This is a genomic window from Loigolactobacillus zhaoyuanensis, from assembly GCF_003946385.1.
Classification (GTDB): Bacteria; Bacillota; Bacilli; order Lactobacillales; family Lactobacillaceae; genus Loigolactobacillus; species Loigolactobacillus zhaoyuanensis.
Window position 1 is genome coordinate 1 of record NZ_RHOE01000003.1, and the last position, 88,135, is coordinate 88,135.

Here is an 88,135-nt window from a genome sequence, read left to right on the forward strand (position 1 = left end):
TACAACACAGTTAGAATTCACAGTCACTGTGGATTCAAATCACCAAAGCAACTTGAAGATGAGTATCAAACTCAAATTCAAAATTTAGTCGTGGCATAGGACAAAAAAGTCTCTATTTAAATTGTCTATTTTATTGACAGGGGACCAATGAAAAGAGAAATATTATCAGCGTTACCAACTGAAGAAATGAAAATGACAACACAAAAAAAGAAAATATCTTTGAAAAATTTATTTAAGAAGATTGGTCCCAGTATAATTCTAACTGGAATTGTTTTGGGCCCTGGATCAATTACAACGGCAGCAATGCTAGGTTCTAATTATGGGTATAAAATGTTATGGTTACTTATTCCAATTGGGTTTATGGGTATTGCATTTATGATGACAACCTATCGGGTATCAGTTATGACAGGGATGCCAATAATTGAATCAATTCGTAAATATTATGGTAAAGTACCAGCGATTATAGTAGGTATCACAACTTTTCTATCTTGTATGTTCTTCACGATTGGTAATATATCGGGTACTGGTGCAGGGATGAATTTAGTATTTGGTGTTGATTGGCGTCTTGGAGCGTTGATTATGATCGTTATAATGCTCTACTGTTACTTTTCTAAGGGCGTTTATTCAAAAGTAGAAAAGATTTCAGGTGTTTGTGTTTTAGCGATGATTATTGCTTTTTATGCAACATTAGTAGCTACTGGTGGTCCAGATTGGGGTAAAGTAGCTACTGGTATGACTACTTTCCAGGCACCTAAAGGAAGTTTATTAGCTGCATTAGGATTTATTGCCACAAGTTGTTCAATAACTGCTAGTATGTATGGTACCTATCTAGGTGGTGAGAAGAAGTGGAACAAAGATGACTATTTTAATGGCGCGATGATCACAGATGCAGTTTCACATGTTTTTGAAGTTATCTTGATTAGTGGCGCCATTGTTTTGGTTGGTGCTGTTGTTTTGAATCCATCAAAAGCGCAGATAACTTCTAGTGGGGACTTAGCGGCTTTAATTGAACCAATTATGGGGCGTGCCGCTGATATTGTCATGGGTATTGCTTTATTGGGCGCTGGGTTTGCGGCCTTGCTTGGTAATACACAGCGTGGACTAGTATTTTTAAATGCGGGATTTGGTAAACCAACTGGCTTAGAGGAGAAAAGTATTCGTTATGGTTCATTGGCCGTATTGGTGTTTGCTGCAATCGTTGCCTTCGCTTACGGTGGCTCGCCAGTGCAGTTAATTTTTATTGCTAACGTTGCAACCTCAATATCGACACCAGTTGCAGGCTTATTTATTTGTTTATTAATTTTACGTAAAGAGATTAATGAGGATCAAGGCTATAAACCACCAAGATTATTGCAGGTATCAATGATTGCAAGCTATATTTTTAATATTGCGCTGACAATTTTTGCTTTTTAAATAGTTTTGATTTCTAATCGAAACTTAAATATAGATATTATTCGAGTATTAAGTCATTTTAATAACTTTCTTGTGTAGATTATTTTAGCATGATATTTACATGAGAAGGTTTTTTGATCTATTGCGTATACGCAGTATTCCGAGATCATAAACTGAGTGACAGCGCAGTAAAATATTGTAGCAATTATTCTACAACGTTTTGCATAAAATTCAGTAATAACACACTTTTACGCAATTTAATGCAGAAACTTTAAAAACCATTGTAAGCGCTATTATCTGGTGGTATAAATAGATTATCGAAGGCAAGCAAACAACTTGTCATCAATACAAAATCTTCGCGCGATTTTTGTATAATGTAAAACAAACTTATTCGAGGAGTGAACCCATATGTCTAAAGTGAAAACATTCAAAACTATTTTTCCAGCAATTTCAGTACCATTCAATGAAGATGAATCAATCAATGAACCAGTACTTAGGAAATATGTAAAATGGTTAGCCTCATTTGATGAGATCCAAGGTTTAGTTTGTAATGGTCATACTGGGGAAGTTACAGGCTTGACTCGTGAGGAACGCAAACGTGTGGTTCAAATTGTTGCAGATGAAGTTGGTGATGAATTAACAATTATCTCAGGTATTAATTGTGAAAATACGAATGGATCAATTGAAATGGCTAAGGATGCTAAAGAAGCAGGTGCAGACGGTATCTTATTAATGCCACCGCATATGTGGTTACGCTTTGGTATGGCTAAGGATGCGCCTTTTCAATATGTTAAGGATGTAGCGGAAGGTGCCGATATTGATATTATTATTCATCTATATCCAGCAACCTCTAAAGCATTTTATCCAGTTGAAACACTAATTAAAATGTACAACGAAATTGAACACGTTAAATGTATTAAGATGGGTACTCGTGTTACTTCAATCTATGAACATGATATTCGAGTTTTGCGTGCTGAATGTCCTGGAATTTCCCTGATTACGTGCCATGATGAAACATTAGCGACTTCGTGGTTTCCTAAAATGGACGGCGCATTAATCGGATTTGCAGGCTGTGTTCCTGAAATGATCTGTGATGCTTGGAAAGATTTTAAGGATAATGCACCAATCGAGACGTTGAGAGCTCATTCGGATCAAATTTATTATATTTCGCAGGCTATATACGGTGGTGGCCAACCATCAGGGGAAGCTCATGCACGGTTAAAAGAAGCACTAGTTCAACGTGGTATTTTTAAAAACGCCATCATGCGCCGCCCAGTGTTGCCATTAGATCAAGCACAAAAAGATTGGATTAAAGAGGGACTTGAAAAGAGCGGAGCTGGACAAGTAAATCTTTAATTGAAGTTTAGCATAGAAACAGATACTCAAAATAGCCAGGTTAAAAAATTAAATGATGCGGGTAGGTTACTAAACTTACCCGCATCATTTTTGTTTAACTATGAAATCGGTTTCTCGATAGCAAAATTATGGTATTATATAGACTATACAAACGATTGTATAGTTAGGATGTGTGCGAATGGCTACTTTAAAGGATGTTGCCAAAATGGCTAATGTTGATGTTAGTACGGCTTCGAGAGCATTAAATAATAAATCATACGTTCATCCAGAAACTAAAAAAAGAATTTTAGAGGCTGTTGAGCAGTTAGGATATATGCCTAACCTAGTTGCCAAAAGCTTACGTCGCGGTAAGCGACAAACACTTGGAGTAATCGTACCAAGCGTTAGTATCTCTGTGTTTGGCGATATTGTACAAGGAATTGAAACGTACGCAAGAGAAGATGATTACGGGGTTTTGGTGAGTAATACCATGGATGATCCAGAAATTGAGAAAGATTGTCTAGATAGGATGAGAAATGGTTTGGTGGACGGTATTATTATTGCTGGTACAGGTGAAAATAATCGATTGATCCATGATATTCGTAGCGAGAATATTGCAATTTTTCAAATCATTCGTTTACAAGACGAGAAAATCGACAGCGTTGTGGCGGATTTTTTTGACTGTGGCTATAAGGCAACGTATTTTTTGGCCCAAAAAGGGTGTAAGAAAATCGGATTTATTAATGGACAGTCGAGTATATCGCCGTATAAAGAGCGTTATCAAGGATATCAAAAAGCTATTAAACGGTTAGGGATTAAAAAGCATGTTGTAGATGCTCAATTTGATAGTCGGAAGTACTTTGAGGATGGATACTTATCAACAAAACACTTATTAGAGCAGCTTCCTGACTTAGATGGCTTAATGGTAGCAACGGATATGCAGGGCCTTGGTGCAATTCGCGCAATAAAGAATAGTGGTCGGCAAATTCCACAAGATATTTGTTTAATTAGTTTAACGGGAAATTCAATCGGTGCAACATTAGAGACGGCGTTAACGTCAATGGAAGTTCCTTCTATTGATATTGGCAAATATACAACTAAGTTAGTAATTGAACAAATTGAAAATGCCCAACAAGAAGAACCCCGTTTACAACATATCGTATTTCAATCTACTCTCGTAGAGCGAGAAACCACCTAAATAAGTAAAATTATTAACCTAAAAAAGACTCACGTAAGCGATGAGAACGATACTCTCTTGCTTAAGCGTGAATCTTTTTTAATTACTTTGTATTTTGATTTTGTGTTAGGGCGAGTAACTGATCACGTAGATTGTTTTCCATGTGGCTTAGCTCTAACTCAGCACTTTGGCGTTTCTCACGGCCATCTTGCTGAATTTTAAGGGTCTCTTGTAAGGTCTCAACTAAGTCATTCTGCGTTTTCTGTAAAGTTTCGATATCGACTACGCCACGTTCATTTTCTTTAGCGGTTTCGATGGAGGAGATTTTCAGCATTTCACTATTTTTCTTTAATAAATCATTGGTTGTTTCGGAAACTTGACGTTGTGCGGTAACGGCCTCTTTTTGGCGTAGCAAGGTGAGGGCGATAGCGACTTGATTCTTCCACAACGGAATTGCGGTGTTGATCGAAGCTTGAATTTTTTCGGCTAAGACTTGGTTGGTATTTTGGATCAAGCGAATTTGTGGCGCCTGCTGAATCGTAATTTCACGAGCTAATTTTAAATCATAAACACGCTTATCTAGGCGTTCTTCAAACTGATTAAGATCATTGACTGTTTGTAGATCCATTTGATTACCACTAGTTTGTGCCGTTTGGTTGGCTTCTGGAATCAGCTTTGTTTGTAATTCGGTTCGTTTTAACTCGCCAGCAGCGATAAAAATATTTAATGCATCAAAATAGTCTTTATTTTTTTGGTAGAGTTGTTCTAACAGGCGATTATCGTTAAGCAGATTGTTTTTTTCTTTATCCAGCTTAACGGCAATTGTATCAATCTGGGCGCCGATTTTTTGATATCTGGCCTGAATTTCATAGATTGATTTACGAACCTTGCCAAACATTCGCTTGAAGAAGTTACTGTCACCAGCTTGTAATTCTTCAGGATCGGCTTCATTTAGCCGAAACATTAAGCCAGAAAGGGCATCGCCAATAGCACCAGTATCTTGGCTTTGAACTTTGCTTAGCATACCTTGGGAAAATTCACTGAGTTTAGTTTGTGCCTGGGCGCCATAAGTCATAACTGATTGTGTATCACTAACATCGATTTGCTGTGCTAATTTTTCAGCATCAGCGCGTTGCTCTGGATTAAGCCGATCGATCATTTGTTCTGGCTGGGTTGCGTTGTCAGCCACCTGATTATTAACGACACTGGGAGCACTTTGGCTGCTAAAAGGATCTTTTAAAAGATCATCTAAAACGGCATTGTCAGTCGTTTCTGTTACTTTTTTGTTTTCATCACTATTCATCGCTATCTGACTCCTTCGTCACTGATTGGGATTGCTTTAAGGCGGCCTTAGCTAAAGCCATATCAACGTCAATATCGCTTAGATCATCGGCCACAAGGGCTTTATAATCAGCGCGGAATTGCTGCGCTAAGTCGTTGATTTTCGTTGCGCTTTTGTCTAAAGCAGTATAAGCATCTTTGTCTTTTACTTCATGTTTACTGATGGCGATGTATTTCTCAGTAAAATCAACCATTAACGGTAAGTGGCGGTATAAAAAGTCGCTTGCCGCTTGTAGTTTCTGGGGTTCAGCAACGATGGTTTTAAAAATGGCGCGACTGACTTTTACTGGCTCGGTATGCAGTTCGATCGCTTTTAATTTTGGAACGCGTTGCATATTCTGATTCAATTGATCGATCTGTGTTTTGGCCGTGCTCATTGTTTCACGGAAAAATTGGATATCATCATCAGACATCCCCGCCGCATGGTAATGATCTAACATATCGCGATCAACATTTTGCAATTTTTTGGTCGCTTGTGGTCGCCGTAGTTGCCACCAGCGCACGATACCAGTGATCAGCAAGGCACTAATGACCACGATTAAATCGCTAAAAGAACTATTCATACAGCCATTAAAAATTAAACGTAACCCGTAGAAGCTGGCAATAAAAATGATCACACTGATCAGCCAGCTATCACGTTTTAGACTTCTTTTTTGCATTATTGTCAACTCCATTCAATGACGATCAGTTTGTAACTTCATTCTACCACAGACGAATTTCCAACAGCTAAGTCTAAAGATTGATTTTTTGCTAAATCGGACTACTGATTATAGCAAAACGATTTGAATTTATAAATTATTACCGGTATCATGAAAATAACACTATAATCAGAATCAAGAAAGTTAAGGGACGACAATGAAATTTGCAGAAAAGCGATTGAGTAATCAACGTTTATATCATGGGGCAATTATAGACCTAGATTTAGAGACGGTTGCGCTACCCAATGGTAAAAAAGCACAACGCGAAATTATTCGCCATCCAGGCGCAGCAGCGATCATGGCGCTAACAGCTGACCAACGGATGGTATTTGTCGAACAATGGCGTGAACCATTACAACAAGTGACCTTAGAAGTACCCGCAGGTAAAATCGATACTCGTGACGCTAACGCTGAAGCAGCTGCTTGGCGTGAATTAAATGAAGAAGCTGGCTATACAGCAACAGAATTAACGCTGCAAGCTAGCTTCTATTCATCGCCCGGATTCGCCGATGAACGGTTGTCACTTTATTTAGCGACCGATATTCAACCGGTAACGCAGCGTTTAGCGCTAGACGACGATGAATTTTTGCAACTACATTTATTGACGCTAGCTCAGGCTGAAGCGCAGATCACTGCTGGCGTCATCTGTGATGCTAAAACAATCATTGCCGTTCAATTTTGGCAGGCAATGACACGAAAGGCGTGAGTGAATGACCAAGGAAGAACAACCGTTGAGTCGGTCAGCTTATCGTAAACAGCAAGAACAACAGGCGGCACCAGTTAAAGAAACCATGCGCCGTGAAAATAAGCAACACGGTGGTCGGCAGCCTAAACGCCGACATCATGATTTAGATACAGCCGCCGAGAATGTTGCCAGCCCGCAACTTAAAAAACGTTTAAACTGGGCGATCGGTATTGTCGCTGTTTTAATTGTGTTAGTGTACCTTGTTTTATTTTTTGTTTAATTTTAAATTATATAAGGAGTGTTTTATTTGAAAATAGGTATTGTTGGTGCAATGGAAGAAGAAATTCAATTATTACAATCAAAAATGAGCGATTTAACGCAGGAACAAATCGCTGGTGTTGATTTTTATCAGGGTACCATTAGCAAACAAACGGTGATTCTAGTGCGTTCTGGTATTGGTAAAGTGCAGGCTGGGATGACTACTGGTTTACTACTTTCACGTTATGCACCAGACGTTGTTTTAAATACGGGTTCAGCTGGCGGAATTGGTAGCGGCTTGAAAATCGGTGACGTTGTCGTTTCAAGTGAAGTTGCTTATCATGATGTTGATGCCACCGTTTTTGGCTATGCGTTAGGCCAATTACCACAACAGTCAGCGCGGTTTAAAGCTGATGCTAACTGGGTTGCACACGTACAACAGGCGTCGGCGGCAGTTAATTTAGTCTCACGCACTGGCTTGATCGTTTCTGGGGATCAATTTATTTCTAGTCAAGCTGCTAGTACTAAAATTTTAGCTAACTTTCCTGATGCTTTAGCTAGCGAAATGGAAGGCGCCGCAATTGGTCAAGTGGCAACGCAATTTAAAGTTCCCTTCGTTGTTATTCGAGCTATGAGCGATGTTGGCGATGAAGATGCAGGTGTGATTTTTGATGACTTCGTTGTTGAAGCAGGTAAAAATTCAGCGGCAATGATTTTAGCCTTATTGGCTGCGTTAGCTTAATCAATTTTGGACAATATAGGCTAACTAATTAAACATAACTAGCCAAACGGTTGCTTGCCAGAGGAACTGTGCTAAACTATTACTGCTTACTTTTTATCAGAGAAGGGATCGTAAAATGACACATACTTATTTAGATAACGCTGCAACTACGCCGATGGATCCAGCGGTGATCGCAGTGATGACGGAGCAGATGCAACAAAACTTTGGCAATGCTTCAAACATCCACTATTTTGGCCGTCAGGCGCGGCAAGTTTTGGATGCGAGTCGTAAGACGTTGGCACAGAGTATCAATGCTAAAACTGACGAGATCGTTTTTACTAGTGGTGGTACCGAAGGCGATAACACGGCAATTATGCAAACGGCATTACAGCGGCAAAAGTTAGGTCGGCACATCATTAGCACTACAATTGAGCATGAAGCTGTTTTGAAGCCACTACATTTTTTGGAAAAGCGGGGCTTTGAGGTTACCTATTTACCAGTCGATGAGCGGGGCTTAATTTCATTAACTGATTTTAAAGCCGCTTTGCGAACGGATACTATTTTGGTCTCAATTATGATGGGTAATAATGAGGTTGGTAGTCATATGCCGATCCATGAAATTGGCGACTTATTGAAAGACCATCAAGCCTGGTTCCATACCGATGCTGTACAAGCGTATGGTTTACTTGATATTGATGTTCAGCGCGATCATATTGACCTGCTGTCGGTTTCAGCGCATAAGCTCAACGGACCGAAGTTTCTTGGCTTCTTGTATCGGCGGCAAGGCATTAACTTTCCTAGCTTCATTAAGGGCGGTGATCAGGAAGACAAACGGCGGGCCGGCACCGAAAACATTCCGGCGATCGCAGGTTTTGCTAAAGCAGTTGAATTGGACACGCCCGCTGAAAAAGCGGCCCGGCAACAGCGCTATGCTGGATTCAAACAGCAACTATTAACGGGACTAACTGCTAACGGGATTGATTTTGCGGTTAATGGTGAGCTAAACGACAATAACTTGCAGCATGTTTTAAATATATGGATCAAAGGTATTTCCACATATGTGTTACAAATGAATCTTGATTTAGCAGGTTTTGCTATTTCTGGTGGCTCAGCTTGTACTGCAGGTAGCCTAGAGCCATCGCATGTTTTAACCGCAATGTACGGCCAAGGCGATCCACGGATTGAGGAATCGATCCGCATCAGTTTTGGTAAAGATAACACGGCTGAAGAAATTGATCAGTTCGTGACGGCCTTAGCTAAAATTGTACAACGCGTTAAGAAAACAGTTAAGATTTAATTAATGGGATAAGCTAAATTAAAGACGAGGAGTGATTGAATTGGCATTTGCAGCAACAGCGACAATTAAGGGGAATGACACTATCTACGCGCTTCATTTAAACGTAAAAAAATATACATTAAAAGACGTTGGCTTCACTGAAACGCGTGGTGGTAATTTTCAACTAGAGCGGCCGTTGGATCCTAATTCACCTTATAATCAAGCCTTTAAGTTAAAAATCACCGTAGCAAAAGATTTACAGAATTTAAAAATGTCAATTACAACTGCTAATGGGTTGCAGGCGGTCGATATTTTTAAACAGCCAGCTAAAGACGAAGAAATAACCCAATTTAATTTCTTAATGGACAATTTAATTGAACGTGAGATTTTAATTAAAAAATAATGAGTAAATTCACTTGATTTTGTTAGATTTAGACTTACACTAGACCTATCTAGATGAAAGTGGGTGGCATAATGAAAAAATTGGTTTTGATTTTGGTTACAGGTTGTCATGATTTAGCGTGGGTTTATCGCCACGATGAAGTTGCTTGGATCGCAAATTAATTGGTTCAAGGTTGATCATTAAGTGATCAGCCTTTTTTGTATATGATCAGTTAGCTTGTAATCTACCGGTGGCTTGATATAATGGTAATTACTGAATTAAGCGACCTTCAAATCGTGGATTTTCAGAATCTATTTGAAATGATGGTGATCAAATGAATGAGAACGCCAATACACGCGTTGTCGTTGGTTTGTCTGGTGGTGTCGACTCCACCGTTGCCGCATTGCTTTTGAAACAGCAAGGTTACGATGTAGTCGGCGTATTTATGAAGAATTGGGACGACACTGATGAGATGGGTGTCTGTACCGCCACCGAAGATTTTAAAGACGTGGTTAAAATTGCCAATGAAATTGGCATTCCATATTACTCGATCAATTTTGAGAAAGAATATTGGGACCGTGTTTTTGAGTATTTCCTAGATGAGTATAAGCATGGCCGGACACCGAATCCGGACGTGATGTGCAATAAGGAAATTAAGTTTAAGGCCTTTTTGGATTATGCACTTGATTTAGGTGCTGATTATATTGCTACTGGTCATTACGCGCGAATTCAGCGTGATGCTGATGGCACTGCACATATGTTGCGTGGTGTTGATGGTAACAAGGATCAGACTTACTTCTTAAGTCAATTATCGCAGAATCAATTGAACAAGGTCATGTTTCCACTTGGTGAGATGACTAAGCCTGAAGTTCGCGCGATTGCGGCCAAGTATGATTTAGCAACTGCCAAGAAAAAGGACTCAATGGGTATTTGCTTTATCGGCGAGAAGAACTTTAAGGAGTTCCTTGGCCAATACTTACCAGCACAGCCAGGTAAAATGATGACGGTCGATGGTGAGGTTAAAGGCAACCATGATGGTTTAATGTATTACACTATTGGTCAGCGCCAGGGCTTAGGCATTGGCGGTAACGGTGCTTCTAACGATCCATGGTTCGTGATCGGTAAGGATTTAACGACTAATACATTGTATGTTGGCCAAGGCTTCCATAATAAGCACTTGTATGCGACTCATTTAACGGCATCTAAGTTTAACTTTACGACTGATTTAGATCGTGGCGATATTTTCCACGTAACGGCTAAGTTCCGTTATCGGCAGCAGGATACTGGCGTTACGGTGCACATGAGTGCTGATCGGCAAAGTGCAACTATCGAGTTTGACGAGCCAGTCCGCGCCATTACACCAGGACAGGCCGTTGTCTTATATGATGGTGCTGAGTGCTTAGGCAGTGGTACGATCGATGCAGCTTATAATGATAGCCGCGTGTTACAATATGTTTAATCAGAAGAGTTGGCTGCGGCCAACTTTTTTGTTTGCCCTGGCCGCTTGAATTTCTGTGCTATTTTCCGCATAATAGTAGAAAAGGGATTGGAAAGAGGATCAGTTGCGTTGACTAAATTATTTTTTGTACGCCATGGTAAAACTAAATGGAACTTAGAAGGACGTTATCAAGGCGCTAATGGTGATTCACCATTATTAGCGGAAAGCTATACGGAGATCGCTGACTTGGCCAATTTTTTACGACCATTATCGTTTCAGCGAATCTATAGCAGTCCACTAAATCGAGCCAAAAAAACAGCCTTGGCACTGGATGCGCGTTTGCCAGGTAATATTCCAGTGGTGATCGATGAACGTTTACGTGAGTTTAATTTAGGTAAAATGGAAGGCATGAAGTTCACTGAGGTGGCACAACGTTATCCCAAGGAATTGTATACCTTCCGCCATGCACCAGCGGAATATGATCCAACGGCAATCAATGGTGAATCGTTTAGCCAATTGATCACGCGAATGCGGCCAGTGATCACTGAAATTGTTGCGCAGGATACGGGCAGTGGCCAGTACATTATTGTTAGCCATGGGGCAGCTTTGACCGCGTTGATCCAGACAATGCTAGGAACGCCGTTAGCTGATTTACGTAAGCAGGGTGGCCTTTCCAATACTAATGTGACGACAATTGAAACCGTCGACGGTGGCGTAACTTATCAATTACTTAAATGGAACGATACCCATTTTTTGAGTAAGCCGTTAGATGAAACTGATACGATTTAGGTGATTTTTTGAAAAATACAAGTAAAGCCTTATGGGCTAAAGGTGACAAACAAGGTGCAGTTAAAGCCTTAGTTGCAGCCATTGAACAAGCACCAGAATTACTAGATAATTATTTAGAATTAGCCGCTTATTTAAATGCACTACAAGACACTGAGCAGGCGGAAAAACTTTTGCTGAGTGCCTTGGTCCATTTTCCTGATAATCAAGATTTGCGTTATAGTCTAGGGACGACCTATTATGCCGCGGGTGACTATACAAAGGCGCTGGATCAGTTTCAGCAACTGACGGCAGCACGATTGGAAAATGATAAACTATACATGTTGGCCTCAACCTATTATGCGCAGCAGGATTATTCCCATGCGTTAGCATTTGCGCTGACGGCACAACAAAATGAGCCACAACGCGACGATGTTAATTTATTAGTTGGTGATTTATTTTTAGCCATCGGTGACTTTAACCATGCCACAACCTATTACACGCAAGTTTTGGCTCGAACACCTAAAAGTGCAGCTGCTAATTTTAAAGTTGGTTTAGCGCGTTTAGCACAAGGGGCACCTAGTGAAGCATACTTTGAACAGGCAAAAAAATTAGATACAGCCTATTTTGAACGGGAAAAACATCGACTTAGTGATATTGAACGATACTTAAAGGCACAACAAAAATGAGGATGCAAATATGTCAGAACAGGAACTCCCATTATTTACAGAAGATAAGCAACCGTATCTGATTGGCCAAGTTAGCGCCATTTTCTTTCATAATCCAACTAATTTCTATCAGGTCGTGTTGATCAAAGTCAGTGAAGCTAATTTTGACTGGCACGAAGATGAAATCGTTGTTACAGGCAGTTTTGGTGAGCTGAAGGAAGAGGAAACTTATCAATTCTTCGGTAAATTAGTCAGTCATCCGAAATATGGGATGCAGTTTCAGGCTATTAACTATCAACTGAATAAGCCGACAACGACAGAAGGCTTGATTGCCTATCTATCCGGCGATAACTTTAAAGGTATCGGTAAGCGAACGGCTGAGAAAATTGTTACTGAACTTGGCACCAATGCAATCGACAAGATTCTGGCCGATTCCAGCGTGTTGGAACCATTGGGTCTACCATTGACAAAAATTCAAGCATTAGTCGACACCTTAATGGCAAATAATGGCTTAGATCAGATTATTATCGGGCTCAACAGTTATGGTTTTGGCAGTCAGTTAGCGTATACGATCTATGAACGCTATCAGCAAGATACACTAAAGATACTGACCGAAAATCCGTACCAGTTAGTTTATGATATTCAAGGCGTTGGCTTCAAAAAAGCTGACAATATTGCGCTACAACAGGGTTCAGCGGCTGATGCGCCAGAACGAATCCAGGCGGCGATTTTGCAGGTGATCACAGAGCTGACTCAAGCGGAGGGGGATACCTATACCACCGCCCAACCATTACTTGCTGGCAGTCTGCGGTTATTGCAGGAAAGTCGTAATGTAGCAATTGAGCCGGATAAAGTGGCCCAACAATTTATTGAATTAGCTAATCAAGGCAAGCTGGTCGGTGATGAAGATCGAATCTATTTACGGGCGCTTTATCGGGCTGAATGGCAAATTGCTGAGCAGCTTTACCGCTTGGAAAATGAAGAAGATGAAATTACTTATCCAGGCCGTGACTTAGACAAGGAAATTCGGCGGTTAGAAAAATTATTTGATATCAGTTATGGCGATTCACAAATTACTACGATCAAGGCAGCTTTGACTCACCGTGTATTTCTACTAACTGGTGGTCCTGGCACCGGTAAAACGACGATCATCAATGCAATCGTCAGTTTATTTGCGGAACTGAATGGTCTATCGTTAGACTTAAAAGATTATAAAGACCAGGATAAAGTCTTCCCTGTGTTACTGGCAGCACCCACTGGTCGTGCGGCTAAACGAATGAGTGAGCTTACGGACATTCCGGCAAGTACGATTCATCGCTTATTGGGTCTCACTGGGCGTGAAAGCAGTCCAGACGTAGCGACTAAAGAATTGGAAGGTGGCTTATTGATCATTGACGAAATGTCGATGGTGGACACCTATTTATTTAAAATGTTGATCCATGCTGTTCCCAGCTCAATGCAAGTCGTCTTAGTCGGGGATAAAGATCAGCTACCCTCAGTGGGACCAGGTCAAGTCTTTTATGATTTACTTAATAGCCACGTTTTACCACGCCATGAGTTGACTGAAATTTATCGACAAGATGGCGAATCTTCGATCATTCCACTGGCCCACGCTATCAAAGAAGGCAAGTTACCAGATGATTTTGGTGAAAATAAAGTAGACCGTTCCTTTTTTGCTTGCAATGCTTATCAAGTGGAGTCGGTGATTGCTCAAGTGGTGACCAAAGCAAAAGCGAAGGGTTTTACCGCAAAAGATATTCAGGTATTAGCGCCAATGTATCGTGGTGCGGCCGGAATTGATCGGTTAAATGTGGAAGTTCAACAAATTTTAAATCCGCCAAAATCAGCAAAGGCAAAAGCCATCGAGTTTCGTGATCAAACTTTCCGGATCGGCGACAAAGTTTTGCATTTAGTTAATAGTCCAGAACAGAATGTGTTTAATGGTGATATTGGTGAGATTGTTAGTATTCAATTAGCTAAGGATAAGGGTAATACGGAGAATGCTGATAAAATGACCCTGCGCTTCGATGCGACTGAAGTCACTTATGGGCGCACGGACTGGAATAAAATCACGCTGGCTTTTTGTACGTCGATCCATAAGGCCCAAGGTAGCGAATTTAAAATGGTGATCCTGCCGATGGTGCATCAATACCAACGTATGCTGCAACGTAATTTACTTTATACGGCAGTGACCCGAGCCGAAAAGTTATTAATTTTAATTGGTGAGAAGCAAGCCTTTATCGATAGCGTTGATCATGAGTCGATCAATCGAAAAACAACACTAATGCAACGAATCACAGCAACCTTTGAGCCAAATGATCAGGCCGCCAAAATTGCTGATAAAACAGCTACGTATACACCTGAGCCGGCAGTTGAAGCTAAGCCGGCGCAACCCGCTGATTTTATCTTGACGACAGCTTTAATTGCTCAAGGCCGAATTGATCCTTTGATCGGTATGGCCGATACTAAGCCACAAGATTTTAGCGCATAAAAATACAGCATAAATCGATTAATTTTTCGATTTTGCTGTATTTTTTTATTTGTTGGGCACGAACCAAAAGGTTTGGCTGGTGACGCTAAAATTTAAATCAAAGGTTCGTTTGTCTAAGTCCTCGCCATCTGCCTGACCATATTCAGGTGTTGTGGTTTTGATCCGCAATTCTTTTGTGTGAAAGTGATGGACTGGTGGTAATTTAGTATGCAGTTGGCGGAACATCAAAGCAAAAAGGAGGATGAAATAAAAAACATTTACGCGCTCCATGATCACTAAATCGAGATGGTGACTGTATACTGACGCACTAGCCAGCAAAGGAACGCCACCGCCGAAATAGGGATGATTAGTTGTTGTCACAACAAAACCACGTTTAAATTGGTATTGCTTGCCATTAGTAGTTACTGTGACTGGGAAAGGCTTCTGACTAAAAAAAGCTTTGACCAACGAAAACAAGTAAGCTAACGAACCAGCATGATACTTATTGAGATACTTTTTAGTAACGGAACGGTTCGTGATGTGGACCACATTGGCATCAAAACCGATGCCAATATTATTACTAAAATAGCTGGTGGTTTGTGTTTGGCGATCATCACAGCGGCCAACATCTAAAATTAAAGGTCGTTTGGCCACTAATATTTGCTGTAAGGCTTTTTGCGGATCAGTGGTAATACCAGCCCCACGTGCAAAATCGTTACCGGAGCCACAGGGGATATAGGCTAGTGGAACTGTGTTATGGTCAACTTGTTGCAACCCATTTAAGGCTTCGTGGAGCGTTCCATCGCCGCCTAAAACGAGTAGGATCGGCGGCGTAGCAGTTGGCGAATTATATTTCAAGGCTAAGTCGTGTGCTAATTCAGTCGCATGACCAGGAGCTTGAGTGAAATTAGCTGTATAGTCAATGTTGCGCTGACGTAGACTGGTAGCAATTTCTAACCAAGTCTGGCGGGTACGACCGCCACCAGCAAAGTTATTAATGATCACGTAAAAGGGACGTTGCAGAGTCACAGCAGAGACACTTCCTTCTAATGTTAAAAATACAATGGCTCAAAAGAGCGTTAATTACGCGTCTTTTGAGCCATTGTTGGGTCAAATAGTACACTAAACCGTGACTAGCATCGGTAAAATCATAGGATGACGTTCGGTTTGATCGAAAAGAAATTCTTGTAGATCACCAATAATTGCGTCGCGCAACATGGCTTCAGTCACTTGTTCGTTATCTTTGAAAACATTGCGCATGATTCGATAGATTCGTTTTTGACCTTTATTGATCAGTTCGCCAGATTCACGCATATAAACAAAGCCACGCGAAAGAATATCTGGACCAGCTAAGACTTGTTTAGTCTTCAAGTTGATGGTCGCAACAACGATCACAATACCTTCTTCAGACAGTACTTGGCGGTCGTGAAGTACCACGTTACCGATATCACCGATACCACTACCATCTACGTAGACATCACCAGCTGTAAAATGACCAGCTATCCGTGCTGAATCGTTAGTTAAAGCCAAAACGTCACCATTTTCCATGATGAACGTATTTTCCTTTGGTACATGGGTTTGTTCGGCTAGTTCGGTGTGCAATTGAAGCATCCGGTATTCGCCATGAATTGGCATAAAGAACTTAGGCTTCATTAAACGAAGCATTAATTTCTGTTCTTCTTGGCCACCGTGACCAGAAGTATGCACGTTATTAACTTTACCGTGGATAACTTCCGCGCCAGCTTCAGATAATTCGTTGATGACGTGGTTAACACTAGTCGTATTACCTGGGATCGGATTACTAGAGAAGACAACGGTATCACCAGGTTGGATAGAAATCTGCCGGTGGGTACCATTAGCAATTCGACTTAGGGCAGCCATTGGTTCACCTTGTGAGCCAGTACAAAGAATCATGATTTTATTCGCTGGAATGTGGTTGAGGTCATTACCTTCAACGATGCTTTCTTCCGGAATATCTAAATAGCCTAATTCAGTACCATTGACGATCGCATTTTGCATACTGCGTCCAAAAACGGCAATTTTACGACCAGCTTTTAAGGCTGCGTCGCTGGCTTCTTTGATTCGCGAAATATTTGACGCAAAGGTCGCAAAAATAATTCGGCCTTCAATTTTATCAATGATATGTTTCAATGACTGTTCAACAAATCGTTCTGACTTAGTGAAACTAGGAACCTCAGCGTTGGTGCTATCAGACATCAAACAAAGAACGCCTTCTTCACCTAAGCGCGCCATTTTTTGCAGGTTCGGTGCTGGCTGATCGCCAACAGGTGTTAAATCAAACTTGTAGTCGCCGGTTTCCACGATCGTACCTTGTGGTGTTTTAACAGCAACCCCTAGTGTGTCGGGGATAGAATGGGTTGTTCGGAAAAATGACACACTAGTTTTACGGAATTTCAGAACCGTATCTTCATCGATTTCATGTAGATCGGCATCCCTTAATAAGCCGTGTTCTTCTAACTTGCCACGAATCAAAGCCAATGCTAAGGGACCAGCATAAATTGGGACATTGAGTTGTTTGAGTAGGAAGGGAATACCGCCAATATGATCTTCGTGACCATGGGTAATGACTAGTGCTTTAATTTTGGATAAATTAGCAGCAGCATACGCATAATCAGGGATAACATAGTCAATACCGAGTAATTCATCTTCAGGAAATTTAATCCCACAATCGATTAAAATAATTTCGTCCTGAAACTGAATACCATACATATTTTTACCGATTTCGCCTAAGCCCCCCATGGCAAAAACGGCAGTTTCGTTATTCTTGACGTTCAGTTTCTTCATTATTAAACTCCGTTAGTTTAAATTCTGGACTTTTTTGTTCATATTCGAGGTGATTACCGATCAGTTCTTGAATATATTCAACGTTGTAGGGGGTCTGCGTTTCGATAATTGCTCGTGCAGTGACAGCGTCGGTTGTATCCATGTAAAGTGTTTTTGTACTTTCACGGCGGGGTGACATTGCTTTGTTTTCTTGATACAGTACTTTAAAGATCATTATAGATAGATCGCTCCTTTGATAAATAAATATAGAGAAATAAATCAATTTATAGTTACACTATTAAAAAGCCCACGTTATTAGTGTGGGGCTTTCTGTGTATAATTAAATTGTTTTCTTCCGAACAAGTGGTTGTAAAAACAACGTATGGCTAAATTTTAGCATAAAACGGTTAATAAGTATACTCACGACTAACCTTGGTAGCAAGAATGATTTTGTCTGCTATCGAGTTACGCAAAATGTGGTCTTTTAGTATCGAAAAAGTAAGCTTTAGCTGGCGTCAAATACACTACTTTTCGTCACGTCCACAATTATGTTAAAGTAAGGTTAGTGAGGAATGTGTTATCAAGTAAAGAAATGCTATAGTGTGCGTTAAAACTCACTAGCAAAATCGGCTTTACAACTAGATACAATCATCCTTAGCATTTATCATTTTAAAAACTAGTGCCATCAATTTTGTGAGTTGAAGAAGGAAAAATAATGAATATACTACTCGTGAGTTTATTGATCCTCGGCGTAATTGCTTTAACGTTAATCGTTATGCTTGCCCGGCGTTTGCGGCGTAACCGAGCTTTGCGTTTGTTACAGCTAACTAGTCAAAAGGCAACTGATGCCGCTGCAGCGACGGCTATGCAGCAACTTAGTCAGCAACAATTATTACCAGCCTTAACGGCACCATTAGTTTCACAAGTTGCGGCGGATATCTGGGGCCATGGTATTTTGGTTTTTGAGTATCAAGTTACAGCTGATACATTGACGCCGGTTCAGCTTAAGTTACTGACCCATCAGTTAGAACAAGCGTTGGCACAGGCTGCGCAACAGCAAAAATTGTCCGCTTTTAAGTCAGGCATTCCGGTTTTTTCGGTTTCAGATATGTGGCTCTTAGCTGGCAATTTGCATTTTGATATTGCCTATTTGCGTAATCAAGCAACCTATGATTATGTCGCCGATATGCGTAAATTAAGCGTGGAAAAGGGAACAAATTAAGGACACTGCTGTAAAAGGTGCACCATTTATTAGGGATAGAAAAAACCGACTAAGTAGGAGTTATCCCCTGAATTAGTCGGTTTTTACAGTAATTAGCTATACTTTTTTACACGTCTATTTAATCGATCACTAAATCTTCATCTTGCATCGTAAATGGATGATCATGGTCAATGTGATCATAAAATAAAACACCATGGAGATGATCGATTTCGTGTTGGCAAACAATGGCCGGATAATTTTTAAGACGAATTTTATGTTGCGTGCCTTCCAGATCATAATACCGTAAAGTGATCCGATCATGGCGCACAACGTAACCAGACACATCACGATCAACTGATAAGCAACCTTCACCCTCGGATAGTGCTGCACCTTGGACTGAGTGACTAATAATGACTGGGTTGACGATCGTTTCTTTGAACAACGGCGCCGTGCCATCTTCGCTAGGCACTAGGACAGCTGCCATTTGCAGTGAGACATCGACTTGGGGTGCTGCTAGACCAACGCCAGCACGTAAATGATATTTCTCAGCAATCTCTGGATCCTGACTGTTTTCTAAGAATTCCATCATATCATGAGCTAGTTGTTGTTGTTCTTCAGATAAGGGAAATGTCGCTTTTTTTGCTTCTGCGCGTAGTGTGTCATTACCCTCGCGAATAATGTTTTTCATTGTGATCAACTTACTTTACCTCCACCTTATTACCAATATTATGAGAATAGTTTAGCATAATTTTTGGTAAAAAAGAAAGCCGACTTGTATAGTGGGTTAAATGTTGTTGCGACTTACATCAATTAGTTTAGATAGTATTGCCATATCGTTGATAGCTACAAAAAATAAATTTTTGAATTTTTCTTGTTCTAGCTTAAAATAGAGTTGAATCGATTTGGTTCTTGGGGAAGGGGTTGACTGAGTGTGATCAAGTTAATTAGCGCACACTCGTAATAGATGAAGAATATTGTAATTTGTGGGAGTGCCGAGCGTGTTTACGCCGCAACTTTGGCCTGTTTATTGGCTGATTTTCCAATGACGATCAATCTATTAGTGGATGATGAATTAAATGATGGACGTTTCCAAGAATTGGTGAACGCTGCTGATCTACAAGCGAATATTACTGTACAGTCCGCGACGGAAGCTGTTTTCAAAACAGCTGATTTATTGTTAATTACGGACTTACAAACTGTATCTGCACAAATATCAGCGTTAGATTATGCAACGGCAATTTTACCGGCGTTCCGAAAACTGATCGCCAGCGCGATGGCAAATGGGTTTGCTGGCAAAATCTGTTTGTTGCAGAAATATGATGAGCTATTCACTTATTTTGCCTGGCGCTTTTCTGGGTTACCGCAAAATGATATTGTTGGTTTTGGTACCTTTCCGGCGACTTTATTGTTACAACGCCTATTGCAAAAGCAATTACGTGTTGGCCAGCAGGATATTCGTGCTTATGTTGTCGGAACGCAGCAACAGCCAATTATAGCTTGGAGTCGCGCTTATGTCGGTGTAACGCCAGTGCTGACCCTAGTTGCTAATGATACTACTGACTTTGACGCTGATAAAATGATGCAGTTAGAGCAACGCGTGCAAAAAGAAAGCGGCGTCGAGCAATTTGCATTACAAGCGATTTGTTTAAAACCAGTTTTGCAAGCTCTATTATTTGAAGCGGGTTTGCTATCGACTTTCACAACGCTACATGACTACAGTAATGACCAATTAGTTGCTTATAGCGCGCCGATCTATCTCAGCGGCTCGGGAGTACGACAAATAACCGAACTGTCACTAACTAAGGAAGAACAAGCAGAGTTAGCGGCGGCATTGGCAGTAACACGAGATTTAATTACACAGATCGAACAAGGAGGTTTAGGTGTTTGAGTAACCAAAATTATCAATATCCTTTGGATGCAAATTGGACAAAGACTGAATTACTGCAGGTGATTGCTTTCTATCGAGCAGTTGAACAAGCGTATGAACAAGGTTGTGTGGTGGCTAGATTTTTAGCAGCTTATCAGGATTTCAAACAAATTGTACCAAGTAAATCTGAAGAAAAGCGGATCGATCGTGAATTCACCCAGGCTTCTGGTTACTCAATTTATCGTGCAGTTCAAGCCGCTAAAAATGCGACTAGGAATCAATTTCAAATGAAATGAGGTGTTTTCATGGACCTATTGGAAATTAAAGCCATTAACACAGACGTGCAGCGCTGGCTGACCAAAGCAGCGACTAATTTACGCCAGCATTTAAATACTCATTTTCAAGTTCAAACTAAATCAGACCGCAATGATTTAGTCACTAATTTTGATAAACAAACGGAAAATTTTTTAGTTGATCAAATTCGGCAAAACTTTCCAAATGACAAAATCGTTAGCGAAGAAGGTTTTGGCGATCAAGTTCAGACTATGCAGGGTCGAGTTTGGTTTGTTGATCCAATCGATGGGACATTAAATTTCGTCAAACAACGGAATGATTTTGCAATGATGATCGGTTTATATGAAGATGGTCGCAATGTATTAGGTTATATTCTGAATGTTATGACCGATGAACTATTGTGGGGTGGCCCAGAAATAGGATTACATCTTAATGAAAAAGTACAGCCGCTGCCGTTAGATCAGCCACTAGCTGCTGGATTATTTGGGGTCAATGGCCCGATGTTTGCGTATAATCACGAACATGTGCGTGATATTGCTTTTGCAAGTTCAGGTGCACGAATCTTAGGTAGCGCTGGGCTTGAATTTCAGCAGGTGATTTTAGGGCGGCAAGTTGGTTACATTTCACGCTTAGCGCCATGGGATGTTGCCGCTGGAAAAATTTTAGCCGAAACAGCAGGTTTATCGGTTACAACGATTGACGGCGACCCACTAGATATGCTAAAATCTCAAGTTGTATTGGTAACAACGCGCCGCGCACTGCCAGAAGTTCAAAAAATTCGGCAGTCATAAAGGAAATTCATAAATAATAACGCAGGACTGTGGCAATGGTCACAGTTTTTTTATGGCGTTAGGCGGATGTTTTCTGAAAAAAGATGCGCATCAGCATTATTTTCTGGTATAATATGCTGTTGAGTGCAAATTTTGCCTGAACTGATAAGGCATATTAGTGCATTGTGCTGATAAAAAACTGTTTTGTGCTAATAAATAACCATTTTGTGTAGTAGAAAGGATAGAGTATAGTGAATCGTAGAGATGATATTCGCAATATCGCAATTATTGCCCACGTCGATCATGGTAAGACAACCTTAGTTAATGAAATGCTGAAACAATCTGATACTTTAGATGAACATATCAATTTAGAGGATCGGGCCATGGATACTAACCCAATTGAAAAAGAACGTGGGATCACGATCTTATCAAAGAACACGGCCGTCGATTATGCTGGTAAAAAAATCAACATTTTGGACACACCAGGTCATGCTGATTTCGGGGGCGAAGTCGAACGGATCATGAAAATGGTCGATGGTGTTTTGTTAGTTGTCGATGCTTTTGAAGGAACAATGCCACAAACACGGTTTGTTTTGAAAAAGGCTTTGGAACAACATTTAACACCGATCGTTGTCATTAATAAAATTGACCGTCCCGGCGCACGTCCTGAAGAGGTTGTCGATGAAGTTTTAGATTTATTCATTGAATTAGGTGCCGATGATGACCAATTAGAATTCCCAGTCGTTTATGCGAGTGCGATCAACGGTACTTCAAGCATGGAATCAGATCCTGCTGCGCAAAAGCACACAATGGATCCTTTGTTTGATACGATCATCAAAACTATCCCAGCACCAATCGATAATTCTGACGAACCATTACAATTCCAAGTTGCCTTATTAGACTACAACGAATATGTTGGTCGGATCGGGATCGGCCGTATTTTCCGTGGTAAAATTAAAGTCGGCGATCAAGTTTCTGTTTTGAAGCTCGATGGCTCAACTAAGAATTTCCGCGTCACGAAGTTATTTGGTTTCTTCGGCTTGAAGCGTGTTGAAATTAATGAAGCTAAAGCAGGCGATTTAATTGCTGTTTCTGGTATGGAAGATATCTTCGTCGGTGAAACAGTGACACCAGTTGATCATCAAGAAGCATTACCAGTCTTGCGGATCGACGAACCTACTTTACAGATGACTTTTGTTGCTAATGATTCACCATTTGCTGGCCAAGAAGGTGACTTTGTCACTGCCCGTAAATTGGAAGAACGTTTAAAGACACAATTGCATACTGATGTTTCATTGCGAGTTGATGATACTGATTCAGGTAGTGCTTGGTTAGTTTCTGGTCGTGGCGAATTACATTTGTCAATTTTAGTTGAATCATTACGTCGTGAAGGCTATGAATTACAGCTATCACGCCCACAAGTTATCTATCGCACGGTGGATGGTGTCTTGAGTGAACCATTTGAACAAGTAGTGATCGATACGCCTGAACAATATGTTGGTACGATCATTGACTCATTGTCCCAACGTAAAGGTGAAATGCAAAATATGGAAAGCGAAGGCAATGGTCAAACGCGCTTAACTTTCTTAGCACCTTCACGTGGTTTGATTGGCTATTCTTCAGAATTCCTTTCTCAAACTGCTGGTTACGGCATCATGAACCATACCTACGCTAAGTACATGCCAGTAATTAAAAACTGGGAACCAGGTCGTCGTCAAGGTGCCTTAGTTTCAATTAATGCTGGTAAGACAACTACTTATAGTCTTGAAGGTATTGAAAGTCGTGGTCAGTTATTCTTAGGCGCTGCTACACCTGTCTATGAAGGCCAAGTTGTCGGCCAAAGTAACCGTGAAACTGATATTGCAGTTAACGTTACCAAGGGTAAAAAGCAGACCAACACACGGGCATCTGGTAAAGATCATTCCGCAGCAATTGCGGTTCCACGTAAGATGTCACTAGAAGAATCAATTGAATTCTTGAACGAGGATGAATACTGTGAAGTAACACCGCAAAGTATTCGTCTACGTAAAAAGATTCTTGATACTGGTGAACGTGAACGTGTTACTAAACGTCGTAAAATCGCTTCGAAAAAAGCTTAATTAAAATTTAAAGGGAGTAAATCTAGTTTTTCACTAGATTTACTCCCTTTTTGTATTCAATGTTGTAAAATCAAAAAAATGGTTCAGCACATAATTAGTTTGACGACTTTTCTAGAACTCAGTGCGTTTTCAAAAAATTGCTATGGTATAATATTGTTTTATAAAGGTAAGTTATTTTTTAACTTACTTGCATTAAGTTAGAAACAATTGATGGCAATTAGTTTTGCGATATAATTTAATGAAATTTGGTAAAGGAGGCCGCGATAATGACTGATGATCCACAAGCAATGACGGCAAGCGAGCTATTACAAGATGATGCCGACAGGATCGAAGAGCTGGTCAATAAACAGCGTGTTTCACTTTGTTTAAGTCAATGTCCTGCATTTGAAGAAGTAGTTGATACGCAAGTGTTTGGCTATTCAAAAGAAGTTATGTTAGCCGTTCGGCTGCATTTGATTCCTGAAAAGCATGGCCGTGACTTGGTCCGCGACTTAGAGCAGCGGCTAAACGCCATCTATGCGGATAGTTTTGATAAACAAAAAAAGAAATAGAAGGAGGTCGTTCCTCCATTGCGACAGAAATTACGGCGTAAGTTACATTATTTAGACTATTATATTTTAGTTCCTTACTTATTACTTTCTGGGATCGGCATTTTCATGGTCTTTAGTGCTAGTTCTGACTATGTGATCATGCGCGGCGCCAGTCCTTATAGTTATTTGATCAAGCAAGCTATTTTTGTTGTTTTAGGTATAGGGATCGTAGCTTTTTTCTACAGTATTCGGTTAGAAATACTTAGAAGCGTTAATAAAATTTTAATTTTTATTGCACTTTTAATTCTTGCGTTAGGTTATTTACTTATTTTTGGTAAATCGGTCAATGGTGCTTCGGCGTGGATTAATGTGGGTTTTTTTAACATTCAACCTGTTGAATTTGCTAAGTTTATTTTGATTTGGTATTTGGCTTATGTTTTTAGTAAACGTGAGCAACAATTGGCGCATGCCGATCTTAAAATGTTGGGCCAAAATTTAGTTTACCCCGGTATTATTGCCGGAGTCATTATGTTTCTAGCAATCAGACAACCAGATATCGGTGGTACTGCTATTTTAGCGGTTATTACCGTGGTGATGGTGTTTACTAGTGGGGCACGCTTCCGCTATGGTTTTGGCTTTAGTGCAATCGCTTTTGCCTTATTGTCTGCTGGTTTTATGTATTTACAGAAATTACCGATCCATGCCAGCAATAGCTATCAATATCGCCGCTTAATGGCATTTGTCCATCCGTTTGCCTTAGCGGGTACAGATGGGAAACAGCTAGTTAATTCTTATTATGCGATCAATAACGGTGGTTGGTTTGGCGTTGGTCTAGGCAATAGTATCCAAAAACGTGGTTATCTACCAGAGCCGTACACCGATTTTATTATTTCGATCACTGCCGAAGAACTAGGCTTGATTGCGGTGATCATTATTTTAGCGTTGGTTTATTTTTTGGCGGCGCGGATCATTTTAGTCGGTATGCGGGCACATAGCGCTTTTAATGCCTTGCTTTGTATCGGAATTGGCGCCATGATCATGGTACAAACAACGATCAATGTTGGCGGTATTTCCGGTCTACTTCCGATTACCGGGGTTACATTTCCCTTTGTGAGTTACGGGGGCTCATCCATGCTGGTGTTAGTGATTTCAATTGGGGTCGCACTGAATGTGAGTGCAACTGAGAAGGGAACATTGAGCGCTAAGCGTAAGCAAAAAATGAATAAAGGTTAGTTTATAATGAAAGGGTGACATTTAGTATGAAGAAAGTGCTGATCGCGAACCGGGGAGAGATTGCGGTACGTATTATTCGTGCGTGTGAGGAACTTGATTTAAAAACAGTCGGTATTTACGCCAAGGAAGATGAGTATTCACTTCACCGCTTTAAGGCGGACGAAGCTTATTTAGTTGGCGCCGGCAAACAGCCGATCGCCGCTTATTTAGATATTGAAGATATTATTCGAATTGCTAAAATGAGTGGTGCCGATGCGATTCACCCTGGATACGGTTTTTTATCAGAAAATGCACAGTTGGCAAGACGGTGTAAAGAATCTGGGATCACTTTCGTTGGGCCAACGGCTGAATTATTAGAAATGTTTGGTGATAAGGTCGCAGCTAAGCGGGCGGCACATGAAGCCGGCGTCCAGGCAATTCCAGGCAAAGACGAACCCGTAGCTGATTTAGCTGAGATCGAAGCCTTTGCCGCAACGTATGGCTATCCAATTATGATCAAGGCAGCCATGGGCGGTGGCGGTCGCGGCATGCGTATTGTACATAGTGCAGCAGAGTTGCCCGATAGTTACGCACGCGCTAAAAGTGAAGCTTTGCAGTCATTTGGTAGTGATGAGATCTACGTTGAACGTTTCATTAAGTCAGCTAAGCATATTGAAGTTCAAATCCTAGCTGATCAGCATGGTAACGTCTTACATTTGTTTGAACGTGATTGTTCAGTGCAACGGCGTAATCAAAAAGTTATCGAAGTGGCACCTTGTGTGATGCTGACCGTACAGCAGCGTGAACGAGTTACCAGCGCAGCCGTCCGTTTTATGCAGCACGTTCATTATCAGAATGCCGCAACAATTGAATTTTTATTTGAACCAGCCAAAGATCAATTCTATTTTATTGAAGTGAATCCACGTGTTCAAGTTGAGCATACGATCACGGAAATGATCACTGGTATTGATATTGTTCAGACTCAATTAAAAATTGCCCAAGGTAAAGATTTGTTTACTGAGATCGGTTTACCACAGCAGGCTGATCTGCGGTTCCATGGAGCGGCAATTCAATGCCGAATCACTACTGAAGATCCGCTGAATCACTTTATGCCGGATACGGGTACGATTGAAACCTATCAATCACCATCTGGTAATGGTGTTCGTTTAGATGGTGGTAATGCGTACGCTGGTGCGGTGATCACGCCTTATTTTGACTCATTATTAGTTAAGGTTTGTACGCATGCCTTTAATTTTGAACAGGCGACCCATAAAATGTTGCGCGTTTTGCGGGAATTCCAAATTCGTGGTGTTAAAACAAATATTGCGTTTATGGAAAAAGTGATTCAGCATCCTGAATTTACTTCAGGTAGAGCAGAAACAACGTTTATTGATAATACGCCAGCTTTGTTTGCAATCCCACGTTCAATCGATAATAGTACTCAAAAAATGCAATTTATCGGTGACATCACGATCAATGGCTATAATGATTTTGGTCATCATGAGAAAAAAGCTTATTCTACTGGTCAATTTAAAGCTGATTTTAAGCCATTTCCTAAGGAGCTAGTGACGGCAAAATCAGTTTTAGATACTGAGGGCCCTGATGCGGTCAACGTATGGTTAAAGAAACAAAATAAACTATTATTGACTGACACTACATTCCGTGACGCTCATCAAAGTTTATTTGCAACGCGGATGCGCACGCATGACATGCTAGACATTGCTGACGGTATGCAACAGGCCTTGCCCAATCTTTTCTCGTATGAAATGTGGGGTGGCGCAACGTTTGATGTGGCTTACCGTTTCTTAGTTGAAGATCCGTGGGTTCGGCTGAAGCAGTTACGGCAAAAGATGCCCCATACTTTATTTCAGATGCTATTTCGCGGTAGTAACGCAGTTGGCTATCAAAACTATCCTGATAACGTTTTAGCTGAGTTTATCAAGCAGGCCGCAACCGACGGCATCGATGTTTTCCGGATCTTTGATAGTTTGAACTGGGTACCACAGTTAGAAAAGAGTATTCAAGCAGTTCGTGATGCTGGTAAAATTGCTGAAGCAACCATTTGTTATACTGGCGATATTTTAGATCCGACTAAGCACAAATACGATTTGAAATATTATCAAGATTTGGCTCGTGAGCTCGAGGCAACCGGAGCACATATTATTGGGATTAAGGATATGGCTGGACTGTTGAAGCCGGAAGCGGCGTACCGATTAGTTTCGACCTTGAAAGCAACCGTCGATCTACCGATTCATTTGCACACTCATGATACGCCAGGCAATGGTGTGAGCACATATCAGCGTGCAGCGGCGGCGGGTGTAGATATCGTTGATGTGGCGCAGAGTGCTTTATCGGGCACTACTAGCCAGCCAAGTATGGAAAGTTTATATTATGCCTTAACTGATGATCCACGCCAACCTGACTTAGATATTCAAGCTGCTGAGCAACTTAATCATTACTTTGAAGGCATTCGGCCGTTTTATGCTGACTTTGCTAATGGTTTAAACGCACCGGTAACCGAAAACTATACCGCACAAATGCCTGGTGGCCAGTATTCTAATTTACGGCAGCAAGCGAGTGCAGTTGGTTTAGGCGATCGTTGGGAAGACGTGAAGCAAATGTACACGACCGTTAACCAGATGTTTGGTGATATTATTAAAGTGACACCATCGTCTAAAGTTGTTGGTGACATGGCCTTATTTATGGTACAACATCAATTAACTGATGCTGATGTCTACGCCAAGGGGGACACAATCGATTTTCCTGATTCAGTTGTTAAATTCTTTATGGGCGATCTTGGTCAACCGGTTGGTGGTTTCCCAGAAAAATTACAAAAGATTATTTTAAAAGGAAAAACACCACTAACCGTACGCCCAGGTAGCTTAGCCAAACCAGTAGATTTTGCGGCAGTGAAGGCAGAATTAGCGGAAAAAATTCAAGAAGAACCAACCAATGAAGAAGTTTTAAGCTATTTAATGTATCCAGACGTTTTCTTGGATTATCATGCACGTAAAGAAGTTTACGGTGATGTATCAACCTTAGATACGCCAACTTTCTTCCAAGGAATGCGGATCGGTGAAAAGATTGAAATTCATGTTGGCCCAGGTAAGACATGGATTCTAATGCTTAACGAAATTAGTGAACCAGACATAGAGGGTAATCGGACGCTTTACTTTACAGTTAATGGGCAACGTAGTGAAGTAGCGATCAAGGATAAAAATGCGAAACAAACAGTGACTGTGGTCCAGAAGGCTGAACCAACTAATCGTGAACAAATTGGTGCTGCAATGACTGGTACGGTGTTAAGCGTGCTGGTCACCACTGATCAAGTGGTTAAAAAGGGTGAACCGCTATTAGTTACTGAAGCTATGAAAATGGAAACTACGATACAGGCACCATTTAATGGGCGAATCAGCCATCTTTATGTTCAAGAAGCCGACCGGGTTGATTCTAATGATCTTTTACTGGAGATCAAACCAGAGAAAACGAATTAAAAAGATTAGGTAGGTGGTGATTTAATGATCATAACAGAGAATTCCGTGGCGTTATTGGAGCAGGTGGATCAATTAGTGGCTGCGTTAGCGGCTAGTCCGCTTTTTATGACTTACCAGCAAGCACAAAAAAAATTAGCTGCGGATCCGATCGCTCAGAAAAAAATAACTGAATTACAAGATGTTAATACTGATTTTGCGGCGATTGCAGACTATGGTCATTATGCACCAGATTACCAAAAACAACGCCGCAAATTACGCCAGTTAAAGCGCGAGGTCACGTTGTGGCCGACGGTGGCTGAGTTTAAACGTGCGGAAATGGATCTACAAACGGCGCTAGATGAAATTGGTTTACAGCTAGCAGATTGTATTTCAGCCGATATCAAGGTAGCAACTGGCAATCCATTTTACGTGACTAGCCATACGAAAAAACATTGCAGTGTAAAGGGAGTGAGCTAACAGATGGCATTTACCATAACACCGAGACAAGGTCTTGTAGTCTGGGTTTACAGTTTGAAGCAATTACGGCAACTGCGTCGTTATGGCACGATCTACTACACATCCCGACGTTTAAAGTACGTTTATTTATACGTGGATCAAGCAATGATCGCGCCGGTCAGTGAACAAGTCAAAAAGTTACATTTTGTGCGTCAAGTTGAGGTCTCGCATCGCCCAGAATTAGACATGAATTTTGGCGAACACGTTGGCCAATTAGAAAAATCAACGGAATATGGCACACATGAAACGGTTGGGCCTAAGATATTACTGACTAGTAAAGAAATATTAGAGAAGGATTCATAGACAATGCGAATTATTTCTGGAGAATTTGGCGGTCGCCGTTTAAAGGCAGTACCTGGGCAGGCAACGCGGCCGACAACTGATAAAGTTAAGGAAGCTATTTTTAATATGATCGGCCCTTATTTTTCTGGTGGCCGCGGGTTAGATTTATTTGCGGGTAGCGGTGGTTTAGGAATTGAGGCTGTCTCCCGTGGCTTAGATACGGTGACCTTGGTCGATCGGCAATATGCGGCAATCAAAGTGATCAATGATAACGTGGCGACTACAAAAGTACCGGAACGTTTCAGAATTATCAAGGCGAATGCGGAGCGCGCAATACAACAATTTGCTGCCGCCGGCGAAAAGTTTGATTTAATTTTACTGGATCCACCTTATCGTGCTCAGCAAATTGTGACTGAGTTAGCCCTGTTTGCGGAAAAACAATTATTGGCAATCGACGCAACCATTGTTTGTGAAACGAGTAGTGAGACAATTTTGCCTGAACAACTAGCCGGTTTCCAGCATTTGCGCCGACAGACGTATGGCACCACGGCAATTACGATTTATCAGTATGGAGGAACGCGTATTGACAGCTAGAATTGCAATTTTTCCCGGTAGTTTTGATCCATTTACCAACGGTCACTTAGAAACAGTTCAGCGAGCTAGCCGGCTTTTTGATAAAGTTATTATTGCGATAATGACCAATACAGCGAAGCAGCCGTTATTTCAATCGGCAGAGAAACTGGCTTTGATCACAACTGCCACTCAATCACTGAGTAATGTTCAAGCCGTTGTCCAAAGTAATGAACTAACCGTTGATTTTGCTAAAAGTCAAGGGGCACAATTTATTCTGCGGGGTATCCGTAACGTAAAAGATTTTGAATACGAGCGCGATATTGCGGCGATGAATCAAGTTCAAGCAGCAGAAATTGAAACGGTCTTCTTACTGGCAGCTAAGCGCTATGCCTTTTTGTCCTCTAGCTTGATCAAGGAAGTCGCTAAGTTTGGTGGCGACATCTCAACTTTGGTACCACCAAATGTTGCCCAAGCACTGCAACGGAAGTTCCAGCAGGAAGAGGGTTAAGCATGAAGAAACATTGGCGCAAAATAGGTGGTCTAGCTATTTTGCTGTTGTTGCTGATCGGTTTCTTTTTACCACTACCATTTTATCTTGAAACGCCAGGGACGGCAGAGGCACTTAATAAATTTGTGACCGTGGACGGTAAGCGTGATCAACGTAAAGGGCGCTACATGCTGACTACAGTCGCTTTACAGCAGGCACGACCATTAACGTATTTGTGGAGTAAAACGCAGCCCTTTACCGAAGTGATCAGTCAAGCTGACTTGATGGGTGACGCCAGCAGCCGGACCTATGATCAGATGCAGACGTACTATATGCAATCATCGATCAATGATGCGATCACTGTGGCCTATCGTCGTGCTGGAGCAAATTACCAGCAAAAATATTTAGGTATTTATGTGATGTCAGTACTCGCTAATTCAAAGTTCAAGTCAAAGCTTGCTATCGGTGACACCGTGACTAAGATCGATGGGCATACTTTTAAAAGCGCGCAGCAATTCATTAACTATGTGAAACGGCAACGTGTTGGTCAAAAGGTAACCGTAACCTATATGCATAAAAAGCAGATCAGAACAACGACCCAGCCTTTGGTTAAATTACCGGGAACTAAACGTCCTGGTTTAGGCATTACGTTAGTCGATCATTCAAAGGTACAAACAGATATCCCAGTTAAAGTGGCTGTTGGTGACATTGGTGGTCCTTCGGCTGGAACAATGTTTACCTTAGAAATTTACGATCAATTAACTGGCGGCAAGTTACGGCGCGGCCGCAAAATTGCCGGTACTGGCACAATGGACACTAAAGGAAACGTCGGCGCAATTGGTGGTATTGATAAAAAAGTAGTGGCTGCTAGTCATGCTGGGGCAACGATCTTTTTTGCACCTGATGATCCAGTTACTAAGGCAGATAAAAAAGCCGATCCTAACTATCAAAATAATTACACGGTGGCGAAAGCTGCAGCTAAACGGATCCATAGTAAAATCAAGATCGTACCAGTTAAGACGTTTAGTGACGTTGTTAATTATCTAAAAAAATAATTGCAGTAAAAAGTCGTTCAAAAAAATTGAACGGCTTTTTTTGCGTATATTAATACTAGTGGGGTGAAATCTTACTGGAGGTGAAGCCGATGTGGTTAGAGTGGTGGCATTGGGTCAAACAGTATTGGTATTTTTTAGTGATCGGTTTATTGGCGATCAGCGTGAGTGGCGTTTTGTTTTTGTTATTACGATCTCCAACACCGAAAGCTGACGTTACTGATACTTTCGCTAACGAGTCGGTCTCAGTGGCGGCTACAACAAGTACGCCGTCTGTGGCCACCAATAGTGCAGGTTTTGTGGACGTTAAGGGCGCGGTTAAAAAACCGGGGATCTACCAAGTCAACGCAAATACGCGCTTATTTGATGTTGTGCGCTTAGCAGGTGGCTTAGCGGCTGATGCTGATCAGCAACAAATTAATTTAGCGCAACAACTTAGTGATCAGCAAGTTGTTTTTATTCCTAAGATCGGCGAGGAGGTGCCAACTCAGTATGCCGCTCCAGTTGCAACGGCGGATACCACAACTACAACTGGTTCGGTAAGTTCAGATGCTAATAGTGACTTAGTTAATTTAAATACAGCAACTGCAGAAGAATTACAGCAACTAACCGGTATTGGTCAGAAAAAAGCAGAACTCATCATTCAGTTTCGTACCGAACAGGGCGGCTTTCAACAGCCAGAAGATCTAAAGAAAGTTTCAGGAATCGGTGATAAAACCTTTGAAAGCTTAAAGGATAGCGTTACAGTCTAATATAAGTTTGGTATACTGAAACCAAACAAAAAGTGAGGTATTAGTATGGATAGTGTACAAGCTAAACGCATGCCGTGGGATCAATATTTTATGACGCAAGCCGTTTTATCATCTTTGCGCAGTACTTGTCCACGTGCAACCGTGGGCGCCGCAATCGTACGTGATCGGCGCGTCATTGCGAGTGGCTACAACGGCTCAGTTTCAGGTGATGATCATTGTATCGATGTTGGCTGTTACCTAGTTGATGGCCATTGTTTACGTACGATCCACGCGGAAATGAACGCCATTTTACAATGTGCTAAATTCGGGGCCGCCACCGATGGCGCAGAAATTTACGTGACCCATTTTCCCTGTTTACAATGCACGAAGATGTTAATTCAGGCGGGGATCAAAACAATTAATTATTTAAAAGATTACCATGATGATGAGTATGCACAAGCACTAATTAAAAAGTCTGGAGTTGCTTTAAACCAGATTCAATTAGATTCTGCTTATTTTGACCAATTCGAGCTTAATCAATTATTTAATCAGCACTAAAGAATAATAAGTGCGCAATAATTGGGTGTTTTTAGCCGGTTTAGCGACAACACTTTCTTTTGCAATTTTAAGTACACACTGGTGGGCATGGCTATTTGTTTTGCTTATTTTAGCGCGCCTATGTTTTACTAGACAGCGCCGGTTAATTCTATTTACAGTGTCTTTAGCTATTTTATTTGCACTTTATTATTGGCACTATCAGCAGATCAAACCACCGCCACCGCAGGGTAAAACGTTGCTGTTGTATCCGGATGATTGTACAGTGACCGGTGATCAATTACGGCTGACGGCTCGCGTTAAGGGGACGCGCCAACAAATTCAAGCTTTCTATTATTTGCCTGATCAAGCAGCACAGCAGTACTGGCAACACCAGCGATATGCGGTGGCACTGACGGTGACCGGCGATTATCAAGTGGTCCAAGCCGCAACCAATGAAGCTGAATTTGATTATGCGGCTTATTTACGACAACAAAAACGGATTTTTTATAGTATGAGTATTACTGAAATTGGCTCAGTTAAGCGAATGCAGCCGACGTTTTTGGTGAAGTTGCATGAATTACGTCAGTATTTGATTTTACGTTCAGCCGAGTTACCTACGCAGTTAGGCCAGTATTATCGCAGCTTGATTCTTGGTTACCAGGATCCAGGATTTAAATCAGTGAGTGAATTATTTAAGCAGTTAGGCTTGATTCATTTATTTAGCTTATCCGGGTTGCACGTTTATTATTTTGCTAATTTATTGCAGTTGATTTTATTGCGGTTGCGGTGGACTAGAGAACGAGTTGAACTATGTTTACTAATTATGTTGCCGCTATATGCTTTGTTTGCGGGGGCAACAACGAGCCTGTTACGCGCAGCGTTGTTATGTTGGTTGCATGTGTTTAACCGGCATCATCACTTAAAAATAGCCGCCTTAGATTGTTTTGCGGTAGTGGTATTAGTTAATTTACTTTACCGACCTTATTTATTTTTTAGTTTAGGTGGGCAACTATCTTATTTGTTGTCGTTTGCGTTACTTTTTTTACAGCAGGCTAATGAGTGGCAGCGGGCATTGAGGCTAAATTTATTGAGCTTGCCACTATTGTTGTACCATGTTTATGAATGGCATTGGCTAACGATTTTATTAAACTTGCTGATCATGCCACTATTTTCTTATCTTATTTTACCGTTGACTTTGATCGGTAGTTTGAGCTATCGATTACTACCAGTAATTGGTCGAATAATTAATGCTGGTTTTATTGCGTTGCAAACTGGGTTAGGTTGGTTTGCTCGTTCAGGTTTAATGTTAACGTATGGGCGTTTACCCGCTATTTTAGCGAGCGGTTGTATTTTGCTTTCATTTTATACTTGGTGTGCACAGCATAAATGGAAATATTATGTGGTTTTAAGTTGTCTTTACCTAGGTGGTTTCTGCTGGCTCCATTTTCCATTACAGGGGCGCGTTGTCTTTTTTGATATTGGTCAGGGTGATAGTATTCTGATCGAAGCCCCGTTCCATCGGGAAGTCACTCTGATCGATACCGGTGGTAAGCTGCATTTTGGCCAAGAAAAATGGCAGCAGAAAGCGAGCCGTACTCGAGCAGAACAAATCATTATTCCGTATCTAAAAAGTCGTGGAATTCGACGGATCGATCATGTTTTCCTAAGTCATCAAGATACTGATCATATTGGTGATTTACCAACAATTTTAAAACATATGCAAGTGGGGACGGTCTATTTTCCTGCGGGCATGGAACATAACCAGCATTTCCAACAACGAATTTGGCCGTACCGTTTACAGACTACATGGCAACCGTTGTTACAGGGCATGCCAACCAAGGTGACTAGTTTTGCTTGTCAGGTATTAGCGCCGCAGCAACCAGGTAGCGGCACCAATGAAGACTCTTTAGTTTTACGAGCCCGAATGAATGGTAAGACTTGGTTGTTCACGGGCGACTTGCCAGCAACGGGTGAAGCTGATCTAGTAGCTCAGGTTGCGCTTAAGGCAGATTATTTAAAAGCAGGACACCACGGCAGCAAGACTTCTTCTAGTGCGGAATTTCTCACGGCAGTTAAGCCGCAACGGATCATTATTTCAGCCGGCCGCCATAATCGGTACGGCCATCCCCATGCAGAAACTTTGGCCCGATTAGCTGCTGCCGGTATTCCGTACAATAACACGGCAGATTCAGGGATGATTATTTGGTATTTTAATGATACTTGGCGGACCTTTCTACCCTGAATAATTGCGGGTCTGTATTTCGATGAACAGGAAAGGAATTAAGCAATCATGGACGTGCCCACATTACTTAAAAATTTAAAACAGCAAAAATTACAATCAGTTTATCTAGTCAAGGGAACCGAAAGTTATTTGATCGATCAAGTAAAAAACCAATTTCAAGCGTTGTTAACAGCAGACGAGGCGACAATGAATTTTGGCAATTATGATTTGGCAACAACGCCGTTGGCAACGGCACTGGACGATGCGATGTCAGCGCCTTTTTTTGGTGACCGGCGAATTGTGTTTATGCAAAATCCAATTTTTTTAACGGCGGAAAGTAAGCAAGCCAAGATCATTCATGATGTTGCTAGTTTTTTAACTTATTTAAGTGATCCGCCACAATCAACAATTTTAGTTATTTTCGCGGCGTACGATAAATTAGACGAACGTAAGAAGGTGACTAAAGCATTAAAAAAGCAAGCCACACTAGTTGACGTCCAACCACTTTCTGAGCAGCAAGCGCAACAATATGTAAATGCTTATTTGTTAGACCAGCAACTAAGCATTGAACCGGCTGCGTTGCGTTTATTAGTTGCACGAACGGAAGCTAACCTTTCATTAATGATGGCAGAATTGGCTAAGCTAACCTTGTATGCGCTGAATGAGCGCCAGATCACTTTAGTGGCAGTTGAACAATTAGTGACACAGAGTCTAGCGCAAAATGTTTTTACATTAGTTGATGCGGTTATGGCGCGGGATGTTACCCGTGCATTGACTTTGTATAATCAATTAGTGCTCCAAAAAGAGGAACCGTTAAAATTAAATGCAATTTTAGTTGGCCAATTTCGCTTATTGATCCAAGTGAAGATCTTACAACGTGGCGGATACAGTCAAGGTGAACTGGCCAAGGTGCTACGGGTTCATCCTTACCGAATTAAATTGGCGATCAATCAAGCAAAAAAGTTTCAACAAATTGCTTTACGGCAGGCTTATCTGGGTCTGATTGATTTAGAGTATAAGTTGAAGACCAGCCAACAAACGCCAGAATTATTATTTCAATTATTTATTTTACATTTCAGTCAAGAAGTCGCTTGATCAGTGTTTAGTAATTAGCGCAAAATAAAAAAGCTAACGCAGACTTCTGCGTTAGCTTTTTTATTTTAAACTTATTTAGCCAATAATTTAGTTAAACGTGATTTATCACGACCAGCTTTATTAGCATGGATTAAACCTTTAGATGCGGCCATGTCGATTGAGCGAACTGCATCACGGTATAAAGCTTCAGCGCCTTCAGCACCAGCGGCTTGGGCAGTTTCAAATTGTTTGATGGTTGTACGCATCGCGCTAATTTGTGAAGTGTTTTGTGCGTTCGCTTTTTCGTTAGTGCGGACACGTTTGATTGCTGATTTAATGTTAGGCATAGATGTCACCTCCGTGTTAGCAAATTACATTACATTGCATTTTTTCAACGTTGCTAATTATACCGAAGACTGGCGAAATTTGCAATAAAAAGTTGTAAAGTAAATTAACTTGACTAGCTATGATTTTGGCTAAGTCAGCGAGTCAACTAGTTGTAAACCAATTCAGCTTGCATTTTAGCTAGATCTCTAGTAAAGTATATACCGTGCTTAGCACAAACCCAGCACTTAGTTTAGCGAATCACCAACGTTTTACTCAGTTATGGGCATTTTGGAATAATGAAAGGTGTGGAAAAACATGGCAATTTCCCAAGAACGTAAAAACGAAATCATCACTAAATTTGCTCGTCATGAAGGCGACACTGGTTCGACAGAAGTACAAATCGCTGTCTTGACCGAAGAAATCAACACATTGAACGAACATATCCGCGTGCATAAGAAGGATTATCATTCATACCGTGGTTTGATGAAAAAAATTGGTCATCGTCGTAACTTGTTGGCTTACCTACGTAAGACTGATATTCAACGTTACCGTACTTTGATCCAAAGCTTAGGCTTACGTCGTTAAGCAGATTTTACAGTAGGTTTTATGACCTACTGTATTTTTTTATTTTTAAATTATAAATTAAAGCTGCGGTCAGTGACGTAATGTCGTGACCGCTTTTTTGTGGTATCATAGAATAAAATTATTCTTAAGGACGAGAACGATTTAATGAGCATTGCTGATAACTAGTTTTCCAAATTAATTTACTAGAAAACTAGTGATTTAGGGAGGACTTTATGGATTTGTTAAAAGATGTTTCACTGATCACAGCGATGGTAACACCATTTGATGACGACGGTGCAGTGAGTTTTGATCGGTTAGCTGTTTTGATCGAGCATTTGTTGAATACTGGCACGCAAGCTATTTTAGTTGGGGGGACTACCGGCGAAGGTCCAACCTTGGCGGTGACGGAAAAACTGGCACTGTTTAAAGAAACGATTCGGTTGGTTGCCGGGCGGGTACCAATTATTGCGAATACAGGTAGTAATGATACAGCGGCGACCATTGCTTTTACACAGCAAACAGCAGCGCTCACTGGTATTACTGCGGCTTTGGTGGTTGTTCCTTACTACAACAAACCTAATCAAGCTGGCTTATATGCCCACTTTCAAGCAGTCAGTACGCAAGGCGGATTACCGATTTTAATTTATAATATTCCGTCACGTACTGGGGTAGCATTATCGGTTGCGACGGCATTGCAATTATCTTTGCTGCCGAATGTGATCGGCATCAAAGACTGTACGGGAATTACGAATTTAGCGGCATTAGTTGAAGGAACGCAGGATCACGACTTTTACGTCTATACGGGTGAAGATGAGTATGCTTTTGCGGCTAAAACAATTGGCGCGCAGGGGGTTATCTCAGTTAGCAGCCATTTATATGGGCGTGAATTCACCCAGATGTTTGCTGATTTAGCTAGTGGTGAGATTGCTGCGGCAGCAGCTATGATGCGCCAGTTGCTGCCTAAGGGACAACAATTATTTGTCCAGCCTTCGCCAGGACCAGTTAAAGTCGCCCTAGCACACATCGGTATTCCAGTGGGTGGTGTTCGCTTGCCATTGTTGTTACCAAATAAAGTTGAACAAGAACGCTTATTAAATATTCTGGATCTTTAAGAAAACGAGGTGAAGTAATTGAGTAGTCATGTAAAAATCATGCCTTTAGGCGGCGTGCGTGAAAATGGTAAAAATATGTACGTTGTTGAAGTGGATGATGAGATTTATATTTTGGATTGCGGCTTGATGTACCCAGAAAATGAATTATTAGGTATTGACGTCGTTATTCCGGATTTCTCTTATTTAGAAGAAAATATCGATCGTGTTGTTGGGATCTTTTTGACACACGGTCACGCTGATGCTATTGGTGCCTTACCGTATTTTGTTAAGCAGCATCCGGTGCCTGTTTTTGGTTCCGAACTCACCATTGCTTTAGCTAAGTTGAACGTTAACGCAGACAAACAAGCTAAGAATTTCAAAGATTTCCACGTTATCAATAAAGATACTAAAATTGATTTTGGCCACGCAACGGTTTCATTTTTTAAGACAACACATTCGATCCCTGATTCTTTGGGTATCGTGATCGAAACCGATGCAGGAAATATTGTTTATACTGGTGACTTCAAGTTTGATCAATCGGCTACGCCTGAGTATCAAAGTGATTTTGCGCGTTTGGCTGAAATTGGTCAAAGTAATGTTTTGGCGTTATTAAGTGATTCCGCTAATGCAGAATCACCTTATGAAATGGCCAGTGAACGTGATATTGCCACCAATATCCTAGACACGTTTAAATATCATAACGGACGGATCATTGCGGCTTCAGTAGCTTCTAATATTGCACGGATCCAGCAGGTGATCAATGCGGCGGCTAAGTCAGGTCGTAAGGTTGTCTTAACCGGGCGCGATTTAGAAAAAATCGTGCGTACGGCGATGCGGTTAAACCGACTGAATTTACCGAGTGCAGATATTTTAGTACCAACCAAGGATATTAAAAAGTTGAAGCCAGAAGAAACGGTTATTTTGGAAACTGGTAAAATGGGTGAGCCCATCAAAGCTTTACAAAAAATGGCAACTAACCGGCATCGTTTGATTCGTATTAAAGCTGGTGATTTAGTTTATATTACAACAACACCGTCACACGCAATGGAAACGACGGTTGCTAAGACTAAAGATATGATTTATCGTGCTGGTGGCGAAGTTAAGTCGATCAGTGATGAGATCCACGTTTCTGGTCATGGTAATAAAAATAATTTGCAGTTGATGATCAATTTGATCAAGCCAACTTATTTAGTTCCAGTGCAAGGCGAATATCGATTGTTAGCTGCGCACGCTAATATTGCTCATGAAACGGGTATTCCGTTTGAAAATATCTTTATTACCAGTAAGGGTGATGTGCTTGACTATCAAAAGGGCCAAATGCACTTAGCCAATCAAATTGATGTTGGTAATACAATGATCGATGGTATTGGTGTCGGCGATATTGGTAATATTGTTTTACGTGATCGTAAGGTATTATCCGAAGATGGTATCTTTGTCGCCGTTATCACGATCAATCGCAAAAAGCGGACGATCGTGTCGCAGCCTAAGATCACTACACGCGGGTTTGTTTATATTAAGACTAGCCGTGATTTAATTCACGAAAGTGCTAATTTAGTAACTAAGGCAGTCCAAGATAATTTGGACAATAAGGAATTTGATTGGGGCCACTTGAAACAGGATATTCGTGAAGCGCTGAGTGGCTATTTATTTGAACAGACAAAGCGGCGCCCCGTTATTCTGCCTGTGATCATGGAAGTTAACCAGAATCGCCGGCATACAACGGTTGCTAAACCAGCGCCGACTGCCTAAAGGTCGGACAACGATGGGTGAGCAAATTCCGTTTCCGCAGAACTTTCAACGCTTCGTTCAATTAGGCCAGGAAGCTAGCGCAAAAAAACAGTGGGCAACCGCGATCAGTCACTTACAAGCGGCTTATGAGCTGGAACAAACTTTCACGGTGAATGTGTTATTGGTGACCGCGCTGGTAGCGGATGAACAATATCAACAAGCTGCAGGGTTAGCCCAAGAAAAGGCTGCTGATTATTTAGCCTCAGCAAAAGATTGTGCACTTTATCTAGAAACTTTAATGCAGACGCATAATTTTATTGGTATTCGTAAAATATGCCAGCTCCAGCCAGCTAGTTTACCGGTTACGGCTTGGCAACAGCAACTGGAACAAGTTAAAGCGGCTGAGATTTTATATCGCCAGCAAGCGCAACAACAAATTACCGAATTGCAAAAAGCTTTGTATCAGTTAAGCGCAGTTCCGATTTATGAGCAATTAAATTTAGCTAAGCGGGCGCAATACTTGCCGCAGAAGGAATTTGTTAACGCCAGCCAGCGATTATTAACTGATCTATATGTCCATCCGTTGCTGCGCGCTAATTTTTTGGATGAGTTACGTCAATTGGGTATGACTACGCCAGTCGATTATCTTTGGTTGGATGAAACGGTTCAAGCGGTCATACCGATAAAGTTAGCGGCGATTACTGAAGTGGCGAGCATTAAGGCGATGCAACAGCAATTTTCGAGCCAATCAGTTACTGACCCAATGATCAGTCAAAGTATTAGTGGTGAATTAGCCTTGCACGCGGCTTATCTTTATCCCTATGCTGATCGTGTGATTACACAACCCAAGCTTTGGGCAGCTGTCTATTTGGCGATTTATTCGGATAATTCGGTCGGCTTATCTTCTTTTGCCGCCGCTGATGTTGCTAACATAAAGCACTGGCAGCAGCAATTTAATCAACTAACACAGCGATTAAGCATGTGATTTAGATGGATTAAATGAAAATGTTATGAAAAAAGTGAAATTATTGGGCAAAGGTGTTTACAAACAGCATAGAAGCCTATATAATATCTAAATGGATTCTTCCTTTGTGAAAAGCTAAGCCAGACTTGGCTTTTGACAGTGGAAGTTGTATAATAAACAGTAAAGGATTATCGGCATTATCATTTTTGATGGCGAACTATTCTTGCGAAAATACAGGAGGTTTCATTAATGGCAAAAGAACATTATGAAAGAACAAAACCCCATGTTAATATCGGTACTATTGGCCATATTGATCACGGGAAAACAACTACAACGGCAGCAATCTCAAAGATTTTAGCTGATAAAGGCTTATCTAAAATGACTGATTTTGCAGCCATCGATTCAGCTCCAGAAGAACGCGAACGTGGTATTACGATCAATACTGCCCACGTTGAATACGAAACTGAAAAGCGCCATTATGCTCATATCGATGCTCCAGGACATGCTGATTACATCAAAAACATGATCACTGGTGCCGCTCAAATGGACGGTGCAATTTTAGTTGTTGCTGCAACTGATGGCCCAATGCCACAAACACGCGAACATATCTTATTAGCTCGCCAGGTTGGTGTTGAATATATCGTTGTCTTCCTAAACAAGACTGATTTAGTTGATGATGAAGAATTAACTGACTTAGTTGAAATGGAAACACGTGAATTATTATCTGAATACGATTATCCGGGTGATGATATTCCATTTATTCGTGGTTCTGCTTTGAAGGCTCTTGAAGGCGACAAAGAAGAAGAAGCGCATATCATGGAATTAATGGATGCTGTCGATGAATACATCCCAACTCCAGAACGTAACAACGACTTACCATTCTTGATGCCTGTCGAAGATGTATTTACGATCACTGGTCGTGGTACAGTTGCTTCAGGCCGTATCGATCGTGGTAAAGTTAATATCGGTGACGAAGTTGAAATCTTAGGTATGAAGACTGAGGTTGTTAAATCAACTGTTACTGGTTTGGAAATGTTCCGTAAGACTTTAGACTTTGGTGAAGCCGGCGATAACGTTGGTGTCTTGCTTCGTGGTGTTAACCGTGAACAAGTTGAACGTGGCCAAGTTTTGGCTAAACCAGGTTCAATCAAAATCCATGATAAGTTCAAGGGTCAAGTTTATATCTTGAGCAAGGACGAAGGTGGCCGTCATACGCCATTCTTCTCTAACTATCGTCCACAATTCTATTTCCATACAACTGACGTTACTGGTGTGATCCAATTACCAGAAAACGTTGAAATGGTTATGCCAGGAGATAACGTTGAATTTTCAGTTGATTTGATCGAACCAGTTGCGATCGAAAAAGGAACTAAGTTTACGGTTCGTGAAGGTGGCCGTACTGTTGGTGCCGGCGTCGTAACCGAAATCGACGAATAAGTTTAACTTATGCTTAACTCGGAGCTTGTCTCCGAGTTTTTTTATACTTAAAAGTATGATTGGCTGGGCTTTTTTAGTGAGAATGATTTACAAGTCCGGTGAACTACGTTAAAATAGCAAAGTATGCAATTAATTAATTGTGAAAAATTATGATTCCGGAGGGAAAGTAATGGCAGCGAAATGGGAAAAAAAAGGCGCCACTGATGGTGAATTAACCTTTGAAATTGAACAAGCAAAAATTAAAGAAGGTTTAGATCAAGCGTTTACGCGCGTTAAAAAGAATCTTAACGTTCCAGGTTTCCGTAAAGGTAAAGTTTCACGGCAAGTATTTAACACAATGTATGGTGAAGCTGCATTGTATGAAGATGCATTAAATATTCTTCTACCAGAAGCTTACCAAGCAGCAATTGATGAAACTAAAATCGAACCCGTTGATCAACCACATATTGACGTTGACAGTATGGAAAAGGATCAACCTTGGGTTATCGTTGCTAAAGTAACGGTTAAGCCAGAAGCTACTTTAGGCGACTATAAGGGTATGAAAGTACCTGAACAGGATCGTACGGTAACTGATGAAGACGTTGATGCTGATATTGAAAGCAAACGTCAACAACAAGCTGAATTAGTTCTTAAAGAAGACGGTGCTGCTGAATCTGGCGACACAGTTGTAATCGATTATAAAGGAACTGTTGACGGTGAAGCCTTCGAAGGCGGTACTGCCGATAACTATTCACTTGTATTAGGTTCTAACTCATTCATTCCTGGCTTCGAAGATCAATTGATCGGGCATAAAGCTGACGAAGATATTGATGTTAAAGTCACTTTCCCTGAAGACTATCAAGCTAAGGATCTAGCTGGCAAAGATGCTATTTTTGCAACTAAGATCCATGAAGTGAAGTCAAAGGAATTACCAGAACTTGACGATGAATTTGCTAAGGACGTTGATGAAAACGTTGATAATTTAGCTGAATTAAAGGATAAAGTGCGTAAAGACTTGCAAGAAAGCAAGGATGACGCTGCTACAGAAGCTGTTCAAGATGCCGCTATTCAAGCAGCTGTTGACAACGCAACTGTTCAAGATATCCCACAAGCGATGATCGATGAAGAAGTCCAACGCCAAATGGATCAATACTTAGGTAACATGCAACGCCAAGGTATCGATCCTAAGATGTACTATCAATTAACTGGTACATCCGAAGACGACTTACGTAAACAATTTGCCGGCGACGCTGAAACACGCGTTAAAACAAACTTGGTCTTAGAAGCAGTTGTTGCTGCTGAAGGTATCAAGCCAACCGACGAAGAAATTGAAGAAGAAGTCAAAAACTTAGCTGATGAATATGACATGGACGTTAAAGCTGTTCGTAACGCATTAACTGATGACATGTTAGGTCATGATATTGCAGTTAAGAAAGCAATTGAAATCATCACTGATGCTGCAGTTGAGTCAGCTGACGTTAAGCCAGCTAAGACCGATGATGCAGATACAGATGACGCTAAATAATTACAGCTCACTTTAAATGCGGAGTAAGAGTCAGATACTTTTAGAACTAGCGGACTACAATACGCTGATCAGGGCAAAGGTAGTCGTTGGCTAAAAGCGCTGGCTTTTGCAACGCATTTTTTGTATCAGCATTTATGATCATAAATTGGATCAGTGTCAGAATACTGTTATTAAAAGCAGTTTGCTTTACCTTCTTGTTCGGGTATGCTAAAGTTTTCACTGTTGAAAGAATTGGCATATCCGTTGGCAAGTGTAAGTTTTTAAGGTAATATTGAGTTAAGAAATTAATAGGGGTTGATAGATGTGTTCGACAATACGGAAACGGATGGCCCTGTCAATTGCTCATTTTGCGGTAAGTCACAGGATCAAGTAAAGAAGATCGTTGCTGGACCTGGTGTTTACATCTGTAATGAATGCATTGACTTATGTAAAGAGATCATTGATGAGGAATTCCAAGATGAAGCCTACAGTGATTTGCTTGAAGTACCGAAACCAATTGAAATTTTAAATATTTTGAATCAATACGTGATTGGCCAAGACGAAGCGAAGCGTGCGTTAGCAGTTGCCGTTTATAATCATTATAAACGGGTCAATCAGATGGAAGTACAGACGGAAAGCGATACTGAATTACAGAAAAGTAACATTTCGTTGATCGGTCCAACTGGTTCTGGTAAGACATTCTTGGCGCAGACATTGGCGCGGATTTTAAATGTTCCGTTTGCCATTGCTGATGCAACAACGTTGACTGAAGCTGGTTACGTAGGTGAAGATGTTGAAAACATCCTCTTGAAATTGTTGCAAAATGCCGATTATGATGTGGAAAAAGCCCAAAAAGGCATTATCTACATCGATGAGATCGATAAAATTGCGAAAAAGAGTGAAAATGTTTCGATCACCCGAGATGTTTCTGGCGAAGGGGTTCAACAAGCATTGTTGAAGATCTTAGAAGGAACAACAGCAAACGTACCGCCGCAGGGTGGTCGTAAGCATCCACAACAAGAGTTTATTCAAATTGATACAACGAATATTTTGTTCATCGTTGGTGGGGCCTTTGACGGTATTGAAAATATCGTTAAGGAACGGCTCGGTGATAAAGTTATTGGCTTTGGCGGTTACGATGCTAAAGGCGTTGATGAGTCTAAGAGTCTGATGCAACAAGTCATTCCAGAAGATTTAATGAAATTTGGTTTGATCCCTGAATTTATCGGGCGGATTCCGATCATGGCTGCTTTGGAAAAATTAACTGAGGATGATTTGGTACAGATTCTAACTGAACCGAAGAACGCTTTAGTTAAACAATATACGAAGTTACTTGGTCTAGATGATGTCGAGCTTGAATTTGAGCCTGGTGCTTTGCATGCCATTGCTCATGAAGCAATTGAACGTAATACAGGTGCACGGGGACTACGCTCGATCATTGAAGAAGTTATGATGGATATTATGTTTGATCTACCTAGTCGCGATGATGTGGCTAAAGCTATTATCACTGAAGATACTGTAGATGGAACTGGTAAGCCTAAGTTAGTTCTTACTGATGGTCAAAAGGCTTCTTAAATTTTTTACTGAAGAAATGATTCAATTCACTGAATCGTTTCTTTTTTTTGCATTAGGTATGCTAAAATGGTAAACAGTGATTGTGAAGTGGAAGTGGAGGAAAAACAAATGCAGATTCAGGACGTGGAATTGGTGATCAGTGCCGTTGCACCAATGCAGTATCCTACTGATGGCTTACCCGAGATTGCGCTGACTGGCCGCTCTAATGTTGGTAAATCATCAATGATCAATAAATTGATCCAACGCAAAAAAATGGCACGGACCTCAAGTACACCAGGAAAAACCCAGACGCTTAATTTTTATAAACTCAACGATGCTTTTTATTTTGTCGATGTTCCTGGTTATGGCTACGCGAAAGTTTCTAAAACAGATCGTGAAAAATTTAGCCAAATGATCGAAACTTACTTACAGGAACGGCAAACGCTACGTGGTGTGATCTCATTGATCGATGTACGCCATGAACCGACGAAAGATGATCTGGCAATGTATAATTATCTGCAATTCTTCGGTGTGCCCGTACTGGTGGTTGCAACTAAGGGAGATAAAGTTCCACGGGGCAAGTGGAATCAACGCGAAAGCAAATTAAAAAAAGCGTTGCAATTGAATCAAACCGATGAATTAATTGTTTTCTCCAGCACATCAGGAATTGGCGCTGATCAAATCTGGCAATGGGTTGAATCGCATTTAACTGACTAGTAAATAATTTTTAGAAAGCAGGAGTATGTGTGGAATTTAATGATTATCAAAAGTTAGCTAATCGCACTTTATTGGGTAACGAGCAGGTTTTAACTAATTGTGCGTTGGGCTTAGCGAGTGAGAGCGGCGAGGTCATTGATTTGATCAAAAAATACACTTTTAACGGTGAAGACTTGAAGCGGGATGAATTAGTCAAGGAAATGGGTGACGTGCTTTGGTACCTATCACAGGTGGCTGAGTGGGCTGATATTCCGTTTGACGACGTCGCACAACAAAATATCACTAAATTAAATGCGCGCTACGGCAAGCAGCTTGATGCTAAAAAGCAATAAAAAAAATACGACATATGTCGTATTTTTTTATTTTTCTAACCAACCACCGTCGATTGGGATGACGCTACCGTGGATATAGTCGGCTGCTGAACTGGCCAAGAAGAGACTTAAGGCAGCAACTTCTTCTGGTTGGGCCCAACGCTGGGCGGGTGTTTGTAGCGCAACTTGGTGTGCCATCTTAGCATCACCAAGAAAATCGGCTGCATTCATCGGTGTGTCAATTGCGCCTGGAGCAATACAATTAGCACGGATTCCGGAAGCTGCGTAGTCGTAGTCAATTTGTTTGGTCAAACCAATAACGCCGTGTTTAGCAGCGGTATAGGCAATACCGCCGCCGCCAGCGACTAAACCGGCAATTGAGGCCATATTGATGATGACCCCATGTTGTTGCTGTAGCATCTGCGGCAACAGTGCTTGGGCGCAAAGGAATTGACTGGTTAAGTTAGTCGCTAAAATCGTATTCCAACTGGCTAGATCAGTGTCCAATAAAGGCTTATAAGCGTCGAGAATTCCAGCAGTGTTTAGCAACAACTCGATCTGGCCAAATTGTTTGATGGCATGTGCTACGCTATCGCTGATTGCTTGAGCATCACGTACGTCAACTTGTTCAAAATAGAATTTTTGCGGATATTGTTGTTGAAGTTGGGTGATCATTGGATTCACATGACGATCAATACCAAATACGGCGACGTCTTGCGCTAAAAAGGCCACTGCTTGCGCGTGGCCAATACCGGAAGCAACGCCAGTGATGAAGGCATGCTGCTGGATGAGTTCAGGATAATTAGCCATTATTCAACAATTTGCCAATCTGTGGCTAGTAGGTCACAGCTGGTTGGTTGAAACATGGATAAACTAGGTGTTTCGTCAGTTTTAATCAAAAAGTAGGGATTGATGGCAGCTCCTTGATAAGTCGCATCGGCCACTAAGAAAATATATTGTTCGCTGCCGCCCCAGCCGCTGCGAATTACTTTTTTGCCGCTGGATAATAAGGGTAAGGCTTCATTAAAGGTCATGGATTAACGCTCCTATTCATAATTGAGATAATATTTCGTTGCCGAAATACTTATTTTCATAAACGGATGTCCTTCCTCGCAACGTTGTATAAAGACTACAACTAGTCGGACAGGCTCTTATTCATAATTGAGGTAATATTTCGTTGCCGAAATACTTATTTTCATAAACGGATGTCCTTCCTCGCAACGTTGTATAAAAGCTACAACTAGTCGGACAGGCTCCTATTCATAATTAAGGTAATATTCATTGCTTGTTGCAAGTCTGTTTGTCCAGTTTATTCAGTTAGATCGATCCGTTTAGCTAAAACATAAAATAAAAGGGCACCGATCACCAGAGAAAACAATTCGCCTAAAGCGACGCTGAAGTAAGTTGGCCAAAACGGCAGTTTGCTGACGATATGAAGTTCTAAGGCAACACTCCACATGGCGATCGTGCAAATAATGGTACTAGCCGCGAGTTTAGCTGCCAAGTGCTTTAAATGGCGACTAACATAATAGCTAATAGTTGTCATGGCTAATGTGCCTAGCGTACCAAAAATAATATCAATAATGCCTAGTGGTGAAAATAAATTAACAATGGCACAGCCAATCGTTAAAGCCCAAATATAACGTTTGTTGAAAATTGCTAAATGATTCAGCATTTCCGAAAAACGTAATTGTACCGCACCGAAACTCCATGGGGCGACGAGCATGGTGATCACAATATAAAGTGCTGCGATCACACCAATTTTAGTTAGTGAGCTGGTTTTGATCCGAGTTTTTTCCATAGAAAATAGCCTCCTAGTTTTTTATTATGGTGGGATAGTCACGAACCACCACTGACAATTAGTCAGACTTGCATTGTTAAGTATAACAAACTCTGTCGTTAAGGGAAAATTTTGTTAAAAAAATAGTCAAAGCACTAGGTCAGCTTTGACTAGGTTAAGTTTATTTTTCTGGTGCTGCTTTTTTAGTGACTTTGGTTTCCTTTGGCTTTTTGGCCACTGGCTTTTCAACTGGTTTTTTTGGATCTAAGGCGAATTTATCAAACAATTCATTTAGTGTATTATCTTGCTTCATGGTTAATCCCATTACACTCATCCTTTCTGCTTCATAATTAATTTTGTTCATTGCGGTTATTATAAACAACAGGTTGCTTTCATATGTTCCTATTCTAGCAGAAAAGCTTTTTTTTTGCTCAGATTAGTCCTGTAAATTTTTTAAAATGTATAGTTAGAATTGTTTATGCATTAATTTAATTATTTAGTGGATATACTTGCATAAAAAATCATCATCGAGTATAATCGAGCTATTGAATCATAAAAAGCCATGTTTTTGGTCTGGAAATCATCCAGTAGCATGGAGCAGAGGTAGGTTATCACATGAAAAAAATAATGAGTTGGTTAATGTTGGCGTTCACCGTCAGCGTTGCAATGCTGGGCGTTTTCGCACAACCAACACAGGCAGCAACGGATGATTCATTGGCACGAGTACAAGAAAAAGGGACCTTAGTCATGGGGACAAGTCCTGACTATCCGCCATATGAATTTTTAGTTAACCGTGGCGGTAAAGAACGAGTTGTCGGCATGGATGTTGATATCGCTAAGAAAATCGCTAAAGATCTAGGCGTGAAATTAGTGATCAAGCAAATGGATTTTGATTCTTTATTAGTCGCATTGGAAACTAATAAAGTCGATATGGTCATTTCGGGGATGTCACCAACAGCGGCACGGAAAAAGAGTGTTGATTTCTCCAATGTCTACTATAAAGGTGGTCAATCGATCATCATCAATAAGGCTGATAAAGGGTTATACAAAGACAGAACTTCCTTCCAGAATAAAGCCATGGGTGCGCAAACTGGGAGTATCCAATTCAACTTAGGTAAGAAGCAAATCAAAGGCTCGAATATGAAAGGTTTAGCCAAAATCAGCGATTTGATTTTAGCCTTGAAGAGTCACAAGGTTGAAGGGGTGATCATGGAAACTCCTTCCGCGCAAGCTTATGTTGATAATGATCCTGATTTAGCCATGATCAATGGTAAGTTTAGTCTAGGTAGTGGTGAAAATGATACTGCTATTGGCTTCAAAAAAGGTTCGACTTCGTTGGTTAACGAAGTCAACAAATCAGTTGATCAAATTAACAAACAGAAGTTAACGAAGACTTATTTGAAGCATGCTGGAACCTACATGAAAACGAACACGAAAAACACGAGCATGTGGCATTATACGAGCTATTTCGTTAAAGGGGTCGAATATACTTTACTGATCACGGTGATCGGTGTTATTTTCGGGATTTTGCTCGGTGTCCTTTTTGCCTTAATGCGTTTAAGCAAGATCAAGTTGATCCATTTCTTAGGTGTGGCGTATATTGAATTTGTTCGGGGCACACCATTGATGATCCAAGTGATGTTCGTGTACTTCGGGATCGGACTATTTATCAATATTCCAGCCTTGATTGCAGGGATCATTGCTGTTTCTCTGAACTCAGCAGCTTATGTTGCCGAAATCATTCGGGGCGGGATCAACTCAGTGGCTAAAGGGCAAACGGAAGCCGCACGGAGCTTAGGTTTAAGCCAACAACAAACTTTTGTTAGTGTGATCTTCCCACAAGCGTTGAAAAATATTTGGCCAGCATTAGGGAACGAATTTGTTTCCCTGATCAAGGAAAGCTCGATCGTCTCGATCATTGGGGTCACCGATCTGATCTATCAATTAAAAGCAGTCCAAACGGCGACTTATAAAGGGGTTATCCCGATCGTAGTTGCCATGGTGATCTATTTTGTTATGACCTTCAGTTTATCCAAAGTATTGAACCACTACGAGAGGAAGATGAAGCACGATGCCTGAAATGATTACGATTGAGAATATTAATAAAAAATTTGGCGACACAGAAGTTTTAAAGGATTTAAACGGTAAAGTTGAAAAAGGTCAAGTGATCTGTGTGATCGGACCATCTGGTGGTGGTAAAAGTACGTTCTTACGCTGCCTGAACATGCTAGAACAACCAACCAGCGGTAAAATCGTGTTTGAAGATTCTGAATTAACATCATTAAATGAAAGTCAGATCAACCAACTCCGTGAAAAAATGGGAATGGTGTTCCAGAGTTTCAATCTATTCTCTAACATGACGGTGGTTGAAAACGTTAAGTTAGCGCCAGTTAAAGTTAAGAAGATGACTGATGCAGCGGCTCAAGAATTAGCGCTTAAATTGTTGGATCAAGTTGGTTTAGCCGAAAAAGCAGATAACTATCCGGCTAGTCTTTCTGGTGGGCAGCAACAGCGGGTAGCGATCGCCCGGGCGTTAGCAATGAATCCTGATGTAATGTTGTTCGATGAACCCACATCAGCATTAGATCCAGAAATGGTTGGCGAAGTGTTGAAAGTTATGCAAGACTTAGCCAATCAAGGGATGACCATGGTTGTGGTGACCCACGAAATGGGCTTCGCCAAAAACGTGGCCGATGAAGTTTGGTTTATGGACGGTGGCGTCTTTGCTGAAAAGGGTACGCCTGACCAAATCTTTGAGCATCCACAAAATGAACGGACACAAGATTTTCTAGCTAAAATTCTTGAAGCATAATGAAAAAGCTGGCCTAGGCCAGCTTTTTTGCGTATTGGTAAGCTGAGTGCTTGCTTTTCCGGCTAGACGCGTTAAAATATAAAAGCGAACATGCGTACGTTACCTGGGCTTCCATAGCTAAGCGTACTTAAACAACTTTAATTTATAAAGCAGAAAGGCTGTTTTAGTGTGGCAACAGAATATTTAGAGCATAAATTAGCCTTATTACCGCCGCTGCCCGGTTGCTATTTGATGAAAAACCGTGACGGCAAGATCATCTATGTCGGTAAGGCGAAAAATTTAAAAAATCGAGTTCGTTCCTACTTTAAGAGTAGTCATGAGGGCAAAACTGCCCGACTGGTTGCTGAGATCCGTGACTTTGAAACCATTATTACTTCCACTGATAAGGAAGCATTTTTGTTAGAAATTACGCTGATCCAGAAGCACCAGCCACATTTTAATATCAAATTAAAAATTGGTACGGGCTATCCCTATATTAAAATCACCAACGAACGTGATCCGCACATGTTGATCACTGGTGATGTTAAGAAAGACGGCGGCTATTATTTTGGCCCGTATCCGAATGTTTACGCCGCCGAAGAGACGCTTCATTTTCTACAAAAGGTTTACCCACTACGTCGCTGCAGTGGCCGCCAAACTCGACCTTGTTTGTATTATCATATGGGGCAGTGTCTCGGCGCTTGTTTCCGTGAAGTGCCTAAAAGTGAGTATGAAGCACAGATCCGTAAGATCAAACGCTTTTTAAATGGCCAAGTTAGTGACGTTAAGCGGGAATTACGCGAGCAAATGCAAACTGCTGCGGCTGACTTACAATTTGAACGGGCAGCTGAACTACGTGATCAGTTACGTTACATTGAGGCCACTGTTGAAAAGCAGAAAATTATTTCCAACGATCATACACCGCGGGATATTTTTGGCTATTATATGGATAAAGGTTGGTTGTCTGTCCAAATCTTCTTTATTCGCCAAGCCCGATTGATCAAGCGAGAAAAGCGTCTGTTTCCATGTGTTAATACACCGGAAGAAGAGCTGGAAAGTTTTATTTTACAGTTTTATAAGCGTAAAAATAATGTCTTGCCCCGGGAGATCTTGGTACCGAAAGGCGTTAATCAAAAAGTGTTGGCTGATATTTTGCAGGTGCCGATTCGCACGCCGCAACGTGGTGAAAAACGAGCGTTAATGCTGATGGCTAACAAAAATAGTCGCTTAGTTTTAGAAGAGAAATTTCGCTTGATGGAGCTGGATAACTCACATACGGTGGGTGCGGTACAAGAATTAGTTGACGCTTTACAGATCACATCAGCGCATCGGATCGAAGCTTTTGATCATTCCAATATTCAAGGTACTGATCCCGTATCAGCGATGGTTTGCTATATTGATGGTGAGCCGGCTAAAAGTGAATATCGGAAGTATAAAATTAAATCTGGTAGTGGCGCTAACGAAGCGGCCAATACTCAAGAAGTGATTCGACGTCGCTATGTGCGCTTGTTAAAGGAACAACAGCCGTTGCCGGATCTGATTTTAATGGATGGTGGCGAAATTCAATTAAACGCTGCGCGCGAAGTTTTAGAGGATGAATTGGATCTGCATATTCCAGTAGCCGGTATGGTCAAAAATGATCACCATAAAACGGCTGACTTAATGTATGGCCCGGATGATAAGAAGTTGGATCTTGATCCTAAAAGTGAAGGCTTTTATCTGTTACAACGGATTCAGGATGAGGTCCATCGATTTGCAATCACCTTCCATCGTCAATTACGGGGAAAGCATTCGTTAAGTTCACAACTTGATCAAATTCCTGGCGTCGGTCCAAAAACACGAACAAAATTATTACGTCAGTTTGGCTCATTAAAGAAATTGAAAGCAGCGACCATTCTTGAATTACAGGCGATCGGTGTTTCTAAAACAGTCGCTCAGACCATTAAACTGTCGCTTAAATAGTAGTTTAGCAGGGCTTAGCCAGTTGATAGCTAAGCCCTTTTTATGTGCAATAAATTTTAAAATTAAGTAAATTGTAATCGATGCCATAAATTTAAACCTTATATAAAATACGAACAATAAATAAAATAAATTTAAAAATATACGTCTACTGTGTTGACGAACAATATGAGGTGCTGATACACTTAATGTACGTTTTAAATTAAGGGAGGTAAAATCCGTGAATCAAGTTGCAATCGTAATGGGTTCCATTTCCGATTGGCCGACGATGCAGTCAACCGCGGCTATTTTAACCGAATTACAAATACCGTTTTGCAAACGTATTATTTCAGCCCATCGTATGCCACAAACACTACAAAGTTTTGCACAGCAAGCTATTACCGAACAAATTGACGTGATCATTGCTGGTGCTGGTGGGGCAGCTCATTTACCAGGCATGCTTGCTGCTAATACGACACGCCCAGTGATCGGGGTACCAATCGAAAGCCATGCGTTGCACGGGATCGATTCCTTGTTATCGATCGTCCAAATGCCAGCTGGTGTGCCTGTGTCCACGATGGCAATCGGCACGGCTGGCGCTAAAAATGCGGCGTTGCAGGCGGCTAGTATTTTGGCCTTACAAGATAGAGCACTGCAACAGCGCTTGACTGATTACCGCGCTGCCCAAACACAACGATCAGTTGAAAGTGAGGCGCAACTTGATTAAACAGTTATTGCCACCTGCGACGATCGGTATTGTTGGCGGTGGTCAGCTAGGTCAGATGTTGACGTTAGCAGCTAAAAGTATGGGTTACAAGGTTGGGGTGCTTGACCCGACACCAGATTGTCCGGCGGCACAAGTTGCTGATTTTCAAATTAAAGCTGACTATGATGATCGGACCGCGATGCTACAGTTAGCCAAGCAGGCCGATGTGCTGACTTACGAATTTGAAAATGTTGATCTTGACAGTTTGGAAACGGCCAGCCAATATGCCGCCTTACCACAGGGCACCCACTTATTGGCAGTCACACGTAATCGGTTGACTGAGAAAAAATTTCTCAAGTCGCTAGGCGTACCAGTGACGGATTTTGCTGCGGTCAACACGCTGGCTGAATTAAAGATCGCTAGCACGACAATTGGATTGCCCAGTATTTTAAAAACAGCCACTGGGGGTTACGACGGCCATGGCCAATATGATGTGAATACTAGCGCTGATATTGCTACCGCCACCAAATTACTGCCTGGTGATTGTATTTTGGAGCGGCGGCAAGCCTTTATTAAAGAGCTGGCGATTATGGTGACACGCGATCGAAATCAACAGGTGCGAACTTTTCCGGTGGTAGAAAATATCCATCAGCAACATATCCTCCACGAGACGATTGCCCCGGCACCAGTAACAGCAGCGATTCAAGCGACCGTCGTGCAGATTGCAACGAAAATTGCCCAAGGCTTAGATTTGTATGGCGTGTTAGGTATTGAGTTTTTCTTATTATCCGACGGTCGCTTGTTAGTCAATGAATTGGCGCCCCGGCCGCATAATTCAGGTCATTTTAGCATCGAAGCCTGCAATCTATCACAATTTGCCGCCCACATTCGCAGTATTTGTGGCTTGCCGCTCCCACCAATCACGCAACAACGACCAGCAGTAATGGTTAATTTATTAGGTCAGCACCTAGAAGCGGCTCGGCAGCGTTGGTTGCAGCGGCCGCAGTGGTACCTGCATGATTATGGTAAAGCCGAAATTCGCCACCAACGTAAAATGGGTCACATCACAATTTTAACTGACGACCCCGTACAAACGCAGGCCCAATTAGCCGCAGAAAAAATCTGGGAGGATCAATAATGCGTAAACTTAAAGAATTGAAAACTGGTAAGGCTAAGCGTCTGTACACCACCGATGATCCAGAAGTTCTCTGGGTGGAGTATTTAGATCAAGCTACGGCGCTAAATGGTAAACGTAAAGAACAAATTGCAACCAAAGGGGCTTTAAATAATCAAATTGATAGTTTGCTTTTTGATTATTTAATTGCTAATGGTGTGCCGACTGATTTTATTCGCCAAGTTTCGGCCACGGAACAGTTGATCCATCCGGTTAAAATGATCCCCTTGGAAGTAGTGGTGCGCAACCTTGCTTCTGGTAGTTTCCAACGCAAGTTTGCCACTGATTATTTACAGCCATTAAAACAGCCGATCGTTGAATTGTTTTATAAGTCCGACGAATTAGATGATCCATTTATGAATGACGACCAAGTGACAGCGCTGGGAATCGCCAGTGCCGTTGAATTAGTGCAGATCAAACAATTGGCGTTACAGATCAATCAATTGTTGATCGCTCGTTTTGCCCAAGGCCAATTGACATTAGTTGATTTCAAAATTGAAGTTGGCTACCTAAATGGTCAATTAGTTTTAGCTGACGAAATTTCCCCAGATTCATGCCGTTTAGTTGATACCACGACTCAAGAATCGTTGGATAAAGACGTTTTCCGTAAGCACACCGGTGATTTAACCACCGTTTATCGCGAAGTCCTGACTCGTTTACAAAACTCGGAGGTGGCCCATGTATCGCGCTAAAGTTTATGTGACCTATAAAGATTCGATCCTCGACCCGCAAGCCGAAGCAATTAAAACAGCGTTGCATCAGCTAGAGTTTCCAGAATTAACTCAATTGACTTGTGGAAAATATTTTGAGCTTGAATTAGCAACGACTGAAGCAAAAGCCGCAACCACGGTGGAGCAAATGTGTCAAAAGTTGTTGGCTAATGTCAATATGGAAAGTTATCGTTACGAAATTGTGGCGGCGGAATAGAAAGGGCGGTCGACGATGAAATTTGCGGTGATTCAATTTCCTGGTTCAAATTGTGATCAAGATTTAGTGGCGGCGTTGCGGGATGTTTGCCAGCAGGACGTGCAGTTAATTAGTTATCAGAGTACTGATTTATCTGCTTTTGCGGCTGTTTTACTACCCGGTGGCTTTTCATATGGTGATTACTTACGTGGTGGGGCGATCGCTCGCTTTGCACCGATCATGGGCGCCGTTCAGCAATTTGCGGCCGCTGGTGGTTTAGTTATTGGTATTTGCAACGGTTTCCAGATTTTGACTGAAGCAGGTCTGTTACCAGGCGTACTACAACGTAATAAAGGCGCCGATTTTATTTGTCAGTCCGCAGCGTTGACTGTAGCCAATGCAAAAACCAGTTTTACTAGTGCTTATGCTGATCAGCAATCGATCCAGTTACCAATTGCCCATGGTGAAGGTAACTATTATTGTGATGATGCGACTTTGGCGCAATTAAAGGCCGAGCAGCGCATTGTCTTTACCTATCAGGATAATCCAAATGGTAGCCGGGCTAATATTGCTGGAATTACCAATCAAGCCGGTAACGTATTGGGGATGATGCCCCATCCGGAGCGAGCAGTCGAAGCTTTATTAGGTAGCGAAGATGGTCGTGGTCTGTTCCAAAGTATGATCCAAACATTAACCGATAAGGTGGTGCCGGTATGATCGAGCAAACAGCGGCAACAATCAAAGCGCAGGAACTTTATGCTAATTGGGGATTGACGACCGCAGAATATCAGCGGATTCAGGAACTATTGGGCCGACTACCGAATTTTACCGAAACTGGCTTATTTGCAGCAATGTGGAGCGAACATTGTGCCTATAAAAACTCAAAGCCATTACTAAAACAATTTCCGACTAGTGGTCAGCGTATTCTGCAAGGACCAGGTGAAGGTGCCGGGATCATTGACATTGGTGACGGTCAAGCGGTTGTTTTTAAAGCGGAAAGCCATAATCATCCTACGGCAGTTGAACCATATCAAGGTGCAGCAACTGGCGTTGGTGGTATTATTCGCGATATTTTCTCGATGGGGGCGCAGCCAGTCGCATTACTTGATAGTTTACGTTTTGGTGAATTAGATGATCCACACACACGCTTTTTATTAAAGGAAACGATTGCGGGTATTGGTGGTTATGGCAACTGTATTGGCATTCCGACCGTGGGTGGTGAATTGGCTTTCGATGACGCTTATGCTGCTAATCCGGTTATGAACGCAATGTGTGTCGGTGTGCTAGATACGGCGATGCAACAAAAAGGTCAAGCCACCGGCGCTGGTAATTTAATTTATTATGTCGGTGCTAAAACTGGGCGTGATGGGATTCAGGGGGCGATTTTTGCTTCAGCTGAATTTAATGATCAGGTTGAAGCTGATCGCTCCGCAGTCCAAGTAGGTGATCCATTTATGGAAAAACAATTAATGGACGCTTGCTTGGAGCTGATCCGAGAACATCCAGAGGCTGTTGTGGGGATCCAGGATATGGGTGCCGCTGGATTAGTTTCGTCTTCTGCAGAAATGGGCGCTAAAGCTGGCTACGGGATGGTGCTAGACCTTGATGCGGTTCCGCAGCGCGAAGCTGGGATGATCCCCTATGAATTAATGTTATCGGAATCACAAGAACGAATGCTGATATGCGTGGCTAAAGAGCAAGCGGCAGTAGTAGAACAGCTTTTTGCCGGTTATGATTTGGCGGCAGTTAAAATAGGTACGGTAACAGCGACCAAGCAATATCAGTTATTTGCTCATGGTCAGTTGGTTGCCGATGTACCGATCACTGCCTTAGTTGACGATGCGCCCGTTTATCATCGACCACAAGCCGTGCCACAACGATTATTAGCGGCTGATCCGCAACAATATCGACCTGAATTTACTGATGCGGGGCGTGTGTTACAACGTTTATTGCAACAACCAACGATCGCCTCGAAACAAGCCTTATATCGTACCTATGATACACAGGTTAAAACGAATACTGTTGTGGCACCTGGCTCAGATGCTGCAGTGATTCGGCTTCGCGGTGGGCGCAAAGCGTTAGCGATGACCACCGATGGTAATGGACGTTATCTCTACTTGAATCCAGAGATCGGCGGTCAAATTGCGGTTTGCGAAGCGGCGCGGAACATTGTAGCTAGTGGTGGTACACCTTTAGGCATCACTGATTGCTTGAATTTTGGTAGTCCAGAAGAACCTGAAAGTTTTTACGAATTAGCTCAAGCTACCAAAGGGATGAGCGCGGCTTGTCGAGCGTTAGCCACACCAGTGATCTCCGGTAATGTGTCGCTATATAACGAGTCTAACGGGCAAGCTATTTATCCCACACCAATGGTCGGCATGGTGGGTTTGATCAATGATTTGGATTTGATCACGACCCAAGACTTTAAACACAGTGGTGACACGATCTTCTTAGTTGGCGCAACTCACGCTGATTTTAATGGTAGTGAAATTCAAAAAATGTTGACTGGCACGATCAGCGGCGCATTATTCGATTTTGATTTAACCACTGAGCTGGCTAATCAGCAATTGGTGCAGCAAGCGATTCAGGCTGGCTTAGTCAATAGCGCCCATGATCTAGCTGAAGGTGGCCTGGCGGTTGGCTTAGCAGAAAGTTGTTTTGGCCACGAATTAGGTGCTCAAATCACGATCGATCTACCAGCTAGTTGGTTGTTTGCCGAGACACAGTCCCGCTTTATCGTAACCGTACCAGCAGCAAAAGTAGCTGAGTTTACCAAATTGGCTGGTGCGCTGGCACAATCGATTGGCAAGGTTATCGCAGCTCCTGAATTGATCATCGCTACCGCAACGGCACAAATCAACTTGGATGTCAGCGCAAGCAAGCAACAGTGGGAGGCGGTATTAGCATGACAAGTGAACTGAAAAGCCTGAATGAAGAATGTGGTGTGTTTGGCGTTTGGGGTGATTCACAGGCCGCCGAATTAACTTACTTTGGCTTGCACGCTTTACAGCATCGGGGTCAAGAGGGTGCAGGAATCGTTGCCAATCAGCAAGGCCATTTAACCGGTGAACTGGGCTTAGGCCTATTGACGGAGGTTTTTGATCAGCCGGATAAATTAGCCGCTTTAACTGGCGCCGCAGCGATCGGGCATGTCCGTTATGCGACGGCTGGTAGTTCGGGCATTGAAAATATCCAGCCCTTATTATTTAATTTTACCGACCACCAAGTTGCTTTAGCGCATAATGGAAATTTGACCAATGCGGTGAGTTTACGGACTGAATTAGAACAGGCTGGCGCTATTTTTCACGCTAATTCAGACACTGAAGTATTGATGCACTTGATTCAGCGCCATGCAGCACCAACGTTTAAACAACGCCTGAAAGCTAGCTTGCGCCAAATTAAAGGTGGCTTCGCTTACTTGATTTTAACCAGCGATGCCTTATATGCGGCACTGGATCCCAATGGTTTTCGACCGTTGGCGTTAGGACAATTACCGAATGGCGCCTACGTGGTTGCCAGTGAAACTTGCGCCTTAGATACAGTTAGTGCCAAATTTATTCGGGATGTACAACCTGGTGAAATGATTCAAATTGATGACAACGGGTATCAAGTGGAAAAATATACCACGGAGACACAATTATCAGTTTGCTCGATGGAATTCATTTATTTTGCCCGGCCGGATTCAACGATTTATGGCGTTAATGTTCATCAAGCACGGGAACGGATGGGACAACAGTTGGCGCGCGAGCATCCAGTTGACGCTGATATTGTTGTCGGCGTGCCAAATTCTTCTTTGTCGGCGGCAAATGGTTATGCTGCGGCCAGCGGGATTCCTTACGAAATGGGCTTGATCAAAAATCAATACAGTCAGCGTACCTTTATTCAACCGACGCAACGATTGCGGGAACAAGGTGTACGGATGAAGTTATCCGCTGTATCTGCTGTTGTTGCCGGAAAAAAAGTCGCTTTGATCGATGATTCCCTGGTTCGTGGCACCACCAGTAATTACATTGTGCGTCTGCTAAAAGAAGCCGGCGCTAGCGAAGTGCATTTATTGATCGCTTCACCACCATTACGTTATCCCTGCTTTTATGGTATCGACATTGAAAATACTCGTGAACTAATGGCGGCTAACTTGACCTTACCGCAAATGAAAACCAAAATTGGGGCTGATTCGCTGGCTTTTCTCAGTGTTGCCGGGTTGATCGATGCGATCGATCTACAAAGTACCGCACCCTATTCTGGGTTATGTGTGGCCTACTTCAACGGTGATTATCCAACACCATTATATGATTATGCAGCGACTTTTGAACCACCACGTGTTCTGGCAACAACTTAATCAAGTTGAGGGAGGATAAATTAATGGATGCTTATGAAAAAGCGGGCGTGAACATTGCGGCCGGTGAGACTGTGGTCACCAATTTACAACAGCAGTTGCAGAAATTAAATGGCACGAATGTGTTAGGTGGACTCGGTGCTTTTGCTGGCTTGTATCAATTGCCGGAACAACACCAGCCGGTTTTAGTGGCGGGAACTGATGGCGTTGGCACCAAATTGTTGCTGGCGATTGAAAGTGGTCGGCGAACAACGGTTGGCCAAGATTTGGTGGCAATGTGTGTGAATGATGTTGTTGCGCAAGGTGCGCAACCCTTATTTTTTCTCGATTATTTAGCGCTGGCACAGACGGAACCGCAACAAGTCACAGAATTAATGCAAGGTATTATTGCCGGTTGCCAACAAAGTGGTATGGCGTTACTTGGCGGTGAAACTGCAGAAATGCCGGATATGTACGCTAATGGCCACTATGATTTAGCGGGATTTGCGGTGGGCGTTGCTGAAAAATCTGCCTTACTGACACCAGATAATGTTCAAGCTGGCGATATTTTAATAGGGCTACCGTCTAGCGGCTTACACAGCAATGGGTTTTCCTTGGTGCGCCAACTATTGTTTAAAGACCGCGACTATCATTTTACCGATACACCAGCGGAATTAGGCGGCGCTAATTTGTTGGACACTTTGCTGACGCCAACACAGATTTATGTTCAGGCACTACAACCTTTATTGCAACAAAAATTGCTTGTGGGTGCAGCGCACATTACTGGCGGCGGTTTATTAGACAATGTGCCGCGGATGCTGCCGGCTGGTTTACAAGCACAACTTGATTTAGCTAGCTGGCCACAACCGCCGATTTTTAAATGGCTTTGCCAGCTCGGTGAATTAAGCACTACGGCGGCTTATACGACTTTTAATATGGGCATTGGGATGGTACTAGCCATTCATCCAGAAAATCTAGCTCAAGTTCAAGCGCAATTAGCGCAGCAACATCAAGTGAATTATCAAATTGGGACCGTTCAGTCTGGCATGCCGGCAGTCAAATTAGTGGCGGCAGCATTATGAAAAAAATTGCAATTTTCGCTTCTGGCAATGGTAGTAATTTTCAGGCGTTAGTTGAAGGTATTCAACAACAAAAATTGGCGGTCCAAGTGGTGTTATTAGTTTGTGATCAACCACAAGCGCATGTTTTACAGCGGGCGCAGCAATTAAATATTCCTACATGGACTGCGTCGATCAAGCAATTTACCGATAAGACTGCGTTTGAAACGGCGATCTTAACTGAACTGCAGCAGCTTGATGTGGGGCTTGTTCTTTTGGCCGGCTATATGCGGATCATTGGGCCAACGCTTTTACAAGCTTATCCACAACGAATTATCAATATTCATCCAGCATTATTGCCGCAATTTCCTGGTCGGCACGGAATCGAAGACGCCTTTGCGGCGGGCGTTGAACAAACTGGCGTGACCGTGCATTACGTTGATGCCGGGATCGACAGTGGGCCGATCATTCAGCAGGCGGTAGTACCTGTGCAGCCACAAGACACTGTGGCTAGTTTAAGTGCCAGAATTCATCAAACAGAGCACTGGCTTTATTTAGCTGGTTTAGAGAAAGTATTAGCAACAAGATCGTTAAAATAAAAATAAGGGGCGCTTGCGTGATGAAAACAGCATTACTTAGTGTATCGGATAAAACAGGTTTAGTTGAATTTGCTCAAGGCTTAGTGGCACAAGGTTACCGGATACTTTCGACAGGTGGTACGCAAAAAGTTTTAGCCGCTGCCGGTGTGGCGGTCACACCAGTGGAAGCAGTGACTCATTTTCCAGAAATGCTTGATGGTCGGGTAAAAACGTTACATCCAGCGATCCACGCCGCCTTATTAGCCAAGCGCGACGATCCTGAACATATGGCAACTTTGGCTAAGCAACAGATCGCGCCGATTGATTTAGTCTGCGTAAACTTGTACCCCTTTAAACAAACGATCATGCAGGCCAATGTGACTGAAGCTGCGGCAATTGAACAGATCGATATTGGTGGCCCTAGTATGTTGCGTTCAGCGGCTAAAAACTTCACTGCTGTGTTACCAGTCGTGGATCCAGCTGATTATACGGCTGTACTGGCGGCCATAACAGCGGATCAAGCGACACCTGATTTGCGGCGGCGCTTAGCGGCTAAAGTTTTTCAGCACACTGCCAGTTACGATGCTTTAATTGCTGATTATTTAACCACCGACGAATTTCCAGCTACGTTAACGCTAGCTTATGAGAAAAAACAAGACTTACGGTATGGTGAAAATTCACATCAAAAAGCTGCTTTTTACCAAACAGCAATTCCTGAAGCTTATTCAATTGCGCAGGCGCAGCAACTACACGGTAAGGAATTGTCCTATAACAATATTAAAGATTGTGACGCCGGGTTGCGGATCAGCCGCGAATTCAGTCAACCAGCTGTTGTAGCGGTCAAACATATGAATCCCTGCGGTGTTGGGCTAGCAGATAACATTGAACAGGCTTGGGATCGTGCATTTGCTGCTGATTCAACTTCGATTTTTGGCGGTATCATTGTTTTAAATCGCGAAGTTGATCTGGCAACAGCGGAAAAGATGCATCAATTGTTTTTGGAAATTATCATTGCGCCTAGTTTTGCACCCGCGGCATTTGCAGTCTTGGCTAAGAAGAAAAACCTACGTTTATTGACCCTAGATATTAGCGCGGCAGAACAAACGGAACTGGAAACGGTATCGGTTATGGGCGGCATTTTGCGTCAGGAAGCCGACCAAGTTCATGAAACAGCCGCTGATTTTGAAGTCGTCACTAAGAAGCAACCAACGGCAGCCCAATTAAAAGCGTTAGAATTCGGTCAAATTATTGCCAAGCACGTTAAAAGTAACGCAATCGTGGTAGCAACCGCAGAACAGACTTTAGGCATCGGTGCTGGGCAAATGAATCGCATTGGCTCTGTAGAAATTGCCATTCAAGCCGCAAAACAGCATCCGGAATTCACAGAAGCCATTTTAGCGTCGGATGCCTTTTTCCCCATGGCTGATTCAGTTACCTATGCGGCTGCACACGGTATCACCGCTATTGTCCAACCTGGTGGCAGCATCAAAGATCAAGACTCGATCACTAAGGCGGATGAACTTGGTGTGGCGATGGTGCTTACTGGTCGGCGGCATTTCCGGCATTAATTTAGGAGGAAATTATGGCTAAAGTTTTAGTGATCGGTAGTGGCGGTCGGGAGCACGCTATTTGTCGGCAGTTTTTGTTAAGTCCACAAGTCGAGCAAGTCTATTGTGCGCCGGGTAATGCAGGTATGGCCGGCGACGGTGTTCAATTGGTGGCCTTAACCACGTTTGCGGACTTAGCGGCTTTTGCCCAACAGCAGCAGATCGACCTCACCTTTGTTGGACCAGAAATTCCGTTGCAGCAGGGGCTCGTGGATTATTTTCAAGCCCGCCAATTGCCAATTTTTGGCCCAACGCAAGCAGCCGCTGAACTAGAGAGTTCAAAAAGTTTTGCCAAAGCGTTACTGGCAAAGCAACACGTGGCTACGGCAGCGTACCGCGAGTTTAGTGATTACGCGTTAGCTTGGGCGTATTTGCAGCAACAAGCCTTGCCGCAAGTAATCAAAGCAAATGGCTTGGCGGCTGGTAAAGGGGTCACCATTGTCACGACCTTAGCGCAAGGACAAACGGTGTTGCAGGACTTGCTACAGGCGCATCAATTTGATACCACCAGCGTGATCATTGAGGAATTTTTAGTTGGTGAGGAATTTTCTTGCATGGCCTTTGTCGCTGGTGACCAAATTGTGCCAATGCCACTGGCTCAAGATCATAAGGCGCTTGGTGCCGGCGATCGTGGGCCCAATACTGGGGGCATGGGTGCGTATAGCCCGTTGCCGCACTTGCCGGCTGACCTGGCGCAGCAAGCTTTAGCGCAGGTATTACAGCCGATCGTTGCTGGGATGCAGCAACAGCAGCGCAGTTTTAATGGTATTTTGTATGCTGGCTTGATTTTAACGGCGACAGGGATCAAAGTGATCGAGTTTAACATGCGCTTTGGTGATCCAGAAACGCAGGTGGTATTGCCGCAATTGACCAGTGATTTTTATCAATTATTGCAGGACATGCTGGCTGGTAAAACGGTGCAACCCACTTGGCAGCATCAGCAAATTTACTTAGGCGTTGTCGTGGCGGCAGCCGGTTATCCCGGCGCTTATCAGCAGGGTGCAGCCTTGCCTGAGCTAAGCCGGTTACCAGCCGCTATGAGGACTTACTATGCTGGGGTGGCGCTGCAGCAGGGCCAGCTAGTCAGTGCCGGCGGGCGTGTTTTTCTTTTAGCTACCCGCGCTTACGACGTGGCTACGGCGCAACAAACAGTCAATGCTGTTTTGGCACAATTGCCACTAGCTGCGTTTACTTATCGACCAGACATTGGTTGGCACGCACTAACTTAGCTTTGACACCAAAAAAGTGCTTAGCAACGACTTTAATTAGTCGCTGTTAAGCACTTTTTACTTATATATTAGTTTTCTTCTTTTAATGCTGGCCGCCAGATACCGAGGATGATCCCGGCAACGACTGCACCGATGACGACGGCTAAGAGGTAGAAGACCCAGTTAGTCGCTAGTGGGGTTACCCACAAACCACCATGGGGCGCTGGCACGGAAACGTGCCACAATTGCGTTAAGCCACCGCCTAAGGCTGCGCCGATCACACTTGATACGATCACGTGTAAGGGGTCAGAAGCGGCAAATGGAATCGCACCTTCAGTAATGAAGGAAATACCTAAAACGTAGTTAGAAATACCAGCTTTGCGTTCGTCAGCGGTAAATTTGTTTTTCCAGAAAGTTGTGGCGATCGCAGTGGCCAAAGGTGGTACCATGCCACCGACCATAACGGCAGCCATTAATTTACCATCACCAGTTGCGGTGTAAACGCCAATGGCAAAGGTGTAAGCGGCCTTGTTGAAGGGACCACCCATATCGATGGACATCATGCCCCCGAGGACGGTGCCTAACAAGATCGCATTACCTGTGCCCATGCTCTTCAAGAAGGTGGTTAAACCATGGTTGATCACCGCAAAAATAGGGTCAACAATGAAGTACATCAGGAAGCCGACAATCAGTAAGCCTAGGATCGGGTAGAAGATCATTGGTTTCAAGCCATCTAATGACTTAGGCAAGTTGCGGAATAAATGTTTCAATAAGACAATGACGTAGCCGGCAATGAAACCAGCAGCTAGACCACCTAAGAAACCGGCGACACTAGTTGTTTTAACGATACTTGCGGCGGCAGTGTTGGCCATGAAACCACCAACAAAACCAGGCATTAACGCCGGCCGATCACCAATTGAAACGGCGATGTAAGCAGCTAAAACAGGAATCAAGAAGCTAAAGGCCCAGTTACCAATGCCGTTTAAGAAGATAAAGGTGGTTGAGTGGGCGCCAACGGTTTGTTCGACCATGAAGGAGATGGCCATTAAAATACCACCACCAACGACGAATGGTAACATGTTAGAAATACCATTCATTAAGTTAGCGTAAATTTTGCTCCAAGCTGATTTGCTTTCGCCGTCATCATTGTTTGAACTGCCATCTGCACCAGTTGCGTGGAAAATTGAGCCTTTTTCAGCTAAAGTTTCGTTGATCAATTCTTCTGGTTTTTTAATGCCATCGATCACAGGGCGATTAAGTAAATGTTTGCCATCAAAGCGATCCATCTCGACTTTTTTATCGGCCGTGATAATAACACCGACGGCACGCTTGATATCGTCAGCAGTTAGGCGATGTTTGACCCCTTCGGAACCATTTGTTTCTACTTTAATATCAACGTTCATTGCTTCAGCTTGCTTTTGTAAGGCGGCTTCAGCCATATAAGTATGGGCGATCCCAGTCGGGCAGGCGGATACAGCAACAATAAATGGCCGTTCAGTACTTTGCGTTGTTGCTGCTGGTTTTGCTGCAGCTGCTTCATCAGCAGCATCTTTGGCTTCTTTAGCTGCTTGCGCATCAGCAAATAATTGTTGCACATCATCTGGTGTTTGCGCTTTTTTCAAGGCTGCAACCAGATCAGGATTGATCAGCAGGCTTGAAAGAGCGGCTAAAGCCTGTAAATGAGTGTTATTGGCGCCTTCGGGAGCGGCGATCATGAAGAATAAATGAACTGGTTGACCGTCTAAAGCAGCAAAATCAACGCCGGCATCACTTTTAGCAAACAGCACAGTTGCGCGCTGAACGGCTTTATTTTTTGCATGCGGCATTGCGATACCGTCACCGATACCTGTGGTTGATTCTGCTTCACGTTTAATAATATCTTGTTTGTAAAGTTCTTCATCATTGATGATCCCTTTGACGAAATATTGGTGTACAAGCTCATCAATGGCAGCGGCTTTAGTGGTCGCCTTAAGGTCCATGATCATGGCGTCTTTAAGTAATAGGTCACGAATATCCATGAATATGACACTCCTTTTATTTTAAATTAATTAAGTTGATCGGTATAAGGGCTGATTTGAATGGTTTGCCGGACTGTCGCAATTTTAGCTTGATCGGCAAGATCTTCTGAAAAAGCAGTGGCACTGCCGCAAGCTAAACCCGTTTCAAAACTTTTTAAGGGGTCATGAGTTTGGCTAAAGGTGCCAACGAAGCCGGCGATCATTGAATCACCAGCGCCAACTGAATTGATGACAGTTCCCTGTGGTGCGGTTGATTTGTATACTTGTTGTTCGGTAATTAGAAAAGCACCAGCACCGGCCATTGATACTAGAACGTGTTTCGCACCGAGTGCCAATAATTTACGACCATATTTGACGATTGCAGCATCATTATTCAATTCAACATTGAATAAGGCCGCCAATTCGTGATGATTTGGTTTAACCACCAATGGTTGAGCGCTTAAAGTGTCCAATAACGCCTGGCCAGTGGTGTCGATCACAAATTCTGCGCCGCGGGCTTGAATCAAAGGAATCAAGTCACGATAAAAACTAGCAGCTAATGTTGGTGGTAAGCTACCAGACATGACCACAATATCGCCAGTTTGTAACTGCGTAAATTTAGCTTTGAAATTCGCAATTGCTGCGGTAGTGATCGTCGGGCCCTGACCATTGATCTCAGTTTCTTCGTTAGCCTTGATTTTTACATTGATCCGGGTATCAGCAGGGATTTCGGTGAAATCAGTGGTTATTTTTTCTGCAGCAAGTTGTTGCTGAATGAAATTACCCGTAAAGCCACCAAGAAAGCCCCAGGCCGCGTTTGGCACTGCGAGCTGATTTAGAATTCGTGATACGTTGATCCCTTTACCACCAGGCAACTTGGTGTCGTAGCTCATGCGGTTGACTGCACCTAGTGTTAGCTGGGGCAGTTGAACAATATAGTCAATTGAGGGATTGACCGTTACCGTGTAGATCATTTGATCGCCTCCAAAATATCTGTGTGTTGTTGGTACTGATCAAGCTCGTGTTGATTTAAATGATCGGTGACGATCGTTGCTTGAGTCAAATCACCGAATTTAGTGAAAAAAACTTGACCAAATTTGGTATGATCTGCTAATACGATGGTCATTTCAGCCTGCTCCATTGCAGTCCGTTTGATCGCCGCTTCGTCAGGGTCGGGCGTGGTGAAGCCATAATGCAAGTGCACCCCGTTAGCACCGAGAAAAACTTTATTAAAACGATACTGTTTTAAAGTTGCGATGCTATCGGCACCAACGATTGCTTTGGTCACGTTTTTTAGCCGACCACCAAGCAAGAAGCAGCGAATATCGTAATCAGCCAACAAGGATGCATGATTGACGCCGTTGGTCACTACGGTTAGGTTAGCGCTGGTCTGCAAAAAAGGGATCATTGCTAAAGTGGTCGTGCCAGCATCTAAATAAATAACGTCTTGTGCAGTTAGACAGGAAACTGCTAATTTGGCTAATGTTTCCTTTTCAGTCACGCTTTGATTGGATTTTTCACTGACCGCAAGTTCAGTTTGCAGCGCAGTGACACGTTTAGCGCCGCCATGAACGCGTATCAACAGGCCAGCTTCTTCCATTAATTGCAAGTCACGGCGAACAGTCGATTCAGAAGCGTTCGTGGCACTGATTAAATCATGTAATTTAATAATGTCGTGTTGTTTCAGTTGAGTCAGAATAAATTGATGTCTTTCTTCTGTAAGCACTTTCCACACCTCCGCAAAAACTAATTTACCACCAAAAACAGTCAAAATCAATAGTTTTCTTTCAAATTCATTCATAACCGTTAATCGAAGTTATAGAAAAGCGATGACAGCAGGGTTAGATCGTGAAAAAGATTTTTAAGGAAATTTTAAAACCTGAGCACGCAACAAGCGCACATTTGTTTGTCTAACGTATAGACAGCACCACTTTTTTTCTTTACAATTAAGGGATGTTCAAATTTATTATTTTGTTGTCAAACAGCACTTGTGACTAGACTTTTATGTGGTGATTAGTTTAGGATGAGCGTAGCGAAATTAATGAAGTAAGTTTGCGATTATAAATGAGTGAATGTGTAAAAGGACATCACTTTTACGCTAGAGTTACTTGAATTTCTGCGTTGTAAAAGCAGTTAAAAATTATTGATCAAAACAGGTTGCTGAAAACATCTAATCAAACATCAGAACTGAAATTTGGATTTTTGTATCGCTGTGTGGAGTAGGATCAGGTTTCAACTTAGCGATTTTTGGAACAAAAAGCATCCACTTATTGTGGAGTAGAACCATGTTTCAACTTGGCGATTTTTGCCATAGTTGAATGGATATCGACCGTAACATTAGCGATTTTTGGAACAAAAAGCATCCACTTATTGTGGAGTAGAGGAGGAACTTAACTTGTTTATTGACCAAGTTAGAATTACAGCAAAAGCAGGCCGCGGTGGCGACGGTGTTGTTGCTTTTCGGCGTGAAAAATTTATCCCACTTGGTGGGCCAGCCGGCGGCGATGGTGGTCGCGGCGGCAGTGTTATCTTAAAAGTCGATGAAGGTTTACGTACTTTAATGGATTTTCGTTACAAGCGAATTTTTAAAGCTCCTAGTGGCGAAAATGGTATGAACAAAGGTATGACCGGCCGCGGCGCTAAAGATACGTACATCAGCGTACCACCTGGCACTACGATTCGCCGGACGGCCGACGATCATTTATTAGGTGATCTAACTGAAGATGGCCAAGAGCTGGTGATCGCTAAAGGTGGCCGCGGTGGTCGTGGCAACGTTCATTTTGCTTCGCCTAGAAATCCAGCACCAGAAATTTCTGAAAACGGGGAACCAGGTGTAGAAGTAGAAATTAATTTAGAACTTAAATTATTGGCGGATGTTGGCTTGATCGGCTTTCCATCAGTTGGTAAATCAACTTTATTGTCGGTTATTACCAGTGCTAAGCCTAAAATTGGTGCTTATCACTTTACCACATTAGTACCTAATTTAGGGATGGTCAGCTTACCGGACGGTCGTAGTTTTGCGGCTGCGGATATGCCAGGCTTGATTGAAGGTGCCGCTAATGGGGTTGGTTTAGGAATCGAATTTTTACGGCATATTGAGCGGACTCGTGTATTACTCCATTTAATTGATATGAGTGGTGAGGACGAACAAGATCCGTTTACCGATTACGAAAAAATCAACGCGGAATTAGCTAAGTACGATCCAAGTTTGTTGGACCGACCACAAATTATCGTGGCAACTAAAATGGATATGCCCGATAGTGCAGATAATTTGGCGACCTTTAAAGAACAATTGGCTGCGGCCCAAGTGACATTACCAATTTTCCCTGTGGCGGCAATTGCCCACCAAGGCTTGAACGAGCTATTGTTGGCAACCGCTGACTTATTGGAAGCAACCCCAGCTTTTCCACTTTATAGTGCCGACGCTGATGAAACTGAGCAAACTTATGATTACGAGGCTGACCAACCAGGGTTTGAAATCAAGCGCGACAACGATGGCGTTTTTGTCATTACTGGGCAAAAGGTTGAACGACTCTATCAGATGTCTAATTTAGAGCACGATGACAGTGTGATGCGTTTCGCTCGTCAATTACGCGGTATGGGGATCGATGATGCGTTACGTGAAAAAGGCGCAACTAATGGTGATTTGGTGCAGATCGATGAATTCACATTTGAATTTGTTGAATAGGCTGGAATTAAAGAAATAGGTTGTGGCAAATAATGGAACATAAAAAAAGATTGGCAAGCAGCCGATACATTACTGGTATCGATGGGTTACGAGCCATCGCTGTGATTGGTGTTATTTTATATCATTTAATACCTTTTAATGTACCGGGCGGGTTTTTGGGTGTTGTTATTTTCTTAGTGCTGACTGGGTATCTGATCACAGATTTATTAGTCCAAGAGTGGGATCAGAATGGCCACATTGACTTAAAGTCTTTTTATCGACGGCGGGTCACACGGCTATATCCGGCATTGGTTACAATGCTCTTTTCAACAGCAGCGTATATTACCTTATTTCAGCGGCAACTGTTAGCGCAATTACGGGGGATTTTGTGGAGTAATCTTTTGTATGTTTACAATTGGTGGCAAATTTTGCATGGTCAGTCTTATTTTGATCGTTTTGCTAATAATGAGTCGCCATTTACCCATTTATGGACATTATCGATCGAAGGTCAGCTTTACCTGATCTGGCCGGTGATCATTGTTGGGTTACTACTGTTTATCAAGCGACGCCATCAAATCGCTAATCTTTTATTAGTGCTGGGACTATTATCGGCCTTGTTAATGGCCTGGTTATACGTTCCAGGTCATGATCCTAGCCGTGTATATTATGGCACGGACACACGTTTATTTGCGGTTCTATTTGGTGCGGCGCTGGCTTTCATTTGGCCCAGCAGTGTGCTTAAGCCTAAGATCGGTCGGCCACAGTGGTTGTTGCTCGACAGCATTGGTGTGGTGACAATTGTGGTGACGATCATCGTGTACTTTAAACTTAATGCGCAAAGTGCATTCGTTTATCGTGGTGGTATGGTGTTGTTCACATTAATGATCGTTTTACTGACGGCGGTGACGGTCCATCCCGGAGCCCATGTTAATCGTTGGTTGACGAATCCGATTTTTACTTGGATCGGGCGGCGTAGCTATGGTATTTATTTGTACCAATTTCCGGTGATGATCTTTTATGAAAATCAAATCGGTGATATCGCTAAAATGCCTTGGTTACACATTTTAATTCAGTTGATTTTGATTGCCTTGATCAGTGAACTTTCTTATCGTTTTGTAGAAAAACCACTAAGTCATCTTCACTGGCATCAGATGAACCATGCTGGCTGGCGCCGATTATGGGTGTTGCCGGCAATGGCCGTGTTTGTTGTTGGACTGACTGGTGCGATCAAGGCGCCAGCGCATGCCCATGCGGATAATACACCTTTAGCGCGCACAATTAAGCGTAATGCAAAGGCAAACTCAACTCGTAACGCCAAGTTGATCGCTGATGCTAAAAAGCGCAAGCAACAACCCAGTGATAGCTCAAGCGCTAATTCAGCTGCAACTAGCAGTTCTAGCAGTAGTACAGCGCCAATCGGTGACTTAACGGCTGAACAGACACAGCAGGCACAGCAATTACCAATTGTAGGCATTGGTGATTCAGTTATGCTGGATGGTGTCGATGCGTTGCAAAAGATTTTTCCACAAATGATCGTTGATGCTTCAGTGGGACGCCAAGTGAGTGAAAGTCCAGCAATTCTAACGGGCTACGCCAACAAAGGTGTTTTAGCTAATACGGTGTTGATCGGATTAGGCACGAATGGCGCCTTTAATGAGCAGCAATTGGATGAGATAATGCGGACCGTTGGGGCACAACGCCAAGTTTTCTGGATCAATGTACGCGTTCCAACGCGTGGTTGGCAAAATACGGTCAATAATTCATTGCAGCAAGCGGCCAAGCGTTGGCCTAACTTAACGGTGATCGATTGGTATGATTACAGTAACGGTCATCCGGATTGGTTCTACGATGATCAAGTGCATCCGAATGAAAATGGCAAGCAGCATTACGCTGACTTTATTGCGCAGCAGATTTTGGTGCACCTTAAGCATTAAGCTGAATTTAAGTTTATCAAGTTATACTGGTGCCACTAGAAAAAATGAGGTGGGTAAATTGGTTAAAAGTGCTAAAGCGTTACTTGTTGAAGATGATGTCGAGCTATCTGCCAGCGTCCGTGACTTTATCACAGATTTTTTAGATGTGACTCAAGTCTATGATGGCGAAGAAGGCGAATTTGCTGCTGCACAAGGAATCTATGATTTAATCATTTTGGATTTAATGCTGCCAGGCAAAAATGGTTACGATATTTTAAAAGAGATCCGGGCGCAGCATATTGAGACGCCAGTGTTGATTTTAACGGCTAAAGACGGTATCGACGATAAGTTACATGGCTTCAACATTGGTGCCGATGACTATTTAACTAAACCATTTCATCGGGAGGAATTAATCGCCCGAATCAAAGCGTTATTAAAGCGAAGTGGTCACTTTTATCAAGAAAACATTCTTGATATTGGTGATATTAGCGTTAATTTACAAAATCGTAGTGTAATGGTGACTGACAACGAAATTCAACTAAACGGTAAGGAGTTTGATCTACTAGTCTATTTAGTTGAAAATCAAAATACAATTATTACTAAGGAACAAATATTTGATCGTCTGTGGGGATTTGATTCAGAAACCAGTATCACAGTGGTTGAAGTTTATATGAGTAATTTACGTAAAAAATTGAAGCCATATCACGCTGATACGATGATTAAAACACTGCGGAATGTTGGCTATATGGTTGAAGTGACCGTATGAAAGTAGTTAATCATAAACAGCAGATTCGACTATTTCTCACTGAACTGATCAGCTTTGCGGTTATTTTTCTGTCGTTGGGTACGATTGTTTATCTATCGTTTCAGCACGAAATTTATCGGAATGTTGACCAAGGTTTAGAAATGAAACGTAGCCAATTACTGCTTCGCCAATTTAAAACCAAGGCTGGTCACGTACAACACAAGGATTCACCGCCACCAGATTTCCGAATTAATTTTTTGATCTATAATAACAAGGGTAAAGTGATCAATACGCAGATGCTAGGTGATACCTATGATTTATTGACTGGGATCAAGTTAAATCGTGGTCAAAAAGGTAAAATCGTCAGTCTAACGACGGCCGATGGTAGTAAATTTCGCTCGTTGTTAGTTAAGGTGCCTGCGTCTAATGGCTCGACAATGTATGCCGGTCGTTATGTGCAAATTATCCAAAATATTGATTCAGAAGACCAAGCGGTACAAAGTTTCCGTAATGTGTTGATTTTAACGATGTTATTTTTCTGGTTATTATCGATCTTGCTCAGTTATTTGTTATCACGCTGGAATATGCGGCCCATTCTAAAATCATGGCAGCAACAACAGGATTTTGTGGCCAATGCGGCTCACGAACTACGAACGCCTCTAACTATTATTCAAAGTAAAATGGAGTTATTGTTGACTAAACCCAACGATAAAATTATTAATCAAATGGAACCGATCGCCTTATCTTTGTCGGAAACGCGGCGGTTGAATCAGCTAACGCGCGATCTACTGATGTTAGCACGGTCGGACTCCAATATGACGCAAGTGATACGGCAACCGACCCCGATGGCTGATTTTTTACAGCAAGTGATCGCACCTTATTCAGAAATTGCTGCCAGTCAAGATAAAACTTTTACAGCGCAAATTGATTTAACCGGCGCACAAATGGTTGATCAGAAGCAGATTCATCAATTACTGGTGATTCTGTTGGACAATGCCTTGAAATATACACAAACCGGCGATCAAATTGGATTTAAGGCTTATGTGCGTAATAATCGTTGGCAAGTCGAAGTTGTGGATACTGGTATCGGGATCGCACCAGAAAACCGTAAAGCTGTTTTTGAACGTTTTTATCGCGAAGATAAGTCGCGTAGTCGCCAAACTGGCGGTAACGGCTTAGGCTTAGCGATTGCAAAATGGATCATCGACAGTCATCAAGGGACAGTTAAAGTATTGGGAAATGAGCCTCAAGGATCGCGCTTCGTCTTGAGTTTTCCCATTGAGCACATCAAGAAAGAATTGCATTAGGCAGTAAGCGCGAGACAAAATGTACAACCGTCTCGCGCTTATTTTGTTGGAATGGATAAAATTTATTTGCGCAAAGTCAAAAATACTGATTAAATAGATACGCGTAGTGTCACAAAATTTCACAGCGGTTATTTAGTTGCTGTGCCGCAAAAAGATGTAAAATTAATTAAAATAGAATTGGTCAACCGCTACTTATCCCAGTTGGCCGCAGTAAACTTGCACGATTGATTCGCTAATTAAAGTAATTTATAGAAATGGATGAATGAACTGATGGAATTAGAATTTCTTGGTACAGGTGCTGGCTCGCCGGCGCGTTATCGTAATGTGACCAGCATTGCCCTGAAACTACTAGATGAACGCAATGCGGTCTGGTTGTTTGATGTAGGCGAAGGAACACAGCATCAAATTTTGCGGACGACGATTCGACCACGTAAAGTTGAAAAAATTTTTATTACACATTTACACGGTGATCATATTTTTGGGTTGCCGGGCTTTCTAAGTAGCCGGTCGTTCCAAGGTGGTAACCAGCCGTTAACGATTTATGGACCAAAGGGTGTGCGTGATTACGTGCAAACTAGTTTACGTGTTTCCGATACCCATTTAACTTATCCATTGAAGTTTGTTGAAATAGCCGACAATGGTAAGGTTTTTGAAGATGAAAGCTTCCGAGTTGAATGTCGTAAGCTGGATCATCGCATCGCTAGTTTTGGCTATCGCGTGATTGAAAAGGATCATACTGGCGAACTGCTGGTTGACAAGCTACAAGCTGCTGGCATTAAGCCAGGTCCTGAATACGGTCAAATTAAAGCGGGTAAAGATGTTACTTTAGCAGATGGCGAAGTGGTGCCTAGTAGTGACTTTATTGGACCAGCGCAGAAGGGTCGGATCGTTACAATTTTAGGTGACACACGGCGAACTGCTAACAGCTATACCTTAGCTGAAAACGCTGATGTTTTAGTTCATGAAAGTACTTTTGGCCAGGCAGACGGTCGGATCGCCTACAATTATTATCATTCGACTAGTGCTCAGGCAGCGGAGATCGCTAAAAAGGCCAACGTAAAGCAGCTTTTATTGACCCATATTTCGGCGCGTTATGTGGGTAAAGCTGCGCATGAGTTACAATCAGAAGCGCGACAAATTTTTCCACATACGCGCGTAATGAAGGATTTTGATCAAGTTATCATTCCGTTACAAAAAAATTAGTCGTAGCACTGAACTGAACCTAATTAATCGGTATAACGGATGAAATTGATCAATAAATGGAGGTGCTACCGATGAATTTAACAAATAAAACAGTTTTGATCACCGGCGCTTCAGGCGGTTTAGGTGCTGCGTTAGCTTATGCAGCGGCAGCACGGGGTGCTAACTTGGTGTTATGCGCGCGGCGCGGCGATCGATTACGGCAGGTAGCGGCGCGGGCGCGGGCGATATCAGGTAAACGGGCGGACGCGATCCGAATCGATTTGACCCAGCCAGACCAGCTCGATCGTTTGTTGCCCATTTTGCAACAAAAGGTGGGTGCGGTCGATGTTTTGATCAATAATGCCGGCGTCGGTTATTTCGAAAACGCGCTGGATCTGCCTGATGAAAAATTAAGGCAGATCATGCGCTTAGATGTGGTTAGCCTGATACAATTGACCCAAAAAATCGGCTTAACAATGGCGGCATTACGGCGCGGGACGATCGTTAACATTGGTTCGCAAGCTGGTAAATTAGTTACGCCTAAAGCGAGTGTTTATGCTGCGGCCAAAGCAGCGGTAATTGCTTATTCCAATGGGTTACGGATGGAATTACGGCCACTAAATATTCACGTACTGACAGTCAATCCAGGACCGATCAAAACTGAATTTGCTCATATTGCCGATCCAACTGATCATTACGCACAGGCTGTTGCTGCAATTGCGCTTGATCCGGAGCGGTTGGCAAAGAAAATTATTCGTGGTATCGAACGTGATCTGCGGGAGATCAATGCGCCGTGGCCGATGGAATTAGCTGCCAAATTACGTACGTTTGCTCCCGGCATTGCTGATCACTTGATTGCTAGTCCATTATTCAATCGTAAATAATGAATTATATTTATGAAGTCGAGGAGGAAAATAGGGATGAAAAATCAATGGCGTCTAGTTTTAATCTTATTATTAGCTTTAGTGATCGTTATTTTTGCAGTGTTAAATGTTGCACCAGTTACCGTTCAGTTTGGTTTCGGTAGTGCAAAGTGGCCACTGATCATTGTGATCATTGTGTCTCTACTTTTAGGTGCGTTAGTGACGGTGCTAGTGTCAACTATGAGTGCGCTGGGTTTGCGGCGCCAAGTTAAGGCGTTGACGGCTGATAAAAAGCAGCAAGAAACTCAGGTTGATCAAGCGGTAGCCACTGCCACTGCAAAACTCAACACTAAATTAGCGGAAAAAGAAGATCAGATCAATGCCTTGCAGCAACAAGCTTCGACGACAACGCCGAATTCACAAGCATAAACAGGACTTTCATTCGGCCGGGATTTTGTTATAATAGTTTGGTTGGGAGTGTGAATGAATTAATGAAATCCCGTTTTAATTGGCAATATTTGCCACAACCAAAAGCGGCGTTGGTTAAAGATCTAGCTGAAAAATGTCAGTTAGCGCCAGCAGTCATTCGCTTATTGATCAATCGTGGCTTGACTGAACAAACGACAATCGAAAAATTTTTAAATCCGGGAGTGGATCAATTGCATGATCCACTTTTATTATTTGATATGGAAAAAGCTGTTGCTCGAATTCGGCAAGCTATTGAGGCTAATCAACTGATCACGGTTTATGGTGATTATGATGCTGATGGTGTGACTAGTACTAGCATTATGTTGGAAACATTGGAAGCATTAGGTGCCAATGTGAATATTTATATTCCTAACCGCTTTAATGAAGGTTACGGTCCGCACCAGGCTGCCTTTGAGAAGCTGCTGGCTGCTGGTACGCAATTGATCGTCACGGTCGATAATGGGGTCGGTGGTCAGGCGCCCATCGCGTACGCCCAAGAACATGGCGTTGACGTCATCGTTACTGATCACCATGAATTACCGTCTGAATTACCGCCTGCATTTGCAATCATTCATCCGCGCCATCCACAAGGACACTATCCATTTGGTGACCTTTCTGGTGTTGGGATCGCTTTTAAAGTCGCTAGTGCATTGATGGAAGAACCAGCTAGCGATAGCTTTGATTTGGCGGCGATCGGTACAGTCGGCGATTTAGTGTCCTTAACTGATGAAAATCGCGCGTTAGTCAGTCTGGGTCTACAACAATTACGGCAATCGACACGGCCTGGAATCACTGCTTTATGTGCAGTGGCGGGTATTGAACAAGCTAAGCTGGATGAACAATCGATCGGCTTCGGTATTGCGCCGCGGTTGAATGCTTTGGGTCGCTTAGGTGACGCGAAGGATGGGGTTAAATTATTGACCACGTTCGATCCAGATGAAGCAACTGAATTGGCTAAATTCGTGCAAACACAAAATGAGCGCCGTCAACAATACGTTAAAGATATTGCTGCAGTGGCTATGGAAATGGCGACAACGCCAGAAAATCAGCAACGACAAACGTTAATTTTAGCGCATAAAGATTGGCATGAAGGCGTGCTAGGAATCGTGGCCAGCCATGTGGTCGAAGCGACTGGTAAACCAACGTTGGTGATGACCGAGCTGGAAGATCATACGGTGAAAGGCTCCGGCCGTAGTGTGCCGGCTTTTAACTTATTTAGCGTGTTGGATCACTATCGCGATTTAATGACTAGTTTTGGTGGCCATCATATGGCGGTGGGCTTATCGGTTCCGGCAGATAATTTAGCGGCATTAAGGACTGGTTTAGAAACTCAAGCGGATACGGTAGATCTGCGCCACCAAGGTGGCATTGATCTGAAAATTGATCTTAAGCTGACCGTTCCGGAAGTTACTAGTGATTTTCTCCACGCCTGTCAGCAACTGGCACCATTTGGAACTGGTAATCCCGCACCTAAATTAGCAATCACACCGGAAAAAGTGACCGATGTGCGTGCTATTGGGACTGATCAAGCCCATTTAAAATTCAAGTTAACGACACAAAACACTAATTTAGATGTGATCGCCTTTCAAAAGGGCCAATATGCTGAGGACTTAATGGCAGCTGATCAGTTGACGGTAGTTGGTGAACTTGGTGAAAATGAGTGGCACGGCCACCGTACCTTACAATTACAGTTAACTGATTTTGCAACTAGTGGCGTTGAAATCATTGATAAACGGACGACCCATTTAACCCGTCATTTATTTCAGTATCAAGCGACGTACGTCTTTTTCTCAGCTAAATTACAACAACAATTGCGGGCTTATTTGCCAGCCGGTGCTACAGCAGTACTGGCTACTGAACCATTTACGGTGACGACTAATACTTTAGTTTTAGTCGATTTACCGGCGACGTTGGCTGAATTAACAACATTGCTGCAGCAACATCAAGCGGAAGTGGATAAGTTGATCACCTTTTTCTATATGCAGCATCCAGTTTATTTGACGGGGATGCCCGCACATGCTGAATTTGGTCGTTTGTTTAAATTTACCACTACGCACCAAGGTATCAATCTGCGGACGCAGTTAGCGACTTTAGCGACTTACTTGCATTTAAAGCAAGAACCACTTGTTTTCATGATTCAGGTGTTTTCTGAGTTAGGATTTGTTAAAATAGTTGATGGCGTTATGAACGGCGTCGCCCAGCCAGCAAAGGCTGATTTGCAAACCGCACCTAGTCATCAGTTACGGCAGCAGCAAATGACCACTGAACAAGTGTTGGTTTACAGTAATTATCAAGAACTAAAAAAATGGTTAAACGCACAGATCGTGCCAGATGAAGGAGAAAAGAAGAATGTCAGTTGATTTAAATGATTATATTGCCAGCGTGCCAGATTTTCCAGAAAAGGGCGTTATTTTTCGGGATATTTCCCCATTGATGGCTGATGGCGTTGCTTACCGGCAAGCTACTGATGAGATCGCCGCTTATGCGCAGGGCAAGGATGTTGATATGATCGTTGGGCCAGAAGCGCGGGGCTTTATCGTAGGCTGTCCCGTAGCCTATAAACTAGGTTTGGGCTTTGCGCCAGCACGTAAAAAGGGTAAATTACCTCGGTCAACTGTCTCAGCCAGCTACGGTTTAGAGTATGGCGAATCAACTTTATATTTGCACAAAGATGCAATCAAACCTGGTCAAAAAGTTTTAGTGACTGACGATTTGTTAGCCACTGGTGGGACGATTGCGGCGACAATTCAATTAGTTGAAGAATTAGGTGGTATTGTTGTGGGTACGGCCTTCTTGATGGAATTAAAAGATCTTGGTGGTCGTGAAAAAATCAAAGATTATGATATGTTAGCTTTATTGCAGTACTAAAAAAGTGTTCCCTAGGGAACACTTTTTTAGTACTGTTTACGATATTGGCGTTGATCAGCAGTGATGCCAGCCAAAACATATTGTGCTGGGTCTTGACTAAGATCTAATTCAACGGTACTACCATCAACCGGCAATTGCTGGTTGAATATTTTTTCGTAGGTGGGGATGGTGACTTGTTGCCGCGCCGCAAACATTTTTTGGTGCTGGGTCGGAATCAAGGCTTGTTTAAAGTCGGCTTGTAAAATTCCGCTGTAAAATTCGCTGACTGCACCGGAACCGTAACTGAATAAACCGATCCGATCGCCTGCCGTTAGCGTTTTTGTATTTTCTAATAAGGATAATAAACTGAGATATAGTGAGCCCGTGTATAAATTACCGACGATTTGATTATATTGGCGTGAATCCTCAAAGTTAGCGCTAAGTCGTTGTTGGGTAAGCTCATCGGTCTGCGGTAAAATTGAGCGGAGCGCTTTTAGTCCCATTTTAGTGTAGGGCAGATGGAAAGCTAGAGCATCAAAATTAGTTAAAGTCATCCCGCTTTGTGCTCGGTAAGCATCAAAAACTTCGTTAAAGAAATCGACGTACATATGGCCGGAATAGTGGCCATCAACTTTAGCTTCTGTAGCGTAGTTTGGTCGCCAAAAGTCCATAATATTTTCAGTTAAGACCGTGCTATCTTCCTCGATGGCTAAGATCCGCGGATCCTTGCTGATAATCATTGCGACTGCGCCGCCACCTTGAGTCGGTTCGCCGGCGTTGCCAATACCATAACGGGCAATGTCGCTGGCGGTGATCAGCACTTTTTTGTCGGGATGCAAAGCAATATAGCCACGAGCTAGTTGCAAAGCAGCTGTTGCAGAATAGCAGGCTTGTTTAACTTCAAAAGCACGGACTTGCCGTGGTAGATCAAGTAAGCTTTGCAAGTAAACGGCGCCTGATTTGGACTGATCGATACCAGACTCAGAAGCAAAAATAATGGTGTCGATCTGCTGCCGATTTTCTGGTGTCAGAATTTTAGCGGCGGCATTAGCAGCCAAGGTGACACTATCCTGCGTTGGCGGGATCACCGCCATTTTTTTCTGACCAATGCCGATCAAGTATTTATTAGGATCTTCATGACGGGCTTGTGCCAGCTCAGCCATGTCAACAAAATATTGTGTGGTATGGAAGCTGATTTGGTCAATACCAATTTTCATTTAAAGAAAAGCTCCTTGTCTGCTTGAGTTTTTATTCTTGCGAGTTGCTGGATCGTAGTAATTGGGTCTTGCGTTTAGCTGTTTTTTGAGTCAGTAGAATGGCAGCGGCTAATAAAATTAGTGGGACCAAAGCGACTGAAGGTAACAGCCAAAAAATTAGGAACGCGCCAATACCGGCAATATTGGCCACCAACATTGCCGGTATCCGGAAAGCACGTAGATAGGAAATAAGGTGCAGACCGATTCCGATCCAAGTAAATACCGCCAGATGACCTAACAATGCCGTTCGTGCAGCTAAATAATTACTGACGTGAAATAATGATAACGCATGTCCAACGCCTAATACTGCAAAACTGAGCAAGAGGAATAAGATAAATAAAGTATCATAGAAACCTGGTAATTTGAGCAACGAAATTTTCACGGCTGACACCTCAGAGTAAAAGATAAATTTATTCTTAGTATAGCAGAGATTTTGTGCCATGAAAATTCTTTGTATATGCAATTTGTTTTTTGTGAAATAAATTTATGGTTTAGTGCAACTAATAGCTGAAATTTTTAGGCTTAGATTGGATGTAGACAGGTGATAATAGACGGCTAGTTCTTAATTAAATTAAAGCGAGCGTTTTCACACTAGTTTATTTAGAAGCGTGTTATACTGAAATTAATTAATCTAGAGGAGTGATTCGATGACAGATAAAACATTTTCTAAAGCTGAATTAGCACAATATGATGGTAGCGACGGTAAAAAAGCCTATGTAGCGATCGATGGTTTAGTCTATGATGTCACTGACGTTAAGCCTTGGGCTGGCGGCAAACATCATGGTCAAACTGCTGGTCAAGATCTATCAGCAGTGATCGTTAAGGCGCCACATAAGAAATCGGTCTTAGAAAAATTGACGGTTGTGGGCAACTATACTGAATAAAGTTAAAGGGTTGGCACATAATTTTATGTGCTAGCCCTTTTTCAAAGCTTAGTGTTAGTAAGTTTTATAGCGGCTTAGCTGAAGATAAAAATAGTTGAATTAGTATGCGTTATATTTTCTTCTAGCGGCCTCCCTTGGTATGCTGAAACTAAATTGATACAAAGGGAGTGGCTTAGCATGACGAAACGATTATTAGGCAACTTAGTGATCGCGTTATTTTTAGTTTTAGCGGTCGTGGTTGTCGCTTATCTACTGCTACTGATCGATGCAGTGGCGGTGATTCGCTTTGTTTAAACTTATTATCAGATGCATGAGTCGAATTCAAAAAGAGTTCGACTTTTTTATTAACTTTAAATAAGTCAAATTAGTAGCCGGATGCCCTGATTTAGACTAAACTTGCAACAACATTTAAGTGCGGTAGGAGGGATCTTATGTTAGCGGTTATGATCGGCTTGCTCATTGGTATTGGATTACCGATGCAAACTAGTATTAATTCAAGGTTACGGCAATCGTTAGGCTCACCATTTTTAGCATCGTTAATTTCGTTTGCCTTAGGGACAGTTTTTTTGGCAGCAATCACGTTGATCGGTCAACACACATTATTAATTTCCGCAGTATTATTGCGGCAACAGCCTATCTGGTTGTGGCTAGGTGGTATTTTTGGGGTAATTTATCTAACCGGTAATATTTTGCTATTTCCTAAATTAGGTAGTGTACAGACGGTGATCATGCCGGTATTAGGCCAAATTATTGCTGGCTTGTTGATCGATAATTATGGTTTGTTTTATTCGTTGGCCACGCCTTTATCAGTGAGTCGCCTGTTAGGGGCTTTGCTAGTGTTGCTGGGAATCGTTGGAGCAGTCGGGCTTGATGATTGGTTAGCGCAACGGGGCAAAAAGATACACCAAGAAGCCGTAGTCGCAACGACGCACGGTGGTTTATGGTTGTGGCGCTTACTGGGAGTGCTTGCAGGGATGTTTAGCGCAACTCAAACGGCGATCAATGGACATTTAGGTCAAGTTTTAGGTTCAACGATGCAGGCTGCTTTTATTTCGTTTTTTGTGGGGACGGTGGCGCTGCTGATAGTTGTTTTGATTTTACGGCCTAAATTCCAATTTAAAAAAGGACAGTCACAACCGTGGTGGATGTGGATCGGCGGCTTGATCGGTGCTTTCTATGTTCTCGGTAACGTTTACTTGGTGCCGCTAGTGGGAACTGGCTTGGCGGTGGTCATTGTATTGGTTGGGTTGATGGTCGGCAGTTTGCTGATCGATCAATTTGGTTGGTTAGAATCACGACAGAATCCAGTTACGCGTGTACAGTTATTGAATTTGGCGGTGATGGTTGCCGGCGTAATGCTGATTCGATTGGTCTAGTGGTATAATGGATGATATTCCAGTAGACAGAAAGGTGCATATTTCAATGCAAAAAGAATTTACTTTTGATCCAGAGCTAACTGTTGATCGGTTAGGTTACGGGACGATGCAATTACCTGGCCAAGGCGTTTGGGGACCAGCAGCAGATGCCAAAAAAGCAGCAGCGGTGATCGTTGCTGCAATTGATGCGGGGGTCAACTTTATTGATACCGCTGATTCTTATGGACCGTTTTTCGCCAATCTATATTTGAAGGACGCCCTACAGCAACGGCCTGAGCATAAAGTTATGGTGGCGACTAAAGTTGGGTTTACTCGGCAAGGACCAAATCAATGGACGGCAGTTGGTAATCCGGCATACTTGCGGCAACAAGTGGAATTAAATTTATTCAGTTTAGGCTTAGAGCAAATCGATTTGCTCCAATTACACCGAATTGATCCTGATTTTAGTATTGAAGAACAGGTAGGCGAACTGGCAGCGCTACAAAAAGAAGGTAAAATCAAGCATATTGGCTTGAGCCAAGTTTCTGTTGCCCAAATCAAAGCGGCCCAAAAAGTGGCGCCGATCGTATCAGTGCAAAATCGTTATAATTTGATCGATCGTGCTGATGAAGCAGTGCTGGATTATGCGGAACAACAGCATATGGCTTTTATCCCTTGGTTTCCGTTGGCGACTGGTAAATTAACCAGCGGCGATGCGTTAACAACGATTGCAACAAAATATAATGCTACGCCGGCACAAATTGCGTTGGCCTGGTTACTGCAGCGTTCACCGGTAATTTTACCGATCCCAGGCACGTCCTCAGTTGATCATGTGCAGCAAAATATTGCGGCACAAGAAATTAAGCTTAGTGATGCTGATTTTGCACAGTTGAGCAAATTAGCTTAGTGACTGATAACCAAGCTAATTAATGCTGAAAGTATAAACTTAGGATCAGACTGTAAGACACTTATGGTAGGGTCCTATTTTTATCCAGTGATGCGGTATACTAGAATCAGTGAAAATTACGGAGGGGAAATATGAATTATACATTTATCGGCGATATTCATTCGGCAGCGGACGACTTGGCCGTTTTATTGGCCGAGCCAACACTGCAAGCGAGTCAAGTGATTTTTTTAGGCGATTATCTTGATGGCATGCCTGTTGGTGAATTAGCACCATTAAAGGTGTTGGATTTGATCATGGCACAAGTGAAAAATCATGCTGCTGTGGCATTATTAGGCAATCACGATGATTTCTGGGCACAAACCGCACTGGGTAATGAGTTGGCTTTTGATACGTGGAAGCGTAATGGTGGCCGTGCCACTTGGAAATTACTTGGGTTGCAGGGCGAGACGTTGCCGGCTATCAGTCAGCAGCTGAATCAGCCTCCGTTACTAGCGTACACAAAGTTTTTGCAGCAGCTGCCAGTGACCTGGGAAAATGAGCATATATTGGCAGTCCATGCCGGTATTTATTGGGGCACAGCGGTGAAGCAGCAGGTCAAAGATGATCTGATCTGGATTCGCGATTCTTATTTTTTTGATGATCCAGCTAATCCAACCAATTGGCATCGCAACGACCTCGGAAAGGTGATCGTTACGGGTCACACACCAGTGCAAACTTTGACCACTACCAAGCAGGGTTACGTTAAAATGCAAGCTGATCCGGCTGATACGCCGCGCTACAACATTGATTCTGGCAGTCGTTCTGGTGCAGCCAATGGCGGTATTTTTGCGCTAACGTTAGCCACAGATGGGCAAGTCGTCAGCCGCCATTGGGTGGTTGGCGGTCAGCTACAGGCGGTTGAATAATGGGAACGATTCGGATCATACGCGGCGATATTACTAAAATTAAAGTTGCAGCGATCGTTAATGCAGCTAACACTACATTGCTAGGTGGTGGAGGTGTTGATGGTGCGATTCATCGAGCAGCAGGGCCAGAATTATTGGCAGCTTGTCAAAAATTACATGGTTGTGCTACTGGCGAAGCTAAAATCACACCAGGATTTCGTTTACCAGCTCAATTTATCATTCACACCCCAGGACCAATTTGGCGCGATGGCACCCAAAGTGAAGCCTGCTTACTGCATAATTCTTATCGCAACAGTTTAGCTTTGGCGGCAGCGTATAATTGTCAAACAATTGCTTTTCCGTCACTGAGTACTGGCGTGTATCGCTATCCTTTAGCAGCCGCCGCTGTAATTGCGTTAACCACGATCCGCGATTTTTTAGCAGCGAATACCGTGATTCAGACGGTGACCATGGTTTGTTTTGATGCGACGACGTTGGCGGCTTATCAACAGGCATACCAGCAGGTAGTTGGCAATTAAACAGTAGAATCAAAAAAGCTGTGTACCACCATCAATGGCGGTACACAGCTTTTCAACATGCGTGTTAGTCGGCAACTACACTGGCGATATCGGTGCGCTGTAATTGCGTATGACCGCAACTAGAGGTGATAATATAACGTTCTGCAGCACCAATATTAAAAAAATTGCGGGCGGTAGTATTGATCACGGCGTCATCGGTGATGACTTTGACGCTATCGACCTGTTCTAAAATCAATTCTTCACCAGAATTCAGCATTAAAGTTAAAATTTTTACCATTATTTTGTGCTCCTTATATTTAGGTTTTAAATATAAGGTAATCTAAATAGATATGATAAGCAAAAATAACGCATGAAGTACAGGCTTAGTCAGCTGTTTGAATTTTAGTTACCTGAGTCAGCCTTTAGCTTAAATGTGCTAAAATAAGATTAATTAATGATACTAATAAAAGAGGGTCAAATGATGCAAAAAATTGCGGTTTATTGTGGTGCGGCGCCCGGTAATGATCCAGCCTATCAGGCGGCGACGGTGCAACTAGCTGACTGGCTAGTTGCGAATCATTTAGAGTTAGTTTATGGCGGTGGCGGGGTTGGCCTGATGGGCTTGCTGGCAAATGAAGTATTGGATGCGGGTGGTCAAGTCCATGGCGTGATGGCACAGGAATTAGCCGAGCGCGGGGCAGCACTGACGAGGTTAACTGATTTAAAAATTGTTGCCAATATGGCGGTCCGCAAACAAACCATGTTAACGTTAGCCGATGGTTGTATCGCGTTACCTGGCGGGCCAGGTACTCTGGAAGAAATCATTGAGGCTTTTTCTTGGGCGCGGATCGGTGATAATACCAATCCCTGTGTTTTCTACAACGTTGCAGGTTACTACGATCCTTTGAAGCAAATGTTTGATGATATGACACAGAAGGAATTTCTGACAACTACTGATCGGCAAAAACTGTTATTCACGGATTCATTAGCGGAAATCTTAAAATTTATGAATAGTTATGTACCACCAAAAGTACGGACATACCCGCAGGTTAGCGGTTTATAAGCAAGCGGCATTATTAGTGGCATTAGGTTACACTTTAGTCACCATCAGCCACAAATTTTGTGGTAAAAGTTCAGTTGGCAAAGTATCGGCGCGGGCCTTATTCTCTCAGTGGCAACGGTGATCTATCGCGGACTGGTGGTGATATGTTTTTTTGCATAAAGCTAAAAGGCGGCGTGAACTATTTTTACGTGACTTGGGTAAGTGTTGGTCGTTATTGGGGCGATCACGACCAACGATTTTTTGGTTGATAAAGTTTCGTGTTGTGCCAGATAATGCTAGTTGGAGGCCTTTATGGAAATTCGTTTATTAAAATATTTTATCACTATCGCTGAAGAAGGCACGGTATCGCAAGCGGCACAAGTTTTGCATATTACGCAACCCACCTTGAGCCGTCAATTAAAAGAATTGGAAACTGATCTAGATACGCAATTATTTACTCGGCAAAAGAATCGGCTGCATCTGACTGAAGCTGGTTTATTTCTAAAAAGTCGTGCTGAAGAGATTCTTGAATTGACCGATCAAACACAGCAGGAATTTATTGATCGAAAAAAGCAGTTATTTAGCGGTCATATTGCACTTGGCTGTGTGGAGGCTGATAATTCAGATACTTTGTCGCTGATTTTGGAGGAATTTATTGCTGATTATCCGGAAGTGACTTTTAGTATCTACACGGAAACAAGTGATGATATTGTGGAACGATTGGATAAAGGCTTGATCGACTTAGCAGTATTATTGGAACCGATCAATACTGCTAAATATCACAAAATTGTGCTACCACGGACTGAACGCTGGGGCTTATTAGTCTCCAGCGAATCCTTTTTAGCTGAAAGTGACGTGGTTCAGCCGGTTGACTTGATTGGGACGCCGCTACTAGTTTCCGGACGACCAGATGTGCAACAATTGGTAGCCGATTGGGTTGGACGGCCGCTAGCAAATCTAAATATTATCGGCAACTATAATCTTAGCTTCAATATTATTTCATTAGTACAGCGCCAAGTGGGATCTGCGGTCTGTATTGAAGGCGCCCCCCAGTATGGGACTGGTACTAAATTTATTCCGTTTGCGCCGGCAGTCCAGACGAATTGTGTGCTGGCGTGGCGCCGTGAACGTGAAACTTCACCAGTAGTGCGCGAGTTTATCCATTATTTTCGCCGGGCATTTGAGAACTAGTTGAGCTAGTTCTCTTTTTTTATGCTTAAAAAGCATAGAACGATTATAAATAAGCATTAGACGTATATACTTTTAGGCCGTATGCTAATAGGCGTAAGTTAAGTAAAAGGTGGCGAACGAATTGACGGTGGTGATCTATTTTTCCCATGCCGGCCAAAATAAGCAACATGGTGCAGTCCAATATATTAATAGTGGCAATACGGCACTGGTTGCACAAAAGTTGGCGGCGCAGCTAGATTGCCGCTGTCTTGCGTTGCAAGCTAGCGTGCCGTATTCAACTAATTACGCTGTAACTTTACAACGAGCGAAGACCGAATTAGCCCAACAAGTGACAGTAGCAGCGCAACCGTTAATTGCTGATCTAACTGCGGAAAAGAAAATTTTTATTGGTTTTCCGATTTGGTGGGGGACGTTATGGGCCTAGAATAAAAAGTGTACAAGTTAAATAGAGACTCTGATTTAGTATAATTAAGGAAGTAAATTGGAGGATCAAATAATGACGAAGCACAGTTATGACAAGGAATTTAAGGAACAGGCCGTTCAGTATTACTTAGATAACAAGG

Annotated in this window: 86 protein-coding genes and 1 riboswitch; of the genes, 69 read left to right on the forward strand and 17 right to left on the reverse strand. The window is 42.5% G+C overall.

The annotated features are described in order from the left end of the window. The first annotated feature begins 147 nt into the window (after nucleotides 1-147). The 3 genes from EKM76_RS00980 to EKM76_RS00990 all read left to right on the forward strand — a co-directional run bounded on the left by EKM76_RS00980 (nucleotide 148) and on the right by EKM76_RS00990 (nucleotide 3,925). Nucleotides 148-1,413, forward strand: coding sequence for an Nramp family divalent metal transporter (locus EKM76_RS00980; protein WP_225417846.1), 1,266 nt, complete (start codon nucleotides 148-150; stop codon nucleotides 1,411-1,413). Between the two features lie 387 nt (nucleotides 1,414-1,800). Then, on the forward strand, nucleotides 1,801-2,748 hold the full coding sequence (locus tag EKM76_RS00985) for a dihydrodipicolinate synthase family protein (protein ID WP_125548804.1): 948 nt from the start codon (nucleotides 1,801-1,803) through the stop codon (nucleotides 2,746-2,748). Between the two features lie 178 nt (nucleotides 2,749-2,926). Continuing rightward, nucleotides 2,927-3,925 carry a LacI family DNA-binding transcriptional regulator gene (locus EKM76_RS00990; protein WP_125548805.1) on the forward strand — a complete coding sequence of 333 codons (999 nt, stop codon included), beginning with the start codon at nucleotides 2,927-2,929 and terminating at the stop codon, nucleotides 3,923-3,925. Between the two features lie 82 nt (nucleotides 3,926-4,007). Here EKM76_RS00990 and EKM76_RS00995 read toward each other — a convergent pair whose 3' ends face one another. Together EKM76_RS00995 and EKM76_RS01000 are read right to left on the reverse strand one after the other, a co-directional pair. After that, a complete protein-coding gene (locus EKM76_RS00995; RefSeq protein WP_125548806.1) occupies nucleotides 4,008-5,207 on the reverse strand; it encodes a toxic anion resistance protein in 1,200 nt (399 codons plus the stop codon). Then, a complete protein-coding gene (locus EKM76_RS01000) occupies nucleotides 5,200-5,904 on the reverse strand; it encodes a 5-bromo-4-chloroindolyl phosphate hydrolysis family protein (RefSeq protein ID WP_125548807.1) in 705 nt (234 codons plus the stop codon). The genes EKM76_RS00995 and EKM76_RS01000 overlap by 8 nt, the downstream gene beginning before the upstream one ends. Nucleotides 5,905-6,100: 196 nt before the next feature. Between EKM76_RS01000 and EKM76_RS01005 the strand changes: the two genes are divergently transcribed. The 9 genes from EKM76_RS01005 (at nucleotide 6,101) to recD2 (ending at nucleotide 14,627) form a co-directional block, all read left to right on the forward strand. After that, on the forward strand, nucleotides 6,101-6,649 hold the full coding sequence (locus tag EKM76_RS01005) for an NUDIX hydrolase (RefSeq protein ID WP_125548808.1): 549 nt from the start codon (nucleotides 6,101-6,103) through the stop codon (nucleotides 6,647-6,649). 4 nt (nucleotides 6,650-6,653) lie between these two features. Further along, the gene (locus EKM76_RS01010) at nucleotides 6,654-6,908 is read left to right on the forward strand and encodes a hypothetical protein (protein ID WP_125548809.1); all 255 of its coding nucleotides are present in this window, start codon (nucleotides 6,654-6,656) and stop codon (nucleotides 6,906-6,908) included. A 27-nt stretch (nucleotides 6,909-6,935) separates the two neighbouring features. After that, nucleotides 6,936-7,628 (forward strand): 5'-methylthioadenosine/adenosylhomocysteine nucleosidase, encoded by a 693-nt coding sequence (locus EKM76_RS01015; RefSeq protein WP_125548810.1) that lies wholly within the window; start codon nucleotides 6,936-6,938, stop codon nucleotides 7,626-7,628. Nucleotides 7,629-7,743: 115 nt separating this feature from the next. Beyond that, nucleotides 7,744-8,904: a cysteine desulfurase family protein gene (locus tag EKM76_RS01020; protein WP_125548811.1), complete on the forward strand. Its 1,161-nt coding sequence runs from the start codon at nucleotides 7,744-7,746 to the stop codon at nucleotides 8,902-8,904. Nucleotides 8,905-8,944: 40 nt separating this feature from the next. Then, nucleotides 8,945-9,286, forward strand: coding sequence for a DUF1831 domain-containing protein (locus EKM76_RS01025; protein ID WP_125548812.1), 342 nt, complete (start codon nucleotides 8,945-8,947; stop codon nucleotides 9,284-9,286). A 313-nt stretch (nucleotides 9,287-9,599) separates the two neighbouring features. Further along, nucleotides 9,600-10,724 carry a tRNA 2-thiouridine(34) synthase MnmA gene (gene mnmA, locus EKM76_RS01030; protein ID WP_125548813.1) on the forward strand — a complete coding sequence of 375 codons (1,125 nt, stop codon included), beginning with the start codon at nucleotides 9,600-9,602 and terminating at the stop codon, nucleotides 10,722-10,724. A 108-nt stretch (nucleotides 10,725-10,832) separates the two neighbouring features. Continuing rightward, the gene (locus tag EKM76_RS01035; RefSeq protein ID WP_125548814.1) at nucleotides 10,833-11,492 is read left to right on the forward strand and encodes a histidine phosphatase family protein; all 660 of its coding nucleotides are present in this window, start codon (nucleotides 10,833-10,835) and stop codon (nucleotides 11,490-11,492) included. Between the two features lie 8 nt (nucleotides 11,493-11,500). Then, nucleotides 11,501-12,157 (forward strand): tetratricopeptide repeat protein, encoded by a 657-nt coding sequence (locus EKM76_RS01040; protein WP_125548815.1) that lies wholly within the window; start codon nucleotides 11,501-11,503, stop codon nucleotides 12,155-12,157. A 10-nt stretch (nucleotides 12,158-12,167) separates the two neighbouring features. Then, complete coding sequence (gene recD2 / locus EKM76_RS01045) at nucleotides 12,168-14,627, forward strand: SF1B family DNA helicase RecD2 (protein ID WP_125548816.1); 2,460 nt, start codon at nucleotides 12,168-12,170, stop codon at nucleotides 14,625-14,627. Nucleotides 14,628-14,672: 45 nt separating this feature from the next. On the opposite strand, the gene EKM76_RS01050 is transcribed toward recD2, so the two are convergent. The 3 genes from EKM76_RS01050 to EKM76_RS01060 form a co-directional block, all read right to left on the reverse strand. After that, nucleotides 14,673-15,635, reverse strand: a complete 963-nt coding sequence (locus EKM76_RS01050; protein WP_125548817.1) for a diacylglycerol/lipid kinase family protein — start codon at nucleotides 15,633-15,635, stop codon at nucleotides 14,673-14,675. A gap of 93 nt (nucleotides 15,636-15,728) precedes the next feature. Further along, complete coding sequence (rnjA, locus tag EKM76_RS01055) at nucleotides 15,729-17,411, reverse strand: ribonuclease J1 (protein WP_125548818.1); 1,683 nt, start codon at nucleotides 17,409-17,411, stop codon at nucleotides 15,729-15,731. Continuing rightward, entirely contained in the window at nucleotides 17,386-17,625 is a 240-nt protein-coding gene (locus EKM76_RS01060) for a DNA-directed RNA polymerase subunit epsilon (protein WP_125548819.1), read from the reverse strand. The genes rnjA and EKM76_RS01060 overlap by 26 nt, the downstream gene beginning before the upstream one ends. Nucleotides 17,626-18,105: 480 nt before the next feature. Here EKM76_RS01060 and EKM76_RS01065 point away from each other — a divergent pair, with 480 nt between their 5' ends. Further along, the gene (locus EKM76_RS01065; protein WP_125548820.1) at nucleotides 18,106-18,612 is read left to right on the forward strand and encodes a hypothetical protein; all 507 of its coding nucleotides are present in this window, start codon (nucleotides 18,106-18,108) and stop codon (nucleotides 18,610-18,612) included. Nucleotides 18,613-18,730: 118 nt separating this feature from the next. Here EKM76_RS01065 and def read toward each other — a convergent pair whose 3' ends face one another. Beyond that, nucleotides 18,731-19,288: a peptide deformylase gene (def, locus tag EKM76_RS01070; protein WP_125548821.1), complete on the reverse strand. Its 558-nt coding sequence runs from the start codon at nucleotides 19,286-19,288 to the stop codon at nucleotides 18,731-18,733. Nucleotides 19,289-19,555: 267 nt separating this feature from the next. On the opposite strand from def, the gene EKM76_RS01075 reads away from it, so the two are divergent. The 16 genes from EKM76_RS01075 (at nucleotide 19,556) to holA (ending at nucleotide 36,330) form a co-directional block, all read left to right on the forward strand. Continuing rightward, nucleotides 19,556-20,479: a Rossmann-fold NAD(P)-binding domain-containing protein gene (locus tag EKM76_RS01075; RefSeq protein WP_125548822.1), complete on the forward strand. Its 924-nt coding sequence runs from the start codon at nucleotides 19,556-19,558 to the stop codon at nucleotides 20,477-20,479. Further along, nucleotides 20,476-20,754, forward strand: coding sequence for a UPF0223 family protein (locus tag EKM76_RS01080; protein WP_125548823.1), 279 nt, complete (start codon nucleotides 20,476-20,478; stop codon nucleotides 20,752-20,754). The genes EKM76_RS01075 and EKM76_RS01080 overlap by 4 nt, the downstream gene beginning before the upstream one ends. 9 nt (nucleotides 20,755-20,763) lie before the next feature. Further along, the gene (locus tag EKM76_RS01085) at nucleotides 20,764-21,543 is read left to right on the forward strand and encodes an inositol monophosphatase family protein (protein WP_125548824.1); all 780 of its coding nucleotides are present in this window, start codon (nucleotides 20,764-20,766) and stop codon (nucleotides 21,541-21,543) included. Between the two features lie 230 nt (nucleotides 21,544-21,773). After that, on the forward strand, nucleotides 21,774-23,621 hold the full coding sequence (gene typA, locus EKM76_RS01090; RefSeq protein ID WP_125548825.1) for a translational GTPase TypA: 1,848 nt from the start codon (nucleotides 21,774-21,776) through the stop codon (nucleotides 23,619-23,621). 266 nt (nucleotides 23,622-23,887) lie between these two features. Then, nucleotides 23,888-24,172 carry a DUF1507 family protein gene (locus tag EKM76_RS01095; RefSeq protein ID WP_125548826.1) on the forward strand — a complete coding sequence of 95 codons (285 nt, stop codon included), beginning with the start codon at nucleotides 23,888-23,890 and terminating at the stop codon, nucleotides 24,170-24,172. Nucleotides 24,173-24,190: 18 nt separating this feature from the next. Further along, complete coding sequence (locus tag EKM76_RS01100) at nucleotides 24,191-25,384, forward strand: FtsW/RodA/SpoVE family cell cycle protein (RefSeq protein WP_125548827.1); 1,194 nt, start codon at nucleotides 24,191-24,193, stop codon at nucleotides 25,382-25,384. Nucleotides 25,385-25,410: 26 nt separating this feature from the next. Further along, a complete protein-coding gene (locus tag EKM76_RS01105; RefSeq protein ID WP_125548828.1) occupies nucleotides 25,411-28,857 on the forward strand; it encodes a pyruvate carboxylase in 3,447 nt (1,148 codons plus the stop codon). Nucleotides 28,858-28,881: 24 nt separating this feature from the next. Further along, nucleotides 28,882-29,313, forward strand: coding sequence for a YlbF family regulator (locus tag EKM76_RS01110; RefSeq protein ID WP_125548829.1), 432 nt, complete (start codon nucleotides 28,882-28,884; stop codon nucleotides 29,311-29,313). A gap of 3 nt (nucleotides 29,314-29,316) precedes the next feature. Then, nucleotides 29,317-29,655, forward strand: a complete 339-nt coding sequence (locus EKM76_RS01115; RefSeq protein WP_125548830.1) for a YlbG family protein — start codon at nucleotides 29,317-29,319, stop codon at nucleotides 29,653-29,655. Nucleotides 29,656-29,658: 3 nt separating this feature from the next. Beyond that, on the forward strand, nucleotides 29,659-30,228 hold the full coding sequence (rsmD, locus tag EKM76_RS01120; protein ID WP_125548831.1) for a 16S rRNA (guanine(966)-N(2))-methyltransferase RsmD: 570 nt from the start codon (nucleotides 29,659-29,661) through the stop codon (nucleotides 30,226-30,228). Next, entirely contained in the window at nucleotides 30,218-30,715 is a 498-nt protein-coding gene (gene coaD / locus EKM76_RS01125; RefSeq protein ID WP_125548832.1) for a pantetheine-phosphate adenylyltransferase, read from the forward strand. Before rsmD ends, coaD begins: the two co-directional genes overlap by 11 nt. 2 nt (nucleotides 30,716-30,717) lie before the next feature. Further along, nucleotides 30,718-31,749, forward strand: a complete 1,032-nt coding sequence (locus EKM76_RS01130) for a SepM family pheromone-processing serine protease (protein WP_125548833.1) — start codon at nucleotides 30,718-30,720, stop codon at nucleotides 31,747-31,749. Nucleotides 31,750-31,838: 89 nt separating this feature from the next. Beyond that, nucleotides 31,839-32,498: a helix-hairpin-helix domain-containing protein gene (locus EKM76_RS01135; RefSeq protein WP_125548834.1), complete on the forward strand. Its 660-nt coding sequence runs from the start codon at nucleotides 31,839-31,841 to the stop codon at nucleotides 32,496-32,498. A gap of 45 nt (nucleotides 32,499-32,543) precedes the next feature. Next, a complete protein-coding gene (locus EKM76_RS01140; protein WP_125548835.1) occupies nucleotides 32,544-33,035 on the forward strand; it encodes a ComE operon protein 2 in 492 nt (163 codons plus the stop codon). 25 nt (nucleotides 33,036-33,060) lie between these two features. After that, the gene (locus EKM76_RS01145; RefSeq protein ID WP_225417848.1) at nucleotides 33,061-35,256 is read left to right on the forward strand and encodes a DNA internalization-related competence protein ComEC/Rec2; all 2,196 of its coding nucleotides are present in this window, start codon (nucleotides 33,061-33,063) and stop codon (nucleotides 35,254-35,256) included. Nucleotides 35,257-35,304: 48 nt separating this feature from the next. After that, nucleotides 35,305-36,330 carry a DNA polymerase III subunit delta gene (gene holA / locus EKM76_RS01150; RefSeq protein WP_125548837.1) on the forward strand — a complete coding sequence of 342 codons (1,026 nt, stop codon included), beginning with the start codon at nucleotides 35,305-35,307 and terminating at the stop codon, nucleotides 36,328-36,330. A 71-nt stretch (nucleotides 36,331-36,401) separates the two neighbouring features. On the opposite strand, the gene rpsT is transcribed toward holA, so the two are convergent. Further along, nucleotides 36,402-36,656, reverse strand: coding sequence for a 30S ribosomal protein S20 (gene rpsT / locus EKM76_RS01155; RefSeq protein WP_125548838.1), 255 nt, complete (start codon nucleotides 36,654-36,656; stop codon nucleotides 36,402-36,404). Nucleotides 36,657-36,951: 295 nt separating this feature from the next. Between rpsT and rpsO the strand changes: the two genes are divergently transcribed. The 9 genes from rpsO (at nucleotide 36,952) to EKM76_RS01200 (ending at nucleotide 46,506) form a co-directional block, all read left to right on the forward strand. Continuing rightward, a complete protein-coding gene (rpsO, locus tag EKM76_RS01160; RefSeq protein WP_125548839.1) occupies nucleotides 36,952-37,221 on the forward strand; it encodes a 30S ribosomal protein S15 in 270 nt (89 codons plus the stop codon). A 212-nt stretch (nucleotides 37,222-37,433) separates the two neighbouring features. Next, nucleotides 37,434-38,312 carry a 4-hydroxy-tetrahydrodipicolinate synthase gene (gene dapA / locus EKM76_RS01165; RefSeq protein WP_125548840.1) on the forward strand — a complete coding sequence of 293 codons (879 nt, stop codon included), beginning with the start codon at nucleotides 37,434-37,436 and terminating at the stop codon, nucleotides 38,310-38,312. Nucleotides 38,313-38,351: 39 nt separating this feature from the next. After that, nucleotides 38,352-40,040, forward strand: coding sequence for a ribonuclease J (locus tag EKM76_RS01170; protein ID WP_191986884.1), 1,689 nt, complete (start codon nucleotides 38,352-38,354; stop codon nucleotides 40,038-40,040). Nucleotides 40,041-40,053: 13 nt separating this feature from the next. Next, nucleotides 40,054-41,004 (forward strand): hypothetical protein, encoded by a 951-nt coding sequence (locus tag EKM76_RS01175; protein ID WP_125548842.1) that lies wholly within the window; start codon nucleotides 40,054-40,056, stop codon nucleotides 41,002-41,004. A gap of 228 nt (nucleotides 41,005-41,232) precedes the next feature. Continuing rightward, entirely contained in the window at nucleotides 41,233-42,420 is a 1,188-nt protein-coding gene (gene tuf, locus EKM76_RS01180; protein WP_125548843.1) for an elongation factor Tu, read from the forward strand. Nucleotides 42,421-42,589: 169 nt separating this feature from the next. Continuing rightward, complete coding sequence (tig, locus tag EKM76_RS01185) at nucleotides 42,590-43,924, forward strand: trigger factor (protein WP_125548844.1); 1,335 nt, start codon at nucleotides 42,590-42,592, stop codon at nucleotides 43,922-43,924. Nucleotides 43,925-44,227: 303 nt separating this feature from the next. Then, nucleotides 44,228-45,478 (forward strand): ATP-dependent Clp protease ATP-binding subunit ClpX, encoded by a 1,251-nt coding sequence (gene clpX / locus EKM76_RS01190; RefSeq protein WP_125548845.1) that lies wholly within the window; start codon nucleotides 44,228-44,230, stop codon nucleotides 45,476-45,478. A gap of 108 nt (nucleotides 45,479-45,586) precedes the next feature. Next, nucleotides 45,587-46,174 (forward strand): ribosome biogenesis GTP-binding protein YihA/YsxC, encoded by a 588-nt coding sequence (gene yihA, locus EKM76_RS01195; RefSeq protein ID WP_125548846.1) that lies wholly within the window; start codon nucleotides 45,587-45,589, stop codon nucleotides 46,172-46,174. Nucleotides 46,175-46,203: 29 nt separating this feature from the next. Then, nucleotides 46,204-46,506: a nucleoside triphosphate pyrophosphohydrolase family protein gene (locus EKM76_RS01200; protein ID WP_125548847.1), complete on the forward strand. Its 303-nt coding sequence runs from the start codon at nucleotides 46,204-46,206 to the stop codon at nucleotides 46,504-46,506. Nucleotides 46,507-46,533: 27 nt separating this feature from the next. Here EKM76_RS01200 and EKM76_RS01205 read toward each other — a convergent pair whose 3' ends face one another. The 4 genes from EKM76_RS01205 to EKM76_RS01220 all read right to left on the reverse strand — a co-directional run bounded on the left by EKM76_RS01205 (nucleotide 46,534) and on the right by EKM76_RS01220 (nucleotide 48,629). Then, nucleotides 46,534-47,295, reverse strand: a complete 762-nt coding sequence (locus EKM76_RS01205; protein WP_125548848.1) for a 3-oxoacyl-ACP reductase — start codon at nucleotides 47,293-47,295, stop codon at nucleotides 46,534-46,536. Continuing rightward, nucleotides 47,295-47,519 (reverse strand): DUF2829 domain-containing protein, encoded by a 225-nt coding sequence (locus EKM76_RS01210; RefSeq protein ID WP_125548849.1) that lies wholly within the window; start codon nucleotides 47,517-47,519, stop codon nucleotides 47,295-47,297. Before EKM76_RS01210 ends, EKM76_RS01205 begins: the two co-directional genes overlap by 1 nt. A gap of 275 nt (nucleotides 47,520-47,794) precedes the next feature. Beyond that, complete coding sequence (locus tag EKM76_RS01215) at nucleotides 47,795-48,286, reverse strand: QueT transporter family protein (protein ID WP_125548850.1); 492 nt, start codon at nucleotides 48,284-48,286, stop codon at nucleotides 47,795-47,797. Nucleotides 48,287-48,293: 7 nt separating this feature from the next. Next, nucleotides 48,294-48,341: riboswitch (PreQ1 riboswitch) on the reverse strand. A gap of 105 nt (nucleotides 48,342-48,446) precedes the next feature. Then, a complete protein-coding gene (locus EKM76_RS01220; protein WP_125548851.1) occupies nucleotides 48,447-48,629 on the reverse strand; it encodes an SPJ_0845 family protein in 183 nt (60 codons plus the stop codon). Between the two features lie 302 nt (nucleotides 48,630-48,931). On the opposite strand from EKM76_RS01220, the gene EKM76_RS01225 reads away from it, so the two are divergent. From EKM76_RS01225 to purD, 14 genes are all read left to right on the forward strand, one after another. After that, nucleotides 48,932-50,344 (forward strand): ABC transporter substrate-binding protein/permease, encoded by a 1,413-nt coding sequence (locus EKM76_RS01225; RefSeq protein WP_225417849.1) that lies wholly within the window; start codon nucleotides 48,932-48,934, stop codon nucleotides 50,342-50,344. Between the two features lies 1 nt (nucleotide 50,345). Continuing rightward, nucleotides 50,346-51,077, forward strand: a complete 732-nt coding sequence (locus EKM76_RS01230) for an amino acid ABC transporter ATP-binding protein (protein WP_164507556.1) — start codon at nucleotides 50,346-50,348, stop codon at nucleotides 51,075-51,077. Nucleotides 51,078-51,245: 168 nt separating this feature from the next. Next, nucleotides 51,246-53,018: an excinuclease ABC subunit UvrC gene (gene uvrC / locus EKM76_RS01235; RefSeq protein WP_125548854.1), complete on the forward strand. Its 1,773-nt coding sequence runs from the start codon at nucleotides 51,246-51,248 to the stop codon at nucleotides 53,016-53,018. A gap of 217 nt (nucleotides 53,019-53,235) precedes the next feature. Next, nucleotides 53,236-53,721: a 5-(carboxyamino)imidazole ribonucleotide mutase gene (purE, locus tag EKM76_RS01240; protein ID WP_125548855.1), complete on the forward strand. Its 486-nt coding sequence runs from the start codon at nucleotides 53,236-53,238 to the stop codon at nucleotides 53,719-53,721. After that, nucleotides 53,714-54,838, forward strand: a complete 1,125-nt coding sequence (gene purK, locus EKM76_RS01245; protein WP_125548856.1) for a 5-(carboxyamino)imidazole ribonucleotide synthase — start codon at nucleotides 53,714-53,716, stop codon at nucleotides 54,836-54,838. The genes purE and purK overlap by 8 nt, the downstream gene beginning before the upstream one ends. Next, nucleotides 54,838-55,566, forward strand: a complete 729-nt coding sequence (purC, locus tag EKM76_RS01250; protein WP_125548857.1) for a phosphoribosylaminoimidazolesuccinocarboxamide synthase — start codon at nucleotides 54,838-54,840, stop codon at nucleotides 55,564-55,566. The genes purK and purC overlap by 1 nt, the downstream gene beginning before the upstream one ends. Beyond that, the gene (gene purS / locus EKM76_RS01255; protein ID WP_125548858.1) at nucleotides 55,553-55,801 is read left to right on the forward strand and encodes a phosphoribosylformylglycinamidine synthase subunit PurS; all 249 of its coding nucleotides are present in this window, start codon (nucleotides 55,553-55,555) and stop codon (nucleotides 55,799-55,801) included. The genes purC and purS overlap by 14 nt, the downstream gene beginning before the upstream one ends. Before the next feature lie 15 nt (nucleotides 55,802-55,816). Beyond that, on the forward strand, nucleotides 55,817-56,497 hold the full coding sequence (gene purQ / locus EKM76_RS01260) for a phosphoribosylformylglycinamidine synthase subunit PurQ (RefSeq protein WP_125548859.1): 681 nt from the start codon (nucleotides 55,817-55,819) through the stop codon (nucleotides 56,495-56,497). Further along, nucleotides 56,494-58,689 (forward strand): phosphoribosylformylglycinamidine synthase subunit PurL, encoded by a 2,196-nt coding sequence (gene purL, locus EKM76_RS01265; RefSeq protein WP_125548860.1) that lies wholly within the window; start codon nucleotides 56,494-56,496, stop codon nucleotides 58,687-58,689. The genes purQ and purL overlap by 4 nt, the downstream gene beginning before the upstream one ends. After that, on the forward strand, nucleotides 58,686-60,119 hold the full coding sequence (purF, locus tag EKM76_RS01270; protein ID WP_125548861.1) for an amidophosphoribosyltransferase: 1,434 nt from the start codon (nucleotides 58,686-58,688) through the stop codon (nucleotides 60,117-60,119). The genes purL and purF overlap by 4 nt, the downstream gene beginning before the upstream one ends. Before the next feature lie 23 nt (nucleotides 60,120-60,142). Continuing rightward, nucleotides 60,143-61,177: a phosphoribosylformylglycinamidine cyclo-ligase gene (purM, locus tag EKM76_RS01275; RefSeq protein ID WP_125548862.1), complete on the forward strand. Its 1,035-nt coding sequence runs from the start codon at nucleotides 60,143-60,145 to the stop codon at nucleotides 61,175-61,177. Further along, the gene (gene purN / locus EKM76_RS01280) at nucleotides 61,174-61,752 is read left to right on the forward strand and encodes a phosphoribosylglycinamide formyltransferase (protein WP_125548863.1); all 579 of its coding nucleotides are present in this window, start codon (nucleotides 61,174-61,176) and stop codon (nucleotides 61,750-61,752) included. Before purM ends, purN begins: the two co-directional genes overlap by 4 nt. A gap of 20 nt (nucleotides 61,753-61,772) precedes the next feature. Next, nucleotides 61,773-63,299 (forward strand): bifunctional phosphoribosylaminoimidazolecarboxamide formyltransferase/IMP cyclohydrolase, encoded by a 1,527-nt coding sequence (gene purH, locus EKM76_RS01285; protein WP_125548864.1) that lies wholly within the window; start codon nucleotides 61,773-61,775, stop codon nucleotides 63,297-63,299. A gap of 14 nt (nucleotides 63,300-63,313) precedes the next feature. Continuing rightward, nucleotides 63,314-64,567, forward strand: a complete 1,254-nt coding sequence (purD, locus tag EKM76_RS01290) for a phosphoribosylamine--glycine ligase (protein ID WP_125548865.1) — start codon at nucleotides 63,314-63,316, stop codon at nucleotides 64,565-64,567. 68 nt (nucleotides 64,568-64,635) lie between these two features. On the opposite strand, the gene EKM76_RS01295 is transcribed toward purD, so the two are convergent. Genes EKM76_RS01295 through EKM76_RS01305 form a run of 3 tightly spaced genes read right to left on the reverse strand, consistent with a single transcriptional unit; the run spans nucleotide 64,636 to nucleotide 68,269 of the window. After that, the gene (locus EKM76_RS01295; RefSeq protein WP_125548866.1) at nucleotides 64,636-66,564 is read right to left on the reverse strand and encodes a PTS fructose transporter subunit IIABC; all 1,929 of its coding nucleotides are present in this window, start codon (nucleotides 66,562-66,564) and stop codon (nucleotides 64,636-64,638) included. 26 nt (nucleotides 66,565-66,590) lie between these two features. Next, nucleotides 66,591-67,517, reverse strand: coding sequence for a 1-phosphofructokinase (pfkB, locus tag EKM76_RS01300; protein ID WP_125548867.1), 927 nt, complete (start codon nucleotides 67,515-67,517; stop codon nucleotides 66,591-66,593). Beyond that, the gene (locus EKM76_RS01305) at nucleotides 67,514-68,269 is read right to left on the reverse strand and encodes a DeoR/GlpR family DNA-binding transcription regulator (RefSeq protein WP_125548886.1); all 756 of its coding nucleotides are present in this window, start codon (nucleotides 68,267-68,269) and stop codon (nucleotides 67,514-67,516) included. The genes pfkB and EKM76_RS01305 overlap by 4 nt, the downstream gene beginning before the upstream one ends. 669 nt (nucleotides 68,270-68,938) lie before the next feature. On the opposite strand from EKM76_RS01305, the gene obgE reads away from it, so the two are divergent. From obgE to EKM76_RS01350, 9 genes are all read left to right on the forward strand, one after another. Further along, nucleotides 68,939-70,231, forward strand: coding sequence for a GTPase ObgE (obgE, locus tag EKM76_RS01310; protein WP_125548868.1), 1,293 nt, complete (start codon nucleotides 68,939-68,941; stop codon nucleotides 70,229-70,231). Nucleotides 70,232-70,263: 32 nt separating this feature from the next. Beyond that, a complete protein-coding gene (locus EKM76_RS01315) occupies nucleotides 70,264-72,144 on the forward strand; it encodes an acyltransferase family protein (RefSeq protein ID WP_125548869.1) in 1,881 nt (626 codons plus the stop codon). A gap of 58 nt (nucleotides 72,145-72,202) precedes the next feature. Further along, nucleotides 72,203-72,889, forward strand: a complete 687-nt coding sequence (locus EKM76_RS01320; protein ID WP_125548870.1) for a response regulator transcription factor — start codon at nucleotides 72,203-72,205, stop codon at nucleotides 72,887-72,889. After that, nucleotides 72,886-74,175, forward strand: coding sequence for a sensor histidine kinase (locus EKM76_RS01325; RefSeq protein ID WP_125548871.1), 1,290 nt, complete (start codon nucleotides 72,886-72,888; stop codon nucleotides 74,173-74,175). Before EKM76_RS01320 ends, EKM76_RS01325 begins: the two co-directional genes overlap by 4 nt. A gap of 270 nt (nucleotides 74,176-74,445) precedes the next feature. Beyond that, nucleotides 74,446-75,378 (forward strand): ribonuclease Z, encoded by a 933-nt coding sequence (gene rnz / locus EKM76_RS01330; protein WP_125548872.1) that lies wholly within the window; start codon nucleotides 74,446-74,448, stop codon nucleotides 75,376-75,378. 71 nt (nucleotides 75,379-75,449) lie between these two features. Then, nucleotides 75,450-76,241 (forward strand): SDR family NAD(P)-dependent oxidoreductase, encoded by a 792-nt coding sequence (locus EKM76_RS01335; RefSeq protein ID WP_125548873.1) that lies wholly within the window; start codon nucleotides 75,450-75,452, stop codon nucleotides 76,239-76,241. Between the two features lie 36 nt (nucleotides 76,242-76,277). Then, a complete protein-coding gene (locus tag EKM76_RS13585; RefSeq protein WP_225417847.1) occupies nucleotides 76,278-76,649 on the forward strand; it encodes a LapA family protein in 372 nt (123 codons plus the stop codon). Nucleotides 76,650-76,711: 62 nt separating this feature from the next. Beyond that, the gene (gene recJ / locus EKM76_RS01345) at nucleotides 76,712-79,048 is read left to right on the forward strand and encodes a single-stranded-DNA-specific exonuclease RecJ (protein WP_125548874.1); all 2,337 of its coding nucleotides are present in this window, start codon (nucleotides 76,712-76,714) and stop codon (nucleotides 79,046-79,048) included. Next, complete coding sequence (locus tag EKM76_RS01350) at nucleotides 79,038-79,556, forward strand: adenine phosphoribosyltransferase (RefSeq protein ID WP_125548875.1); 519 nt, start codon at nucleotides 79,038-79,040, stop codon at nucleotides 79,554-79,556. Before recJ ends, EKM76_RS01350 begins: the two co-directional genes overlap by 11 nt. Before the next feature lie 26 nt (nucleotides 79,557-79,582). Here EKM76_RS01350 and EKM76_RS01355 read toward each other — a convergent pair whose 3' ends face one another. Continuing rightward, a complete protein-coding gene (locus EKM76_RS01355; RefSeq protein ID WP_125548876.1) occupies nucleotides 79,583-80,752 on the reverse strand; it encodes a hydroxymethylglutaryl-CoA synthase in 1,170 nt (389 codons plus the stop codon). A 31-nt stretch (nucleotides 80,753-80,783) separates the two neighbouring features. After that, a complete protein-coding gene (locus tag EKM76_RS01360; protein WP_125548877.1) occupies nucleotides 80,784-81,173 on the reverse strand; it encodes a hypothetical protein in 390 nt (129 codons plus the stop codon). 265 nt (nucleotides 81,174-81,438) lie between these two features. Between EKM76_RS01360 and EKM76_RS01365 the strand changes: the two genes are divergently transcribed. The 5 genes from EKM76_RS01365 to EKM76_RS01385 all read left to right on the forward strand — a co-directional run bounded on the left by EKM76_RS01365 (nucleotide 81,439) and on the right by EKM76_RS01385 (nucleotide 85,360). After that, complete coding sequence (locus tag EKM76_RS01365) at nucleotides 81,439-81,675, forward strand: cytochrome b5 domain-containing protein (RefSeq protein ID WP_125548878.1); 237 nt, start codon at nucleotides 81,439-81,441, stop codon at nucleotides 81,673-81,675. A gap of 431 nt (nucleotides 81,676-82,106) precedes the next feature. Next, nucleotides 82,107-83,051, forward strand: a complete 945-nt coding sequence (locus EKM76_RS01370; protein ID WP_125548879.1) for a DMT family transporter — start codon at nucleotides 82,107-82,109, stop codon at nucleotides 83,049-83,051. Between the two features lie 46 nt (nucleotides 83,052-83,097). Next, on the forward strand, nucleotides 83,098-83,937 hold the full coding sequence (locus tag EKM76_RS01375) for an aldo/keto reductase (RefSeq protein ID WP_125548880.1): 840 nt from the start codon (nucleotides 83,098-83,100) through the stop codon (nucleotides 83,935-83,937). Between the two features lie 131 nt (nucleotides 83,938-84,068). Then, nucleotides 84,069-84,842, forward strand: coding sequence for a metallophosphoesterase (locus EKM76_RS01380; protein ID WP_125548881.1), 774 nt, complete (start codon nucleotides 84,069-84,071; stop codon nucleotides 84,840-84,842). Further along, nucleotides 84,842-85,360: an O-acetyl-ADP-ribose deacetylase gene (locus EKM76_RS01385; protein WP_125548882.1), complete on the forward strand. Its 519-nt coding sequence runs from the start codon at nucleotides 84,842-84,844 to the stop codon at nucleotides 85,358-85,360. Before EKM76_RS01380 ends, EKM76_RS01385 begins: the two co-directional genes overlap by 1 nt. 64 nt (nucleotides 85,361-85,424) lie before the next feature. Here EKM76_RS01385 and EKM76_RS13380 read toward each other — a convergent pair whose 3' ends face one another. Beyond that, complete coding sequence (locus EKM76_RS13380) at nucleotides 85,425-85,637, reverse strand: hypothetical protein (RefSeq protein ID WP_164507555.1); 213 nt, start codon at nucleotides 85,635-85,637, stop codon at nucleotides 85,425-85,427. Between the two features lie 183 nt (nucleotides 85,638-85,820). Between EKM76_RS13380 and EKM76_RS01390 the strand changes: the two genes are divergently transcribed. The 3 genes from EKM76_RS01390 to EKM76_RS01400 all read left to right on the forward strand — a co-directional run bounded on the left by EKM76_RS01390 (nucleotide 85,821) and on the right by EKM76_RS01400 (nucleotide 87,996). Continuing rightward, nucleotides 85,821-86,402 carry an LOG family protein gene (locus EKM76_RS01390; RefSeq protein WP_125548887.1) on the forward strand — a complete coding sequence of 194 codons (582 nt, stop codon included), beginning with the start codon at nucleotides 85,821-85,823 and terminating at the stop codon, nucleotides 86,400-86,402. Nucleotides 86,403-86,693: 291 nt separating this feature from the next. Next, a complete protein-coding gene (locus EKM76_RS01395; protein WP_125548883.1) occupies nucleotides 86,694-87,572 on the forward strand; it encodes a LysR family transcriptional regulator in 879 nt (292 codons plus the stop codon). Between the two features lie 127 nt (nucleotides 87,573-87,699). Continuing rightward, entirely contained in the window at nucleotides 87,700-87,996 is a 297-nt protein-coding gene (locus tag EKM76_RS01400) for a flavodoxin (RefSeq protein ID WP_386794894.1), read from the forward strand. The last annotated feature ends 139 nt before the right edge of the window (nucleotides 87,997-88,135 follow it).

Bases quoted from the DNA above. Each gene is read 5' to 3' on its own strand.
- EKM76_RS00980 (WP_225417846.1), top strand. From the start codon at position 148: ATGAAAAGAGAAATATTATCAGCGTTACCAACTGAAGAAATGAAAATG.
- EKM76_RS00985 (WP_125548804.1), top strand. From the start codon at position 1,801: ATGTCTAAAGTGAAAACATTCAAAACTATTTTTCCAGCAATTTCAGTA.
- EKM76_RS00990 (WP_125548805.1), top strand. From the start codon at position 2,927: ATGGCTACTTTAAAGGATGTTGCCAAAATGGCTAATGTTGATGTTAGT.
- EKM76_RS00995 (WP_125548806.1), bottom strand. From the start codon at position 5,207: ATGAATAGTGATGAAAACAAAAAAGTAACAGAAACGACTGACAATGCC.
- EKM76_RS01000 (WP_125548807.1), bottom strand. From the start codon at position 5,904: ATGCAAAAAAGAAGTCTAAAACGTGATAGCTGGCTGATCAGTGTGATC.
- EKM76_RS01005 (WP_125548808.1), top strand. From the start codon at position 6,101: ATGAAATTTGCAGAAAAGCGATTGAGTAATCAACGTTTATATCATGGG.
- EKM76_RS01010 (WP_125548809.1), top strand. From the start codon at position 6,654: ATGACCAAGGAAGAACAACCGTTGAGTCGGTCAGCTTATCGTAAACAG.
- EKM76_RS01020 (WP_125548811.1), top strand. From the start codon at position 7,744: ATGACACATACTTATTTAGATAACGCTGCAACTACGCCGATGGATCCA.
- mnmA (WP_125548813.1), top strand. From the start codon at position 9,600: ATGAATGAGAACGCCAATACACGCGTTGTCGTTGGTTTGTCTGGTGGT.
- recD2 (WP_125548816.1), top strand. From the start codon at position 12,168: ATGTCAGAACAGGAACTCCCATTATTTACAGAAGATAAGCAACCGTAT.
- rnjA (WP_125548818.1), bottom strand. From the start codon at position 17,411: ATGAAGAAACTGAACGTCAAGAATAACGAAACTGCCGTTTTTGCCATG.
- EKM76_RS01060 (WP_125548819.1), bottom strand. From the start codon at position 17,625: ATGATCTTTAAAGTACTGTATCAAGAAAACAAAGCAATGTCACCCCGC.
- EKM76_RS01065 (WP_125548820.1), top strand. From the start codon at position 18,106: ATGAATATACTACTCGTGAGTTTATTGATCCTCGGCGTAATTGCTTTA.
- EKM76_RS01075 (WP_125548822.1), top strand. From the start codon at position 19,556: ATGAAGAATATTGTAATTTGTGGGAGTGCCGAGCGTGTTTACGCCGCA.
- EKM76_RS01085 (WP_125548824.1), top strand. From the start codon at position 20,764: ATGGACCTATTGGAAATTAAAGCCATTAACACAGACGTGCAGCGCTGG.
- EKM76_RS01095 (WP_125548826.1), top strand. From the start codon at position 23,888: ATGACTGATGATCCACAAGCAATGACGGCAAGCGAGCTATTACAAGAT.
- EKM76_RS01105 (WP_125548828.1), top strand. From the start codon at position 25,411: ATGAAGAAAGTGCTGATCGCGAACCGGGGAGAGATTGCGGTACGTATT.
- EKM76_RS01110 (WP_125548829.1), top strand. From the start codon at position 28,882: ATGATCATAACAGAGAATTCCGTGGCGTTATTGGAGCAGGTGGATCAA.
- EKM76_RS01115 (WP_125548830.1), top strand. From the start codon at position 29,317: ATGGCATTTACCATAACACCGAGACAAGGTCTTGTAGTCTGGGTTTAC.
- rsmD (WP_125548831.1), top strand. From the start codon at position 29,659: ATGCGAATTATTTCTGGAGAATTTGGCGGTCGCCGTTTAAAGGCAGTA.
- EKM76_RS01130 (WP_125548833.1), top strand. From the start codon at position 30,718: ATGAAGAAACATTGGCGCAAAATAGGTGGTCTAGCTATTTTGCTGTTG.
- EKM76_RS01135 (WP_125548834.1), top strand. From the start codon at position 31,839: ATGTGGTTAGAGTGGTGGCATTGGGTCAAACAGTATTGGTATTTTTTA.
- EKM76_RS01140 (WP_125548835.1), top strand. From the start codon at position 32,544: ATGGATAGTGTACAAGCTAAACGCATGCCGTGGGATCAATATTTTATG.
- holA (WP_125548837.1), top strand. From the start codon at position 35,305: ATGGACGTGCCCACATTACTTAAAAATTTAAAACAGCAAAAATTACAA.
- rpsT (WP_125548838.1), bottom strand. From the start codon at position 36,656: ATGCCTAACATTAAATCAGCAATCAAACGTGTCCGCACTAACGAAAAA.
- rpsO (WP_125548839.1), top strand. From the start codon at position 36,952: ATGGCAATTTCCCAAGAACGTAAAAACGAAATCATCACTAAATTTGCT.
- dapA (WP_125548840.1), top strand. From the start codon at position 37,434: ATGGATTTGTTAAAAGATGTTTCACTGATCACAGCGATGGTAACACCA.
- EKM76_RS01170 (WP_191986884.1), top strand. From the start codon at position 38,352: ATGCCTTTAGGCGGCGTGCGTGAAAATGGTAAAAATATGTACGTTGTT.
- EKM76_RS01175 (WP_125548842.1), top strand. From the start codon at position 40,054: ATGGGTGAGCAAATTCCGTTTCCGCAGAACTTTCAACGCTTCGTTCAA.
- tuf (WP_125548843.1), top strand. From the start codon at position 41,233: ATGGCAAAAGAACATTATGAAAGAACAAAACCCCATGTTAATATCGGT.
- tig (WP_125548844.1), top strand. From the start codon at position 42,590: ATGGCAGCGAAATGGGAAAAAAAAGGCGCCACTGATGGTGAATTAACC.
- yihA (WP_125548846.1), top strand. From the start codon at position 45,587: ATGCAGATTCAGGACGTGGAATTGGTGATCAGTGCCGTTGCACCAATG.
- EKM76_RS01205 (WP_125548848.1), bottom strand. From the start codon at position 47,295: ATGGCTAATTATCCTGAACTCATCCAGCAGCATGCCTTCATCACTGGC.
- EKM76_RS01210 (WP_125548849.1), bottom strand. From the start codon at position 47,519: ATGACCTTTAATGAAGCCTTACCCTTATTATCCAGCGGCAAAAAAGTA.
- EKM76_RS01215 (WP_125548850.1), bottom strand. From the start codon at position 48,286: ATGGAAAAAACTCGGATCAAAACCAGCTCACTAACTAAAATTGGTGTG.
- EKM76_RS01220 (WP_125548851.1), bottom strand. From the start codon at position 48,629: ATGAACAAAATTAATTATGAAGCAGAAAGGATGAGTGTAATGGGATTA.
- EKM76_RS01225 (WP_225417849.1), top strand. From the start codon at position 48,932: ATGCTGGGCGTTTTCGCACAACCAACACAGGCAGCAACGGATGATTCA.
- EKM76_RS01230 (WP_164507556.1), top strand. From the start codon at position 50,346: ATGATTACGATTGAGAATATTAATAAAAAATTTGGCGACACAGAAGTT.
- purC (WP_125548857.1), top strand. From the start codon at position 54,838: ATGCGTAAACTTAAAGAATTGAAAACTGGTAAGGCTAAGCGTCTGTAC.
- purS (WP_125548858.1), top strand. From the start codon at position 55,553: ATGTATCGCGCTAAAGTTTATGTGACCTATAAAGATTCGATCCTCGAC.
- purQ (WP_125548859.1), top strand. From the start codon at position 55,817: ATGAAATTTGCGGTGATTCAATTTCCTGGTTCAAATTGTGATCAAGAT.
- purL (WP_125548860.1), top strand. From the start codon at position 56,494: ATGATCGAGCAAACAGCGGCAACAATCAAAGCGCAGGAACTTTATGCT.
- purF (WP_125548861.1), top strand. From the start codon at position 58,686: ATGACAAGTGAACTGAAAAGCCTGAATGAAGAATGTGGTGTGTTTGGC.
- purM (WP_125548862.1), top strand. From the start codon at position 60,143: ATGGATGCTTATGAAAAAGCGGGCGTGAACATTGCGGCCGGTGAGACT.
- purN (WP_125548863.1), top strand. From the start codon at position 61,174: ATGAAAAAAATTGCAATTTTCGCTTCTGGCAATGGTAGTAATTTTCAG.
- purH (WP_125548864.1), top strand. From the start codon at position 61,773: ATGAAAACAGCATTACTTAGTGTATCGGATAAAACAGGTTTAGTTGAA.
- purD (WP_125548865.1), top strand. From the start codon at position 63,314: ATGGCTAAAGTTTTAGTGATCGGTAGTGGCGGTCGGGAGCACGCTATT.
- EKM76_RS01295 (WP_125548866.1), bottom strand. From the start codon at position 66,564: ATGGATATTCGTGACCTATTACTTAAAGACGCCATGATCATGGACCTT.
- pfkB (WP_125548867.1), bottom strand. From the start codon at position 67,517: ATGATCTACACGGTAACGGTCAATCCCTCAATTGACTATATTGTTCAA.
- EKM76_RS01315 (WP_125548869.1), top strand. From the start codon at position 70,264: ATGGAACATAAAAAAAGATTGGCAAGCAGCCGATACATTACTGGTATC.
- EKM76_RS01325 (WP_125548871.1), top strand. From the start codon at position 72,886: ATGAAAGTAGTTAATCATAAACAGCAGATTCGACTATTTCTCACTGAA.
- rnz (WP_125548872.1), top strand. From the start codon at position 74,446: ATGGAATTAGAATTTCTTGGTACAGGTGCTGGCTCGCCGGCGCGTTAT.
- EKM76_RS01335 (WP_125548873.1), top strand. From the start codon at position 75,450: ATGAATTTAACAAATAAAACAGTTTTGATCACCGGCGCTTCAGGCGGT.
- EKM76_RS13585 (WP_225417847.1), top strand. From the start codon at position 76,278: ATGAAAAATCAATGGCGTCTAGTTTTAATCTTATTATTAGCTTTAGTG.
- recJ (WP_125548874.1), top strand. From the start codon at position 76,712: ATGAAATCCCGTTTTAATTGGCAATATTTGCCACAACCAAAAGCGGCG.
- EKM76_RS01350 (WP_125548875.1), top strand. From the start codon at position 79,038: ATGTCAGTTGATTTAAATGATTATATTGCCAGCGTGCCAGATTTTCCA.
- EKM76_RS01355 (WP_125548876.1), bottom strand. From the start codon at position 80,752: ATGAAAATTGGTATTGACCAAATCAGCTTCCATACCACACAATATTTT.
- EKM76_RS01365 (WP_125548878.1), top strand. From the start codon at position 81,439: ATGACAGATAAAACATTTTCTAAAGCTGAATTAGCACAATATGATGGT.
- EKM76_RS01370 (WP_125548879.1), top strand. From the start codon at position 82,107: ATGTTAGCGGTTATGATCGGCTTGCTCATTGGTATTGGATTACCGATG.
- EKM76_RS01375 (WP_125548880.1), top strand. From the start codon at position 83,098: ATGCAAAAAGAATTTACTTTTGATCCAGAGCTAACTGTTGATCGGTTA.
- EKM76_RS01380 (WP_125548881.1), top strand. From the start codon at position 84,069: ATGAATTATACATTTATCGGCGATATTCATTCGGCAGCGGACGACTTG.
- EKM76_RS01385 (WP_125548882.1), top strand. From the start codon at position 84,842: ATGGGAACGATTCGGATCATACGCGGCGATATTACTAAAATTAAAGTT.
- EKM76_RS13380 (WP_164507555.1), bottom strand. From the start codon at position 85,637: ATGGTAAAAATTTTAACTTTAATGCTGAATTCTGGTGAAGAATTGATT.
- EKM76_RS01390 (WP_125548887.1), top strand. From the start codon at position 85,821: ATGCAAAAAATTGCGGTTTATTGTGGTGCGGCGCCCGGTAATGATCCA.
- EKM76_RS01395 (WP_125548883.1), top strand. From the start codon at position 86,694: ATGGAAATTCGTTTATTAAAATATTTTATCACTATCGCTGAAGAAGGC.